This window comes from Halocatena salina, assembly GCF_023115355.1.
In the GTDB taxonomy this organism is placed as follows: Archaea; Halobacteriota; Halobacteria; order Halobacteriales; family Haloarculaceae; genus Halocatena; species Halocatena salina.
On the sequence record NZ_CP096023.1, the window covers coordinates 57,672 to 172,315 of the forward strand.

General features: G+C 53.6%; 94 protein-coding genes, 8 pseudogenes and 4 CRISPR repeat arrays (1 of these 106 only partly in view). Of the genes and pseudogenes, 48 read left to right on the plus strand and 54 right to left on the minus strand.

What is annotated here, in order from left to right; translation table 11 throughout:
- The 5 genes and pseudogenes from MW046_RS18880 to MW046_RS18895 form a co-directional block, all read left to right on the plus strand.
- Positions 1–367: the 3' end of a helicase-related protein gene (locus MW046_RS18880; RefSeq protein WP_247995986.1), read on the plus strand. 2,552 nt of this gene lie to the left of the window's left edge; the window shows 367 of its 2,919 coding nt (coding positions 2,553–2,919); its start codon lies beyond the left edge, outside the window; it ends in the stop codon at positions 365–367.
- A 683-nt stretch (positions 368–1,050) separates the two neighbouring features.
- A pseudogene (locus tag MW046_RS19680) lies at positions 1,051–1,191 on the plus strand (TM2 domain-containing protein); the annotation flags it as partial.
- 30 nt (positions 1,192–1,221) lie between these two features.
- Positions 1,222–3,504, plus strand: coding sequence for a tellurite resistance TerB family protein (locus MW046_RS18885; protein ID WP_247995987.1), 2,283 nt, complete (start codon positions 1,222–1,224; stop codon positions 3,502–3,504).
- Positions 3,504–4,856, plus strand: coding sequence for an ATP-binding protein (locus MW046_RS18890; RefSeq protein WP_247995988.1), 1,353 nt, complete (start codon positions 3,504–3,506; stop codon positions 4,854–4,856). Before MW046_RS18885 ends, MW046_RS18890 begins: the two co-directional genes overlap by 1 nt.
- Positions 4,831–7,083 (plus strand): DEAD/DEAH box helicase, encoded by a 2,253-nt coding sequence (locus tag MW046_RS18895; RefSeq protein WP_247995989.1) that lies wholly within the window; start codon positions 4,831–4,833, stop codon positions 7,081–7,083. Before MW046_RS18890 ends, MW046_RS18895 begins: the two co-directional genes overlap by 26 nt.
- 91 nt (positions 7,084–7,174) lie before the next feature.
- Here MW046_RS18895 and MW046_RS18900 read toward each other — a convergent pair whose 3' ends face one another.
- A complete protein-coding gene (locus MW046_RS18900; protein WP_247995990.1) occupies positions 7,175–7,903 on the minus strand; it encodes an HFX_2341 family transcriptional regulator domain-containing protein in 729 nt (242 codons plus the stop codon).
- Positions 7,904–8,254: 351 nt separating this feature from the next.
- On the opposite strand from MW046_RS18900, the gene MW046_RS18905 reads away from it, so the two are divergent.
- Together MW046_RS18905 and MW046_RS18910 are read left to right on the plus strand one after the other, a co-directional pair.
- Entirely contained in the window at positions 8,255–8,911 is a 657-nt protein-coding gene (locus MW046_RS18905; RefSeq protein WP_247995991.1) for a hypothetical protein, read from the plus strand.
- Positions 8,912–9,398: 487 nt separating this feature from the next.
- Entirely contained in the window at positions 9,399–9,641 is a 243-nt protein-coding gene (locus MW046_RS18910; protein ID WP_247995992.1) for a hypothetical protein, read from the plus strand.
- Positions 9,642–9,894: 253 nt separating this feature from the next.
- Here MW046_RS18910 and MW046_RS18915 read toward each other — a convergent pair whose 3' ends face one another.
- Positions 9,895–10,077 carry a hypothetical protein gene (locus tag MW046_RS18915; RefSeq protein ID WP_247995993.1) on the minus strand — a complete coding sequence of 61 codons (183 nt, stop codon included), beginning with the start codon at positions 10,075–10,077 and terminating at the stop codon, positions 9,895–9,897.
- A gap of 271 nt (positions 10,078–10,348) precedes the next feature.
- Between MW046_RS18915 and MW046_RS18920 the strand changes: the two genes are divergently transcribed.
- The 3 genes from MW046_RS18920 (at position 10,349) to MW046_RS18930 (ending at position 14,573) form a co-directional block, all read left to right on the plus strand.
- Positions 10,349–13,573, plus strand: a complete 3,225-nt coding sequence (locus tag MW046_RS18920) for a tetratricopeptide repeat protein (protein ID WP_247995994.1) — start codon at positions 10,349–10,351, stop codon at positions 13,571–13,573.
- A 182-nt stretch (positions 13,574–13,755) separates the two neighbouring features.
- Positions 13,756–14,151: a VOC family protein gene (locus tag MW046_RS18925; RefSeq protein WP_247995995.1), complete on the plus strand. Its 396-nt coding sequence runs from the start codon at positions 13,756–13,758 to the stop codon at positions 14,149–14,151.
- 224 nt (positions 14,152–14,375) lie between these two features.
- Positions 14,376–14,573, plus strand: a complete 198-nt coding sequence (locus MW046_RS18930) for a hypothetical protein (protein WP_247995996.1) — start codon at positions 14,376–14,378, stop codon at positions 14,571–14,573.
- A gap of 150 nt (positions 14,574–14,723) precedes the next feature.
- Here MW046_RS18930 and MW046_RS18935 read toward each other — a convergent pair whose 3' ends face one another.
- Positions 14,724–15,482, minus strand: a complete 759-nt coding sequence (locus MW046_RS18935) for a DUF8169 family protein (RefSeq protein WP_247995997.1) — start codon at positions 15,480–15,482, stop codon at positions 14,724–14,726.
- Entirely contained in the window at positions 15,475–16,665 is a 1,191-nt protein-coding gene (locus MW046_RS18940; protein WP_247995998.1) for a DUF8098 family protein, read from the minus strand. Before MW046_RS18940 ends, MW046_RS18935 begins: the two co-directional genes overlap by 8 nt.
- Positions 16,666–17,029: 364 nt before the next feature.
- Here MW046_RS18940 and MW046_RS18945 point away from each other — a divergent pair, with 364 nt between their 5' ends.
- Together MW046_RS18945 and MW046_RS18950 are read left to right on the plus strand one after the other, a co-directional pair.
- Positions 17,030–17,692 (plus strand): hypothetical protein, encoded by a 663-nt coding sequence (locus MW046_RS18945; protein WP_247995999.1) that lies wholly within the window; start codon positions 17,030–17,032, stop codon positions 17,690–17,692.
- The gene (locus tag MW046_RS18950) at positions 17,655–18,251 is read left to right on the plus strand and encodes a hypothetical protein (RefSeq protein ID WP_247996000.1); all 597 of its coding nucleotides are present in this window, start codon (positions 17,655–17,657) and stop codon (positions 18,249–18,251) included. Before MW046_RS18945 ends, MW046_RS18950 begins: the two co-directional genes overlap by 38 nt.
- Positions 18,252–18,279: 28 nt before the next feature.
- Here MW046_RS18950 and MW046_RS18955 read toward each other — a convergent pair whose 3' ends face one another.
- On the minus strand, positions 18,280–19,593 hold the full coding sequence (locus tag MW046_RS18955) for an ApeA N-terminal domain 1-containing protein (protein ID WP_247996001.1): 1,314 nt from the start codon (positions 19,591–19,593) through the stop codon (positions 18,280–18,282).
- Positions 19,594–20,589: 996 nt separating this feature from the next.
- Between MW046_RS18955 and MW046_RS18960 the strand changes: the two genes are divergently transcribed.
- Complete coding sequence (locus tag MW046_RS18960; RefSeq protein WP_247996002.1) at positions 20,590–25,071, plus strand: NACHT domain-containing protein; 4,482 nt, start codon at positions 20,590–20,592, stop codon at positions 25,069–25,071.
- A 789-nt stretch (positions 25,072–25,860) separates the two neighbouring features.
- Here MW046_RS18960 and MW046_RS18965 read toward each other — a convergent pair.
- The 4 genes from MW046_RS18965 to MW046_RS18980 form a co-directional block, all read right to left on the minus strand.
- On the minus strand, positions 25,861–26,514 hold the full coding sequence (locus MW046_RS18965) for a transposase (protein WP_247996003.1): 654 nt from the start codon (positions 26,512–26,514) through the stop codon (positions 25,861–25,863).
- Between the two features lie 112 nt (positions 26,515–26,626).
- Positions 26,627–28,249, minus strand: coding sequence for a transposase (locus tag MW046_RS18970; RefSeq protein ID WP_247996004.1), 1,623 nt, complete (start codon positions 28,247–28,249; stop codon positions 26,627–26,629).
- Positions 28,250–28,455: 206 nt separating this feature from the next.
- Positions 28,456–28,836 carry a hypothetical protein gene (locus tag MW046_RS18975; RefSeq protein WP_247996005.1) on the minus strand — a complete coding sequence of 127 codons (381 nt, stop codon included), beginning with the start codon at positions 28,834–28,836 and terminating at the stop codon, positions 28,456–28,458.
- 8 nt (positions 28,837–28,844) lie between these two features.
- Entirely contained in the window at positions 28,845–29,777 is a 933-nt protein-coding gene (locus MW046_RS18980; protein WP_247995891.1) for a DMT family transporter, read from the minus strand.
- A gap of 165 nt (positions 29,778–29,942) precedes the next feature.
- Here MW046_RS18980 and MW046_RS18985 point away from each other — a divergent pair, with 165 nt between their 5' ends.
- Positions 29,943–30,653 (plus strand): helix-turn-helix domain-containing protein, encoded by a 711-nt coding sequence (locus MW046_RS18985; protein ID WP_247995892.1) that lies wholly within the window; start codon positions 29,943–29,945, stop codon positions 30,651–30,653.
- 132 nt (positions 30,654–30,785) lie between these two features.
- Here MW046_RS18985 and MW046_RS18990 read toward each other — a convergent pair whose 3' ends face one another.
- The 3 genes from MW046_RS18990 to MW046_RS19000 form a co-directional block, all read right to left on the minus strand.
- Positions 30,786–32,066, minus strand: a complete 1,281-nt coding sequence (locus tag MW046_RS18990) for a metal-dependent hydrolase family protein (RefSeq protein WP_247995893.1) — start codon at positions 32,064–32,066, stop codon at positions 30,786–30,788.
- A 676-nt stretch (positions 32,067–32,742) separates the two neighbouring features.
- Positions 32,743–33,291, minus strand: coding sequence for a PIN domain-containing protein (locus MW046_RS18995; protein ID WP_247995894.1), 549 nt, complete (start codon positions 33,289–33,291; stop codon positions 32,743–32,745).
- The gene (locus tag MW046_RS19000; protein ID WP_247995895.1) at positions 33,291–33,857 is read right to left on the minus strand and encodes a DUF7437 domain-containing protein; all 567 of its coding nucleotides are present in this window, start codon (positions 33,855–33,857) and stop codon (positions 33,291–33,293) included. The genes MW046_RS18995 and MW046_RS19000 overlap by 1 nt, the downstream gene beginning before the upstream one ends.
- Positions 33,858–34,218: 361 nt before the next feature.
- Here MW046_RS19000 and MW046_RS19005 point away from each other — a divergent pair, with 361 nt between their 5' ends.
- The 4 genes and pseudogenes from MW046_RS19005 (at position 34,219) to MW046_RS19020 (ending at position 38,690) form a co-directional block, all read left to right on the plus strand.
- On the plus strand, positions 34,219–34,653 hold the full coding sequence (locus tag MW046_RS19005; RefSeq protein WP_247995896.1) for a DUF7437 domain-containing protein: 435 nt from the start codon (positions 34,219–34,221) through the stop codon (positions 34,651–34,653).
- Between the two features lie 850 nt (positions 34,654–35,503).
- On the plus strand, positions 35,504–36,793 hold the full coding sequence (locus MW046_RS19010) for an FAD-dependent oxidoreductase (protein ID WP_368411454.1): 1,290 nt from the start codon (positions 35,504–35,506) through the stop codon (positions 36,791–36,793).
- 357 nt (positions 36,794–37,150) lie between these two features.
- Entirely contained in the window at positions 37,151–37,330 is a 180-nt protein-coding gene (locus tag MW046_RS19015) for a hypothetical protein (protein ID WP_247995897.1), read from the plus strand.
- A gap of 362 nt (positions 37,331–37,692) precedes the next feature.
- Positions 37,693–38,690 (plus strand): annotated as a pseudogene (locus MW046_RS19020) (zinc-binding dehydrogenase).
- 263 nt (positions 38,691–38,953) lie between these two features.
- On the opposite strand, the pseudogene pip reads toward MW046_RS19020, so the two are convergent.
- The 3 genes and pseudogenes from pip to MW046_RS19030 all read right to left on the minus strand — a co-directional run bounded on the left by pip (position 38,954) and on the right by MW046_RS19030 (position 40,712).
- Positions 38,954–39,909, minus strand: a pseudogene (gene pip / locus MW046_RS19025) (prolyl aminopeptidase).
- A gap of 247 nt (positions 39,910–40,156) precedes the next feature.
- Positions 40,157–40,333, minus strand: coding sequence for a helix-turn-helix domain-containing protein (locus MW046_RS19685; RefSeq protein WP_368411455.1), 177 nt, complete (start codon positions 40,331–40,333; stop codon positions 40,157–40,159).
- Between the two features lie 94 nt (positions 40,334–40,427).
- On the minus strand, positions 40,428–40,712 hold the full coding sequence (locus MW046_RS19030; RefSeq protein WP_247995898.1) for a hypothetical protein: 285 nt from the start codon (positions 40,710–40,712) through the stop codon (positions 40,428–40,430).
- Between the two features lie 372 nt (positions 40,713–41,084).
- Between MW046_RS19030 and MW046_RS19035 the strand changes: the two are divergent.
- A pseudogene (locus tag MW046_RS19035) lies at positions 41,085–41,543 on the plus strand (recombinase family protein); the annotation flags it as partial.
- Here MW046_RS19035 and MW046_RS19040 read toward each other — a convergent pair.
- Together MW046_RS19040 and MW046_RS19045 are read right to left on the minus strand one after the other, a co-directional pair.
- A complete protein-coding gene (locus MW046_RS19040) occupies positions 41,438–41,893 on the minus strand; it encodes a DUF7539 family protein (protein WP_247995899.1) in 456 nt (151 codons plus the stop codon). The pseudogene MW046_RS19035 and the gene MW046_RS19040 overlap by 106 nt on opposite strands.
- A 181-nt stretch (positions 41,894–42,074) precedes the next feature.
- Positions 42,075–42,221 carry a rubrerythrin-like domain-containing protein gene (locus tag MW046_RS19045; protein WP_247995900.1) on the minus strand — a complete coding sequence of 49 codons (147 nt, stop codon included), beginning with the start codon at positions 42,219–42,221 and terminating at the stop codon, positions 42,075–42,077.
- A gap of 232 nt (positions 42,222–42,453) precedes the next feature.
- On the opposite strand from MW046_RS19045, the gene MW046_RS19050 reads away from it, so the two are divergent.
- Positions 42,454–42,648: a cold-shock protein gene (locus MW046_RS19050; RefSeq protein ID WP_247995901.1), complete on the plus strand. Its 195-nt coding sequence runs from the start codon at positions 42,454–42,456 to the stop codon at positions 42,646–42,648.
- Between the two features lie 111 nt (positions 42,649–42,759).
- Here the strand turns inward: MW046_RS19050 and MW046_RS19055 are convergent, their stop codons facing one another.
- The 4 genes from MW046_RS19055 to MW046_RS19070 form a co-directional block, all read right to left on the minus strand.
- Positions 42,760–44,568 (minus strand): SLC13 family permease, encoded by a 1,809-nt coding sequence (locus MW046_RS19055; RefSeq protein WP_247996010.1) that lies wholly within the window; start codon positions 44,566–44,568, stop codon positions 42,760–42,762.
- Positions 44,569–44,986: 418 nt separating this feature from the next.
- Positions 44,987–45,727 carry a GNAT family N-acetyltransferase gene (locus MW046_RS19060; protein ID WP_247995902.1) on the minus strand — a complete coding sequence of 247 codons (741 nt, stop codon included), beginning with the start codon at positions 45,725–45,727 and terminating at the stop codon, positions 44,987–44,989.
- A 226-nt stretch (positions 45,728–45,953) separates the two neighbouring features.
- Positions 45,954–46,139, minus strand: coding sequence for a hypothetical protein (locus MW046_RS19065; RefSeq protein ID WP_247995903.1), 186 nt, complete (start codon positions 46,137–46,139; stop codon positions 45,954–45,956).
- A 225-nt stretch (positions 46,140–46,364) separates the two neighbouring features.
- Positions 46,365–46,559 (minus strand): cold-shock protein, encoded by a 195-nt coding sequence (locus MW046_RS19070; protein WP_247995904.1) that lies wholly within the window; start codon positions 46,557–46,559, stop codon positions 46,365–46,367.
- A gap of 591 nt (positions 46,560–47,150) precedes the next feature.
- On the opposite strand from MW046_RS19070, the gene MW046_RS19075 reads away from it, so the two are divergent.
- From MW046_RS19075 to MW046_RS19085, 3 genes are all read left to right on the plus strand, one after another.
- Positions 47,151–47,555, plus strand: coding sequence for a CBS domain-containing protein (locus MW046_RS19075; RefSeq protein WP_247996011.1), 405 nt, complete (start codon positions 47,151–47,153; stop codon positions 47,553–47,555).
- A gap of 161 nt (positions 47,556–47,716) precedes the next feature.
- Positions 47,717–47,947, plus strand: coding sequence for a hypothetical protein (locus MW046_RS19080; RefSeq protein WP_247995905.1), 231 nt, complete (start codon positions 47,717–47,719; stop codon positions 47,945–47,947).
- An 812-nt stretch (positions 47,948–48,759) separates the two neighbouring features.
- A complete protein-coding gene (locus tag MW046_RS19085; RefSeq protein WP_247995906.1) occupies positions 48,760–49,491 on the plus strand; it encodes a hypothetical protein in 732 nt (243 codons plus the stop codon).
- A 353-nt stretch (positions 49,492–49,844) separates the two neighbouring features.
- Here MW046_RS19085 and MW046_RS19090 read toward each other — a convergent pair whose 3' ends face one another.
- The 3 genes from MW046_RS19090 to MW046_RS19100 all read right to left on the minus strand — a co-directional run bounded on the left by MW046_RS19090 (position 49,845) and on the right by MW046_RS19100 (position 53,382).
- Positions 49,845–50,333, minus strand: coding sequence for a hypothetical protein (locus MW046_RS19090; protein WP_247995907.1), 489 nt, complete (start codon positions 50,331–50,333; stop codon positions 49,845–49,847).
- A 506-nt stretch (positions 50,334–50,839) separates the two neighbouring features.
- Positions 50,840–52,315 carry a type IV secretory system conjugative DNA transfer family protein gene (locus tag MW046_RS19095; RefSeq protein ID WP_247995908.1) on the minus strand — a complete coding sequence of 492 codons (1,476 nt, stop codon included), beginning with the start codon at positions 52,313–52,315 and terminating at the stop codon, positions 50,840–50,842.
- 482 nt (positions 52,316–52,797) lie between these two features.
- Positions 52,798–53,382, minus strand: a complete 585-nt coding sequence (locus MW046_RS19100; RefSeq protein WP_247995909.1) for a GNAT family N-acetyltransferase — start codon at positions 53,380–53,382, stop codon at positions 52,798–52,800.
- A 635-nt stretch (positions 53,383–54,017) separates the two neighbouring features.
- Between MW046_RS19100 and MW046_RS19105 the strand changes: the two genes are divergently transcribed.
- Entirely contained in the window at positions 54,018–54,407 is a 390-nt protein-coding gene (locus MW046_RS19105) for a hypothetical protein (protein ID WP_247995910.1), read from the plus strand.
- 729 nt (positions 54,408–55,136) lie between these two features.
- Positions 55,137–56,333: direct repeats of the CRISPR family, unit length 37 nt; unit sequence GTTTCAATCCCGTGGTGGGTTTCTAGGGTACTGTGAC.
- 116 nt (positions 56,334–56,449) lie between these two features.
- Here the strand turns inward: MW046_RS19105 and cas2 (MW046_RS19110) are convergent.
- The 8 genes from cas2 (MW046_RS19110) to cas6 (MW046_RS19145) are packed head-to-tail and all read right to left on the minus strand — an operon-like array spanning position 56,450 to position 65,137.
- Positions 56,450–56,722 carry a CRISPR-associated endonuclease Cas2 gene (gene cas2, locus MW046_RS19110; RefSeq protein WP_247995911.1) on the minus strand — a complete coding sequence of 91 codons (273 nt, stop codon included), beginning with the start codon at positions 56,720–56,722 and terminating at the stop codon, positions 56,450–56,452.
- Positions 56,719–57,714 (minus strand): CRISPR-associated endonuclease Cas1, encoded by a 996-nt coding sequence (gene cas1, locus MW046_RS19115; protein ID WP_247995912.1) that lies wholly within the window; start codon positions 57,712–57,714, stop codon positions 56,719–56,721. The genes cas2 (MW046_RS19110) and cas1 overlap by 4 nt, the downstream gene beginning before the upstream one ends.
- On the minus strand, positions 57,711–58,301 hold the full coding sequence (cas4, locus tag MW046_RS19120) for a CRISPR-associated protein Cas4 (protein ID WP_247995913.1): 591 nt from the start codon (positions 58,299–58,301) through the stop codon (positions 57,711–57,713). The genes cas1 and cas4 (MW046_RS19120) overlap by 4 nt, the downstream gene beginning before the upstream one ends.
- Positions 58,298–60,181, minus strand: a complete 1,884-nt coding sequence (gene cas3 / locus MW046_RS19125; RefSeq protein ID WP_247995914.1) for a type I-D CRISPR-associated helicase Cas3' — start codon at positions 60,179–60,181, stop codon at positions 58,298–58,300. The genes cas4 (MW046_RS19120) and cas3 overlap by 4 nt, the downstream gene beginning before the upstream one ends.
- Positions 60,178–60,882, minus strand: a complete 705-nt coding sequence (locus MW046_RS19130) for a hypothetical protein (protein WP_247995915.1) — start codon at positions 60,880–60,882, stop codon at positions 60,178–60,180. Before MW046_RS19130 ends, cas3 begins: the two co-directional genes overlap by 4 nt.
- On the minus strand, positions 60,875–61,822 hold the full coding sequence (gene cas7d, locus MW046_RS19135) for a type I-D CRISPR-associated protein Cas7/Csc2 (protein WP_247995916.1): 948 nt from the start codon (positions 61,820–61,822) through the stop codon (positions 60,875–60,877). The genes MW046_RS19130 and cas7d overlap by 8 nt, the downstream gene beginning before the upstream one ends.
- Before the next feature lie 16 nt (positions 61,823–61,838).
- Entirely contained in the window at positions 61,839–64,292 is a 2,454-nt protein-coding gene (locus MW046_RS19140) for a hypothetical protein (RefSeq protein WP_247995917.1), read from the minus strand.
- Positions 64,289–65,137, minus strand: a complete 849-nt coding sequence (gene cas6, locus MW046_RS19145; RefSeq protein ID WP_247995918.1) for a CRISPR system precrRNA processing endoribonuclease RAMP protein Cas6 — start codon at positions 65,135–65,137, stop codon at positions 64,289–64,291. Before cas6 (MW046_RS19145) ends, MW046_RS19140 begins: the two co-directional genes overlap by 4 nt.
- A 289-nt stretch (positions 65,138–65,426) precedes the next feature.
- Between cas6 (MW046_RS19145) and csa3 the strand changes: the two genes are divergently transcribed.
- A complete protein-coding gene (csa3, locus tag MW046_RS19150) occupies positions 65,427–66,077 on the plus strand; it encodes a CRISPR-associated CARF protein Csa3 (RefSeq protein ID WP_247995919.1) in 651 nt (216 codons plus the stop codon).
- 171 nt (positions 66,078–66,248) lie between these two features.
- Positions 66,249–67,374: a CRISPR direct-repeat array (repeat unit 37 nt; unit sequence GTCACAGTACCCTAGAAACCCAATACGGGATTGAAAC).
- 98 nt (positions 67,375–67,472) lie between these two features.
- Here the strand turns inward: csa3 and MW046_RS19155 are convergent.
- On the minus strand, positions 67,473–67,700 hold the full coding sequence (locus tag MW046_RS19155) for a hypothetical protein (RefSeq protein WP_247995920.1): 228 nt from the start codon (positions 67,698–67,700) through the stop codon (positions 67,473–67,475).
- Positions 67,701–68,021: 321 nt separating this feature from the next.
- Here MW046_RS19155 and MW046_RS19160 point away from each other — a divergent pair, with 321 nt between their 5' ends.
- Entirely contained in the window at positions 68,022–68,363 is a 342-nt protein-coding gene (locus MW046_RS19160; RefSeq protein WP_247995921.1) for a hypothetical protein, read from the plus strand.
- 1,300 nt (positions 68,364–69,663) lie between these two features.
- Here the strand turns inward: MW046_RS19160 and MW046_RS19165 are convergent.
- The 3 genes from MW046_RS19165 to MW046_RS19175 form a co-directional block, all read right to left on the minus strand.
- Positions 69,664–69,909: a hypothetical protein gene (locus tag MW046_RS19165; RefSeq protein ID WP_247995922.1), complete on the minus strand. Its 246-nt coding sequence runs from the start codon at positions 69,907–69,909 to the stop codon at positions 69,664–69,666.
- Between the two features lie 727 nt (positions 69,910–70,636).
- Positions 70,637–71,026: a hypothetical protein gene (locus MW046_RS19170; protein WP_247995923.1), complete on the minus strand. Its 390-nt coding sequence runs from the start codon at positions 71,024–71,026 to the stop codon at positions 70,637–70,639.
- Positions 71,027–72,305: 1,279 nt separating this feature from the next.
- Positions 72,306–72,464 (minus strand): hypothetical protein, encoded by a 159-nt coding sequence (locus tag MW046_RS19175; protein WP_247995924.1) that lies wholly within the window; start codon positions 72,462–72,464, stop codon positions 72,306–72,308.
- A gap of 181 nt (positions 72,465–72,645) precedes the next feature.
- Between MW046_RS19175 and MW046_RS19180 the strand changes: the two genes are divergently transcribed.
- Positions 72,646–72,912 carry a hypothetical protein gene (locus MW046_RS19180; RefSeq protein WP_247995925.1) on the plus strand — a complete coding sequence of 89 codons (267 nt, stop codon included), beginning with the start codon at positions 72,646–72,648 and terminating at the stop codon, positions 72,910–72,912.
- 205 nt (positions 72,913–73,117) lie between these two features.
- Here MW046_RS19180 and MW046_RS19185 read toward each other — a convergent pair whose 3' ends face one another.
- Together MW046_RS19185 and MW046_RS19190 are read right to left on the minus strand one after the other, a co-directional pair.
- Positions 73,118–73,567: a type II toxin-antitoxin system VapC family toxin gene (locus MW046_RS19185; protein WP_247995926.1), complete on the minus strand. Its 450-nt coding sequence runs from the start codon at positions 73,565–73,567 to the stop codon at positions 73,118–73,120.
- On the minus strand, positions 73,568–73,930 hold the full coding sequence (locus tag MW046_RS19190) for a helix-turn-helix domain-containing protein (RefSeq protein WP_124955240.1): 363 nt from the start codon (positions 73,928–73,930) through the stop codon (positions 73,568–73,570).
- Positions 73,931–74,240: 310 nt separating this feature from the next.
- Here MW046_RS19190 and xseA point away from each other — a divergent pair, with 310 nt between their 5' ends.
- Both xseA and xseB read left to right on the plus strand, forming a co-directional pair.
- Positions 74,241–75,725, plus strand: coding sequence for an exodeoxyribonuclease VII large subunit (gene xseA / locus MW046_RS19195; protein ID WP_247995927.1), 1,485 nt, complete (start codon positions 74,241–74,243; stop codon positions 75,723–75,725).
- A gap of 24 nt (positions 75,726–75,749) precedes the next feature.
- On the plus strand, positions 75,750–75,953 hold the full coding sequence (xseB, locus tag MW046_RS19200) for an exodeoxyribonuclease VII small subunit (protein WP_247995928.1): 204 nt from the start codon (positions 75,750–75,752) through the stop codon (positions 75,951–75,953).
- 348 nt (positions 75,954–76,301) lie between these two features.
- On the opposite strand, the gene MW046_RS19205 is transcribed toward xseB, so the two are convergent.
- Positions 76,302–77,567, minus strand: a complete 1,266-nt coding sequence (locus tag MW046_RS19205; protein ID WP_247995929.1) for a Cdc6/Cdc18 family protein — start codon at positions 77,565–77,567, stop codon at positions 76,302–76,304.
- 514 nt (positions 77,568–78,081) lie between these two features.
- Between MW046_RS19205 and MW046_RS19210 the strand changes: the two genes are divergently transcribed.
- Positions 78,082–78,309 (plus strand): hypothetical protein, encoded by a 228-nt coding sequence (locus MW046_RS19210; RefSeq protein WP_247995930.1) that lies wholly within the window; start codon positions 78,082–78,084, stop codon positions 78,307–78,309.
- 416 nt (positions 78,310–78,725) lie between these two features.
- Positions 78,726–80,585: direct repeats of the CRISPR family, unit length 30 nt; unit sequence GCTTCAACCCGTCTAGGGTCCTGCTGTAAC.
- A gap of 105 nt (positions 80,586–80,690) precedes the next feature.
- Here MW046_RS19210 and MW046_RS19215 read toward each other — a convergent pair.
- Genes MW046_RS19215 through cas6 (MW046_RS19235) form a run of 5 tightly spaced genes read right to left on the minus strand, consistent with a single transcriptional unit; the run spans position 80,691 to position 88,535 of the window.
- Positions 80,691–83,573, minus strand: a complete 2,883-nt coding sequence (locus tag MW046_RS19215; protein WP_247995931.1) for a CRISPR-associated endonuclease Cas3'' — start codon at positions 83,571–83,573, stop codon at positions 80,691–80,693.
- On the minus strand, positions 83,570–84,415 hold the full coding sequence (gene cas5b / locus MW046_RS19220; protein ID WP_247995932.1) for a type I-B CRISPR-associated protein Cas5b: 846 nt from the start codon (positions 84,413–84,415) through the stop codon (positions 83,570–83,572). The genes MW046_RS19215 and cas5b overlap by 4 nt, the downstream gene beginning before the upstream one ends.
- A 3-nt stretch (positions 84,416–84,418) precedes the next feature.
- Positions 84,419–85,501: a type I-B CRISPR-associated protein Cas7/Csh2 gene (gene cas7b, locus MW046_RS19225; protein WP_247995933.1), complete on the minus strand. Its 1,083-nt coding sequence runs from the start codon at positions 85,499–85,501 to the stop codon at positions 84,419–84,421.
- 5 nt (positions 85,502–85,506) lie between these two features.
- On the minus strand, positions 85,507–87,714 hold the full coding sequence (locus MW046_RS19230) for a TM1802 family CRISPR-associated protein (protein ID WP_247995934.1): 2,208 nt from the start codon (positions 87,712–87,714) through the stop codon (positions 85,507–85,509).
- Positions 87,711–88,535: a CRISPR-associated endoribonuclease Cas6 gene (cas6, locus tag MW046_RS19235; RefSeq protein ID WP_247995935.1), complete on the minus strand. Its 825-nt coding sequence runs from the start codon at positions 88,533–88,535 to the stop codon at positions 87,711–87,713. Before cas6 (MW046_RS19235) ends, MW046_RS19230 begins: the two co-directional genes overlap by 4 nt.
- 662 nt (positions 88,536–89,197) lie before the next feature.
- On the opposite strand from cas6 (MW046_RS19235), the gene cas4 (MW046_RS19240) reads away from it, so the two are divergent.
- From cas4 (MW046_RS19240) to cas2 (MW046_RS19250), 3 genes are read left to right on the plus strand one after another with little or no spacing between them, the layout of a single operon-like run.
- Entirely contained in the window at positions 89,198–89,755 is a 558-nt protein-coding gene (gene cas4 / locus MW046_RS19240) for a CRISPR-associated protein Cas4 (RefSeq protein ID WP_247995936.1), read from the plus strand.
- 6 nt (positions 89,756–89,761) lie between these two features.
- Complete coding sequence (gene cas1b / locus MW046_RS19245; RefSeq protein ID WP_247995937.1) at positions 89,762–90,754, plus strand: type I-B CRISPR-associated endonuclease Cas1b; 993 nt, start codon at positions 89,762–89,764, stop codon at positions 90,752–90,754.
- Entirely contained in the window at positions 90,754–91,014 is a 261-nt protein-coding gene (gene cas2 / locus MW046_RS19250) for a CRISPR-associated endonuclease Cas2 (protein ID WP_124957101.1), read from the plus strand. Before cas1b ends, cas2 (MW046_RS19250) begins: the two co-directional genes overlap by 1 nt.
- Before the next feature lie 100 nt (positions 91,015–91,114).
- Positions 91,115–93,409: a CRISPR direct-repeat array (repeat unit 29 nt; unit sequence GTTACAGCAGGACCTAGACGGGTTGAAGC).
- Between the two features lie 86 nt (positions 93,410–93,495).
- On the opposite strand, the gene MW046_RS19255 is transcribed toward cas2 (MW046_RS19250), so the two are convergent.
- Together MW046_RS19255 and MW046_RS19260 are read right to left on the minus strand one after the other, a co-directional pair.
- On the minus strand, positions 93,496–93,798 hold the full coding sequence (locus tag MW046_RS19255) for a DUF3006 domain-containing protein (RefSeq protein WP_247995938.1): 303 nt from the start codon (positions 93,796–93,798) through the stop codon (positions 93,496–93,498).
- Positions 93,795–95,174, minus strand: a complete 1,380-nt coding sequence (locus MW046_RS19260; RefSeq protein ID WP_247995939.1) for a lamin tail domain-containing protein — start codon at positions 95,172–95,174, stop codon at positions 93,795–93,797. Before MW046_RS19260 ends, MW046_RS19255 begins: the two co-directional genes overlap by 4 nt.
- 764 nt (positions 95,175–95,938) lie before the next feature.
- Between MW046_RS19260 and MW046_RS19265 the strand changes: the two genes are divergently transcribed.
- Both MW046_RS19265 and MW046_RS19270 read left to right on the plus strand, forming a co-directional pair.
- Complete coding sequence (locus MW046_RS19265) at positions 95,939–96,205, plus strand: hypothetical protein (RefSeq protein ID WP_247995940.1); 267 nt, start codon at positions 95,939–95,941, stop codon at positions 96,203–96,205.
- A 1,055-nt stretch (positions 96,206–97,260) separates the two neighbouring features.
- Positions 97,261–97,590: a hypothetical protein gene (locus MW046_RS19270; RefSeq protein WP_247995941.1), complete on the plus strand. Its 330-nt coding sequence runs from the start codon at positions 97,261–97,263 to the stop codon at positions 97,588–97,590.
- Positions 97,591–97,782: 192 nt separating this feature from the next.
- Here the strand turns inward: MW046_RS19270 and MW046_RS19275 are convergent, their stop codons facing one another.
- The 3 genes from MW046_RS19275 to MW046_RS19285 all read right to left on the minus strand — a co-directional run bounded on the left by MW046_RS19275 (position 97,783) and on the right by MW046_RS19285 (position 101,056).
- Complete coding sequence (locus tag MW046_RS19275) at positions 97,783–99,582, minus strand: MBL fold metallo-hydrolase (protein WP_282190259.1); 1,800 nt, start codon at positions 99,580–99,582, stop codon at positions 97,783–97,785.
- Positions 99,583–99,603: 21 nt separating this feature from the next.
- Entirely contained in the window at positions 99,604–99,951 is a 348-nt protein-coding gene (locus MW046_RS19280) for a hypothetical protein (RefSeq protein WP_247995942.1), read from the minus strand.
- 604 nt (positions 99,952–100,555) lie between these two features.
- Positions 100,556–101,056 (minus strand): hypothetical protein, encoded by a 501-nt coding sequence (locus tag MW046_RS19285; RefSeq protein WP_247995943.1) that lies wholly within the window; start codon positions 101,054–101,056, stop codon positions 100,556–100,558.
- Between the two features lie 123 nt (positions 101,057–101,179).
- Between MW046_RS19285 and MW046_RS19290 the strand changes: the two genes are divergently transcribed.
- The 4 genes from MW046_RS19290 (at position 101,180) to MW046_RS19305 (ending at position 103,035) form a co-directional block, all read left to right on the plus strand.
- Positions 101,180–101,446 carry a bacterio-opsin activator domain-containing protein gene (locus MW046_RS19290; protein ID WP_247995944.1) on the plus strand — a complete coding sequence of 89 codons (267 nt, stop codon included), beginning with the start codon at positions 101,180–101,182 and terminating at the stop codon, positions 101,444–101,446.
- Between the two features lie 197 nt (positions 101,447–101,643).
- Positions 101,644–101,850 (plus strand): helix-turn-helix domain-containing protein, encoded by a 207-nt coding sequence (locus MW046_RS19295; RefSeq protein ID WP_247995945.1) that lies wholly within the window; start codon positions 101,644–101,646, stop codon positions 101,848–101,850.
- Positions 101,851–101,945: 95 nt separating this feature from the next.
- Positions 101,946–102,323, plus strand: a complete 378-nt coding sequence (locus MW046_RS19300) for a DUF7344 domain-containing protein (RefSeq protein WP_247995946.1) — start codon at positions 101,946–101,948, stop codon at positions 102,321–102,323.
- Positions 102,307–103,035: a helix-turn-helix domain-containing protein gene (locus MW046_RS19305; RefSeq protein WP_247995947.1), complete on the plus strand. Its 729-nt coding sequence runs from the start codon at positions 102,307–102,309 to the stop codon at positions 103,033–103,035. The genes MW046_RS19300 and MW046_RS19305 overlap by 17 nt, the downstream gene beginning before the upstream one ends.
- Positions 103,036–103,074: 39 nt before the next feature.
- On the opposite strand, the gene MW046_RS19875 is transcribed toward MW046_RS19305, so the two are convergent.
- Entirely contained in the window at positions 103,075–103,437 is a 363-nt protein-coding gene (locus tag MW046_RS19875; RefSeq protein ID WP_247995948.1) for a tetratricopeptide repeat protein, read from the minus strand.
- A 609-nt stretch (positions 103,438–104,046) separates the two neighbouring features.
- Between MW046_RS19875 and MW046_RS19315 the strand changes: the two genes are divergently transcribed.
- On the plus strand, positions 104,047–105,303 hold the full coding sequence (locus tag MW046_RS19315) for a Cdc6/Cdc18 family protein (RefSeq protein WP_247995949.1): 1,257 nt from the start codon (positions 104,047–104,049) through the stop codon (positions 105,301–105,303).
- A 277-nt stretch (positions 105,304–105,580) separates the two neighbouring features.
- On the opposite strand, the gene MW046_RS19320 is transcribed toward MW046_RS19315, so the two are convergent.
- Entirely contained in the window at positions 105,581–105,904 is a 324-nt protein-coding gene (locus MW046_RS19320) for a DUF6788 family protein (protein ID WP_247995950.1), read from the minus strand.
- A 145-nt stretch (positions 105,905–106,049) separates the two neighbouring features.
- On the opposite strand from MW046_RS19320, the pseudogene MW046_RS19325 reads away from it, so the two are divergent.
- A pseudogene (locus MW046_RS19325) lies at positions 106,050–106,975 on the plus strand (MarR family transcriptional regulator).
- Between the two features lie 44 nt (positions 106,976–107,019).
- A pseudogene (locus MW046_RS19330) lies at positions 107,020–107,332 on the plus strand (hypothetical protein); the annotation flags it as partial.
- A 3-nt stretch (positions 107,333–107,335) separates the two neighbouring features.
- Here MW046_RS19330 and MW046_RS19335 read toward each other — a convergent pair.
- Positions 107,336–108,153 (minus strand): annotated as a pseudogene (locus MW046_RS19335) (hypothetical protein).
- Positions 108,154–108,381: 228 nt separating this feature from the next.
- On the opposite strand from MW046_RS19335, the gene MW046_RS19340 reads away from it, so the two are divergent.
- Both MW046_RS19340 and MW046_RS19345 read left to right on the plus strand, forming a co-directional pair.
- On the plus strand, positions 108,382–109,053 hold the full coding sequence (locus tag MW046_RS19340) for a helix-turn-helix domain-containing protein (protein ID WP_247995952.1): 672 nt from the start codon (positions 108,382–108,384) through the stop codon (positions 109,051–109,053).
- Entirely contained in the window at positions 109,050–109,745 is a 696-nt protein-coding gene (locus tag MW046_RS19345; RefSeq protein ID WP_247995953.1) for a nucleotidyltransferase domain-containing protein, read from the plus strand. Before MW046_RS19340 ends, MW046_RS19345 begins: the two co-directional genes overlap by 4 nt.
- Positions 109,746–109,871: 126 nt before the next feature.
- Here the strand turns inward: MW046_RS19345 and MW046_RS19350 are convergent.
- Positions 109,872–110,795: pseudogene (locus MW046_RS19350) on the minus strand (ArdC-like ssDNA-binding domain-containing protein).
- Positions 110,796–110,924: 129 nt separating this feature from the next.
- Here MW046_RS19350 and MW046_RS19355 point away from each other — a divergent pair.
- The 3 genes from MW046_RS19355 to MW046_RS19360 all read left to right on the plus strand — a co-directional run bounded on the left by MW046_RS19355 (position 110,925) and on the right by MW046_RS19360 (position 112,313).
- Complete coding sequence (locus MW046_RS19355) at positions 110,925–111,413, plus strand: hypothetical protein (protein ID WP_247995954.1); 489 nt, start codon at positions 110,925–110,927, stop codon at positions 111,411–111,413.
- Positions 111,414–111,628: 215 nt separating this feature from the next.
- On the plus strand, positions 111,629–112,063 hold the full coding sequence (locus MW046_RS19695; RefSeq protein WP_368411456.1) for a CRISPR-associated endonuclease Cas1: 435 nt from the start codon (positions 111,629–111,631) through the stop codon (positions 112,061–112,063).
- Entirely contained in the window at positions 112,035–112,313 is a 279-nt protein-coding gene (locus tag MW046_RS19360; protein WP_247995955.1) for a hypothetical protein, read from the plus strand. The genes MW046_RS19695 and MW046_RS19360 overlap by 29 nt, the downstream gene beginning before the upstream one ends.
- Positions 112,314–112,345: 32 nt before the next feature.
- Here MW046_RS19360 and MW046_RS19365 read toward each other — a convergent pair whose 3' ends face one another.
- A complete protein-coding gene (locus MW046_RS19365) occupies positions 112,346–112,531 on the minus strand; it encodes a hypothetical protein (RefSeq protein WP_247995956.1) in 186 nt (61 codons plus the stop codon).
- A gap of 246 nt (positions 112,532–112,777) precedes the next feature.
- Between MW046_RS19365 and MW046_RS19370 the strand changes: the two genes are divergently transcribed.
- Positions 112,778–114,079 carry a ComEC/Rec2 family competence protein gene (locus tag MW046_RS19370; protein ID WP_247995957.1) on the plus strand — a complete coding sequence of 434 codons (1,302 nt, stop codon included), beginning with the start codon at positions 112,778–112,780 and terminating at the stop codon, positions 114,077–114,079.
- Positions 114,080–114,644: the final 565 nt, after the last annotated feature.

A 114,644-nucleotide genomic window follows, 5' to 3' on the forward strand; every position in this document is an offset into this window, starting at 1 on the left:
CCAGCTTCAGACCGTGCTTGATGCCGACGATGACCTGCGAGCAATCGCTGATCGCTACGTGAGCGCCCGGGTGAACGAGATCAAAGCCGATCTTAGTGCCAAACGGTGCAAGGAAACTGCCCACGAACTTGAGAATATCGAGGAGTATGCGCAGGCCGAACGGGAGCGAATCGAGTCGTTCATCGAAGAATATGAGCGCAAGGCCGAGGCAGGCTCGGACATGGACATCGCGATCGAGGGCCAACGTGCTCGTCTCGAACAACTTGAAGAGCGAATCGAAACACGTAGAGACGAACTCAAACGACGCGAACGCGTTATCTCGCTTGCCCCGGAGGTCGAGAACTACTGTCTCAGCCTTCCACTGTAGGGATATCTGATCCATCACGCTCGAAGTAGTCGTTCGTGGTGGTTACGTTGTACCGTCTCTCCTGCCAAGTGGAGATATCTCTTCGTGGTGCCATAGATACCGAAATGACTAGTGCGTCTGCTCTCCACGCTCGGTCGCTGAGACGTGGTAATATTTTGAATGCTTTTCCACGTCGATATACTTGTGACCAGGTCATACGTAGCGATCGATAATCTGTGTGTCCAACCGCTAGTATGCCCTCTGTGCGGATTCTGTACGGACGCATCGTTATTGTGTGCAATAAATGGGCGACTGTTCGTCGTACCGAGGTCGATGAGATCACGCTTTGTGATCAGCTTATTCTTGATGATGTACTCGAGAACCGCATGTGCTGGCGTTCGAGAAGTATGATTGGATACTTCGAGAGCAGATCTACCTGATAACGTCCGCTGTGACTGGTTTGTCTTCGGCCCTGCGATGAATCTGCCTAATGGCAGCTTCCTGGCTGAACTCATACCTCTCTACCTTCATCCCGCTTCCTTGCATGGAAATTATTCTATGACACCCCCTATCTCAAGAGGAAAATTGATACCTATCTTTCTTTGAATAATAACAATGATTATAAGGACGCTGACTGTCAAGGAATACATGATATTAGCATGGTTCTTTGTTCATCAATCAGTTCATTTCGGGGGATCTGAAAGTTGACATCGAAATCGAAAACTGTCGCGGCCCTACTCGCAATTTTCCTGGGATCATTTGGAGCTCACCGCTTCTATCTCCGTTCGTATGGCCTAGGCATCATCTACCTCCTGTTCTGTTGGACATTGATCCCAGGGATTCTTGGTGTCATCGAAGGAATGAGATATCTTCTGATGGACGGGGATGACTTCTTCGAGAAATACACCCAAGAGCCAGTGTCCACTAATGATATCGATGTAAAGGACTCTTCAAGGTCATCAGAACATCAACAAAGAGGTAAAACGAATCAACCAACAATGGAGCTTTCCGTCAGCATCGAGGGGGTTAACGGAGATTCTCAACTCAGCAACGAGGAGCTACACGAACAATCAACGAATGCTTGGGTTCCTCCTGGAAAAGAGGTCACGATTAACGGATACAACATCTCTGATGGGATGATCTATGTCGGAACGGATGTGAGAGCCATTGAAAAATATGATGGGGCTGATGCCTGTTTAATCAACCCATCTCTTAAGATTGATCCTACTCGCTCAGATCCTGATGGTGTCCGGATGTCGTATTGGCCGTCATATTCTGATATTGATTCGGGATGTCGAGCCACGTATCTTGAGTGGCTGGCAAGCGGCCGACGGGATCCCACCATTGATATCGGTTACGTGTTTCTCTTCTTCTATGGTATAGAACGACGGGTGCTCTTTGATGCTCAATATTCGAGTAAGGCTCGTTCCGAAATCCCGCATCTTCTCAATGAAGTTGAAGAACTACTCAAGGTATACGCTGAGGAAAGTTCTTTCCCAGGCTATGCAACTCGGTTTCTAGACGCAGTGCGTGCTCAATATGATCTTGACTCTCTTACATCAACGTCCCAAATAAGCCAACGAGGAGAGATTCCTCTGGGATTACGAGTAAAAATCGGTCGTCAAATAGCTAACAAGAACCTAATTGATTCCGAGTTAGCGTATGAGTGGCTTCGACAAGCTCCAGACACTCACTTTCGGACGCCAGCAAAACGCTGTGAGGACGAGTTTAAGGAGCTCTTTTTGACCCGATATGAAGAACGCTTCGAGGGCGGATTATCTAGGGAATCCAACCAGACCACGCTCACAGTTAGCTATGGACCTGCTAGCCGGTCATTACCCCAACAAGAAGAGATCGAAATCGACGACCTACCAGATATTTCAGCACTCTCAGCCCCTCAACGGAAGCTGCAAGAGTTAGCGACTGAATGTTGTGAAGAGTTAGACTCTTATTCCAGATTTGTTGGGAAATCCCACGATCGGGAGTCACTTGAGGCACTGTCTCTCCTCCCAAAGCCAGTCCTTGAACAACAACAAACCGATCGGTTGACCGAACTTCTCCAGACAGTCCAAAACGAACTAGACACGTCAGATATGGCCAAAACAAAGCTTGATTCCCTTTTTGAGCATTGGTCTATAGAAGCGGGTCAGAAGGTTCGAAAACGTGACCTCCGTCGGCTCGCTAAATTACTTGGAAAGCTTGGATTTGGTATTGAACCCGACGTTCGATTTGGTGCACCTCCACGTGGTTGGGAAGATCCTGCAGTCTTGTATCATCTCTCCTCTAAAGCAAGTGCTGATGACTCTGGTGTTTCTGAGGGTATCAGATTAATCCAAAAACTCGCCGTCAAAATCGTCTTGGCTAACGATGAAGTGGCACCTGAGCAAACTGAGTATCTCGCAGAGAATCTCGGATCTTTTCTTGAACTTAACGAGGCCGGTCAAGCACGACTTGAAGCACACCGTCGATGGCTCCTCCTCGATTCACCCACCCTGCACGGTGTTCGCCAACGGGCTGAAGATCTCCCGGACGATCAAAAACCCCAGATTGCTAACTTTCTAACGGCCTTAGCATGCTCTGACGGGAATATTGATGCGAAGGAAATACAGGAATTATCAAAAATCTATCCAATGCTAGGGTTAGACGAAAACATGGTTCACAAACATCTGCATCAGCTCCAAACAACTTCTGATGATGAACCTGTGACAGTCCGAACATCGGAGCCCTCCACCGACGAATATGAGATTCCGGACCGCAGTACAACAGAGGAAATCCCGGTCTCAGACATAGAATTAGATCAGGAACAGGTGAACAGGACACTTAAGGAGAGTCAAGAGGTCAGTGAATTTCTCGAGGATATCTTCGAAGAGGAAGATGATGAACAACCGAAATCACACGTACCGGACCCGACACCTGGTTCAGATCAAACCAAAACAGAGGGCTTGGATGAAGACCATCGGCAATTTCTCACCGAACTCTCACAGAAGCCTCACTGGGACCGAGAAGACGTTGAAGCATTGGCTCAAGAAAGAGGATTGTTCCCCGATGCCGCAATCGAAGTGATTAACGATTATGCATTCGAACAGGTCGAAACCCCACTCATTGAAGGAACAGATGAAATGATAGTCAATCAAGAAGCATCCAGTAAGATCCTATAATGAGTGAAAACAACAACTCAGCACCCACCATTGAGTCAACAACGATTCGCTCCCGAGACCGTGATCCAATTCTACAATCGCTCCAAGCTGGCCTCGTACCTCGTCGTGGGCTCCAACATATCCAAGTAGGCCGTGCCCACGAGACAAAGGCCATAACAGACGACATAGACCGAATTGCTGATGGGGGATCTGCGGTTCGCTTCATCATCGGAGAATACGGATCCGGCAAAACATTCTTTCTTAACCTTATGCGAACTATTGCTCTAGAAAAGCGACTTGTCACCGCCCACGCGGACCTGACGCCCGATCGTCGACTGCGCTCAACCTCGGGGCATGGTCGTGCCCTCTACCAACAACTGGCCCGGAATCTGTCTACGCGTGCAACGCCCGATGGAGGAGCTCTCCGTAGTATCGTTGAGCGATTCATTGCGGAGGCTAACCGTGAGGCCACCACCCAAGACATCCCCACAGAAGAGATTATCCGAGACCGTCTCCACGAACTATCCGAACTCGTAGCAGGCTATGCGTTCACAGATGTCATCGCACTGTATTGGGACGGGTATCAAAACAACGATGACGAACTTCAACACGCAGCTCTGCGATGGTTACGTGGGGAATACGGCACGAAAACAGAAGCACGAAAGGAACTCGATACACGGGTCCCCATCATTGACGATTCGAACTGGTACGAAATGACGAAACTCATGGCTCGGTTCGTCACCTTGGCGGGCTACGAAGGACTCTTGGTTAATCTCGACGAGATGGTGAATCTCTACAAACTCTCTCATGGCGGTGCCCGCCAAAGCAACTATGAAAAGCTCCTGTCCATCGTGAATGATGGGTTGCAAGGCCAAACAGTCGGTTTGGGGTTTCTCTTTGCAGGAACGCCAAAGTTCCTCACTGATTCAAAACGAGGGCTGTACAGCTACGAAGCGTTGAAGTCCAGACTGTCTGAGAGCACCTTCGCCTCAGATGAACTTGTAGATATGAGTGGTCCAGTTATCCGTCTCTCCAGTCTAACACAGGAGGATATGTTTGTCCTTCTCCAGAAGCTTCGACACGTTCACGCTGGCGGAAACCCTGAGAACTATGTCGTCCCAGACGAAGCACTGGAAGCTTTCATGCGACATTGCAATGAACAGGTAGGTGCCGCGTATTTCCAAACTCCTCGAAACACAATCAAGGAATTCCTCGGTTTCCTTTCCATCCTTGAGCAGAATCCCCGTGTCTCCTGGGAAGAACTGATCGGAGACATCGACATTGCATCAGATGTTGGCCAAACCACCCAAAGCGAAGAAACCGAGTCCACTGGGAGCGATGAGGAGGATGATCTTGCCAACTTCGAACTGTAGCGACGGTGAAGAGGCTGCTTCACGGACGGCATCCTTCGAACTTCTTCACGAGGACATTCAACGATGGGTTTGGAACCAAGAATGGGACACGCTCCGTTCGATTCAAGAGCAAGCTATTCCCACGGTTGTAGAAGGCGATTCGGATGTTATCCTTTCGGCACCCACGGCATCAGGAAAGACTGAGGCCGCCTTTCTTCCTATCCTCTCACGGATTACTGCCCAACGAGAAACATCTCACAGCCCTAGTTCTGGGTTTGACGTGGTGTATGTCTCTCCATTGAAGGCACTCATCAATGACCAATATGAGCGGCTTCAACACCTTTGTGACGCTTGCGATATACCGGTCCATCGACGGCACGGGGATGTTTCCTCAAGTAAGAAACGGAAGGCGCTCGATGATCCAGATGGCCTTCTTCTCATCACGCCCGAGTCTGTTGAGGCCTTGTTACTCCGTCGGCCAGCGATGTTCCATCAAGCCTTACAGAACGTCTCGTATATCGTTGTTGATGAAGTACATTCGTTCATTGGAACGCCTCGAGGCAAACAATTACAATCTCTTCTTCATCGCATGGAAAAGGCGAAAGACGAGCAGATTCCACGCATTGCACTTTCTGCAACGATAGGTGATCCTGATATGACCGCAGAGTTTCTGCGTCCTGGCTCTGGAGGTGAGGTTGAAATCATCGAATCAGACGACTCCCGTCAGGAGCTCAAACTCTTAGTGAAGGGATATGAGAATCGCAACGATAGAGATGAAGATGGAGACAGTGATGACCCATCAGGAACAGTCGTTGATATTGCTGAACATATTTTTACACATCTTCGTGGACAGGACAACCTCGTTTTTGCGAATAGTCGAAGCAACGTTGAGCTCTATACGGATCTGTTGAAGCGACTTTCAGAGGAAAGAGGTGTCCCGAACGAGTTCCATGCTCACCATGGAAGTCTTTCTAAAGAGATTAGAGAGGCCAGCGAACGAACTCTGAAAACAGAAAGCTCACCCGCGACTGTTGTCTGCACGACTACGCTCGAATTAGGTATCGATATCGGCTGGATGGACAGTATTAGTCAAGTTGGCTCCCCACCATCGGTATCCAGTCTACGACAACGACTGGGCCGATCAGGGCGGAATGATGCCCCCGCGATCCTGCGTGTCTATATTCAAGAGCCAGAGATCGGTGAATCAACGTCTCTTCAGGACACGCTACGACCAGAGCTTGTTCAGACAATCGCGATGGTTGACTTATTGCTCGAAAACTGGTATGAGCCACCGAACCTTGATGCGCTTGAACTCTCGACATTGATTCAACAGCTCCTCTCTCTCATCGCTGAGTATGGCGGGATCAAAGCAGACACTGCCTACCACACTCTCTGCAAGAGAGGTCCCTTTGCCAACATTTCAACCACTCAGTTTACGTCTCTTTTGCAGGCACTCGGAAACGAGGAACTCATCAGCCAAGCGGGTGACGGGGATCTTATCATGGGATTAGCTGGAGAGAAGCTCACTCGGCACTATGATTTTTATGCCGCATTTTGGAGCCCGGACGAATATCGGCTTGTTGCTGATGAGAAAACAATTGGGACGCTTCCAGTTACTAGCCCCTTGATGGAAGGCAGGCTTCTCATCTTTGGTGGACAACGCTGGGAAGTGGAGTCAGTTGACGAAGCCAAGCAAATTGTGTTCCTACGACAGGCACCCGGGGGCCAAGTTCCGCTATTTGGAGGAGAAGGTCCCATTCTTCACACTCGCGTCCGAGAGAAAATGTACTCGGTATACACTGAAACGGATATTCCAAGATACTTAGATTCCGAAGGTATAGGCCTGCTTGAAGAGGGTAGAATCCACTTTGACAGGCTCAATTTAGCGGAGCGAACTATCGTTCCACAAGGAAACCACACAGTACTTTTCCTTTGGACAGGAGATCGTATCGTGAATACGATACATGTACTTCTCACACAGATAGGGTTTCAGGTCTCAAAAACCGGCATGACGCTCCAAATCCGGGACTGCCACCCAGAGAAAGTATTCGAAGAACTTCAGCAAATAGCGGTTACAGAGCCGTCTGAGTCTGCCCAGCTAGCAGAATGTGTGGAAAACAAAATCGTCGACAAGCACGATCGCTACCTCACCAACGAACTCCTAAATGCAAATTATGCGTCTAAACTATTGGATGTACCTGGTGCCTTAGATAGAATCAGTTCGATCGTAGAAGAATCACACCTCTAACGAAGATATACCTGCTCATCCCTTGTTCACGTACGAAGATTTTCTGCTAAAGGGCTCGTCCTGAGAGCGTCCCCTTGACTAACAAATAGTTCTATTCGAGGAGGTATTGGAAAATTTTGAGCGTTTTTTCGCCATCTTCTGCAAGCCAGATTCGTTTCTCCTGGCCTCGTCGCTGCTCCTTGATGTAGCCGCGGTCTCGGAGCGGCCGAAGGATCTCTCGATCCACCGGCTTGTACATATTTTTCAGTTCTTGCCGGTCATACTTCGAAAGCAGCGGGAACTCAGCGTCCTGCACGAATTCGACGATGTCCCCCTTCGTGACCTTATCCTCCGCCTGTTGAATGTACTCCATGACCTCAAGGTACTGCTGGTCCGGCAGGCCGATCGGATATGCCGATAGAGTAACCGTATCGTCTACACCCTTGCTAACCGTTTCACCACTGTACTCCTCTGCCTTTACATAGTAGGGTTTCGCTCCCGTCCCCATGCACGCAATCATTCCACTGATAGCAGTGATTTTACTGCCTGTAGATAGATTTACAAAGATCTCATCATCGATATGCTCGTCAACAATCTCTGCAATCGCCCAGAGCGCACCATACATATCAAAAATATCGCATTCTTTATATTCGAAGGGAATTTCTTCCTCAGCGAGTGCTTCTTCCACCCTTGTCTGGCACTCATCTCCGTTTTCAGATTTCTCTTCGTGAAGGAGCAGCACTACTTTGTCAGCGTTGTTCTCGATCGGCGGCTTGTAGATGCGCTCGGTCTCATATCCCTGTGGGGCAACGTGTATTTGCTGTGTCCGATCAAGTCCCATTGATTCTTGGTGAAGAATTGGCAATAGTTAACTATTGCTAACACACCTCGTGCTGGCTAGAAAGGTCAAGATGTGCTATACTGTAGGAGATGGGGTAGAATCTTCGAGTAGTATTTATGCTTTATAACTGCTCTCCGGCTAGTAGTCAGTAAGATGCTGTAACGAACCTAACTACAACTGGCACGCAGACTACAGAATTGCAGACCGCTGCCCGCTGGGACGGGCAGTGGTCGTCCCCCGACAGCCAAGCAATGTGTAATCTTATGGAACGTCACTCAGTTCATCACGGGATATCCACATAATTGCTTCGGTGGAACGGGGCGTACTGCTGAACGCATCAGACACGACTTCATGACCAACACAGACCTCGAACGATACGTCCGCACTGAGAAATCGCGGACGAACAGTATTGACGAACAAGTAACGATCGCCCACGCGCTGTGGAACGCTGGTATCGGACCAAAACACGATGGCGTCAAACGAACAGACCTAGAGGAGGAGCTTGACCTCGACTTAGACTACAACATCGGCACATCTCTCAGCCATCTCAAAGAGATTGACATGATCGAAACCACGACGCCGGCCGGTCCATCTTGGTACGTGATCAGCGAACGCCGAGACACGATCATCAACGGCGAGGTTGACGAAACGGCCGCAACTGACATTGAGCGTCTTATTGCCCACATCCAGGACGATAATCTGGCAGACGAGAGCGACGTTCCGGCTGTTGCAGACGGCGCCGGCGTCACGGTACAAACTGTTGTCGCCGACGAGTTCGACATCACGCCGGAGGCTGTCGAGCAGTTCCTTCGGAAAGGAGATCAGGTTGAGAAACTGAACAAGGCCATCGACGCCATCGACAAGCATAACGATGTGGATGTCCGTGATGACTACGGCAAGATCATTTTCCGAGCTGCTGCGTACCGCTACCGGCTGTCGGCGGAGGCCGTCGCTCTGTACGAGCAGGAAAATGAAGAGGACACGGAGGTAGGCGATGCCGATTCGTAGGACGTTGCGTACGGCCAGCTAAAGCTCATTGGCCGCATCTGGATCGCTGCCGGTATGCACTGTCGACAGCATTCGAGCTGTTCACCAGCTGCGACAGCAGACCACAGATGATCCCTGGTGGGAGAATCGTTCACCGTATCTCGCCAGTCCGACGATCAACGGCCTATGTCGTCACTCGTTCGTCGGGTTGAAACTTCTCGGTCGGTATGTAATTGACTGGATCTTCACGAGGAGACAGATCTGAAGATATACATCATTATCGACTACCAACCCCGATTAATAGGGGCGTCTTCGCGGGGGTACTGATGGATCTTCTTCCGCATGTATGTCGCTCACATACCTCCGGCAACACTAATATCGAACAGTGACATGTGTGGGATATGCAGTGGCTCGTGATTGACAGATATTCACGCTACCAGTGAGTGGTTCGCGCGACCGCCCTCTCTGGCCGTAGCGGGCTGCGATGCTGGTAGCGTGAGAACAGACTATGGATGAGGCTGAACTACTTCAACGAGAACTCCGTGCAGCGCGTGACGAACTGGTCCGCAAACAAGCCCAGCAGAGCGACTGTGAGACTGACTCGGAGAGTCGGCTTCCGCTCATGCCCGACCGCGACGAAGAGTTCCTTCGGCTCGCTCTGATGAGCGTCGACGACCTCGAAACGCACATCGAACGACTCGAACACGATCTCGAGGATTTCGAGCAGGACTGGACCGATCCGGACGAGTAAAGCACTGGCTGTCGCATCTGTTCGTCTCGATTGCCTGTCTAGTCAGAGTAGCGTCGCACCACCGTCGGACGTTGCGATGGTACTGATGGGGGACATTCTCATCCCACGCAGAACTCTCGATCACCGGCCCGACGCCGGGCACGATCGGCATATTCTTGCCAACCAGTGACAGTGTGGCGAACTTGTAGACTCGCTCTTCAGAGTCATCGATGCCACAGACCTCACTAGGAAAATCTGCTTCAGCGTGGTACGGCTAGGTCGTGATGTCGATCACAACGGTGACCGGTGGTTGCAAGATTTGGAGGTGATTCATGTCATCGAGAAGATTTGCGATCGACTGTTTGAGAGGCTGTTCTTGTCCATCAATTCGGTCACTCCGACACTCTGGTATCGTCAGAACCGTCCTCGACAGCGAGAGCGTGGCATACGAGGGCATCTACTATGAGTGCGGACGTTCACGATATGGGTGTCGATCCGAGAGTTCAAAACGGTGTGTGATCGCTTCTGGAGTGCGACGGATGGCCGAGTGACGATCGAATGAGTGAATCCGACAGGATGACATTTTCAAACCCAGAGCTATCGAGAGTTGTTAGTGGCCAGTACAGCACTGACTGTATCAACCACATATATTTTCGTATCAATATAATATAGATAAATAAATTTAATAGTAAAATACTTATTTTCAACACTCAATGATATACCAATAGATGATCGAGTCGATCGGGATAAACCTCGTTGCGACTGGACTCGCATGCGGTGGTGGGATTGGGCTAGATAGGGTCCGAAAAGCCCTTCTAGAGAAAAAATATTCCAATGATGTAAGTGAATTTACAACAATTTTCACCAATGTTTTAAAGAAAAACATCGAAGATTCGTTTGAGGAGGACGCTAGAATTGATCTCGCAACCGACGACATCGACTGGACGGCAATCGCCGAAGCGATGGGTAGTCGAACGGTTAGATTCGAAACCGAAACCGAAGCAATTGTGCGAATATCGACCGGCATCGGTGCAGGACTGCCGGTCGATTACGACTCGAATCCATCCGTGCGGAATGCCGTGGAAACGGCGGTTACGGACGCATTTAGATGTATCATTCGAGAGTTCACTGAGCGAATCGCTGGAACTGAGCTGGCAGAACAATTCACGATGGAGACGGCTATCGACCTATCAACTGCTGCCGAATCAATCATGAATAGACTCAAAGAAATCGAACGAGATCTGCGGCGACACCGAATCACTTCGCTGGGCAATGCCGGATTCGTCCGCCTGGATCAGTTATACTTCGAACGTACCGAGCCGGGAGATCCAGAAAAAGCGTGGCGGACCGGATTCACCCTCGCTGATGTCAGTGCGGGATATGCATTGACCAGAAGACGACCATCGGACACTGACGACGATCGCACGATCGCAGAGGATGTGTACGGTCGCCTGTCGAGTGGTGAACACATCGTCGTGCTTGGTGAGGGAGGAACCGGAAAAAGTACGACGTGTAAACAGGTCGCCTGTCGATGGTACGAAGACGAGGAAACCGGTAGCGTTTACTATCGGAGCAGTACAACGACGACGTCGTTCGAAACACCAGCAACGCTGCTAAAGTCCATTCGATCAGAAACCGAACCCGTACTCGTTGTGGTGGAGGATGCAACGAGTGGAAGTGCGAGTACCATCTTCGAGGTACTGGCCGCAGTTAACGACAGCGACAACGTTACCTTTCTCTTCGATGCTCGATACGGCGAGTGGGAGGCCGCATCGGACATCGGACGACACGCGACCTTTGAACAACATCGACACGAGCTCAGTGTGGTAGAGATACCACCGTTCGATGAACGAGAATGTCAACGAGCGATTGATAAATTCGAATCGTTGACCGAGCGGCCGGTCAACCGAACCCCATCGCAACTCCACACAGAGATTCAGGACGCCGATATCGGTGGGCCCCTCGTCGTCGCCTATCGGCTCACGGGCCCATCGATCGACACCGACCGACCGGTTTCTGCACTCCATTCCGACGTGATCCAGGCATACGAACGGATCAGAGAGTTCGCCGACGGACGTGATCTACCACAGACGGTCGCAGTGATGGTGAACGTTCTAAACGCAGCTGGATTACCTGTCGATTCAGCTCTGGTTCACGCACTGGCACAGGACAGAGATGATCATCGGACCATCGATAATACGCTCTCGTTTCTCGAAGGAATCGCCTTAGAAACAGAGGGGCAGTCGTATCGAACACCCCATCAACTCTGGTCGTCGTTGTATCTCGAACGAACTCTCGAAGAAGCCGGCGAGCGGATCGCGAGTGATCGATTCGAACGGTCGATCGAAGCGCTCTTTCGAGTGATCGATAGCCCCGAGCGTCGCGAGCAGATTCGTCGATGGGAACGCTCCGACTCCGAACTGTTCGAAGGAATCGAATCATCACCAGAGGTGAGTGCAGACCGATATCTCGAACAGATAGCTACGATTGGGCGATCACATCCACCACTTGGAACCCTGTATGGCACGCCGAAAATGTGGCGAGTCACGCTTCCGAAACAATGTTCGGTGCTCGGCTCGGTTCGATGGTATATCAGCCGTGGAAATATCCATCTCGACCGGGGCGCATTCGAAGCCGCACGCGCCGAATTCGACTGTGCAGAAGAGATAATTACCGGAGCGACGGACGAACTCTCGGAAGCAGAACGGAGACGGGCAAGGATATTTGGCAAGCGTGGCGTTGTCGCACAGCTCAAAGGGGATCTAGAAGCAGCCGAAGAGTGGTACGAAAAATCACTCACGATACAGGAAAAGCTCGATATACCGATCGATCGAGCACGGAGCATCACCAATCTTGGCGTTGTTATATATCAACAAGGAGACTTGAGTGCCGCCAAAGAACGGTATGAAGAGGCGCTGTCGGTCCAGCGGTCGATCGACAACAAGCGTGGACAGGCACGGTGTCTCAGTGGACTTGGACTCATCGCTGCAGAAAGGGGATACTTCGATGAAGCAGAAGAGTATCATGAAACGGCATTATCTAAACACAGACAAATAGAGGGGCATCACGACGAAACGAGAACACTGAGCACCCCTCGAATGGTCTCCACAGAGCGAGAGAACTTAGAAAGCACCAAAGTGTTTAACGAAGCGTGGCTCTCGACACAACACGGCTCAAATGAGAATTTCAACAAAGCGGAGAGTCTCAGCAATAGAGGGCTAGTTGCACTACGCCGGGAGAGATACGACGAAGCACGTGAGTATCTCGAACGGGCACTTGCTGTCAGACGCGACAGCGGCGATCGACATGGTGGAGCCAAAACGCTCGGTAATCTCGGTGTCGTTGCCTCAGAACGTGATAATTTATCGGTTGCCGAACAATATCATCGAGAGGCGATCGCTATCAAACGGGAGATCGGTGATCAACCAGGTCGTGCCCGAAGTCTCGGTAATCTCGGTGTTGTCGCGTTCAAACGAGGAGCACTTGATAAAGCCGAAGCCTATCACGAAAGTGCTCTCTCGATACACCAAGAAGTAGATGATGGGTATGGAATTGCCAGGAGTTTCACAAATCTCGGAATAATCGCAGCTGAACGGGACGATCTCTCTACCGCGAAGCGTTATCATGAAATGGCACTTGAAGTCAATGAAGAGAAAGGTCGACGACACAGAAAAGCTCATTCACTATGTGATATCGCTCGCATCGAACGGTCGGAAGGTGATCTCATAACCGCTAGAGAGCGGTTCGAAGCAGCGAGAGAGATATTCAAAGACGACGATCTCGCTCAGTGTGTGTTCATCGGACTTCGCGACCTCGTCGAGATCTGCTGGACCCTCGATGACATCGAATCGGCGAAGGAATGGTGTCGTGAAGGCATCGAACTCTCGACTGGACGTGGGGCTGAGCCCAGAAAAGAGTGGTTTGTTGATCAACGCGAAAAGCTCCAGGAATAATTAGCCGTCCTGATTGGCGACCAGAAACTGACGTACTCAGTTTGATCTGTTACTGTTAATAGATCACCGATCGTTTCTCGGATGGTGGAGAAGCACCACGATACGTACCAAGGCGGCAGCAGCCTGGCTGGACCGTCTGGTCGAGAACGACACTGACACGGAAACCGAGAGGAGTTAACCAAATGGAAATCACTGTAACAAGCGTACCCGTAGACGATCAGCAGAAAGCCATAGAGTTTTACACAAATATCCTTGGCTTCGAGAAGAAGACCGACGAACCAGTAGGCGAGGCGAGCTGGTTGACCGTGGTTGGGCCCAACTCGCTCGACGGCGTCGAGTTGCTCCTAGAACCCACGGAGAACCCAGCAGTGGTCGAGGAACTCGAGGCATACCGCGATGCGCTCGTCACCAACGGCATCCCCTGGACCATGTTCGGATGCGAGGATGTAGAGGCCGAATACGAACGCCTGAGCGAGCAAGGCGTCGAGTTCACTCAGGAGCCGATGACCGTCGGGGGCGCCACGATGGCCGTCTTCGACGACACGTGCGGGAACCTGATCCAGATCGCCCAACAGTGAGATGGACGTGGTGGATCAAGCCAACCACCCGATGCCAACTGCGGCACGGTATCCTTGAGGTTTCAACCAATCTCTTACCAGTGCTCCATCTGGGTGGTATGTACTTGCGCGGGCGCTCCGGAAAGCTGGTTGGACGGTCGTGCTGGATACTACCTAACTGGGGATACTGTGAATCTTGGCCGGTCACGGATGAAAGTGGACGTCCACGAAGCAGACGGTGTCAAATGCACGGCGGGACGCAAGGAGAAGGGAAAGATAATCCGAACTACAAACACGGAGTCTACTTGAGCCACGCCCTGTCGGATCTCTCCGATCACGAGCAAGATGCTCACGATGCGATGACCGAAACGCTCGCTGAGGATGGCCCGAAGAGCAGCGAAGCTCATCGCCGAAGCAACTGCCCAGGACTGGTTGAAGTATAAGTGCTCGAGGGATACGAAACTCCCGAAGGAGTTTCGGATGTTTGCTGAGAAGTTCAATCTCGCACCGAATGAAGAGGAACACTAGCACTGGTCATGGATGACAAGGGACTACTATGCCGATGGTTTATAGCCGCCAACCATCATTGAGAACTAATATTGATCGAGGAAGGAATCTATTGAATGGATATCGAGGTAGCAACATTCATCATATCGACGTTGAATAGCGTCGTTGATCTTTTGAGGGAGTGACCGAGAGTCACCCGAAAGGAAGCTCACGAAACTATCTGGGAGTTCGGAACTCTCCTCTGATTCATTTTCATCCTCGGCAGTATCTGCCAGCATATCACCTGTATCAGAAGTTAGGAAAAGTCCCGAACCGCCGTCTCGTCTCCACTCAACAGCGTCACAAAGAATACGGGCATCAGCATCGTTCTGCACAATTCCAGATAAGTTTCCGAGGAGACTAGCATCACGAGATGGTACCTGTACAAGTATAACGTACGGTGAATCAAATTCAAAGATTTCCCGGTAGCCCTGTTTGAGTTGACGATTTCTTTCTTGTACTCGATGAGCAGCTTCAGCCGGTTTCAACTCACTCAGTGTGTCTCGGAAATCCTGGACGTATCCCCAATCATTCGGGGTAAGTGAATCAGGGTTCTCTGGCTCGAAGTGCTGAACTTCATTTCGTTTGATGTACGGAAGCAATTGCGTGTGAATCCGCTGACGTCGTTCCATCACACCCTCGAACTCCCGTTTTACGGTATCACTCGCAACGACGATACATTCATGGTGCACAAGTAGTTCATCGGCACGATGTTGTTGAACATCAAGAGCAAAGTTAAACAGAACAGATGTATCAGTAAATACCTCTAGTTGGTCATTACTATGGTTATTTTTCCTCTTACTCATCCATTTGATCAACAGTTCTCATCATTCCACTAATAGCCGATGCAACCTCATCATCACGAGAGGGATAATTCCGTACTCTTGGAAGTAGTTCTGCCTCTGCACAGAGACGCCGTTGATTTTTAAGTTTAGAAGTGTATGAATCACGTAGAAATTCCTGTTTCTCCTCCGCTTGGCTGATAACCCAATTAGAGTTCGGGCCTTCAGCTGTCTCTTGCATCATAAGTGCCGCTGGATATACCCATGTCCACGTGTTATAGAACTCTTTGAGTGATTCAATCGTGGCCCTATGGCGAGCCTTCAAATCAGACTGTTCCACCCTAGCGAGTTCCATCAACACGTCTTCTACGAGATCGGTAAATTCTCGGACCGGCTCTAGTGCTTCTTCCAGTTCCGGAAGAGTCGCCAGTTCCATCTGCATACGAGCTGTAGTCCTGCCTGCTCGCTTGTAGTAATCGACCGCTGTACTACTGCCAAAATCACTGAGCGAAGTAGCCGAGCCACTTTGGCTCGCACGTAGACTACTGATTTCATGTATAGTATCTTCGAATATACGCCGTAATTCGATGTTTTGGAGATAAAGTTCCAGATAACTATCAGGAGCGTAGATATTGTAGAATCGTTCTAAGAAGTCTAATGAGGACATGTACCAATACTTTTCATTGAGTGGTGGCTTGTCAGCCTCATAGGTGAAAAAGTGGGCTATATCGTCAGGAGTTACATCAAAAATTTCGCTCTTTCGAATATTTGGACTCTGGAACTGTCCATCACTTAAATTCGCACCAGAAGGAGACGCAGGATATGTTTTACCGAATTTGTACCATGAGGAAGTTAGAACTGGACCATCATCGTTTTGCGTGAAATGGACGACTGCTTGTTCAGTGTATTTTTGACATCGGATGCGAGTTCCTTTCCCGTCATCTGGCCAGTCAAGGTCAGGATCATCCTTAACTGCCCGCTTTAGACCGTTCTCAACCTTCTGGAGAATCGGTCGTTCAGCAGGAGGATGGTCAATGGACATGAGAGTTGAGCGACTAGGACTGGTTGTTCTTGCGATACGCAGGTACATCAATCTTGATACTGCAGCCGCATAAATAATCGGTGTCCTTACTGAAAGTGAAAGAGGGTAGTCATCCAACCGACGTGTCCCGGAGAGATGACGATAGATCACTGTTAGGACGGACACTCCATATCTCCCCTCGAATGGCTTTTGAAATTTATGGCGACTGATAAATCGCACCCCGAAAGTACCATGCACGCCAGTTAACTGGGGGCGAATCCCCCTATCGTTCGATAGAGACAGTAGATCCTACGTCTCTCAGCCAGAGGTACAGGTAATGCGTAGCACGACACCCGATGGCGTTCCTCCGAGCTGCCGTCGCACTACTATAGTCGAGCGACTAGCGGTGACATCATCTGGCTTGAGAATGTGACCAAGGATTATCTCGGCCTGTTCGTCATCCCGGCTTAGCAACGAATCTGTCGGGCCCTCGTTCGAAACGAGAACCCCCTTGATTACGGTCAACAGGCTCGGAAAATCGTACATCTTGGTGGTGATCACGAACATCTGGCTGTGTTGTCTGTATCCGGCGGTCGCGTTTGCGATGAGCGGGACCGAGAAGAAGATGCGTCGGACGTACTGCCGCCCGGTCGAATTCCTCCATGACAACGCTCGGATTCCACTCCCAGGCACCAACAAGAAGCAACCCGATCGGATCGATGTCGACAGTGACCTGGAGCAGTACTTCGAGGCGAGCTCACCGAAGGATGCTGGCGAGCTCGAAGGTGTCCACTCGGCGTATACCTTAGCGATCATCAAGGAGGCCGACAAGGACGACGTCGACCACGACGTGATCGGGGCGATGGAGTCGTTGGTGATTAACGAGCGCGACCGAATTATCGCGATCGCCAATCCCCCAGATAATGAGATCAACGTTGTGTATGACTTGATGTACGACCCGGAGCGGGAGATCGACGGACTCGCCACCCTCCACAAGATCAAAAAAGACTGGCGTCGGTACAACGCGCTCGAGTGGCCGGGTGTCGAGGCTGCACGAAACTCCTACGGACAAGACGGCCTCGACGAGCGCTGGTACAAACGTGGGCTTGGCAAGATCCCACCCGATACCGCGAGCGTTCACCGGCCATTCTCTCCGACTCATGTCGAGGATGCGTTTGACCGGGAACCGATCACCGTCATCACCACCCCCTAAGGTACTAGCACTGGACGTCGCCCGCGATAGTAGTGATTACAATGCGCTGTCTGCACTCTTCGGCGACGACCTCCGGGTACTCGACTACTGGCGGGGAATGGACCACGTCGCCAACGAGGACCACATCCGCGATCTCCTCGGTGACTGGCGATGTCCGTTCGCGATCGACGCGATCGGCGAGGGGTCGGCTCTCGCTGATAACATCAACACCTGGTACCCCAACGTGGTTCGATTCAAATCGGGAGGGCTGCCCTTCGAACCGACCGAATACAAGAACGCGTGGTCAGAGGGTATGGGTTTCCTTGGGAAGCAGCTCAAGGACTCGCTCGCGATCGATTCGACACGACTCCGTGAGGAGCTGTTCGCCGCTGCTCGGTCGGTCACCTTTGACGAAACCTACGTCGGGAAATACGACGCCGAGGTGTTCCGGCTCGACCCGAAAGACGACATCAAAGAGCGCCTCGAACGCTCACCGGACCTCCTCGATTCGGCGTACATGGTCGTCTGGATCGCAACCGGCGCTGAGGAAGGTTGCCGGTCCGTTCCATCCACGTGGTGACGGCGGGATCTATATAATCCGAGATCAGTCACAATTTGTGACGTCGGTTCTTTTTTAGTTTCTTCTTAATATGATCTGGATCAAGTCTTACTACTTTTAAAAGAATTACCTCAACCGCGACCTGAAGTTTTTCGGCCGTATCGCTCAGTTCATTGATGTTGTAGTCATTGTCGAGACCGTGAGCGATAGTGTGCCTGTTATTCTTTGCGTCACGAACCATCTGTTCTATATCGGTGAGATCCCCTAGAATGTCTTCGTATTCGTAGAGAACCATGCTCAATTGGTCGTGTAGCGATCCTTTGTTCCCGATACTCCGAAGCAGATTATTGATACGATCTTTGGCGGCTGCATCGTCAGGCATCGTCTCGCGTATCTGCTTGTGTAGGTCGTCATATTCGTCCTTGTTCATCAACCTGTGATTTGGGAAGAGATAGCTCTGGTAATGTTCGAGAGCGATGACCAATGAGAAAAAGCTATATTCTTGAAACATGTTCTCGTTGTACTGCGTACCGAAGTAGAGGTTGTGGAGCATCTCCGCACCCTCGGCATCCTCAAACCAATTCTGGAGAGCCACCTCAAAGTTGATATCATGTAGATAGAATTGTACCCTGTTAGGATGTTTCTTATCAGGGACTTCAGGTAGATTAGATACTTGATAAACGATATCTGTCGTGTGTGTTTGCCCGTCCTCTTCATAGTATCCGGTGAGGTCCACTGGAGTAACTGGTTCGTCAACTGCTAAGCAAATGAAGTGCTGGAGATGGCGGATATAGTCGTTGAGATAGACATCAAACGAATCTGGCTCGTCTAATTCAATGTAGAAATACGCTTGTTGGGTGAGTTCTATTCCTTTCCACTCTTGTTGTTGGGTTGATTGTGTGATGTTAAGCCGTATTGTTGCATTGTTTAATCTAGCCTCTTTCGTTTCAAATTCCGATATTTCAGCTCCGATTATTTGACCCTCTGGTCTGTGGACAGTGTTCGTCGCAGTCCACATCTCAAGTAGAGGAAATGAAACGCAGACTTTTTCCAATTCAAAATTGTTTTCACTGAATAAGACATTGGTGAAGATCATTCCCACCTTGCACGATTGCGTCTGAAGTGTACTTGATCCCCCGCTGTGATTGATAAAACAATCTTGTAATGTGATAACTTTTCCGTTGGTGATTTCTCCATTAATAACGTCGACTTCTCGAGAGCGGGTGTGTCCGATGTCGTCGAATGCCCCGATGAGTTCCAGTTCGTCTCCATCATTTGGATCGAATTCCAGTATTCCAGCAACCCGTTCTTCCTCTTCGTCCTTGGCAAGCCACCACTCGCCCCGGTACTCGAAACTGTTCATAAGACAATTGTATCATACTATAATCCACTAGGTCAAGTAACATTTGGTCAGTATCGAGCAGCAAACTAGCCTGGAAGTTGAGTACGTTGATCCCAATGCAGGGATTGTGCGACTGACACTGATCCCTCGTGAGGCGAGCAGCCAGCTATCTGTGCGTGTATCCACCCCCAGTCGGTAATGAGTAATAAAGGACCCATTGCTGAATCGCAGCTCTCGTTTCGTCCCCTTTCATTCGTGGATGTCGTGGTGGCAGTGCCTGGAATAACTCTCCAACTCGACATCGAACAATCGAACCAGACAGGGATCCGTTCATTGGTCGAGCCACGGAGAAAAGGAGGAAAGAGGAAAACAATAGAGCGTACGTTTGAGATGGTAATATTTGTGTGGTAGTATATATTACAAAGAAATAAACAAAATAGATGCAGCCTCCTCGTGTCTTGAGGCACAGAGGACTATCGAGCAAGAGACCACAGCTATTCTTGATAGTCTGGTTTGTCACGCCATCTTGTCCAGTTTTCGGCGATCCTGTCAGCAACGGCACGGCCGACGCGATAAGCGTTCTCGAAGGAGGCCCTTTCATCCGCCATTCGTCATCTCCCCCGCTGGTGTCGATCGGTGGCCGGTCGAAGTTCGACGCCGCCCGGATGCTGAGATAGCAGTTGAGCATATCGAAGCAGTCACAGGCGCTACCAAACGATAAACATAATAACCACTATTAATAGCACCGGCAGAATCGAGAGACGCTCTCCGCGTTCGAAGAGCACATCGAAGAAGATGTCTTCAAGGCGGACAACCAGATACGGTAGTTCACATTCATTAAGAATCTCGATGTCAACGAGCAGCAGGCACGACCGCTGTGGAACTACTATTGATACCGTTGGACCATTGGAAAACTGACTCTGGTTGATATATTCGCCATAGCAGAATCAAACATTCCGGCGTAGCTCTTCCCCCGAGGAAAGGGTTATTGAGAGGGAGCTCTATCCACAGAGAAAGATGGTCGTGGAGGCACTCGGCGTTGGTGTTTTCGCAAACCTCGCCTACGACACGCTAAAACGCGGCAAGGCCGAAGTAGACGAGGAGCAATTCCTCCAGAACTCTATTGAGAACGCGATCGAAGATACCGCTAAGCAATATGAAGTGTCACCCGCAGCCTTAGAAGCAATCTTTACTAAGGAACTCGACACGGATACGGTCGAGAACTTCCACCAGCAAGACCGAGAAGACGTGATGGCTGAGCTGGCTGCTGCGCTAGCTGAAGAGGCTGATAAAGACGTTGACGTAGAGGGTGCAGCTCGTGAATTTGTCGAACTATTCCAGCAGAACGTGGCTCGTCGTCCCTCTTCGGGAATCCCTCTTTTAGTTGATTACGTCCAGAAGCTGTCAGATAGACAGGCAGAGTTGTCCGGGTTGCGTGATCTGGTTCACGAGCTGCGGGACGAGCTCAGGGATGACCTTGGAGTACTCGAAAATCATACCAAGCGGGCACTTGAACGAGACGAGTTGTATCCCGGTATTGATTTTCAAATCCACGAGTCACAGGTCAATCGGATCGTTGAGAGACTGCGTGATCGGCGAGCAACGACAGTCGTAGGTCCTGGAGGCGTCGGTAAGTCGACTGTTCTCCGTACCGTTATACGAAATTGGGAACCACCGGAACCTGTCTATTTCATCGATGCGAGAGAACTCGGTCGTGTCACAACCCGAGGTGGGCTGCGGGACGAGTTCGCCCTCCACAATTCCCTACTACATGTCATCAAGCGCATGCGTGATGAATTCGGAGGGTGTCTGATTGCTTTCGACCAACTCGACAGCGTTCGAGGTCGCGGGACCGACCAAGTACTTCGAGACGTGCTGCTCGATTGTGCCGACCTCGAAAACGTAAGCGTCCTTTGTGCGTGCCGGGCTTGGGACTACGAGGAACGCCGAGAGTACAGGCGGCTACGAGAGAGCGAGCGGTTCGCCTCGGTAGAACTCTCGCCGCTTGATGAAGCCAATTCGAGACGTGTGCTGATAGAGATGGGCGTTCCAGAACGTGATATCTCCGAGGAGTTGGTTGACCTCGGTACGAGCCCGCTACACCTCTCGCTCATTGCAAGCATCGGCTCGGATGATTCTGACGCAGAAGTGAATTATTCGACTATCGAGGAAGATGTATCGTTATGGGAACAGTACCGGGAGTCCCTGATCCACCGAAAGTCTGACGTAGCAGATACCAAAAACTGGGACATAGTGCGACGAGCCGCGGAACTCGCCCGCGAATCGCTACGTAGTCGTGATCGGAGGGTTACTATCGAGCGAGGCCGGGACGAGGACGAGCGCTTAGTGAGCAGAGGAGTCCTCGAACACGTTCACGGCCGGCAACATCGGTTTTGGCACGAGCAGTTGGAGGCGTACTTCTACGCACGGGACGCGACTGATCAAGGGTGGTTCGCAGCTCAGGTTGTCAATGATAGGATCGACGAGCGTGTCGCGGCGGACGCTCTCTGTTGGATGGCGAAGATATATCGAACACAGGAACCTGAGCTAGCCGCGCAGTTCGTGCGTCGCGCTTTGAGCGAAACCGCAGGTAAGAAGCGGCATTCGCTCGGCTACTATGCCGGTGTACAACTCGTTGAGGAAATCGGGAGCTGGGATGCAGAAATACTCGATGCATCAATCACCAACTCATTTCTCAATGCGTTAGAAGAGCGTTCGCGATTGGCCACAGCTTTCTACAATGGCCTATACAACCCCCTATGGATCTCACCACTGTTGGAGCAGAACCGACTCATCCAGCCGACGAGGCCGATGGCACAATACCTCGAACGCGTTGCGACCGAGGTGCCAGAAGCGGTTGAACGCGTAGTGCATATCACTGAAAGCGAAGATGAGCTAGTGCTGTGTCGTCTGCTCTCTGCTATCGAACAGTTGCCCGATGAGTTCGCTCGGCGCAACGCCACGGTATTTGCGAGCTGGCTTAGACGCACGGCTAAAGCAAATCACTTCGGCGACAGACTTGTAGAGTTTACTACAACGCTTGTTGATGATGGGAGAGCGGTTGACGCGCTGCCCGTGTTTAAAGCGTTGTTACAGCCGCGGACCTCTTCACCGACCAAAAGTCAGTCTAATGAACCAACATCTGACAGTCTATTCTCCGCCCGCAAGAAGGCGGAACCGGTCGTCGCCATATATCTTGTAGAGGACGTTATTGAACGTACAATGAACGGATTCCTGCATCAAACAGGAACAGGCGTGATTGACGTTCTAACTAGAAATCTACGACTGGCGCTTGATTTTGAAACTGAGGTCAGAGAGATGGCGGTAGAAGACATAACTTGGCCGCGTGAAATAGAGTCTATCACTTCTGTTCGGAACTTAAATTTGAAAGAACACCTTCTTACAACTCTCCGAGATTCACTTCAGCAATGGATCGAAGGGAACCCATCATCAGAGGATCGAGAACGGATCGTCGCATCGTATCTTGGGGGAATTGGCGTTTTCAAACGTCTTGGGCTTTACTTACTTCATGAAAATTTAGAGATATATCCAGGGTTGACGAAGCGGGAGCTGATGATCCGGTCAAACTACTTCGAACCTCGTATTCAATATGAATTTCTGCCGCTGCTCCGCGATGGTTTCAGTATTCTCTCGGACGATGATCAGCATCGGATTCTCGAAATTATCGACGACGGTGCCAACCGAGAGGTACTTCGCAAACGCGCTGAGGAGGCGTTTCCTGAGCGTTCAAATCAAGAGCATGCTCAAAACATCAATGACTCTATCGACCGACAGCGATTGATATTCTGGTGGGTAATTCGGAACGAGCTTCCATCGAAATACACTCAAAAATTGGACGAACTCGTTGACCAATACGGTGAGCCAAATGACCCGACGACTGCCCATATGATCTCAGAAGGTGGAGCAGTTGAAAGGAAAGGACCGGTCGACGAAGAAGAGTTAGCGCAATACACGCCACGAGAAGTTATCGATCTCTGTATCGACTGGGAGCCAGATTCTCACCCTGATGAAGGAGAAGGTGAGGAGTTTCTGATTGAACGAACTCCCCGCGGACTTAGCGAACAAGTCAGCAAGTTAATCAAGGAACAACCTGACGCGTTCGTCAGCGAACTGCCTCGACTCAGCCAAGCGGAAAATCCGCTCTACGTAGCTGCCTGCCTTGGAGCGCTCAGATCCGCCGTTGAAGACGGACGGACATTTGACTGGAATCCCGTACTCAAACTGTGCGAGAGAATTGTCAAAGAAGGTTCGGACGAGTGGAGCGTTGAGGCCCGGATAAGTGTGTGCTGGTTGCTGCTGACGACATCACAGGAGAATCCAGGTATAGTCATCCGGCATGCGAATCGTATAGAATCGATGCTACTCTCCCTTACAGCTGATCCGCACCCCGTTGATGACACTCCTTCTCCGAAAGAGACGAAGCAAAGCCGCGATCATTTTAATGAAACCCACGACGCAGTTCGTCCACTTGCTTTGCTCGGATTAGCATCTTTTTCACTGAGGAAAGCAGACCGGCGAGATTTCGATGGATCTACCGCGGAGAATCGATCAGCCTTGGAACCAGATGTCCGTGAACGGATAGCAACGCTCTTTGAAGACTCAAGTTTGTCGGTACCCGCGGCTATCGGATCATGCTTATGGACACTTTGGCGGCTGGATCCCGCACTTGTCGAATCGAACCTTGATCGGGTCTTTCCGCTAGGCGACAGTCAAGTAGAACGGCAGCGATTTGGAGCTACCTGGAACGGCTACATTGCTCAAAATGGAGTCGTTGAACCAATATTCGAGCTGCTACGAGAGAGGTATTTTCGCGGCGTAGATCTTCTGCTCAAAGAAGAAGTCGACCATACGCCCGGAATGAAGCGGAGACAGGCGGGTCACGTTATGAAAGTGTACGTCAATGAGATCGAAGATCTGAGCGACGATAGCCTCGTCAACCATTTTTATTCTGTCGCCTCTCCCGACGACGCGACTCAAGCAATAACGACACTTCTCAACTGGTCAGGCGAGCAGCCAAGCCCCTCTGAGAGCAGTTACTGGCCCCTTGTAAGGGATTTGTGGCAGTGGCGTCTCCGGACTGTTGCCGACCCGACCGAGTATTCGCGTGAGTTCACGTATTTTATCCAGTATCTCAACAGTATGGAGGAGGAACCTGACTTGTTGAGTGTAGAGCAACTATTAGTGTCGTCAATTCCCGCCGTAGTAACAGAAAGTTCCGGCTGGGATGAACTCGAATCATATCTTCTGACGGAGATCTCAGAGCATACTGGAAAGACAATCAAGGTCTATTCCGAACTCGTGATGCAGGACGATTGGCCGCCACTGCGAGATTTTGATGAGAAGTCGAAGAAGCTTGTTGAGACTGCCTTGCAGAATGAGCAAACACATGACCTCGGTCTTGATATTGCGGAGCGTATCGCTGAGCGTCAAGATCCTACGTTCACAGAATTCATCACAGAGCATATTGACCGGACTTGAAGAAGGCGACTTGTGAAATCGGGGATAGATTTCTAAATTTACTAGCGGAGAAAGTGTCCCCGTCGCGATACTGGCGTGCTGTAGTGTCAACAACTTCGTCTCGGTGCTCTGGTCGCTATATTTCCCACCCTAAGTCAGTCGTCGATCCCGAACCTACTCCTGCTTGAAGAAGTCGCCTCGATGATACTATCTGCTGAGGTCAGCCACTGACGGGTGTCTAAGCGGGGAAACAGCACTCTTCGCCTCGAAAGACTAATATCATAATATCAATAAATAAATAGTCATGAAGATCAATATACCGGACAGCTGGGGGATTCCAAGGGGCAGCGGAAGTTGAGACTACCGCTCTCAATGTATAGCCACTGCTTGGAACTGGTAATCGGCAATTCATCAGCACACAGGTGATTTATAGCTATCCAAACGCCGAACCTCTGGGGCAACAGACTTTCGGAGGATGACTGATTTGATAAACGAATCCAGCGATCGATGACTCGTTTCGCAGATAATGGAACGATTTCGCTGAATGTGACGCACTACTCGATGCGAACTTGATATCTAAACGAGAGTAACTGATAGTAATAAGTGGCGTGACCGGGTACAGCGGCTATCGAGAACGTGGTGAACACGAGAACGAACACAGATCCCGTCAGTCGCCCGGCACGAGGCAGAACGCAAGAATCTCAATGAACTCGCCCGCTGGAATCGGTGGGTGCTCTCCAAGATGCACCTCCACAGTATCCCGGAACAATAGGTTCGTCACCCGTCACACGTTATACATGACGACGCCGATCACGAAATACAGAAACCGCACCGGTAATCCATGGACGCGACCGTCGGCAGAAAGTGTTGCTTGATGGTCTTGTATTCGTTCTCGATTGCCCAGCGATGCGTGTACTGGCCGGTGAATCCCTGTACCTGTTCCAGCGGTACATCACGATTCGTCGTGAACACGGCATGATGTCCGTCGTCCTTCATCGAGGGGACGTACATGATGCTCCCGGTGTGAACCCGATCTTCATATCCGTGAGGTACGTTCCGTACAACGCCCACGTCGGTCACGGACTCCCGTTCTAGCTCCTCGATATCTTCGATCTCGGCTTCGTATGTTCGTTTTGGGATGAGGTAGGTCATATCATGACGGGCGATTGCATCCCGGACGCCGTTCGCATCGAATGCGCGATCACCGAACACCTTGTGGATGTCTACGTGTTGCTCGGCTTGTTTCAGTAACTGTTCGACGATACGTTCCTGTGACGTGTCTCCAGCATCTCCTGACTCCCACGCGGAGTCCCGACGCACCGGTTCAATGCCGAGAACGATTGGTGTGTCCTCTCCAACGATGGGGGGATCAGACTTTCGGAGGATGACTGATTTGACAAACGAATCTAGCGATCGGGGACTCGTCTCGCGGATAATGGAACGATTTCGCTGAATGTGACGCACCACTCGATGCGAACTTGATATCTGAATGAGGATAACTGACAGGAACAAGGAGCGCGACTGGGTACAGCGGCTATCGAGAACGTGGTGAACACGAGAACGAACACAGATCCTGTCAGTCGCCCGGCACGAGGCAGAACGCAAGAAGCTCAATGAACTCGCCCGCTGGAATCGGTGGGTGCTCTCCAAGATGCACCTCCACAGTATCCCGGAACAATAGGTTCGTCACCCGCCACACGTTATACATGACGACGCCGATCACGAAATACAGAAACCGCACCCGGTAATCCATGGACGCGACCGTCGGCAGAAAGTGTTGCTTGATGGTCTTGTATTCGTTCTCGATTGCCCAGCGATGCGTGTACTGGCCGGTGAATCCCTGTACCTGTTCCAGCGGTACATCACGATTCGTCGTGAACACGGCATGATGTCCGTCGTCCTTCGTCGAGGGGACGTACATGATGCTCCCGGTGTGAACCCGATCTTCATATCCGTGAGGTACGTTCCGCACAATGCCTACGCCGGTCACGGACTCCCGTTCTAGCTCCTCGATATCCTCGATCTCGGCTTCGTATGTTCGTTTTGGGATGAGGTAGGTCATATCATGACGATCGATTGCATCCCGGACGCCGTTCGCATCGAATGCGCGGTCACAGAACACCTTGTGGATGTCTACGTGTTGCTCGGCTTGTTTCAGTAACTGTTCGACGATACGTTCCTGTGACGTGTCTCCAGCATCTCCTGACTCCCACGCGGAGTCCCGACGCACCGGTTCAATGCCGAGAACGATTGGTGTGTCCTCTCCAACGATGGTGATCGTCGCCATCGCGTATCCGCGTTCGTGTTTTCCTTTCAGCCCATGTACCATCTCTGGGTAGTCAACTCGCGGGTACCGCTTTTCACCGTTCACGATTACGGACTCGTCGTCCCATGCCACGTTGTCATCGTCTCTGTAGGGAGAAGCGTACACCGGCCACGGCGTGATATCAATGGCGGCAATGGCTGGCTCATGGAGCCCGCCGTTCTCCCTAACCTCGTCGAGGATCGTTTCGACACCTCGGTGAAAGGGAGTGAGTACCTCATCACGGATACGCTGCCAGTCTGTCGGTCGCCGCCCGTTCGCGTACTCGGTGAGCCTGGTCTGTTTCGGTGGGGTCGCGGTCTGTTTCATCGTGCGGAGATGGGTGTCTGGATGGGGCGTTTCCGCTCGGTCGCTGAGTCGTGCAAATCGCTGCGTTGCCCCGACAGATCGTGTCGTCGTTCCTCTGTCCGCCATGTTTAGGTAGGCTTGTCGCTCAAAAAAGACGAGATCCTCGAACGTGACGTTGCTCGCCCGCTTCGTGTCGAACTCGTTCAGCCCATGCTCGCGTGCTGTCTCGACGGCGTCCATAACGTGATCGTCGGTGATCTCGGTGGCGTCCACCGTTTCAGGATCGAGGCGCGGCTCGCCGTCGGCGATGATGTCGTGGTCGCTGGCGACATCTCGAATCGCGTTGGCGGTCGCTTTGATTGTCCGGCGATCAGCGAGTGACAATCTATTGCGCCAGATGTAACTGATGGCTTGCTGGGTGGGTGGTCGGGGTAACTCGAAGCGGAGCCAGACGTACGCAGCCCCCTTCATTCGACGGTACAATTCTGTCTGGGTGACTCCGCGCGCATACTGGTAGAGGAACATCACAACGACCGAGTCGAACTCAAACGTCGCTTTGTTGGAATGAGGATACTGGTCGGAGAACATCTCTCGCGAAATTTCCAATCGAGCGATCACTCGTGTAATGTGATCGTGGAGATCGCACAGATTATCAGCTTGTTCAACGAGAGCATCTACCGCTGTCGTGTGGTTTATTGCCGACATAGTTGAATAATGATATTTTATTAATGGGTTTGGCAATAAGAACTCATATCCAGGGCGCCGATTTCTGTTATCATGTGCGACGTGTGAAGTCAGTCATCTCGTAGTAGTGCGGTCATTTCAGTACCAAGGATGAACGCACCGCCAAGGATGATCAATGCAACAGAGACGCGAAGTCCAGCAGTCGCGATCGCGTAGAGGCCCGGAAACACCAGGAATACGCCGAATGCAATCCGATAGTAAGGATATCTCCACACGGCATTGATCGGCTCGATTATGAGAAGGCCAGTCGCACCGAGCACAACTAGGATCGTCGGAATATGCCGAGGATGACGTATAAGGATAAATGCAATGAGTATTCCAATCCAGAACCCGCTCCAAGCGAGACTGAGGACGCTTATCTCGTATCCGCCGATTGTCTTCACTAGAGACCCGTTCTTAGTGGTTACTTTCGTGTCATTCGTATTATTCATGTATTATTTTAGTCTCCATCGACTGATTTGGGGGCGAATTGCTGTCGGAATTCCTGATGAATCTCCTCTTTTTTGAGGAGTAAGAATCCGCCCACGATCGCCAGATATCCTCCGACGGTAAAGAGACTAATCCGCTCGTCGAGGAGCAACCAGCCGAAAAACGCCCCAAACGCAGCTGATACGTACGTTATGAAGCTCATCTCGAATGCGCCGACTCGGTCGAGAAGATCAAAATAAATGAAATAGGCGACCGCACTCGCCACCACTCCCAAATACCCAATTAGCACGACCGACGAGAGCGTCCACTCGACGGCAATGAAGCTCGTCGGGGACCGAACCATTGCAGTACCATGCAGCAGAATCGCGCCGACGATCATTGCCCACGCTTCCATCGTCTCGACCGGTTGTTCGGCGGTGAATCTCTCCGTGAGGACGCTTCCGAAGGCGAAGCTTGCCGCGGCAACCAGGAGCAGGAACTGCCCGAGAAGGTCGCTGGTAAGGAGGTTCGACGGATCCGGGCGTGAGATGAGCAAAATCCCCGCGAACCCGAGTACAATGCCACCGCTATCGACCAGCGTGATGCGTCCGCTCGGGAGGAGTGTACGTGAGAATACCGCTGTGAGAATTGGCATTGTAGCGACGACGATCCCAGCTATCGCACTTGGAACCGTTGTCTCTCCTATGAATAATAGTGCATTGTAAATAGCGATGATGAAGACCGCTCCGATACCGACAGTAAGCCAGTCAGCACGGGTTCGCGGTCGCCAGTAGTCCTTACGGTGCACCACGTACGCGAGCATGACGAGTGCCCCGATCTCGTACCGAAACGCGGCGAACAGAACCGGTGGCAGTTCATTAAGTCCGATCCTGATAGCTGGATATGTTCCGCCCCAAATAACTCCTAACAAAACGAAGAGAGTCAGGTTTCGGTATCGTACCATACGCTATCGGGGGATCGGGAGGGGGGTAGAAACATGACCTGCTATAGCAGGAATCACCTCCTTCGATGAACATCAATAGGAAGGCACAATGTGAGGGGCCAGCGGAGTCATGCTAAAATATAGCAACGCAGTTCCACTTTTACCTGTTCGCTACTGAGGGAACGTATGGACGCAATCAGTTCGGACGATGCCCTTCGTCTCACGTTCGACGTGTGGCATCCAGGCTGCTGGGTGCTGGAGGTGACCGAACAAATCGATGTCGGATTCCTCGGCTATGGCGTCTACACGCGCGATGATGGCCAGGCGACAACGCACTTTACCACGTATGCTGATACGCAGGCGACGATCGAGGAAGCACTCGATCTGGTTCGAGCACACTCGTCGGTACATTCGGTTTCAGAGATGACGCAACAGTATCGACAGCAAGATTTCCCTGCCCCAGGGAACGCAAGGCGCGAGTTGCTCGTAGAACACGATGGGACGACCCAAATCAGCGAGGCGTTCACCTCTCGAGGATTCGTTTACGCTGAACCCGGCGACATACACGGTGAGAGTGAACGGTGGACGGTGTTCTCAACCGACGATCGATCGATGATTCGAGCACAGCTTGACGACATTCGAGACCAAGAAGGGGCAGAGATAGCTATCCAGTCGATTTCTCGTGCGGACCGGACGGTACCGGGCGATTCTCTCCCGATCGATCAGCTGACCCACCGACAGCGGGAGGTCTTCCAGTTGGCGCGCAAGCGAGGATATTACCGCCAGCCGAAGGAGACATCCGCGGGCGAGCTCGCCACCGAACTGGAAATCACGACCTCGACGTTTCACGAACATTTACACAACGCTGAGGAGAAGCTCCTTGACCTCTCATACTGAAGTCAGGCAGGTTGATCTCTCATACGACTAGTCTCGAAATCTATATCGAGTGTCTAAATTTCGTAGGTGGATATGCATGACGAACCCACCTACCCGACTTCTGTTGATAAGGAAGAGAGGAACCAGATTGTGTTATTGCTCCTCTCGATACGACGGTGCGGATGCCTCCCCTGGGTGTCCCCCCTTGTAGACAGTGTTCGTTTCGCGAAGTGCACTGATGTCCGACAGAGGATCGATGTCGATTGCTACGAAATCAGCGTGATTACCGGGTTTGATCCCCCCTACACGGGCATCAGGAATCGTACGGGCTGCGACGCTTGTTGCGGCCTTGACAACGTCCATTTCGGTCATACCGATTTCCTCAACGAATAATTCAGCCTCAAGCAAATTTTCCTTCCCGTAAGGCGTGAATTCGTTACCGAGGAAGTCCGTCGCAAGGGCGATTGGCACGCCGGCCTCATACGCCGATTGAGTGGACTCAATGTGCGCTTCCCAGGCTTCGCGAGCCTTTCGGAGCCCGTACTCCGGCATGCCATGGTCTGATCCCTCAGTAACAATCTGGTGCATCACCGAGAGTGTCGGCACGAACGTAGCGTCGGTCTCCAACATCATCTCAATTGCCTTGTCATCCAAATAGAACCCGTGTTCGATTGTGTCGACCCCGTTGCGCAGGGCGGATTTAACTCCTTCACTCCCTTGGGCATGGGAGGCGACATCAATACCGACACGATGAGCCTCTTCGGTGATTGCTGCGATCTCATCGTCCGTATACTGCTGTTGTTGAGGATGATCCTTTTCCGATATTACTCCACCGGTCGTCGCGATCTTCAAGAGGTCGACGCCTTCTCTGATGTTTCGACGTGCCGCCTTCCGACATTCGGCGGGACCATCCGCAAGAATTCGATCGCTGAACCAGTTCGAACGGGTATGCGGACTCTGGTCGATATCAAGCCATTCGATAGGAAGGAAATGGGCGTCTATGTGACCACCGGTCTGGTTGATAGGCGGCCCGCTTGAGAAGACGCGTGGACCGGGGATATCACCTGTATTGATTGCTGCTTTGAGTCCAAGAGCCGTTCCACTGCCAACATCACGGACAGTGGTGAAGCCTGCGTCGAGGAGTTTTCGGCAGTCGGCAGTTGCACGAGCAGCGCTTTCAACCCTTCCAGTTGTCAGTGCCTGAAACGGATTCATCGACTGCTTGCCGGTGAGATGCACATGCGCGTCGATCAAGCCGGGGATAACGATTTCATTGGAGTGGTCGATTTGCTCTGCGTTATCCGGTACGGAGACCGACTCTTGAGGGCCAATCTCTTCAATGATTCCGTCCTTGACGAGAACAACTGCGTCTCGTATCGGTTCATTAGCTATCCCATCGATGAGCGTACCGCAGTCGAAAGATTTCATACTCATCCTTACCTTTACTATCGACCACCATGTTAAGTACGCTCATCTACCTGCACCGGATTACTCCGTAGACTCTGAGGGCAGGCAGATGAACTCCTCATGCACGACAAACGATGAAACCAACCATACTGGATTAAATTTCGCAGAGCTCTGAACATGACAAATCAATCCAGCCGACACTAGAATCAGTGAAATGATGGTTTGTAGAAATCCATACTCCGAACCTCTAGTGCTTGCAACTGGCCCTTTCTATACAGTGGTATGCAGTTTATTCCTGTAGAGCATATTCCGACCGATACAGCGGTTTGTTGTGTTGTCGAAGCAGGACAACCGACTATACCAACTCTTAAGTATCTAGACTGTTTTGTGCTACGTACCGAAAATGACCCGCATCTCTGCCATCCCACAGGCAGCGAGCGCCCTTCTTCGACGAGTTCCGAAGACATCTCACCCACTTTCAGTGTTTCTGTAGGCCAATGACATTCCAGTGCATCACGAACGATCTTGAGCAGTTCTATTGGACGGAAATTGCCCCAGCGATGGAGGGCCAATAGCCGCGACCCGAGTTTCAGCAAGCTACCCTGCCGGGATCCGGCTAGAAGGATTCGAGATGCATCACATATGGAGTACCTATTGCGAATGGAAAAAGCAGTACTGGGGCCCCATAGAGATCTGATTGATACTAATTTTTCTCCTCGAATCCACTATTGAGGAGGCCTTCCAGAAATCCTCTCCCTTCGATGACAGCCGTCTCATTCCCAACATCCATCGCACAGAGCACATCGTCGATCGCTTGTTCGGCGATCGTGTCGCTCACTAACACAGTGACGTGGCTCGTCTGCTCGGTCGCGTACTGATAGGCTAAGCCTGTGAGAACGGTGTCTGTTTTCTCGATCTCGTCTTCTGTGACGTCCTCGGCAGAGAGGTTCAGCATTCGCTTTCGCGTTCGATCGATAACCTCCGACACACGTGGATTCGAAAAATCGATGGTAGCCCGTTTGAGCCACCCTGCATCCTGTGCAGCACGGAGCCGATCACGCTGATATGTGTATGTCTCCGGACTCTCGCCGAGCTCTTCAGCCACGTGCGTTGGAATCCGGACGGAAATGTCCCGCTGCGTTACAACCCGCTCGAAGGCCTGGTATTTATCCGTAGACGGACCGCCCATGGCGATGAGCACACTACTATCGAGGATGACGATACTGTCACTCGGCAGCTCCTGTCCTACCATTACTCGTCAAGCTCCAAAATGGGATCGTCTGCCGTGGCTGCCTCAACCACGTCCTGGAGGGCCGTGATCACGGTGATGCCCTCGATCGCGTGGACCCCGAGCTTGTTCGCGGCCGTCCGCTGGGTAAGGTCACCGTCTTTCACCCGACGGGTGTAGTGCAGAGCCGCAGCGAGTTTGGCGATTCCCTGGCGCTCGACGAACACACGGATATCCTCCGTCTCGAGTTGGCGGGCGACGGCGTCGACGAGCGCGGGCGTTACGAGTACCTCACCCTGAGGGGTGTCAAGCGTGAGGTGAATCGAATCAACACCCACTGTTGTGGGTGTTTCCTCCTCGTGACGGGTCAAGATATCCATCTCCTCGAGTTTGCCGACGTATTTGTACGTGGTCGAGTGGGGGAGATCAAGATCCGCTTTGATCGTCTCAATGCCAACCGGTCCGTTTCGGAGAGTGTAGATGTACAGCTGTGCCAGCTTGGGCGTGTTCAGCAGCTCGGCGTAGGTAAGGAGGTCTGCGATTGGTCCTTCGGGATTGGTAGTATTTGGCCGTCGATCGTCAACTGACATCACAATCTATGTTCTATGTATAGCATACTAACTCTTTCGCCAGAAGAAAGATGATTATTTTGTTTAATATATAAATAAACTAATACTAGATAATTGGATTATTTTATACTACGTGCCGGGCATGGATCGCATCAACCATCCCACAGACAGCACACCGCCTTCTATGTCCAGATCCGGCATATTCCACGCTTATATCCAGCATTGGACTTAGTCACCAATAGTAGTTGATCGACCAATCCATCATAACTGCCGAAATGTTTTGGACCATAGTTCGCGTACTATGGACTATGTCTGATGCTCAGACTCCTACCGACCCACCGGATGCAGACACCGCAGCCCCCGGTTCTTTGTCGTCCAGGAATTGCTAGACACGCCAGCGCTGGCACGGATTTATACGGATGTATTAGTCAACTCTCCGACGACGATCACTGCTGTCCGTGACCGCCAAGATATCTCTAAGAGTACCGCCTACAAGTACGCTAACACGCTGGCTGAGCTCGGTGTCACGGAAGAACTCGATGGGCACAAAGACAGGTCATCCCTCTGGCGTGCTGAACCTGTCAGTGGTATCTGGACCGATGAAACCTCCATCAAACTTGGGCCTGTTATCGTCGCTGTCTTTGGTGCGACCAGCGTCGATGATGATCTTGCACTCTTCATGGAGCGCCACGGGAAGGCGGCGCTCGCACCCGCAATCACAGCAATGATCGACTATCTCAACGGGGAGACCACGCGGCGCGGCGTCGCTGCTGCTCTCGGGGTACCTGCCGTGAAGGTATCGCCGTCTCGCAGGTAATCGAGCGGATCATCGGCCTGATCCGAACGCTCAGTGTAGTACTGACCTCGTTGCTCACGATCGTGTCCTCCCGTTCTCTCCCAAAAGAAGCTGCCGTGCTGCGGTTGGGGGTGAATCTGAGTCGGTCATGTTCGCTTGGTAGCGGGATACAGACAGCTTACGTATAGTTATTGTGTGTATACAGACCGTCACAGTCTGTATATCCAACGGTTGATACCAAAAGAATATGCACCCAATGAATAAATTGTATGCCACTATAGCAAATTCCATTCCCGGCCACCCCTACTTCGGAGGATGGATTTCTGTAAATGGATCTCTCACTAGAACTAGCCTGGAATTTGTAGTGTGGTGCCAATAGAGGGTCGCATTCGGCATGCTACTCGATTTTCCACACTCGGTTCACTCCAGAGTACTCGCATAGGCATTGGTACTCCTGCCACGAGGTCAATATCCCGCTTTCGCCCAGGTCGCAGTACCACTCGATCTCGGTGTCCTGTTCGGAGCCTGCGTACGTCTCACGGATCGCACGCATCTATCGGTTTGTGTTTTGGTTACCAGTGTTCCCGAAGCGCCGCATTCGGGGAGGGTGGAGCACTGCTTCGGGTCCGATCTACTAAGAGGATCCAGAGACGATCGTATAGCCGCCCGGTAGACGGCCAGAGGCGTATCGCTCGAGAGCAACGTGAACGATGATCCTGCTAATGAAAGACGATGTTCGGACTGCTCACGAAGCCTCGACACCGACATTGTGCTCGACGAGCACATGATGTGTGGTAGTCACTGTCGATGGCGCTTCACGGGCGTCGTAGAATCGGCAACGAAGTGATACAGCCACCGCCGAAGACCGGTTATGGGACTGGAGACCGACGTACTGGTCATCGGCGGTGGAGCAACCGGGACCGGCGTCGCCCGCGATCTCGCAATGCGCGGACTCGATACGACTCTCGTCGAAGAGGGGGCGCTTTCGAGCGGCCCGTGGTGCCGCTCGCACTGTCTGCTTCACAGCGGGGCGCGCTACGTGCCCGACGATCCCGCTGGTGCCGAGGCGTGTGTCCGGGAGAACCGAATCCTAAAGGAGATAGCCGGAGATTGCGTTGCCGACACCGGTGGATTGTTCGTCCAGCTCGCAGCCGACAGCGGAGCGTACTTCGAGGAGAAAGTCGAAGCGTGCCGCGAACACGGCATCGAGACCGAGGTGCTCTCGAGCGAGACAGTCCGGGAAACGGTCCCGGTACTCGCTCCGGATGCAGAGCGCGCTGTCCGGGTTCCCGACGGTGTGATCTATCCCTCGCGGCTCACGGCGGCTACCGCTGCGAGCGCCCGTGAACACGGTGCGGAAATCGTTACTCGAGCACCCATCACCGATCTCCGCACCACGGATGGCCGAGTCACGGGAGGAATCATCAGCCCCGAAGACGGCAGTACGGAGACGATCGACGCTGCTCACGTCGTCAATGCGACCGGCGCGTGGGCCGGGAAAGTCGCCGGGTTGGCTGGCGTTGACATCGATATGCGCCCAAGCCGGGGTGTGATGGTTGTGGTAGAGTACGATGGACTCGATACGGTGTTGAACCGCTGTCGGCCCCCGGCGGACGGTGACATCATCGTTCCACACGACGAGCGGGTGATCCTCGGCACAACCAGCGAGGGGGTCACCGACCCGGACGACTACCCGAAGGCGGACTGGGAGGTCGATCTCGTGTTCGAAGAGTGCGCAACCATGCTTCCGGATATCGACTCGGTCCAGATACTGCGAACCTACTGGGGTGTCAGACCGCTCTACGGCCCATCGGCAGAAACGGACGACGAGCGCGCCATCTCACGGGGGCTCACGCTGCTCGATCACGCAGAACGAGACGATACTGCCGGGTTCACCAGCATCGTCGGCGGGAAGCTCACGACTCACCGACGGATGGCTGAGATCGTTGCCGATCACGTCTGTGATCGACTCGGCGTCACCACCGATTGTCGCACGGCCACGGAACCCTTGCCCGGGAGCGACGATCCGTCCGTGCTCGACGGGTTCGTCCGGGAGTTTGGGGCCACAGCCCGTCCGATGCGGACGTTATCGACACCTGAACGAACCACACTCACGACGGGGAACCGTGATTCAGGAAGCACTGCACTAGGTCGCTGCTGATGATCCGGACGCCGGCGCGGGACGCTCGGTCTCGCACTCGACCCCGCACCACGCTTGAGACGGCGGTACTGAGCGTGGCGAGGGGACCGACCCGGTAGGCCGGATTCGGACGGTCGGCCGTCGCTGCCCACAGGATCACGTCGGTTACCCGATCCGGGCTATCGATCCCCGGCCTCCCTTCTCGATCGTGTCGACGGTGCCCAGCGCGCGATAGAGATCAGCGTCTGCCCCCATGTGGTCGATGGCGTCGATCCGAAAGCACGCGGTCGTAGAAGTCGGTAGCGACGACGCCGGGCTCGATCACCACCGTGTCGACCCCGAACTGCGAGACCTCCTGGCGGAGCGCGTCGGTCGCCAGTGCAGGGCGGAGGTACCGCTCGTCCAGCTGGCGATGGACCCGCCGAACCGGGAGTCGAAGGCCCAGAGGAGAGGCTGGTGCTCCTCGTAGATGAGTTTCGGCCCCGACGCCTCGCTCTTGTCAGGAACGACCGACAACACGGCGAGCGCTGCCTCGCGGGCATCCCGGTCGGACGCTGAGGGGACGCTATTACAACCGGCAACGACCGATCAAGCGCTCGACGAACGAACTCCTGCGGAGGTCGTATGGACAGTGCCTCGTCACGCATGTCATATTATTTTGATATTAGACATAACATTCGGAGGTCACCGACTACGCCGCATCGCTACCCAACGTTACGTAAACGTTCGGGAGTGGAGTTGCACCGTCATGCGGTTGCGTAATCCCATGTTGGTATCCGCTCCGGCCTACTCGCTCCCGCCGGTCGCTCCGTGCGGCCGGGGGCTCCACCTTGAATCATGCTGGGACCTTCAACACGGGTATTCATCGTTCGCCGACAACGTTGCATATGTCCAGACTGGCGGCCAAACTATGGCCCAGCATGCCGGCAGAAACGACCGCTCACGTGATCGAAGAGTACGGCGATCCGGACGTTTTCACACGAACGACTGTCGAAATACCCGCTCTTGAAGCGAACGAGATCCGTATTAACGTTACTGCCTCCAGTGTAAATCCCGTCGACTACAAGATCCGTCAGGGACGCCTATCCGGCTTTACCCCCGACTTTCCTGCGATCCTTCACTGTGACGTCTCGGGTGTCGTCGACGCCGTCGGGGAGAACGTAGACCAGTTCGATGTAGGCAACGAGGTATATGGGATGCCCGGCGGAGCGGGCCACCAAGGCGCGCTCGCGGACTCCGTGGTCGGCCATGCCGGCACGTTCGCTCATGCCCCGAGTCACTTCCGCTCGAACACGCCGCCGCGCTGCCGGTCGTTGCACTCACAGCATGGGAGATGCTTGCCGACAAGACAACGGTCAACATCGGCGACGGGGTGCTTGTCTACGGAGCGAGCGGTGGCGTGGGCCATATCGGGGTGCAACTTGCGGACTGATTCGGCGCGGACGTGACTGCAACAGCCTCTTCGGAGGAAAAGAGAGAGCTCGCTGCGAGCCTCGGGGCCGACGCCATCGTCGACTACACTACAACGGACGTGGAGACATACGTCGACGAACACGCCAGCGGCGACGGATTCGATGTCGTGTTCGATCCCATCGGCGACGATCACCTTGAAACGGCCTTCGATGCGGTCCGCTCGTACGGTACTGTGGTGACCACTGAGTCAAGCTCGACGCAGGATCTCTCCCCCATGCACGCCAACTCGCTTTCACTTGGGGTCGTGCTCGTCATTCTTCCCGTGCTCCTCGGCGAGCGGCAAGAACGTATCGGCGCGGAACTCGCGGATATCGCTGCACTCGTCGATGATGGAGTCGTCGAACCGCACATCGATGAACGTTTCAGCTTTGAGGAGGTTGCCGACGCACATCGTCTAGCAGAAGACGGGGACTTCCGTGGGAAACTCCTTCTCATAAATGATTGATGGTTAATTGCTCTTTCGAGTCCGCGCTGTGGATGGGGCAGGCTGTCATAGCATCAGTACCGATCCTTGATATATTAAGAATCCCACCTAGTGGCTCCAGACACGTTCTATCCTATTGGGAGCACGACCGTTGCTGTTTTTGAGTCGCTGGGTCGGAAAACGATCTAGGCCTGTATCAGTGGCCATACGAGTAGTGACGGACAGTACAGAACTCGTTAGAAGGACTTACTGTTCAGTTTCAAGCCCGCCGGACCCGCTATCGACTACTGCCGGGCGAATGTATCGAGCGCGCTGCGCTTGCGCTCGGTCATCGTGTCGCTTCCGGTGTGACCCGAGTCATCGATAATGATTAGTTCCGCATCGGGCCAAGCGCGGTCAAGCTCCCACGCAGTATCGAGCGGGGCGGCCAGGTCAAGGCGACCGTGAATGAGAACACCTGGGATACCGGCTAGGCGGTCGGCATTGCGTAGCAGTTCGCCCTCTTCCAGCCATGCACCGTTCGAAAAGTAGTGTGAGGCGATACGAACGAGCGATAGTTTCTCATCCAGTGAACGACCGGTGTAGACGTTCGCCGTCCCGTTCGGCTCCTGAGAGATGATGGTGTCCTCCCATACACACCACTCCTTCGCAGCTCGGGTCCGTACCTCTGGGTCGGGATCGTTCATGAGGCGTACGTAGGCGGCAACGATGTCATCGTTATCCGCATCAGGTACGCCGGATCGAAACCGATCCCACTCTTCTGGGAAGAATCGAGACATGCCCCGGTAGAGCCAGTCAATCTCCGATTGTCGAGTGGTGGTGACACCGAAGATCACGATTTCCGATACCCGGTCTGGGAATCGCTCGGCGTAGGCAAGGAGTAGCGTGGACCCCCACGAAGCGCCGGACAGCAACCAGCGTTCGATGTCGAGGTGCTCGCGTAGCTGTTCCATATCGGCGAGCAGATGGTTCGTGGTGTTACAGTCCATGTACGTGTCGGGATCGCTCGCGGGTGGTGTGCTGCGCCCGCATCCTCGCTGGTCGAAGAGAATTATCTGATATCGGTCTGGATCGAAGTCTTAACGGTGGCGTGGTGTGCATCCCGATCCGGACCACCGTGAACGACGAGGGCAGGCTTGCCGTCCGGATTGCCACAGACCTCCCAATACACACGGTTTCCGTCGCCGACATCGAGCATTCCCTGGTCGTATGGTTCTATCGGTGGGTAGAGTTCAGCCATGTCATAGATTCGTCAAGGTGGCAAGATTAAAACATATCGGTCGTGATGTTGTGACTCTGGTTACGATGGGTGCCGCGAACTCGTCCTGCTGTGTACCGTTCACACCATCAAGCAGGCTTTGATACCGAAATCCGCTTCCCGATGTCGATTCATCGTAACTGGCTGAGTGAAGACGGTATGAACACCTCACCCAAGTCGGAGCCACTGGGCCGATTCACTCTCCTATCTGTTTATGCAGCCGAGTCCTTCATAAACTCCCTGATAATCCGGCCTTCGGCGCGGTGAAGAATCCCGCTCGCAGCAGATTTGTTGACGTCGAACGCTCCTGCAAACTCGGTGAGCGTACAACCGCGGGACTGTCGTAGTAGCCGCGCTCGATTGCTTCGGTGACGAACTGCCGTTGGCGCTCCGTGAGCAGTTCCACCGGATCGGGAGATTGCGTCAGCGACAGGATTTCACACGGAATGTCGGCTGTCGCTAGCTGTCGGTGAACTGTGACAAGCGCTCGTGTGAGGCCGTCAGTTCGGTGTGGAGCCCCCGTCCCGCATGAGCGCGGGAAATCGCGGAAAGTTTCCCGACGCCCGAAGCGCGTCGTACGACTCCGGTTTCGGGATTATGTACTGAATCAACACAGTCTCCTCATCAGTATGTACGGCCTCGGACGAGCGCACCTCCGGAGCGTCGTCGAAGTGACGGACGATGATGGCTGTGTCCGGCGTCTCGATATCTGCGGTCCCGAGCAAACCATCGCCGGTGAGACGACTCGCCAGCAGATGAACTCTGTCGACAGATCGGCCAGCCAATCGTCGCTGGCCGCAGCGTCGAACTTCAGTTGTACGCGAGGTATCTCACGCCATCGTCTCGATAGCTGAAACTAGGTAGGTCAATTCGTCATGTGCGGTCCCCTGTGAAATTTGAGTTGTGGATATATATTCAGCATATGATATGCATGAGAAAACCAGCTGCCTGACTTCAGGTTCTTGCGTCCAAACAAGGCCCACTAGGTCTCACGATGATAGACTGCTGCCCAGAGTGAGATTACGTCACGTCCCTTCTATCATCGGCTATCATGTGCGTTTCTGCCATGGCGAGAATATTGTCGGGTTTCGACAGCCGATCAGGATCTTTCTCGTCAGCGTCAACTCACTAGCGAATACGCCACCGATCGCCTCGGAGTGGAGCCAGCCGAGATCGAGGACGGGGAGATCTCACAGGTGATCGCGTCAGAGGTGTCTCGGATCTCTCGGTCGGTGCGGGATTTCTCTGCGACCGTTGAGCGCATCGTCGACGAGCACAGCGTTGGGCTGCACATCCTCGACATGGGAATTGCACTTGATCCCAATGACTCCGAGCCATACACACGCGCGTTCTTGACGGTTGCAGCGACGTTTACCGAACTGGAAGCGGAGATCAAACGGGAGAACGTACGTGAAGGGATCGCTGCGGCGCAGGAGCAGGGACAATGGCACGGACGGCCTCCGTTTGGGTTCGATGTTGGATCCGAAGGGTATCTCACACCGAACGACGACTACGAGAAGGCTGTTGTCGTGCTCGATGAACTCGATAAAGGCGCGAACAAGCGCGAATTAGCGCGCTCACTCGGTATTTCGCGCTCGACGGTGCGGACGATCGCGGAGAACCGCGAGCGATACACAGCCCAGTGAAGTACCTCGGGGACAAGCCCCAAGGCACCCTCCTTGGTTATCTGCGGATGATACACACAGACGATTCCAACCGAACTGTCCGAACGTGTGGTCCCAGCGGTGTGGATTCCGTACTGATCGGTCCCCCAGACACCGTCGCCGCCCTGTCGCTCCAGTTCGGAGTTGAGCGCATCGAGGAGGTATACCTCTTCAGGGGAGAGAATCGGATCGTTGCCTTCGAACAGTTCAGCGTACGCCTCTATCCGGGCACTTTTCGTCCATTGGTCCAACTGGGAGCGTGCCCGGACGACGAGCTGTCGTTCGTCTGGGAATCCGGCCATGCATCAAAGAGGACGGCTGGGTCAATCAATGAACGTCCGACGCCTACGGGGGTGGGCATGATGGCGGTGGTCCTGAAATGAGTGAGAAAACGTCCGTTCGTATTCGTTATTGTCGATGTCCGTACTGGGGGGTCCGGCAGCATGGACTCTTTCCCAAGAACGTGGTCGTCGACGAATCTTCTTAGTCGTCGTGCGGAACGCTACTATTTACCAACCGGCCCCCACATTGGGGACAGCTGATCGTGTCCTCGGAGTCTTCGATACCGTTCCCACAGTCACGACACACGTATAGCGTTGGCTCGGAAACGGATTTGCTATTGACTGGCATGGAATACCTAGATAGCCCGAGTGGTGATAATACCTGTGACTCGGTTACTCTGTCCCCATGCTGGCGAAAACATACTGTGATATCCAAATGGTCTGGTGTTTAGGAACCAATTCGACGGAACGCACAGTACTCAGCTCCGAACGAGTTCGTCCGTCCCTCATCCGTTTGACATTGTAGGGGTATCGCGATCCTCGGAAGGGCATTCTGTGACTGGGGACTACGTATGTTTGTAATGGCAAAGGATACGGTTGATTTCTTCAAGCACTCTGCCGGCTACGGTTTCATTTCCACCGAGGATGCGGACGCCGAGGTGTTCTTCCACATGGAAGACGTTGGCGGCGCTGACCTCGAAGAGGAACCGGATATCGAGTTCGACATCGAACAAGCCCCGAAGGGCCCGCGCGCAATGAACGTCGTCCACGTCTAAGACACCGACTGTCACCGCGCGGTGACGACCGGTTCAACCCAGTTTTTCGCGGAGCTTTTTCCTGAGCGGTAACAACGTCTCGAAGACAATCTCGTGGCGGGTGGGCTCGAATCACACACGGACGCCCCAGAAGAACGCGATTCCGATGACCGTAACGACCGACAGCAGCAACTGTAACGGCGCGCCGACGCGGAGGAAGTCTGAAAACGTGTATCCACCGGGCCCGTAAACGAAGAGATTCGTCTGGTAGCCCACGGGTGTCATGAAGGCGGTTGAGGCTGCGAATGTCACGGCCAACACGAACGCGAACGCGTTCGCTCCGATTGACTGCGCAGTGCTGGCAGCGACGGGAATCATCAATACGACGCTCGCGTTGTTGCTGATGACGCTCGTCAACAGGCCGGTCGCGAGATAGAACACCCACAGGACGCCGATCGCTGGCAGGAATGTTGCCGTCGAGGCGACGGCGTTCCCGAGAAGCGCAGCAGCTCCCGTCTGCTGCAGGGCAATTCCCAGTGGGATAACACCTGCTAGGAGGAAGATTACGTTCCACTCGACTGACGAATAGAGTTCGGTCGGTTTGAGGACGCCGGTAAAGACCATCGCCACCACCCCCGCTAACGCCGAGACGACGAGCGGAAGGATGTTTAACGCTGGCAGTGAGACGACGCCGGCAATGATACCAACCGCGAACGGGATCTTCTCGGTCCGATAGGTCACCTCGTCGAACTCGTGTGCAACGATGAAGTCCTCGTTCTCGACGAGTCGAGTGAGGCTATCGGGCGGTGCCTGCACGAGGAGTGTGTCACCGACACGAATACGGATGTCTTCGAATCGATCCTGGACTACGTCACCACGGGTTCGAAAGGCGAGGACGTTCGCGTCGTAGCGGTGACGGAACGTCGAACTCGCGAGGGTTTCGCCGACGAGGAATGACCCTGACGGAATGACAACCTCGACGAGGACTGGTTCCTCCTCGTCCGGGTGGAGGCCGTCTTCGGTTCGGGGACCTCCCGCTAGCGTGAGTCCTTCCACATCTATGATGTGTTCGAGCGTCTCTCGGTGCGTTCTGAGTCGGAGCGTGTCATTCTCGCGAATCTCCTTGCGCGCCAGCAGGTTGGAGAAGCGCTCCCCGTCTCGAAGCAGCTGTAACACGTCGATGTCGAGGTCATCATCACCGAACGCTTCCTCGACAGGCTGCCCGATCAACGACGAATTCGCAGGGACGACGACGTCTGCGAGGTACTCCTGGAGGGCATACTCCTCGACGAGGTCCTCGTCGGCTGAAACTCGCTCGGGAAGTAATCGAACGCCGATCGTCATGAGATAGATGGCGCCGACCGCGAAGACAACGACCCCGAGCTTGGTGAACTCGAACATTCCGAATGCGTGCAACCCGAGACCGGGGGACTCTGCACCGAGTTGGGCTGCGATATCGCTCGCGAGAATGTTCGTCGATGTCCCGATGAGCGTCAGCGTTCCTCCAAGCATCGAGGCGAACGACAGCGGGATGAGCAGCTTCGACGGTGAAGTCTTGCCGTTATGTGCGAGATCGTTGATAACTGGGACCAGAATAGCGACGACCGGTGTATTGTTGATGGCCCCTGAGACCGGCCCGGTGATTCCGATCGTCGCGGCAAGTTGCTTGCGCCGGTCGGTACCGGCGAACGCGGCCATCCTCTGGCCGATCAGCTGGACGATGCCGGTTCGGTTGATTCCCGTGCTCAGAATGAGCATGGCCAGCACAGTAATCGTGGCCGGGTTGGCAAATCCCGAGATTCCCTCCTGCGGAGAAATTTGTGTCCATGGCTCGAGAACCATCAACAAAACCATCACCAGGATGGCGGTGACGTCAATCGGGAACCATTCGGTCACAAACAAAACGAGCGTGAGAAGAATGATGGCGAAAACGACGAGCATCCCAATAGTCATTGGAGTCGACGCCAGGCCCTGAACTGCCAGAGATGTTGAAGAGAAGGACATACCGAAAAGAGACGCTAACAAGACAAAAGGACTGGTATCCACACCAACTGATTGACTGAGCGTTACAACCCGTGGAAGGATGGGTGATTAATTATGTAACAATAATAGGAATCAATACCACCCACCAGAGACGTGTTATTGGCCAGGCGACTCGGACAGATTCGGCTCCTCTCGGCTCTTTTTGTTGTCGGCCATCACCAGAGATAGGAGAGCGGCCGGGATAGCACCGGAGGCGTTCGTCGGTCACCTTACCGTGCCTCAGACGGTTATAGCGCATTCATTCGTCTTCGACATGGGAGATGCGACGCCTGACGACGAATCATCACATGACAGCCTGGCTTGTTCTCGTGATAGGTTACAGGTACGCCGCGTCCCAGCGAGTCGCCTTGCGTAGATTTCCACACTGATTGCACTTGATGTGTCCCATCGAATCCATGGCGTTGTCCGTTGTATCACAGTTCGAGCAGTACCAGCCGTAGAGCTGCGTTCGGTCTTGCTCCAGATACGATGGGTGGAACGGCCCGGACGATCCCCGAGAACTCTCCTCGAAGTCAACGTATATCTGCTCACCATCGGTCGCGGTTCGTGGTGCTAATTCGCCGAGTTCAGTTCCTTCCTCACCGTAGACGTTCTCGACGTGGACGTTGCCAGCGATCGTGATCGTCCGGTCGTAGAGTTTCTCGAAGCCGTGAGTCGTATAGAAGTGGTTGCCCTCATCGTTCTCAGCCAGAACCAATCCCGTGATGCGCTCGGTGCCACGCTCTGTGAGCAGTTCTCGTGTCGCATCGAAGAGTTCCGTGGCGATGTGTCGTCCACGGTGCTCGGGAGCGACGTGTAGCCACAGGATCCGTCCTTTGTCGACCGTTTCGACAATGTGGCTCTGAGAAAAGCCGACGACATCGTCCTCGTCGGCCGCGACAAGAAACACCATCTCGTCACTAGCGAGGTATTCGTCGAACGCGTCTGCTGCATACCACTCCTCAATAGCCGTCTCGATTGTCTCATCACCAAGGACACCATACGACGCCGCTAACGACTCGCGAGCTATTCGCCGCACCGAATCGATCTCTGTTGCATCAAGCGGTCGAATCTCCATACACATCTGTGGTCGTGAAACCGCATAAACACCCGCCTTCAGCCAGTGTGAGCTCATTTCGATGTGATCGCGCAATCGGAGCGTCGGGGCACAGTGTTGGTCGCGATGTCGAGTACAGTGCGCAACGCTGCACAATGGGGTGCTCCGGACTCGTTTGTACGGCTCTCTCAGTGGCTGAATCGAATCGTGGCGACCGAGCACTTAGAATGGTATCACGGATGAGGTACTACTCTCTCTCAAATAAGGTGTGTGGATCCGTCATTTTCACTGTGTAGACTCGGTCTCGGGGAAGATAGGTGTACTCATCATCACCGTGATGAATCTGCCAGTGGTCTTCACGATAGTTCAGATCCTCATCATCAACGTCTTCTGAGACAGTGTCATCCGGCCCCTGATAGACAATCGTTGCCATGAAATAGTGTTGGGGAGCCTCGTGCATAACGTATGGGTGAACGCTTCTCGATGGAACACTCACGCCCTCCTGTAGGACAGGGGTGACCGTCAGCAGGCTGCAGTGGGGATTCTAGGCTCCTGTTCCCCAATATGCACATACATCCAGGGCGTGGATGTCGCTCGGGGAAAGCGTATAAGAAAAATGAACTACAACGCTCATCACCGTCCGGTGGCTGTTAGTGTCTCAGGCGCGGACGATGTTCGTCGCGCGGGGGCCCTTGGGGGCCTGTTCGATATCAAATTCGATGTCCGTTCCCTCGACGAGATCCGCGCCGCCAATATCCTCCATGTGAAAGAAGACATCCTCGTCCGCATCCTCAGTGGAAATGAACCCGTAACCGCCAGTATCGTTGAAGAAATCAACTGATCCGTTTGCCATTGCGACTAGAGCCAGTGCCCATAGATGGATAGGCGTTCCGAGAGGACCGATGTCATGGCTCTTCATGTGAGGACGCTGCGCCGTGGGGGTTCCGAGACGTACGACAGCCCACGATCGGCACATCTAATACTGCTTTTCGAGCATCAAAAACGGTCGCCGATCACTCACGTACGATACTTTGCTACATCTCAACCGGGACGCACTGACGTTCGTTGCTCGCCTTCCGCGCCATTACAGAAGAGCGATCTGGACCATCACTCGCGCGTGCTCTTCTGGGTTATCGTCTCTGAGGTACATTCCGGACATTGTTTAGGAGGCTCACTGAAGCGCGCCCCACAGTTGTCGCACTGATAAACTACATGCTCTTCGGCCGCGGTCTTCGCTGTCTTTGTGAATTGTTCGACCTGGCGGCCAAGTTTTCTGAATAGTCCCATTTCTATGTCGAAAAAGTGCGCCAGCGGGATAAGGATTCGGCAGCCTGCTAGCAAGAAATCATACCGATAAGCGTGACGAATTAAAGGAGACGAACCGATGGAGAGAACTGAGACATTCGGTAGCAACTCGTATCTCTGGAGATACATTATCATTTAAATAGACGATGTTTTCATCGGGAATCCCATGTCTTCTCCGATGCACACCGTCGGTGTCGACACATTGCTACGGAACGCTGGGGGACTGATGCTCGAACACGGTATCGGCTCGGTGATCGTCATTGACGACAACAATCGTCTCGAAGGAATCCTCACGGCCACTGATTTCATCCGCGCCGTCGCAGAGGGCGACAGTGACCCGGACACGACTGTTGCCGCATCCATGAGTACGACCATCACGACGACCACTGCGAACGAGTCCATTCGGACCATAGCGGACATGGTGCTTGAGAATAGCTTCCATCATATCCCGGTCGTTGACGAGACTGACGGCGTGATCGGTGTCATCACCACAACTGACCTGACGGCGTATCTCTCGCACAGACAGGACCCGAGCCCGTCCTAGTTAACGAGCGGGCCATCAACATATCCCCCTGCGATTCGCTCGTGACGCCGTCTGTGGGCGTCGGGGGGGTGTGACGTGGCCCGCATACGGGTCAAGAATAGATGCTTCATGGTCGGTCGGTACGGAGACTATCGTTTTTCCCTCACTACCACCTCCTCTCTGTGCCCGCTCTAGCAGGACAGGGTGCGGCCCCGACCGCGGTGACGGCAGATATGTTCGTCCTCTCCCGCATCAATCTCTTCGTGGACAACAGCCCGAATATGCTCCTCTCAGGGTTCGATCGGATCGAGTGCCGTGTCGACCCGCTCATCGTCGGCGTCGGTGTTGTTGTCGCTGTGAGTGTGGCCGTGGGGTTAGTAGTCGTCACCGTTGCCGGTGGAGTGGCCGTCTGAGTCGGACTGGGTGTCGTCGTCTCGGTGTTAGTCGGAGCGACAGCGTCGTCCGATCCTGCACAGCCAGTTAATGGAACAATAATCACAAGCACCACGACCGCGAGCGTCCGTTTCTGAAGCATTGTCTCAGCCCTCAAAACAGCCAATAATAAGCCTTCTGGCAGGTCCCCCCGTACCTATGAGTTACTCAGCATATTTCGCTCTCCTTACCGAACGCCTGATTGGCTTCAGGGACGGTTGGGCTGATGATAATCGATAGCAACTCCAATACGTCCTTAAAAAACTTCAGCGGATAGAGAGCGAGAGGTCGGTTGGCAGTCATCGTGGGGATGGAATTCGGATATAGACGGTGTCCTCCTAACCTCACATCTCTCGTTTTCTGAGTAACTGCATATGGATACTACTATAATAATCGGCAGATATAAAAAAGCAGTATCTTACTCCAGAGTAGAGGCAAAAACGGATGGAACAATTCGAAATTGGCTCAATCAGCTGAATCTTAAGGGATCCTGACTGTTGGCGAAAAGAACATGGGACCGAGAGGAGGGAGTTATTGTGTCTATCAATTTGGATCCACCCTGAACTAATTCAAAACGTACTTGAAAATCACGAACAAGTGAAGATGTAGCAATAAGCTACTAGAGAACGTGGTCGTCTCAATCAAAAGGAACGGAAATCCGTGTTGCCCTAGGTCTCAAAACCGACCAGCGTTTGAACGTTGGTCGGTGCCGTAACCAAGCGGCAGTAAAACAAATACCATCAATAGCAAAAAAAGTACTGGTTTATATAACATATGTTATGTCAGGTGGATAGTGGACGATAACACCCTGTTCGTCCATGGTAAGACCGTTTGCACCATGACGCTTGTCGATAATAGTATGTATCCTGCCACACAATATGGGTGTATGCAAGAGGAGCAGCGACAATTATTTGGGCAGTATATATCCCATCATCAGGAATATGGAGGTGATATCGGAGAACCATTGCAGATGGCCCTTGTCTTGGGCGGTGAGAAGCCAGCGACAATGTTCGATCCGCCCGAAGAGATGTTTTCCCGATATCCCGATCTGAGTCCCTCCAAATTGGTTAAAAAATGGGGACTTTATTATCGTCGATCGTCAATCAATTCCACATTGATGGTTTCGCCGTCATATTTTTGGTTTGATCTACTTCCAGCAGTCGAACTTGGTACCGAGATAGGTGCTCGGTGTCGAGGGCTGTTCTTTGGTTATCCATTTGACGCTATCAACCATTTTCTTCACGCCGAGGGAGCAATTCTACCGGGACGAAAGTACATCGTCCAAGGGGAATTTTCCGCTGAAGAACTCGCGTATAGCGTGTTTACGTTCTATCGTCCAGAAGATTCCAAAACAGGCTATGAACGAGCGATCAATATTGGGAAAAAAAGGTATAATCGCCTTCACGAACTTGCCCATGAATGGGAATTGTCAAATTTAGCTGAGATGACGGATCGCCTCTACAGTGATTTTACCATACGATATTCTGAGGAGAGCGTTCCAGCAAACAACCCCAGTAATGATTGACGTCCTATTTGGTGTTCATTAGCAGAAATATTTATCAATTACACTTCCTAATATTTCATTGACCCCGAGAAGGGAGAAAAATGAGAATCCCTTGATGTTTTCCAACATCGGGTCGCCGTAACCAAGCATGGCAAACGTAGAGCGAGGGGACGAATGTCCCGTAGAAGACTGTAACGGACGAATAATCAAATCAGGTCCCTATCTTGACTGCATCAAGTGCAGCTGGGGAAAAAGACTCTGACGAACACGGATTGAGATGAAGTAGCGGGGATTATCCCCCACGACGACTGGCCTCCGTGGCTGGTATGACGAGATCGAAGGACCGTGAAGAACGAGTCGGCGACGACTCAATTTTACGCAAACGCAAAGCCTGACTGATTAGTGACCGTCTCTTGGAAGAGCTCTTCGGCATACTGTCCTAATCGAGGCATGTTCCACAAATCAGCGTATTCGAGTACCGTTTCGTAGTTCTCTTTGCCGATTTGGATAGCCCGCTTTCGTCCCTCGTCTGTGTCTGCGTGCAGTTGCGGAGCAAATGTAGTATAGGCCGTCTCCCGAGGGGACATGTGATCGTTGCTTTCTTCTTGGACCTCCAGTGGCGCAATATGCTCTCCTTGAACGAACGCCTCGATATCCGGCTGTGGATAGCCGAGGAAGCACCCCAATCGTCGATGGTACCAAGCGGTGTCTTCGCAGGTTGTTGGTAGAAATTCAAGTCGCCACGTAGTACGAGCAACGAAAATCGAGTCGCTATCTGATTCGAGATAGTACAAACCAAATACTTCAGCGATCTCTTCTTTGGTAATCTCGAGCGTTGGACCCCATGATGATTGTAACGTCATCAAAACGATCCCCGGTCGGTTTCTCGCTACGAGGAGCACAAGCCATATCGGATCATAGCGATTGATCTCTGTCGCTTCTTGGTGATCCAGATACTCGTTCAAAATCCTTCGCTGACCCTCGGTTAACCTAGTCGGTGGAAATGATGTGAGTTGACATTCCGACTGTATCTCCGAGGACATACTATCTGATAACTACCCTATCGTATTAAAGCCATGTGCTCGCGACAGGTCATTGAGTCTGGTACGACCGAATTATCTGAGTCCATTTCCTCATTGAGGATGAGATCCATCAACGAGTACTGATAGATTGATCCTCCATGTTTGAGTGCCTCGATTGGTGGCTGATTATCGAGCGCTTGATCTCCTGCAAACACTCCGTTGTCTCTCTATCATTGTATCGATGAGAACGTCGTTGTTTGACCCGGAAGAACGTTATAATGCCGTGGATCCGAGGCTGGACATGATACCATCTATATTATATCTCATATTGAAATCATACGTGAAGTTCACGGTTTGTCGTTGTTCAGCCGCCGCGTAAATCGTTGGAACCGGTCCGTCGCTGATGTCCCTCCCTTTGAGCCAGCTTCAAGTGCAGGCTGGCCTGTCTCCATCGACGTAGAGGTACGCGGTTCTTCGAGCTTCCCGAGCCACCAGCCATCGCGGGATTGGATCAACGCCTCACCAACGGCGAGACTCATCAACTCACCAGTAACCAGTGGCTGTTGGACAGCAATCGTCTTCGAAATTCGCTGATCGGTCGGATCAGATCCTGTTGAGAGCGACTGGCGTTGCATCTCGTGGCGCCCGATCCCCGACAGCACCAGCTCGGCGGTCTCCGTCTCACCGAGCCGGAAGGCAACCCGGTTCGGACAGTTCGTCCACAGCGAGCGCGCCATCTCTCCGTATCGATCTTCGATTTGGTGGACGTCTTGGGCGACGAGCATGCCGACGACGCCCGCCGATCGCCCAGCGCTCGCGAGCCCCGGTAGGTTCTCGATCTGTGGTAGCTTATCAAACTCATCAAGGAGGAACTGTTGACGACCGTCGATGCCGTACGAAAGGTCGATCGCTGACTGGAGGAATAGTCGCCAGAACGGACTCGCATGGCGATCGCGACGGATGTTATCACACACGAGAATCCGCCCCTCCGGTTCTGCGAGGTACTTCCGCAACGAGACACGAGGCAAGTCCTCGTCAACAATATCTGAGAGCAACAGTGGCCGGATCTGATTCAGCATCGTCGAGTGAACAGCCGTACGCTCTTCGTCACCGAGGTCGCGCAACGGTCGGGTGATCGTCTTGGTCCCCGAGATCGAGAGGTCTTCACACGCTTTGACGAGGCGCATCGGACTCCGTGCCGCCACATCAGGGAACGCCGCGAAATCCTTCTCCTCAACTGTCGTCACCGCGAGCGCACACGTACACAGGGATTGGGCAGGATCCGACCAGCCTGTCTCGACGGCGTCACGAGTGTTGAACAGGCCCCGTGAGAGCGTTTCAAGCCCGCGCAGCGACTGGCCATAATCGACTAGTGGATCCCACCGGTGGGTGGACTCCCGTGAAGAGATCTTCACGACTTGCTGGCCGCGGCCCTCGAAAAAGTCCACGAACTCGTTTGTCTCGCTAGCCTCCGAGAGCGCATGCGCGATCACGGCCCCCTCGAAATCCCACTGCTCAAGGCGGGCCTTCACGAACGATGTCTTGCCGTTACCCGTCTGCCCCAGCACCATACACGAGACATCGTCATCAAGCGACGGTGTCACCGGTCCCGCTGGATCGCGTTTGTCGATCCGTTCAACGGGAATATCACTGTCTGTGAGCTGGGAGCGAATCGACTCACTCATCCCTGTCGGTTCATACTGCTCGCGGCCCGACGTTGTCTGTGGCGGCGACCGTGACCGGAACAGCCACCACCCAAGCGCCACACCAAAACATAGTCCCCACATCCACAGCGGGAGGCGATCGAATAACAACAAAACCATTCCTAGTAACTTCTATATGATTACCAGCAAATAGGTATAAATCATGCGCCGAAAAAAGGATGGAGGCGACGCCTTTCGGGGCTCCACTCAAACCACTCCTGGCATGTTTCCGCCCATTCCGCCCTCGTCGACGAGGACGTGGTAATCTTTGCATCCACTGAGTACCTCTCAATATCCAGTCCGTGTGCGTCTCCATGTCTCCCAAAGCACTCATCGTTGTACCTGACTTGTGCCGAAAGAGACGAAGACGAACAGGGGGGAGTGCGGCGTCAGTCAGGCGGTCGAGACCGTCGCACTGCTTCACCACTGTCAGAAACTGGTTTGCGTCCACCAGCGGCTTGTAGATCCTGTGCTCGCTGTCGAGAGCGAGTTCCACCAACGGAGCGGCCAGCCGTCACACAGTGTTGCGACGCTTTTATCACTACCATCGGTCGCGGAAGGCCACTCTATATCAGGCGTCCCCGAACGGTTCACTATAAAGGCTACGTATCGGTCGTTGACTGCTGATACTGGTCGTGCGTGACAGTATAGCGGTGATGGTTAGCGACCTTGTCATCGAGTGGTGTCCAATTCCGCAAGACGCCATCGTATCGCCCACCAACGGAATCGATGAATGTCTCGATCATCCGTTTTGACCGCTCATTCTCATCATCATAACCGATAGCCACTACGTCAAGATCAAGAGAGTCAAACGCGATCTCGGTGAGTGCCGTCGCACACTCACCTGCATACCCTTGCCCCCAATATGGTGTAGCGAGAATGACTCCAAGCATCCCCGTTCGGCGCTCCCACTGTAATGACAACACAGCGTATCCCATCAGCGTCTCATCAGCTGAGTACACTGCATACTGCGCGGCGTCGCCATCATCCCACGCTGTCTCTGCCTTCTCCAGCCGGTCAGCGGCATCCTTTACCGACGTATACGGCTCTTGCGGCACGTATTCGAACACATCTTCCATCCCTTCTTTCTTCTCTGCAAAGAGATCGTATAACTCGAATACATCTACATGTGCCTCGCACAGCTGGTGGAGGCTGAGGGAGTTCGTGTCGATGGTCTCAGGAAACATGAACAACAGTATAAGATGATGTTCAAAATAGTTGGGTGATACCACTATTACGTTCGGTGGAGTTTGTGAAGGGAGTGGGCTTGTGGGCGAGTTCCTATGTCGCTTGAAGAACGTCTCAAGAAGAGCTTAGAACTAGATGTGACTTGACTGGTACGAAACCGAACTGCCAGCAATTGCATCAGAGCGGTCGTCGTTCACCGCTACAGAGGTCGGTTAGATCAATTCGTCATACATGGCTTCCTCCGAAACTGAGGTCGGCTAGGTAGACCACGCATGCATACTGGTATAGAAATCAACACCTGACTCCTAAATTTTAGAGTTGGTATACATGATGAATCCACCTAGCCGACTTCTGGGTTGTAGGTTCCGTCCTGATTCTGTTCTATTTGTATGTTCATGATTCTCTTATGGGTAGCATGCAATATCGATTCATCAGCCGATCGGTTGATGCTGTAAGAGTGTCGAAATCGGGTGTTTCAGAACGGTGGTTGCTCCTGATCAGCACGTCACTAGTACCCCCCGATTATTCTAGAATAGGGTGGAAGCCAGTGACAGCAAGCACAGGAGAGTCAAGGAGGTCAGCGACAAAACACAGGGTGGTAGGATTTTAACTGTTCTACAGTAGTTTTCATTCTATGACCAATCCGATCAAAGAGGAGATCGCTGGGGAACTCCATGCCGTGAGCTTCGGCGAAGCAATCTCGTGTGACTATCATCACCGTCCTAAGGAGATCTCCTTCGATGGCTCAGTGTTGGTTGAGTCGATCAGGCTCATCGATCACCCTCAACTCCAACTCGAAGAGTGGCCCGACAGCTGGCAGCTCAATGCAGTTCGCTGCTCGGATCACTCCATGGAGGAGATCGCGCTGCCGACCAAAGGCTTCGAGGAGACTCTAGTATCGCCTCCAGTCAAGGAGACGAATACCGTCATGAGCGTGGATGCTCCGGAGAACGCTGATGTTCAGGTGCTGCCTACTCACCCGCGACTGAAGGTTCAGTCCCGATGTTGCTCGATCAGCAGCTGATGGATGCAGCCGAGCCCAGAGATATGGGTCTCTCCCGATGGACTCGCGTGCGCGCAATGGTAAAACGGGTAGGCCCGCTGAGACGTTTCGCGAGCACGTCGAGTCTCGGATCGAACGCTCGGCTGCGGTCCGCCACCGTTTGAGTGATTCGAGGGGTGTGGGGTACCGACGTGATTGTGGCGCAGCGCCGGTGATGAACGCGCAATGATCAAATATGATAGTATGGACGGCTCGAATACTTCGTTCGTGGGAGGTGATGATCGCTGCGCTGGCCATCTGATTCATTATGAAAAACTGCGCTGTTGTCCGGTGTGTGCAAGAGAAACCATTCTGTACCTCCAAAGAGCAAGGGACCACCCTGATCACTACGGAGCACGGGTGGGTGAGAGTGATCGAAACCTCGGTCAACAGAACTCTTCGATTGTCTATCGGTCATTGACGAAAGACCTGTTTCTATCACATCAACGGTGAACATCTCACTCAGCGGATTGGTCTGTAGAGTATATAGTGAGATGTAGTATACGTGACGTGGCAGCTCAGTAGCAACCGTTCCCTGACGCACTCGGCGTCAGCTGAAACGCGGGGAGCCATCACAGTGAATATTGTCACCGGTGCTTCAATCCTACGTGGGCCGCTGAAACCACAACACAATGTCAACAGACCAACTCAAGAGCCAGCTTCAATCCGACTAGCGTTCTGCTGTAACGAGGGAGGCACCCTCGACCCCCTGTTTCAATCCCGTGGTGGGTTTCTAGGGTGCTGTGACGCAGTTCTTGCAGTGAACGTCGATGTTCGACAACGGTTTCAATCCCGTGGGGAGTTTCTAGGGTACTGTGACCGAGGCGCATCGCCAACTCACTGGAGATACTATATGTTTCAATCCCGTGGTGGGTTTCTAGGGTACTGTGACCCCCGAACGCTCCACCGTTGGGGTGCTCGACGCGCCGTTTCAATCCCGTGGTGGGTTTCTAGGGTACTGTGACTGGGACATCATCGTCGTACCCGATGGTCGTCCCGACGTTTCAATCCCGTGGTGGGTTTCTAGGGTACTGTGACGGCACGCCGTACCGCCGTAACGCAGGTTGCCGAATCGTTTCAATCCCGTGGTGGGTTTCTAGGGTACTGTGACTCACCGACCTTTTCACGGAAGCAACTGCGGTGATAGTTTCAATCCCGTGGTGGGTTTCTAGGGTACTGTGACATCGCTGGATCACAGAACCCAGCGACGAGATCGACGCGTTTCAATCCCGTGGTGGGTTTCTAGGGTACTGTGACGGTCGATGAGTTGGATGGGAATGTTGTCGCGCGGCGTTTCAATCCCGTGGTGGGTTTCTAGGGTACTGTGACACTCCGGACAGCTCCGGATCACCGTCACCGCCAATGTTTCAATCCCGTGGTGGGTTTCTAGGGTACTGTGACGCTTCCCAGGGCATTGCATCGTCGATACTCGTTCGTTCGTTTCAATCCCGTGGTGGGTTTCTAGGGTACTGTGACCCGCTTGTGCCAGGCTCGGCAGCACGAGCAAGCGCGTTTCAATCCCGTGGTGGGTTTCTAGGGTACTGTGACGGATGAGATTGAGGAGATCGGCGCGGCGTTCAATTTCAATCCCGTGGTGGGTTTCTAGGGTACTGTGACCGACGGCTTCGGAATGCATACAGTCATCGCAACTGAATTTCAATCCCGTGGTGGGTTTCTAGGGTACTGTGACCCGCATCGGTTGCGAGTGGCGAGAGTGTAACCAAATATTTCAATCCCGTGGTGGGTTTCTAGGGTACTGTGACGGTTGCTTCTGGCACTATTCATCACTCTCCTCGTCATATTTCAATCCCGTGGTGGGTTTCTAGGGTACTGTGACTGAGTAACGAGGATATTTGCGGCTCAACGGATACATTTCAATCCCGTGGTGGGTTTCTAGGGTACTGTGACAGGGGGTGAATATGCGTCGATAGAGCCTATAAGCGTTTCTCATTCAGTGAGCAACAGGGGCATCTTCGTGGACCCCCCCTGTACACAGATCTTATAAAGGTCCACGTAGCCTCTCTTCACAAAACGTTCGACTGTTCCTCAGGTGGTGCGACGCCAAGATCAGTCACACTATCGCAGCAGGCCTCACAGAGCCGATAGAGGCGGATTCGATCCCCATCCGTTGGCTCGATCTGTGTGGTGAGTTCATCTTCCAGTTCCACCCGTTCCGTTTTTGAGACGTCCAGTTCGAAGACGCTGTACTGTCGCCATGCTCCGTAGCGCTCTAACGTTCGATACACCTGCCGACGATTCGCATCATCACTCACATCGTAGGTTACAACGAGTCTCATCGACACACCGCCAGCGCGTGATACTCGTCTAACTCTCCTGTAATCGCCTTCCGGAGGAGAATCGCCTGCTGGCGGATCGCCTTTCGACGGCTCACCTGATACTCGAAATAGGGGTGGGTCAGTGTCTCACTCATGTAATCATCGAACTTGTCGAGATACAACTGGAACGCATCGTCGGTGAGATGATTGTTCTCGCGGAACTGATCGTGAGTGATCGTCCGACGGTTGACCAACCGCAGCACGAACGCATCACAGAACAGCGGCCGAAACTCCTCTTGGAGATCCAATGCGAGGGAGGGTCGGCCCTGTCGATCGGCGTGAAGCACGCCGAGAAACGGATCGAGGTTGTAACATCGCAACGCACTCAGCACCTCGTTTTTCATCATCACGTACGTCAACGACAACAGCGAGTTGATGTGATCCTCTGGCGGCCGTTTGCTCCGTGTCTCGAACGTCCAGCCCTCGATGAGCGTCTCATCGAGCCGATTGAAATATTGCTCCGCAGCTCCGCCCTCAACACCACGAAGATCGTCCTTGCTCGTCACCGACTTCGTGCGCTCGCGCAGAGTCGCGAGCTCGGCGGTGCCGTGAATCCCTTTGCGGGCGAGCAGCGTTTGCGCGTTGCGGATCTTCGCACCGATCATCGATGAGGCGATGGCGAGTTCCATCTTGTCCGACAGGGCATACTGTGCTCGACGAACTTCGGCGATCGTGTTCCGTTCGGGGACGAAACTTCCGCGATATTTCCCGGTCTCGGTGAAGTAGTTGAGTACGATACCGTGCTCGTTGGCCCGCGCGACGAACGGTGTCGAGAAGTTCACCCCACCGAAGACGTTGATCGTGTCGACCTTCTCGGTTGGGAATGTGCCCAGCTCGCCTTGATCGCCATCAACGTCGTAAACGACGATCTGCCCGCCGTCGGTCTGGACTTGAGCCCCTTGAGTTGTGACGTAGATAACCGAGTCGGTGAACATGCCGTCGCTCGCTTTCATACGTATTCCTCCCACGCCACGTCTGGCATCCGATCAGGTTCGAGCGTCAGCGTCTCCTGGGGCATACAATAGTCCCGCGTCGAACAGGCATCACACTTACTCGGGTTATCGATGATCGGCGGTACTGTGTCGGCACTCATCGATCGCATCATCTGGATCTGCGCTTCGACAGCATCACGATGGTCGTCAGTGATACGGATGTGCATTCGTTGATCGGTTTCGTACAGATAGATCGCACCCTCCCGAACCGGTTCATCGAGCTGCGCTTCGAGCAAGAGACAATAGCCAGCGAGCTGGAGTTCATCATTCCGATAATACTGGCCGCTCTCAGCGCGCTTTCGCTCGATTGGAATCGGCTTTCCATCGAGTTCAAGCACGTCGATCCGGCCTTTCAAACCGAGCTCTTCGTCCTCAAGGTACATCTCATTAATCCATCCACCCCGGCGTGATTTGGCGTCGTGCATGGCTTTGCCGTCAATCCGCTCATAATTCCGACCTTGCGTATCGAAGAAGTGGAGATACCAGTACCGACGGGGACAGTACCGAAACTGGTTGAGATCGGAGACGTTGATGAGTTCTTCAGTCATATGTTGCGCCGTTCGACGGTCACCGATGGGATTCCGTCTTGTTCGACGTAAGCCACGTATCGGTCGTATCGGACCTCAATCGGGAGAACAGCTTTCGGAAGGGGGAGAACACTAATGAATCGTCGCAACAATCCCTCATCAACCCTGGTTTGTTCGAGATCAGCCATGTCGATCTCCGGATAGAGCCACTTGTTAAATTGGTCTTGCAACGTTGCTCTCGACCCACTGTAATCCTTAGGACGATTCTCGTATCCTGGTACCCGTCCCGTAATCGCTACAGGCTGGTCCGTATCGCGACGGCGAAGCCGTGGGGTGCCGTCGGATGTGATCGATTCAATATCGTAATACCGTAGAGCGGTGAGCAAATCATATGATGTCAATGCCTTTCGATCGCCTCGCGGATATTCGATATCGATAGATAGGGACCGCCCTCGAAGGCCACGGAACGCCCCGAGACAATGGCGAGTGAACGTTAGCATCTTTCGCGTCGGACTGTTTCGCGTAATCGGCGATCCGAATTCCCCTGCCTTTTTCAGTGTTGTATCTAGCGAGCGAATAAAGCCCCTCCAGCGGTCGAATTCGGGAGCCGATTCGAAGTCTGCTCGTAACTCTTCACCCATCCATTCCGGAGCATCCATGCGATCCTGTAACGCGTATGCAGCTCGTAGGCCGATCAGACTCCGGAGTTGGGATATTTCACTGTCGGCAGTGGGACCATCTCCCACTCTGTTGTAGATCGAACTAACGAAGTCCCGATACGCCATAGTCTCTGGCCAGGATATCTCTTTGAGCCCATACACGTGTACTGTCGCTTCGTGTTCTCGCCCTGCTCGTCCGAAGCGCTGGAGAAATGAACTCGGTGATCGTGGCGTTTCCATGAACAGCGTCTGGATATCGTGATCGAGTCCGACCTCGCCCTTACTCGTCGTATTCAGTATGAAATACGACTCCGTTTCGAGGTCGACATCGGGGTCGTTCGTATCGAACCCATTATCTTTAACCGTGTGTTTGAACACTTCTGGCGCCACGTCACTGAGTGTCTGGTGGAAGTCGTTGCTTGCGGCGACGCTGTTGAACACGAGTGCCACCTGTGGTGTTTGCAGGTCGTCCGCGCTAGTGATCAGCTCCCGCAATCGATCGATGACAGCGTCGATCTCCTCATCGATCGTTCGTGTCTCGTGGCGCTTGACGGTGACTGGCTGTCTGAATCGATCGCCAGCGTCGTCGAATACGACATCAATATCTCGTACAGAGTGGGCGAGTTCATCCGTCACGAACGAGACGAACGATTCGTTGGGGGTCGCTGATGCCAGCACGATATCGGCCGTCGGTCGCCGATCTAAGAAAATGTGTATTTGTAGCAACAGCCCACTTGCTGCCAACGGATCATAGAAGTGAAACTCGTCATAGATCACCGCATCAAAGCGGTCGTAGAACTGCATCGCCTTCGTAGTGCCGTGATACGTGTTCTGGATGATCGATTGGAGGATATCGGGGTTCGTGACCACGATATCGTGTCCGGAGTAGCGGTCAGTGAACGAGAGTATCTCCTCGACACGATCATCCCCATGCCCAGAGAGTGTATTCCCGGTCAAAGGCGCGACCGAGACACCGTTCGCTTCGAATCGGGAGATCTGTTGGTTGAGGAGCGCATTTGTCGGATAGACGACGAGCGTGAGGTTGTTCTCCTCGATAATCGAGTGGAATGCAGCCGTTTTTCCGGCTCCAGTGGGGGCGCGAAGGACGGCGACAGGCGCAGCATTATCGGACTGCACCCACTCAGCCGTTCGATTTTGGAACGTTCTGGCGTGCGAAAATCCCAGTCGAGCGTAGACATCGTTGGGCGGTTCGGTCGCCAGTCCAGCGCCGTCGACGATCATCCCAGTACCTCCGGAACGACGTGATCACGGACGAATCCCCGGTCAACATCAACGAAGTGCTGGAGTCGGGGATCGTTTCCGCGACTGAACGACTCACTCCGTTCAAGCGTTTTACTGAGTAGCTTCGATGGGATGTCGTAGGCGTTTTCGAGCAAGAATTTGTTCAGGATGAACTGCTCTGGGTCTGCCTCTTCGGCTCGAAACTCACCGGTTTGGTTGATACCCATCCGAAACGATGGACGGTTGGGAAGCGGATCCTCACTCCAGACGGTAAACTCGAACGTCGATCCCGGAGAAAGACCGAGATAGTTGCGAATGGTTTGCCAGCCCGCACCGGCTGCTTCAAGGATTTCCGGCACGGATTTTTTCCCATTCACACGATCCGCAATCTCTGGATCGTTCGTCGTGAAATGGCGCTCTGACCGGTAATCGCTGCTTCTGAACGTTCGTTCTCTGGCGTCGACGGTGAGGGGGCGCATATCCGTCACGAACACCGGCAGTTCCCGAAGGTGATCGTACGACGGAGACGTGGCCTCCGATCCCAAGAGTGCATACCGTTTTTCGAGACCAAAGTAACGATATCCCAGCGCGTGCATGAGTGCCGTCGCGGAGAGGATTGGTTGCGTTCGGATCGAACGCCCCTCTGCACTTGAGTAGAACAGCGGAGCGTACAATGTAGCTCGATACGTCTGTTCAATCATCGTCGTCGAAGAAGGCTTTTGCAGCCCTTGTGAGCGAATCGAATTCCTCACGGAGTACCTCATCAGCGTCGGCAGCTTCTCGGGATGCAACTTCTTCGAGCCGATCGTACCAGTCGGGGAACGGTTCTGCACCCTCTAAGTCACCGTAGACCTCCCAATCAGAGCGGCGTGCATCGTCGATATACGCATTCAAGCTGGTTTCGATCTGCGTCTCAGTGTCAGCGTCGGTATACTCCATCAGGAGTTCGCCCGTTGACAGTGACGTGTCGTGTTCCCCAAGAATGAGTCCCACAATCGAGTTCCTCACGTTTCGCCCTGTCCGCGTCTCTTTCGCCCCGTACCGACCGGTGTTGAGGAGATTGTGAAGAACGTAGAGCAACATTGGACCAGTCCCCGCTTCGAGCGTGATGAAGTGGACGAGGGAGTTCCCTGGTTGGACTTTGACGAATTCGAACAAGGCTTCCGACTGGTCGTTTTCCTCGTTGCGCATCGTCCCAGACTCATACACTGCATTCCGAGTCTCCTTATTCATCAGATCGTACTCGTCCGTGGTGTAGGTGTATCCCTCGATCACACGGGATTTGATGGCGAAGTCCTGATCACCAGTCCCTGCGAGACCGTACGTGATGGTCCCGACGTTGAGTGACTCGTCAAGTGTCGCTGGCTCGTTGTACGTGTACTCTTCAGCCACGAGATCGTCATCGAGTGACCGCAGGAGATCTAACCCCGTCAGTCGCTCTTTGCTAGTGAACTTCTCGCCGTTGACCTGCGCGTGGAGTTTTCCATCGAATTTTTGCGTCTCCGAACGATTCGTCTTCGAGTTCCGGAACAGGGTTGGTTCGGTAATCTCTCGCTTTACCACCAGCGTAATGGATGGTTTTTCGCAGCGGTAGATGTCGAACGAGTCAACAAGGCCGATGTCTGGGTATGTGAGTGTCATTGGTGTCTGCTTGGTGTTAGTCGTCGGATGCGTCACTGTTAATTTCGGTGAGACACTGTTCGTAGGCGTAGCGATAGGCGTTGACTAGGGCATTCTCCCAGTCAGAGAGCTTTTTCAGCTCGTACAGGTCATTCGCACGGAGATACGACCGGATCGCTTCGACGAACGCTTGGGCTTCGTCGGTGGTTGCATATCCAGCGTAATCCTCTCGATCTGCGGCGTCGTACACCTGTGCTTCAACGTAAGAGAGCGTGGCGTCTTCGTCCAGGCCCTGACTTTTCGCGCTGAGGAACGCCTCGATCGCCTCTCTGAACACCTTCGTCTTCTTGTATTTGCTATCATACTGTACGCCGAATAAGTCGATGCCCCGCTGGGCGACTGTTTTCATATCCATGAATTGTTGAGTGTGGTACGATTCGATGTAGTCCCTGAGCTCGTCTCGCCATATTGCCCGCTCGTCGTTGGAGAGGGCAAAATCAGTCAACTCGTGGAACGTGTCTTGTTCCAGTTGGAGGTACGGATTGTTCATCCCGGCCTGCTGGCCGATAATGCTGATGAGTCGGCATAATTCGAGAGTGCGTTGGAGGTGTGACTCCTCGTAATTCTCCTCACGCTCGATGAACGCCGGCAGCGGCCCAAACCGGTCTGCCTCATCGAGATGCAACAGTTCCTGTTCTCGGATCGGATCTTCATCGAGGAACGCTGCATTCGAGCTCGCAAACCGAGTGAATGGCCGACCCAATACGACCTTCATCCCGGTTGATTGTGCAGCCTCTAACAGTTGGCGGACGACGACCATCCGGTGGTTTTTGTCTGCCATCGACGGATGGCCGCCAAACCGGAAGGGTTGCACGTAGTACTGTGGTCCGACGAGACTAGTTGTTACCTCCGTGTCGCCGAGATCGGGGATCTGGCCCTGTTGGAGGCCAATTCGGTCACTTCGAAGGCGAATATCCCCGACGAAGTCATCGAAGTAATAGTACGCCACGTCGACCTTGGAATTGAGTCCCACCCCGTGGCGATCACACAGATCCGCCAAAAGTGCGTATTCTAAATTACACACTTCACAAATCTGTTTAAATTCACCATGGGGCTCAACTCGCCGAGAGAACTCGTACGACCGGTATACGGTCGAATGGCCCTTCTGGTAGCTGGTATCGGTCTGCCCACCGCACAGGAAACACATCTGCTCTTTTCCTGGAAGCTCAGCCACGGATAGAGGGTCGAAAAACCGATCAACAGCAGTACCGATCGCGTCGTTTTCCGGCTCGAGATCTGCATGGAGTTCGGGGCGAATTGCAGCTGCGAACTCCGCAAGGAACGATCGATGCTCATCGAAATGCCGAATCAGATAGGCGATGAAGTGAATTTTGACCTTCTGTGGCCCCTCTCGCTCACGAATTCTATCGTAGGCCTCTTGGATAGCGTCGTCGTCGAACTCCGATTGGCCGTCGATATAGATCGCCTTCGCAAGGATCGGGAAGTACTCATCAAACGCTTCGGGAATCCATTCGAACCCTTCAACGCCAGCGGTTCCATCGTGGAGGAGTTCACGAAACGTCTGTGCGATAATCTCCTCTTTGAGTGTTGGATCGAGGGCGAACTCAGCTAGAATATCGTAATCGAAGGAGTTCCAGTTCAGTTTACACGAGAACGAATAGCGGTCGCTTTCGATGAGCTGCTCGCTCAATCTCGCGTGTACGTGCTTTTGGATCGTATCCCGATCAATTGACTCGCCCAGATAGAGAATTGTCTCGTCAGTGCTTCCGACGACGACGCCGTATTCGTCTTCGCCAGCTTCACCCGAGATGACTTCCTTGGTGGCACCGAGTAGCTCGTCGTTAAGAATGGGCTGTTCGATCGCGTGACAGTCGAAGCGGTGGACAGTATCCGTGTCAAACTTCTTCTGTAGCGCCGAGTGTCCCGCTTTGACACCATCGCGGAGAATGGCAGACGCGATCTGATCACCTGCACGGCAGTATCGTTCGAGACCAACGAAATCGGTTGGGGTGCCCCGCGTCTCTCGGCTGTCTTCGTTCACCTCGGTATGTTGCACGAGATAGTGGAGATCGTCGCGATAGCCCGAGCCAAGGAAGTCCTCAATGCCGAAATCATCACCATTCGAGAAATAGGCCTCGAACGCTTCACCTGTGTTGCCGTCTGTTTCGACATCGTAGGCTTCACGGACGTATTTGTTGGTATCGTGCAGCGCCAGTGCTGCGGCGAGCACTTTGATATCTTCTTCGAGCGTTTCGATGTCGTGGCCATTACTGACTGCCGTGTACACGAACGTATTCACACCGATCGTGATTGCGTTGATAAGGTGGGCAGCCAATGACGTGGTCTCATCGGGTGCGGTTTTAGCGTCATACGCACCAGCGTGTTCGATGATGTTTTCGATCAGTGGTGATTCTATGATGTAGCGGTGAGCATACCGTGCTGCGCTTGCTGGTGAATCTGCGAAGTTCATTGACCAACCTCCACAGCGACAGCACCACACCCACGCGCGACGAAGCCACCGACGCCCCCGAATTCGCCAAACAGCGCGAGCGCTGTCACCGCCGTCCGAACCGCCTCGCTCGCGCCCTTGAACTTGTAGGTGCACTGCCCGGAGAAGCCCTGACGTTGGATGGGCCGACCGTCTTCGCCACGGTTCACGAGGACGCTGTGGGAGTCGAGCGACCGGAAGTCGGGCTTCTCGATGAGGTTTTCCTCGAAGTCCGCTCGGGTCAGGCCCAGTTCCAGTTCGTCGGCCTGTTCGGTCGGCACCGTCTTGTTCCAGCGACGCAGCAGCGAGCGGAACGTGCTCGCTCGATGAGGGAACATCGTGGTGATCTCAGCCGTTTCCCGAATACACGTCGGCGTCCGGAACGTCAGTTCGAGCTCGACATTCGGCGGAGCCTGCTCAACCAGTTCAGCTGCATCGGCTAGCAGTTCCTCGTGCGTCGCGTTCATGCTCGCGAAGTTCCGCACGTGGAAGCTGCCGCGATCAAGGTCCAACGAGTCACCACTGAACACGAACGCGTCCGCGAGCGCTTCGAACACGTCTTGATCACGCGGATCGGTGACGCCGAGATCAAGCGTGTAGGTCTGGTCCGTGATCGTCCGTTGGTGATGCTTTCGCTCACTGTTCGCGAACGGTCCCACCAACCCACTGTTGTGGAGACTCCCGAGGGGGGCGTCGTGGAGCCGCTCGCTCACTCCCGCGGAAACGTCTCCGAGCGCCGAAAGCAGCGCTCCGTACACCTGATAGCCGTTCCATGTCGGCACAGCGAACGCACCCTCTGGCTCAAGTGTCAATGTAATCTGTCGCATGGTGTCACCTGAAGAGTCGGATTATTTCCGACGGGAATCGATCGACTGATGGCAGGAATTACGGCGCTATCCATTGCTGGAACCCTCCCTGACAGCTCGGGCTGATAATCTCTGCCTGCTAGCCACAACTGTTATCCATCGGTGTTTCAATTTGTATCACACATCTCTGCATGGAGTATCACCCACTAAATCCTTTCGATATTCTGAGACGATCCAATGTATCTGAGATTCACGTCTTTGATCCCATTCTAATAGGACGGTGTTGTTTTATCGCTGCAGTTCGAGGAGCATGACAATGCGAACATATCTTTCTCCGATCGGCTACAATAGCACGAGTGTGACTCGGACGGTGTTGAGTCATGGAGTAGATAGGGATGATCAGATCGTTCTGATTCGGCCGACAGCGGAGACGGATACCAGTCGTGCAGACGAGGCGATCAACGATGTGCAGCGGCTGCTCGGGGAAGTCCAGCCGGAGATTGCGGTGACAACGGAACGGATTCCACACGACGATTTTGAAACGGCTGTGGTCCGGTGTCAGGAGTTACTCCAGGCAGCTGGGGGCGCTGTGACGGTTAATCTGGGGGGTGGGGCGCGTGATATTCTGCTGCCGCTGATGACAGCTGTCCTCACAGAGATCCAGCAGATCGATAGCGTTCTCATTTTCAGCGATGTTGATGGCAAGGTCCGTGAATGGGAGCTGCCGACCCTCAGCACTACCGTGTCCGACACTGTGTATGAGACTCTTACCGCCATCGCCGAGGTCGACGGAGAGATCTCGATACCGCAACTCACGGAGACCACTGGCCGTCCAAAGAGCACGGTGGCCCGGCATGTTGATCTTCTCGAACAGAACGATGCTGTCGCCGGGCGGCGCGAGGGGAAAACGAAGCGTGTGTCACTGACCCTGACAGGGCGACTGGTGGTGAACGGTGAGTGAGGGGGTGAGTTGGGAGACGAACGTCCCGACTCCACTCTCGGAGTCACCCCCGGGAGGAGAAGCTACGTGGACCTTTATAAGGTCTGTGTACAGGGGGGGTCCACGAAGACGGGGCGATTGCTCACGGAATGAGAAACGTTTATACGCTCTATCGACGCATATTCACCCCCTGTCACAGTACCCTAGAAACCCAATACGGGATTGAAACAAGGCTCCAAAGAGGCGACCTCGAAGACTGATTACGTCACAGTACCCTAGAAACCCAATACGGGATTGAAACTCGATTGCTGTCACCTGTCCATCCGCCTCTCGATGAGTCACAGTACCCTAGAAACCCAATACGGGATTGAAACGAATTCAAAGCCACCGACGACGAGCGCCGTGTGGCGATGTCACAGTACCCTAGAAACCCAATACGGGATTGAAACGATGCGTGCCTGGGAGTCCTCACTCGAAGTCATTGGGTCACAGTACCCTAGAAACCCAATACGGGATTGAAACAGCGTTCCGTTCTCGATGAGGTCCCACAACGTTTGTCACAGTACCCTAGAAACCCAATACGGGATTGAAACACCGATTAAGCGGAGGTCCGAGCGCAGGAGGATGTGGTCACAGTACCCTAGAAACCCAATACGGGATTGAAACCGTAGCAGAAGACTTATCCTCCGATAGTCATATCGCAGTCACAGTACCCTAGAAACCCAATACGGGATTGAAACAAAGGTCGGTCGTGACGGCCTATACCCCGGATTTCGTCACAGTACCCTAGAAACCCAATACGGGATTGAAACCTGGCTCGGGACGTAGTTCGGCGGGAAGTTAGCGACAGTCACAGTACCCTAGAAACCCAATACGGGATTGAAACTTTCTTGTCCGTCTCGGTCCATTCGCTACGGTCGTCACAGTACCCTAGAAACCCAATACGGGATTGAAACAACCAGAGATCCTCTTTGAACCCGTCGTCAGCCCGTCACAGTACCCTAGAAACCCAATACGGGATTGAAACGCCAGCGAGTCGAGATCAATGCACTTCCACCGTCCGTCACAGTACCCTAGAAACCCAATACGGGATTGAAACTGAACGAGGTCTTCCATTGATCTGAGAGCCCGTCTCGTCACAGTACCCTAGAAACCCAATACGGGATTGAAACGTCGATCCACCACCATGCCGCGATCGCGCCGGAGAGTCACAGTACCCTAGAAACCCAATACGGGATTGAAACCCTGCTGTACCCGCGGCAACACATGAGGCGTACAAAGGTCACAGCACCCTAGAAACCCACTACGGAATTGAAACGATATCAGTGTCGATGTACACGGGAGTTCCGGCTCGAACTCGGCAGCGTCCATCACAGCACATTACAGACGAATCTTCGCCGGGTTGAAGCACGTTCTTTATGGGCTATCGGTAATATGGAGGTCCCCATCGACGGCATACAGATACCCTTTCGAGAGCAACCGATCGAGGACGCTGTGGGCAACGGACGGCTCACAGTCGAGCTCTGCGAGTGCGGTGACGGCCACCGCTCGTGAAAAGCTGTCTGCAACCGGCTCGTAGTCTTCATACAGTCGCTCAAGCGCGGCTTGTTCGGTGCGGCCAAGCGGCGTCTGCTGGTTCCGCATAGAGACGTAAACGGTCCCAATTACCGAGACTGTTCGGATACACGCCAGTATCGGCGACAACGAGACATCAAGGGGAGTTGCTCCGGGCTGTCGTCCCGTTCGTGGATCGCACGCCTGTTCAGTTCTCGGAGATCATCTCACAGACCACGGAGCATATCGAGGGGCAGAGTCGTGTAGTACCCCATCGCATATCTCATTCAGATCACAGTGATACAACGCTGTTCGAAGAGCATCCTCCAGAGTGAGCGGCCTCGCACAAACAGTCCGATCGTCGTCATATAGGTCGGTGTGTTTTACTTACTAGAGACTGATATTCTAACCATGGATTCGTCCTCCGACAACCGTTCGATTGATGTCTTGTTTCCAGTACTTCCGGTACAAATCGGGATATCTAAAGCCGAACAGGTCTTGTGTCATGACCAGGTGCCGATCGCGCAGCTTATCATGATCGGATTGGGGCTGTTCTCGATGTATCTGATTGTGAAGTTCGTGCTCCGGCTGATGAAGGGGCTCGACAAAGCCGGAAGCATTCACGTCGATCGAGGCTATTTCACCCATCAAGTACAGGATAGCTTCTACTCGCTGGTGGCAGCCTTGCTGCCGGTAGTCGTTCCTGTGTTCCTGAACCTCGTTGGAATCAACGTCGTCGAGTGTTTATTGTGAGCAGCAGATTTCACGCTGAGCCGATCCCTACTCAAGCTTCGCATGGGCCTTCGATACATCAACTATCTGCTATACTTGTACAGTCTGTTTTCTCAGATTAGATCGAAGGATAGGCTTCCGCTATTCGCCGAGTTGCTTCACTGTCCACTCTGATCGGTCTTCCCATTCCTCGATTACCCTTTCTGTCGGGTGTAGCTTTTCGATATCAGAATTACGAAGAAAGCGCTGTTTTGTGTGAATGGTGATTTTCCTTTTCTCTGATATAGAAGGAACTACTGTACAATGCCGGCACGCAGAACGAGACGATTATACACGTTGAATTCTGATCACGAGTACAAGGTCCATCGAATAGCTGGAGTGGCCCATATAGATCTTTATCCGCTCGGGGATACGTCACGTAGTCAGGTTGCTTCGTGGTGAGTACCACGTCACCTACACGCTTATGTTTGCTCCGCGAGGCGATGACGTCGATTATCCATTCCGCGCCGTCCCAGAGCATTTCGTTGACAAGATTGGGAAAGCACTTCTGTACCACGGCGTCCAAATGCGGCATGACGGTCACAAGACTGGGGAAAATCCCGCATACGAAATGACGAAATACGTTAGTGCTGAAGTTTCACCGAAGGAGGTTATCGATAAGGTGGATCAGTGTGTTATGGAGGCTACACAGCTAACTGACTTCACCGATGTTCTCGAGTGACCTGCTTCAGCCTGTCTTTTGCGGAGAGAGCCGTTCAAAGCGCTCAGTATCGTTTGAGACCACTCAGTAGAGCTTCGTCAATTTCAGTTCGGTGTAGTCGATGTGATACAGGACGTCCTCCCTATTGCGACACCGCTGACGGAAGTCATCTCCCGAATCATACCTGTCCAAATGAGTTTTCATAGTGAACTGTATGACCTCTTCATCGGCGTCGAGAAGTCTGCCATAATAGTTGTCCGACGGTTAGTCGCCATACAATTCCGCATACGTCTCGCGGGCTTGTTTGGCATCAGCAGCATCCGTGACGCTCCCGGAGATCCATATATCATCGAGAGAGTGGTAGTTATTGAAGTCCACTTCAACCCACGTCTGCAGTAATCGCTCAGGGACAAGTCTGTCACGCGTTCAGTGATTGGTGATGCACGTGGTGTCCGAGAACCAGGTTCGGGACAGTGACCGACGAGGAGGAGGCTGTGTTCGCCAGTAAGTCCGTCACCTCCCAAGCCGAGGCACTGGCTTCGTTCCTGTGAACGATCGGCAACGATAGACGGAGCGTGCGGAGGACAGTCACGTCGCTCGGCTCAATCGCGACTACCGGCTTCAGCGCGGGTCGCAGACGCCATCGTCACCGCCACCTGAGTCGCGGCGATCGGCTATGCCAGCATCACGGTCGCCGCTCGGGCGCAGTACTGAGCCAACGACACCGTGCTCGGCGAGCGCGGCGTCACCCACCTCGCAGTCGATACCGATCGGTACCCGGCCTAGGTGGCCGACCGTGTCCGTGAGACTGTCGTTGCCGTTCACGACGAGTCGCCGGAACTGGCGTAACGGACGGGGGAGGCCCACCAGAGCTGGCTCCCCTGCAATAGGGCACCCGCTATGCGACCATGGGGACGTTTCATCCAACCAGTGAACAGATTCGTCGGTAGGCCGCTCGGTCCTTAGTCGTGCCCGATAGTGCATCGTGGCACCCGGAGCTGTTGGGAAAAGTGCCGAGAGGGATTCTTTGTCTCATTACGAGAGACGATCTCCCAGTGTCCCCCGTTTCATAAGAGACCAATTAATACCATTATGTAGTAACGATGCGTCCAAAAATCGCCCGACAGCGCAGCCGGTCAGGGATCGTGGTCAGGGATCGGCGAATATCGTAGTTTATTTCTGATGTATAAATCCAAGAAACACCATACAGCGAGGGTGGTCAGGGATCGCCCGAAAGGAGGGCATCTCTGAGAACGCCTGGTCAGGGATTCATCGCCAGACGGGACGGGATCCGGTCAGGGTTCCCCCCCAAAAACCAACTGATATAGAGGGGGGGCAAAGCCGTTGGTTTTCGAATAGGGAAATACTATTCAGTCACAGAAATATGTTTAATATCCGTCCATTGTGTTGAGTGCCCAGAGACACCGTCGACGGTGAGTGAAGTTACACGGCCAGTGGTGGGGTACACCTCTAGAATACCTTGTGATGCCGCTCAGCGGGACGGCAATCAGAGGGCATAGTGGTCTGCACCGCAACCGCTAACTGCGTATGTAGACAGTCCCCATCTCGTTCCGAGGTCGGACTCCTTGCTCTCCTAGGGTCCCATCCTCAGCACACCTTGGCTCTGTCCATACGGAAAGAGAAGCGATACGTAGACGAACCGACCGCAAGGCACGATCGACGAAGAGAACCAAGACGACGACGTTCGAGACACCCATTCGTCGATAGAACAGCGAAGGCACCCGTGCGTTGTATGCTCATAGAGAACCATCCAACCGGCCTCACAATCAGAACTGTCTCGATCGGAGGACTGGTTCGCCCTCGGGCATGAGCGGCGCTCGCGATCTTTACAGATCGTCTCAACGACGCGCTCGGTCTCGAGGAACTCACCGACTCGCTGGCTGCGTTCATCACCCCAGTCGATGAACGTCCAACGCTGGCGCTGTCCTTCGAGTTCGAGCGCCGCACTGACGACGTCACTCACGGGACTGTCGCACTCGTCCGTTTGGACCTTCAACGCTGGCGGGCTGTACGGTCACAGGCGGCGATCTACACAGTAGTAGTACGTCGCTATAAGAACTGACGTGCACCTAGCAGCACACGAACTGCCACGTGCTGGTCACAGGAACGCCGTTCGTCCGGTCCCGGGTCGGCAGTACGGGAGTGACCACCCATATAAAATATATTTGTTATTTCCCACCAATTGAAAGCAGCTATCCAATAATCGCGAGACGGCGCGGTGAGTCAAGGGTCGTGGTCAAGGGTCGAATCGATAGACGGCAGTCGGTTCGTCAAGGTTCCCCCCGAAAAACCAACTGACATAGAGGGGGGCAAAGCCGTTGATTTTCGAGCATAGATATAATATATCGGTACAGGAATATATTAGATACCTGTCTATCGAATCGGTGATTCAGGAGGATCATTGATGGTGAGGTAGAAGGGTCACTGTCATCGTGCGTTATACAGGGGTGGACCCATCAACCAATCTCAATCGTGAGATTGGCTCGATCGTGGAGATGGTTCGAGTACTCGATCGATGGGGGGTAGGAATCACCGCGCGGGTGAGTCCATGTACGCCTATCCTCCCTTAGCGACTGAGACGTTACACGGTGCGAAGAGGGAACGATTCGTCTGTCGGTACAGAGGACTCAATATCGGCCAGCAAACCTCAATCAGACAAGTTCACGTAAATACTTTTATATTGTTATTATTTATTCAACAATAACCATACGGCACGGGTAGTCTAGGGTCTTGGTCTAGGGTCGGCCATATTCTCGTTAAATTTCCTAAATATTTATCAGTGAATCACGGTACGGGACAGTTGGTCTAGGGTCCCCCATGATGTCACGATGAGTAGACGGAGTCGGTCTAGGGTCAATCGACATAGGAAACCGGTTTTGGTCTAGGGTCCCCCGAAAAACCAACTGATATAGAGGGGGGGCAAAGCCGTTGGTTTTCGAGCGTGGATATTTCCCATAGAGTAATTAATACATTAGATATCTGACTATGATCAGCAGGGTGGCTGAGAGACACCCACTAGGGGGTGTGTCAGTATCAGCCGGCCACTGCCAGAGTGGCCGGCCAGCGATCGAGTGATGTGTCACTGGCGCTAGCGCGCCCTACCAGCGAAGCATGCCGCATTCTGGGATGGATCTCCCAGTAGTGGCCAGGACTGAACCGCTAAGAGCATCGGGGGCAATTGACGACGACGGCGGTGCTGGACAGCACTCACTGCTCACAGGACAGCCCCAGTCAGTCGGGCCTCAGGTCCGATCACTTGGCGAGAACACTGGCCCAGCAGCGGATTGCTCTGTGACGACCATCGGTCCCTCTGTCCGATCGATCCCGCGTCCAGTTTGGATCTCGGTGGCAGGCCTCGAGCGCCCGGACAGCCAGCCGGCACCGACGGCGGGATACCTCACCGAGTATCACACCGTGTTTCCGATGAAATCCGCATACCAGCATGGATCCAACACTGCATAGGGGTGTGGGGTAGTGAAACTGGGCACTCCGCTGGGGCCTCGAACACACACCGGTTTGCACGAGAAAAACCGCGAGCCTGCTCGGGGAACTGACCGGCAACGACGAGCTCATGAACCCACGGTGGGCCCCCTGGGTGTCTACGCACCACGACCGGCTGAGGGTGCGACCTTCCATGCACTGGTAAGGGTGCTGGCTGACAACTACGAGGCCGACCGATCGGTGCTCGGGACCGAGACATCACCTGTGACCGACATCTCTGGCTGGCACACGGCAATCAGAGTACCACCGGACTCCAGTCTAGTACTCCGAGTCGCCGCCGAGTGGACATCACTGGTGGCACCGGTAGCTCCTGAGCTACCGGTACCGGCCGCACCGTCGACGAGCTAAAGCACCAGCTACCCAGAGGCCAACCGCCGACTGCCCAAGAGGACACTGGACGTTCTGAGACAGCGACGGCCCCTTACGGCGGTCAACAGCGCCCTCTCAGCCGACTACAGACACGTGGCCGAGCTCGGCGAGCAGCGTGTCCACTGTCCCGATCGATGTGCTCTCAACACGCTTGATCGCTCACCAACCCGTCTCAATACACCACTCACACGTCACCAGTGTCAGCAGGGACGAGCGTCAATCCAAGGGTGCGAAAATCCCCGTCAAACGCGAAAATATGTTCAATGTCCCGATCGATGGCAAGAACACCAGTCATGTGATCGGTGAACGAGATGGCATGATCGTCGTAGCGGGCAAACTGTACACAGGCAGCCTCAAAGTCCGCTTCACTCGGATGGATGAGCGTCAGTGAGTCGGACTGTCGAAGCCGATCTAACGTGGCCGACGCTCGCTCATGGGTGTGTTTGCGCCGAATCAGCGTGGTGAGTTCATCGAGAACATATGTCGAGGTGTAGAGGGGCCGGTACGCGAGCTCGCCCGTTTGAATCGCATCGAACACCGCTCGGGCTCGCTCATGACGGGGGGCGTTATCGACAAACCGCGCGAACAATGCACCCGTGTCGAGAAACAACGCTGTTGCTCCTGCCCGACTCATTTAGCTGTTAACCTCACCGTACAGCACATCATCGATCGCCTCCTCGTCAATCGGCTCTTCAAGAGTGAACGTTGGAGCCGAAAACAGCGGATCATCAGCCGGGATCGCGGTCACTTCGTCCTCTCCGGCGTCGCTCACCCACCAGACGACGGCCCGTCCCCCGACTTTCTTTCGGTCGACAGTCCCCTGCTCTTGGAGCGCGAGCAACCGCTCACGCACCGCACGGCGACCGATTGGCAGTTCCGCCGCGAGTTCGGCAGCCGTTCCGACGTGACCAGGGGCCTGTTCAAGTGCCGTGAGGATTGCCTCATCGGACACCCGAGCCGTATACTTCCCACTGTCGTCGCGATTCGCATCTGACATACACGACGGTAGACACGCTGCTGCCTTAACCATTTCCCACATTGGTAGTGGACTCATTTAACACCATGTAACACATGGGAACAGGAGGGCAGACTGCTCTCGTGACGTGTGTTCACACGGAGTCACGTGTTCACAAACACATGAACACAGTTGTCTCATTGAGGGATGCCCTTGGCGACGTACACGCGAAGCCACCGGCACAATAGCCACCCATCCCTATCTCACAAGGATTCGACAGAGCAACCACCACACTGCTCGCGGGTGACCGGTCCCATAGATTTTTCACACATCGCCGTTACATGTGGAATCAATGGGTGTCGAGTCGCCGACAGAGACGCAGGCCACCGAGGAACTGACATCCTTGCAGGACACACTTGAGAGCGACCAGATCGCGTTCGTCGATACGGTTGCCACCGAGATCGAGACAGTGCTCGAAGCGGCCAGCGAGCTCCACCGCTATGAGTACGTGATCGGGGAGGTTACCAACTACGGCATTTCATCGAACGACCACGTGCACTTCGATCTCGTCCACGAGGGCTGTCAGCTCCACTGTGTGATCCTCCACTTCCGCCGGGAGGACATTCCCACAGAGCTCGAGGACGGAGTGCAAGTTGCTGTCACTGGCGAGCTCTCGTTTTACACCGTCGACAACTACTGTTCGATCATGGTCGAGGACGCCGTCACCGTCGGGGAGGGCACCTACCAACAGACTTACGAGGCCAATAAGCAACTGCTCGCCGACGACGGACTCCTTGAGGACGCCACGAAACAACCCCTGCCAGACTATCCCTCCTGTGTTGGTCTTGTCACCAGTGCAACGAGCGACGCCCGTGACGATGCGGTGACGAGCATCCACCGCCGCCATCCCGGTGTGGCAATCATCGTTCAGGACACGACCGTTCAGGGTGAGAGCGCGGGGCCATCGATGATGCAAGCGATCGGCACCCTCGATACGGACGCGCGGGTCGATGTGATCGTCTTGACACGCGGGGGCGGGTCTGACACCCATCTCCGCGTGTTCAACGATACCGCGCTCTGTCGTGTGGTCCACAATACGCAGACCCCGATCGCTGTCGGCGTGGGCCATGAGGCTGATCGTACGCTTGCTGAGGATGTCGCCGACCAGCGCGTGATGACCCCCACGGAGGTCGGCCAAATCGTACCACGCTATGTGACACTGACTGAGCAACTCACCCAGCAACACGAGCAACTTACGACGGCCTACACCCAGCTAGCGAACGATCGCGTCATCGCCCTGCAACAGCGGCTGACTCAGAGCTATGAGCAGCACGTGATGAGCGAACTCGATGCCCTAACAACCACCCTTACCAACACCTACGAGACACTCGCCTCCCGCAAACGCTACGAACACGAACAACTCGACAGACGACACGACCACCTTGCTACCGCCTACCGACAGGCGGTAACCAATAAGCTCACCGGTCAGCACCAACGGCTTGAGCAGGCCTACGAGCGGCACCTAACACGTGTGCTCACCGATCGGGCAACGACACTGAATCACGCCTATAGCAGCCTCAAACGACAGAGACACCGCGACCGGGAACAGCTCATGCAACAGCACAACCGGCTCGATGTAGCGTACACCCAAACCGTGTCTAACCGGGTGAACAACGCCAGCCAGCGACTTGATCATGCCTATGAGGTTCTTGAACAGCAAAAGCGCCATGAGCGCGAACAGGCCCAAACGACGCACGCTCACGATCGCCAACAGATCGCTCTCGCTGCCTTGCTTCTGCTTGTGATATTACTCGTTGGCTATATCATACTAACGTGAGTACAATCGAGACACCACCAACCAATGACTGACACACCAACTAACGTATCCGCGGACGCATCGATCGCTGAGAAACAACAGCGCCTCGAAACCATCATCGACAAGCTCGAGGATGGCGCAGTCTCACTCAAGCGAGCGAAAGAACTCCACGAGGAAGGCACAGCACTCATCGAGGCGCTTGAAGAGGAGCTAGCCCTCGGGGACGGGGAGGTCATAGAACGGACCTGATCACACGTCAGCTCATTGCCGATGCAGTCGCTTCTTGATTCTTCATCGACTTCTTTCTCGACAACAGTTGAATCCCGACCGTTGGCCACCTCTGCGGCATACAAGTCCACCGACTCAAGCCATTTCAGGGAGTATCTTTTGATGTGCCGATCCATCAGTTATATATGCCAGACTAAACGGATCAATATCACCCCGTACCACTACTTCTAACTATTTAAATGGGTGCCCCCCTTCATTTCCAACAGCTGTCTGACGCGTGTCGGACCTCAGCTTCTACCCCAACCATTTGTTCCAAGTTTTAAGTCAGCATCCCCCCACCACTTCCACCTTATTATTGAAAAAGTCACGTCAACGCACAGTCTCTCTCAGTTTACTTAAATCATCGATTTCGTCATCTTCCTCACTTTCTAACGCATTAATAACGGTTTCAAGTGGTGTATCAAGTTCGTATTTATTTGGTCGACCTCTACCACGCTGATCGGGTGTTACGTTCTTCAGAATGCCATTATCACACATTTCAAGTAGATGTTCGTGAGCACCACGCCGAGTAAGCGGATCTCGACCAAAATCATTTGCTATTGTTTTATAGTATTCATAGATCTCTCTTGTTTGAGCAGGTGTCTTTTTCTGTGCGGCAAGATTTGTGATAGCGAGAAGAACATATTTTCGATGTGTTGGGAGCTTTCGAATTCCTGTTGTCACCTGTTTACGTTCGATCACGTCTTCAGCTGCTCGAACATGTCGTTCTTTAATACACTCAGTCTCGCCCGTCTCGACTGCTTCGTTTTCAGCGAGTTCAGCAGCTTTTCGTAGTAGACGGATAGCCTGACGGGCAGATCCTCGATCGCGTGAGGCGAGTGCCGCACAAAGATCGATGATGCCTGGTTCGGTTACGCCGTCGTAGAATGCTTGATCAGCACGACGAGAGAGTATCGAAACAAGGTCGTTCCGCTCGTATGCTGGAAAGTGAAGCTCGGTTTCACAAAGTGTATCCTTTACCCTGGCAGGAAGTTCATCGCGGAACTGGAAGTCGTTACTGATCCCAATAAGACATAACTCAGCGTCGAGTTTGTGCATTGTCTGCGCTCGAGTGAGTTGGTAGAGCAATTCGGTGTTGTTCCCAAGTGTATTCACCTCATCGAGGATAAGGATAATATTCTCTGCAGCTTCACTCAGATCATCAAATAGTTCATCATAGACTTGTTCAGTAGGATATCCTGTCTTACTCAACTCAGGCTTATTTATAGAAAGGGTTGTCAGTGGATATGTACGGTTTCGCGCCTCATTGATGAGTTCGATTGCCGATTGGTATGATGTGTTTGCAGATGAGCAATTTATTTCAAGAAGATCAACATCAATAGACTGTTTCTCAGCTGTTTCTCGCAAATCGGGAAGTAAAATGCGCGTGGCAACGGTCTTGCCGACGCCCGAATGGCCGTAGAGGAAGATATTATCGAGATCCCAACCTTTCAATAGAGGCCGAAGAAGCTTGACGTAGTCTTCGATTTCATCGTCTCGTTCCTCGAGTTTTTTAGGCTGATGTTCTGGTTTCAGCACGCTCCGGTCCTTTATGATGTATTCATCGAGGAAGCTATCATCGTCGAAATAGCCCATGCTATAACACCACAGGATAAACTCATAAAACCACCGCTTCTAACCCTACCACCCATACCGTTTCTTCCAACTAAGAGTTTCTTTATATACCTCTCCCCCCCCTTCATTTCCAACTCCTCGTTGAAATCTGATGGTGCTCCAGTATAGCCTATGTAGTAGGGAAACACTTAATACATATTGAGTACAACAGCATCCGTACTATATACAGAAGGAAACAAAATGATACATTAATATCATTTTGTTTCCTGAGAACCCTCTCTTACTACGCTAAGTTGGAAATAGTGGGGGGAGTGGGGTATATAAAAGAACGGCCAATTGGAAGTGATGGTCTGGGTCGTTCTGATCGGTCCGATGGATATGTTCCGTAGTCTTCACTTATGAGGAGACCCTAACTGAACGAACGCGCGATGCACGATTAAGACGACAGTTCGGAACAACTTCTCTTGATAGCTCGCTGTTGCCGATACTGGCACGGACCCGAACAGTCTCGGTGATTGGGACCGTTCATGTCTGTATGCGGAACCAGCAGACGCCGCTTGGCCGCACCGAACAAGCCGCGCTTGAGCGACTGTATGACGACTACGAGCCTGTTACAGACAGTTTTTCACGAGCGGTGGCCGTCACCGCACTCGCGGAGCTTGACTTTGAGCCGTCCGTTGCCCACAGCGTCCTTGATCGGTTGCTCTCAAAGGGGTATCTGTATGCCGTCGATGGGGATCTCCACATTACCGATAGCCCATAGCGTTACAGAAGGACCCTAGTAGGGTCGAAGCTGCTTAGCACACGCTCTCTCCAAACAGTTGCTCTGCCGCCGATTTCGGCACTCACTCTGGGTCGACCCAGCGACAGACACGTTGAGTAGTCGGCGATGAACCAGAGATTGCCCCTCAACGTCCGCGTAGCTCAGTGTTGCTCAGGGGGTAGGTGTGCCTCCCGACCGACGACAACTCTGTTGTTTGCCATTCAATCGATTCCGGTGGTTGCGCCAGCTCCGAACTGAATCCGAACATCCCCGGTGACAGTATCCGAGAGGGAACGCACTTTTATTCCGGCAGCTCAGCGGTGACCAGTACCCAGTCGCCCGGCTGCTCAGCTTAGTCTATTGAGCTTCAGCAGTACCGAAGTCGAGCTAAAGCACTGCCAAGATCATCTAAAGGCGCCTCAACCCGTCTAGGGTCCTGCTGTAACAGTTCGCGTTGTGGATCGGCGGGGAATTCTCGGTAGCTTCAACCCGTCTAGGGTCCTGCTGTAACTCCTCGACCGCGATCTCTCCGTCGCCACGCTGCAATATGCTTCAACCCGTCTAGGGTCCTGCTGTAACTCGGAAATTCCGGTTCGGGTTGGTGATCATGACCCAGCTTCAACCCGTCTAGGGTCCTGCTGTAACCCTACTCAACCGCGTTCGGAATGTTGCCTTGAGTGTTGCTTCAACCCGTCTAGGGTCCTGCTGTAACTTATGGGAAATAGTTATCGTAGCCCCTGCCATTCCTGCTTCAACCCGTCTAGGGTCCTGCTGTAACCGACGTGATGGAGTCGTAGAACGTCGTCTCTGGATCGGCTTCAACCCGTCTAGGGTCCTGCTGTAACGGCTGCCATCGTGTCGAAAACGTGGTGCAGCGGGTGCTTCAACCCGTCTAGGGTCCTGCTGTAACTCGGTGCAATATCCCTAACTTCCGAGAAGATCTGCTTCAACCCGTCTAGGGTCCTGCTGTAACGCCAGCTACCGCTCCACGATCAACTTGGGACTCAGGCTTCAACCCGTCTAGGGTCCTGCTGTAACTTGGTAACATGGTGTGGGGGTAATGGACCACATTTGCTTCAACCCGTCTAGGGTCCTGCTGTAACTATTTCCTCATTAAGCAAACGGGCGAAGCGCAGGAGCTTCAACCCGTCTAGGGTCCTGCTGTAACACCCCCGGTTCAAGAGCCTCGGATGGGGTCTCCTCGCTTCAACCCGTCTAGGGTCCTGCTGTAACCGTGTTCGTTGCGTCGACCGTTCTCTCATCAGTCGCTTCAACCCGTCTAGGGTCCTGCTGTAACCTCACATCTGCTGTTAGACCGAAACTGAGCAAGGGGCTTCAACCCGTCTAGGGTCCTGCTGTAACCCATCTCCACCGGTCTCATACCGAGACGAGCCACGCGCTTCAACCCGTCTAGGGTCCTGCTGTAACCACGCTGACGAAGCTTCTCCCCCGGTTTTACGACCCGGGCTTCAACCCGTCTAGGGTCCTGCTGTAACCCTGCTGATCTGGATCAGTGGCGATAAGCCGATAGCGCTTCAACCCGTCTAGGGTCCTGCTGTAACGTCGAAGAGAGCCCGTCTGCGGGATGGCGTGAGGTGCTTCAACCCGTCTAGGGTCCTGCTGTAACACGGACTTGAGCCCGGAACTACCGAGCACCGATCGCTTCAACCCGTCTAGGGTCCTGCTGTAACGGTGTGGATGTCGATGTTGAAGACCTGCAGAACGTGCTTCAACCCGTCTAGGGTCCTGCTGTAACAGAATCGTTACTGTCGGAACTACCGCTTTCTACATCGCTTCAACCCGTCTAGGGTCCTGCTGTAACGCTGGCTCAGGATCGTGCATTAGTTCACCGAGATCACGCTTCAACCCGTCTAGGGTCCTGCTGTAACTCGTCGTTGAACCGCGTGCGGTACGGGAGGCTCAGGCTTCAACCCGTCTAGGGTCCTGCTGTAACGAGTGGTCGGGGTGAGGCGGGAAGAGTGGTTAGGCGCTTCAACCCGTCTAGGGTCCTGCTGTAACCCGGAGACACCAACCAGCATGGTACCTGGAAGCGATGGCTTCAACCCGTCTAGGGTCCTGCTGTAACTCGTTTATCGCGTCTCTACCGCGTTCTGTGAGGACGCTTCAACCCGTCTAGGGTCCTGCTGTAACTCCGAGACTGAAGTTTGTGGGCTGAGTCTGGACCTTCAACCCGTCTAGGGTCCTGCTGTAACCGCGAGGCGGTGGAACTCCACCGCCGGAGCCGACCTTCAACCCGTCTAGGGTCCTGCTGTAACCATGGCCGATATCGCGGCTGTGTAGGCTCTTGTGGGTGATCTCATGCAAGTGTTTCCGTCGACCCTCAATGCTGGGACACCCCCGGGGGGTCGACAGAATGTACCCTAATGGAATGTGAACCGTCCAGCGAGACCGTCGTCGTCGGTAACAATGAAGCCGCCAGCTGCCAAGTCGTAAGGACTTCGCTCACTAACTACGGTACACGCGAGAACGTTTATCCCCTCCGCGTCGAATGATTTTCGATCGATTCGATGCACCTGACTTTGAATGGTTTCGATATCACTGACTGGGACCGACACCCGGAGGTCTGCCATCGCTGTAAGCAGGTCATATCGAGAGTGTTTATCCTTGCTGGCGAAGGAATCGACCATAGTGTTCAGCAGCGCGCGTTCAAATGCGGTTTCAGCAACAATGACATCGTATTTCGCATATTCGTCATCGATAAGACTCGCATATTGAAGCTGTTCGGCATGACACGACTCGATCCGTTCGACCAACGTCCGATCTTCAAGATCTTGACGTTCGATCCAGTCGTAAAACGCAGGAATGGCCCTCCGGGTGAGATCGGATTCGGGAAGCGCAGCCGAATCACGCTTACGACAACGATCTCCCAGAATCGCAGCAACTTTCGACAGGAGCTTCTTTGGCTTGTACACACACGTTGCGGGTGGACGACTCGTTCCTTCAGGCCCAGCAAGCGCCCAGACCGTAACCTGCCCAGCGCTATGGCCCCACTCAAACGACCGATTGCATCGTCCCGCCGCTTGCACAACGCTGTCCAGCGGAGCGAGATCTCGATATACGCGTGCAAAGCTGATATCGACACCAGCCTCGACCGCCTGAGTCGAGACGAAGACGAAAGGAACCCCTGCACGGGCGAGAACGTTGGCAATCGTCACGATTGCGCGCCGATCACGAGACCGAAGCCGTGAGGTGAAGGTCCCGACGTAGAGCGTCGATGGCTCCGTTGTTGCTCGCAACCGCCACTGTTGCTTCGCGAGCGGCACAGAAGCGTCGGTATCAAGCGGACGAAAGCCAAGCTCATAGAGCGTTTGCTCTGCGACAGCGTCGGGATTCGGTCGGGATGAAGGAGACGGATCATTGTCATTGACAGGCGGAGAACATACCTGAAGGGCGTCCTGATACGCTTCGCCGATACGAGCTACCGGTCGCCCAGCAGTTGTAGCACGCTCGTTGACGGCTTCGGTTAGCTCCTGAGTGCTTGCGACAGTGTTACACACGGAGAGAACGGACGACCCATCGTCGTCTTCGGTAACGGAACGGTTCATTGGCGTCGTAGCAGCCCCAAAGAGCCGATCGGCAGCAGCATCAATGCTGAGCAAATCGTCGCTGCCAGCTTCGAAGCTGTGAACGGACTCATCTACATTATACTCGACACGTTCTACTGCCTCGAAGCAGGTGTCCACTAGAGGGGGGGTATCCGAATCAGATCCGCCTAGTAGAGACATCGTTTCAATTTCTGGTGCGTGTGTGAACAGTGACGGTTGTGTTGCCGTCATCGAGATGATGTTCGCGTCGTATCGCTCGACGAGTAGTGTTGTCAGACGGCGAATTGCCTCCCACCACTGTTTCGGTAACGTCTGTGGCTCATCTAAGATGATCACGCTGTTTGTCAGTGATGGGAGTTTCAATCCGTTCGCATTTGTTGGAGCTGTAAGGCTTTCGAAGAGCTGAACGAACGTCGTGAGGGTTGTTCCAGACCGCCAGCTCTCGCCGAGCAGTGCTGGATCGAAGAACCCCTCACTGTTGGCTGTTTGATCGCCATCATATTCCCCCTCTATCTTCGGATATGATACTGTGTCACTGAGATAATGATGAACGGTGAACGCGAGTCCGTACGGATCAGCGTTGAGGATGTCTTCTGATTCGAAGATGTCCCGCGTCTGCTCGATAATCGAGGTATACGGAAGCGCATATACGACCCTTGGTCGCGTCTCAGTAGAGAGTTCAGTATGATCAAGAGCATTCCGAATGGTGTATGCGGCTGTGATTCCGGTGAACGTTTTGCCGAGTCCTGTTGGAAGGGTAAGCGTCGCAACGTTCGCTGAGGAGGACACGAACTGTTCGGCATTGTCTTTGACGAGGCGGCGCACGCCCTCTCGGAGCTGATTCAGGGCCGTTTCGTCGGTCAGATCAAGTGGAAGCGACGAGGTCGTCGTATCCGGTTCGAGGGGCGGTGGATCATCGAGATCTTCACGGAGGGTGTGAATATGCTCTTCAAGATCCGTGAGCTCAAGATGCGACGGCCGAAGATCCCTGTCCTTGATAGCAGCAGCGCTTGTTTTGTCCGCGAGTGTGAGCACACTCCAGTGGTGGAGTACCCGATCATAGAGCTTCGGAGGGAGCTGTTCGGGAGCTGGCTCCTCTGTTCCCTCTCGGTGTCCACTCTCGCTAGCAAGTTCGATGATCGTGGCAAACAGTGTCCCGTCATCGATGGCAGTTTTGAATGACTCCCACGACGCACTCCCGTTCGATCCCTCTCGAAGCAACTCATTAGCTACCGCTCGATTTTGAGCGTTCTCATCGATGTCATCAACCTGCTGAACGACGTAACCATCGTCATTTCGCTCCGCTTTGACGATCTTGGTAAGCCGTTCAGCTGCATCTGGAAGTCGGCCATGATGTTTCAAAACCGCGAGCATCCCGACAAGACAGTCCCTCTCGGAGGCCCCCATCCATTCCAACGCATGGAAGACGGCAAACGCGCCCAGTCGAGCGTGATATGTCAGTTGTTTCTCCTCGACATAGGCGCATCGCACGTAGCGTTGGAAGTGCGGCGTCACTTTTCCGAAGTCGTGAAGATATCCTTCACACCGCAGTATGACAGTGCTATCGAGTGAACCGTCGGACGAATAGCTGCTGAGCACCGGCATTCGGCTGCCAACGTCATCGCTGTGCGTTCGAAGGAGTTCTTCCGTATTGTTATCGTCTAATCGTGAGATGATGTCGTCATACACGTGAATCACCTAAAGACGACCGTCCGGTCGTTGACGTTGACGGGGTGGATTTCGTCGGGTGCTACCTGGAGTGGCGATCCGTCAGGGACGAACGCATAGTTGATGAATCCCGTCGTATGGCGGTCATTCGAACCGACGGTCATGAACCCTGGAACACGTTCAACCGAATATGATGTTCCAGCTGTCGGAACGATTGCATCGACGCCATCAGGGAGTACGGAATCGATTGCTACAGTATCATCGGTCTCAATTGGATCTGGTTCGTGTTCCCCCATCCACTCGACAGAAGCGAGTAGCTCAGAGAGCCCCAACGTCGGTGAATAGTAGGAATGACCGTTTCGTAGCCGGTTCCGCAGCGTGCCGTAGAACGCTGGATTTTCGACGGCCACGTCGATCCGATAGACGGGATTGACGAGGTAATGATATCCGTGAAGCTGCCGGTTGTCGGTGCTGTCCGGGAACCTAACTTTCACTGTTCGTTGTCCAGTTCCCCCGGCATCATCGAACGTTTCGCTCGGGTTCGTTCCGAGACCGAGCGACGGCATTGCGACGGTTCGCAGCTCCGAGCACACTTCAATGGCGATCGCAGACGACTCCTCAGCGAACACGTCGTAGTAGCCATCACGACCGACACCGACGATGCCAGCGAGCAATCCAGCAACGGTCGTTCGTGGCGGGACCCGGTACGTCTGTTTTGTGACCGTCCGATCGATACGTCGAAAGTGTCCCCAGTCACCAGCAACGGTCAGCGAGAGACATTTTGACGGAACACCCTCATCGTTGATTACCGGCGGCTGTGATGCGATGTGGGTTGCTCCCCGAATCGCTACGGATGCATCGGAGTGCGCCATGATTCAGTCGCTCATCGTCGGAAGCGTGTGTTCGAATTCCTCGTACACGTCGACGCGGTGGACTGACAGCCCGTGGTCTTCGAGCAACTGCGGAAGGTCCGCAGCGCTACCCACACGTTCGCCGTTATAACTGATGTCGATATAATCACTTCCAATCACATGTACCACTTCGATTCGATCAGCAGCGGCTGTGAGCCGATCCACACACTCCGTTACGTTGACACAGATATCGGTGACGTTTCGAATGGCGTCGTCACTCAGTGGTCGACTATCATCACCAGCAGCTTCTCGGTCCAGTGAGATGCCGTTCTGGAGATCTCCGATGTGGAAGCCCGACTGATTGTACTCCACACGCACGTACAGGCGAGGTTCTTGACCAACCTTGCTCCGTGAGATCGTCTGGTTTTTGATCGCACGCCAGCAGAGCGTATCGAGCCGCTCGACATCCTCCTGTGTCAGGCCCGTATCTTTAGCACCATGTTCGTTCACGAGGCCGTGGAACGGGAAAATCCCGTATTTGATGCGATGATCATCCAGATCGAAGCCTCCAACGTCTTTCCCTGCCTGAGTTGAAATCACACTCGTGAGGGTGTTTGTCTCCTCGTTCAACTGTACCGAGTTGAGCGAGCGTGCCGGGCTGAATTGGACTGGACCAGTGTAGTTTCCGCTATTGAACTGTTCTTTGATAGCTTTGTGGAGATCATCCTCGGGATCTTTATTGAAACTCAATGTGGCACCAAAATACCGAACATCGGTTGCCTTCGTGAGGAATGCTTCACTGATATCTTCGATCGCTTTGAGATCCTCCACACTAGCAATATCGCCGAGGACATCAAGTGCGAGAGCGGCCCGACTCCCGCTCGTTCCCTCCTCTGTTTTCCGGACGAAGACACCGTGACCGTCATCAATGAGCTGGTCGCGCAGATATCGTTTGAGTCGGACGTCCGTGACGGCTGCCTGACTCGTGACTGGATCGATTCGTGGTCGGTTTTCTCCAAGCGGGTTTCCGTTGGGATTGCAGTCCTGTGCGTCGATCAGAAAGACGATTTCGGAACGGTTCTGAACGGTGTTAGTTGGTGTCGTCATGAGTTTCAATCGTTTTTGCTTTTGTTCGTTTTAAGATCGATTCCTGCATCGGCAGCAACCACTTCTCGAAGATCGAATGCGCGGTTGGTGGCTCGTTTCCCGTAGAGCTGTCCGAGAGCGTAGTGAAATCGAAGATCCTCGGTCGGAAGGGTCCACCCAACTTCAGCAGCATCACTAAGCGCTTCTGGAAGACGATCCTCGAGCTCAGGGAAGAGCGAAGTGCTACGATGTTGATTATCCATCGCATACACGTTGGTCTTATGTATGAGCTCAGGAACGAACCGTTTGATTCGTTTGCCGGTCATCTGCTCAGCGGGGTACTGTGCAAGAACGGTTCGTTCCATGCCTCGCTCAGTATCTTGGTAATATCCAAGCTGTCCGACTAGCACACCGGCGAGAAACGCCGCTCTGCGTTGGGGGCCGCTCAGTGCTGGTCGTTCCGCAAGGAATCGATTAAGGCGGTATTCACGGAACGAATCAACAGGGAGTTTCCCATCGTCAGTGAGGAACTCATCTGCTGGTGGGCATTCGGGACTATCTGTCAGTGTCGAAACGTCGGTTGATTCTCGTGGTTCCATAGGTTCAGCATAATCATCCGGGACGGCGAGGCGTCCCACAGAGGCGAGTGCTCGTAACTGTGTATACTGTGCTTTGAGGTGATTTTCGGACAACCGTGCATCCTCGTCATTGCGACGTTGCTGTGCCAGTCGCTCAACGTACTCACTGAGCAGTCGTCCAATAGGGACGGACTCCCCGGCCAGTAGCGCGAACGTCAACCATTCACTGGTGTCATCAGTCGTCGGATCGTCATCGCTTGTTTGGGACACAGTCCCAGCAGCGTATCGTCCAGTGACAATCGACTTAACGACGTGGCGAGGTTTGGTACCGGGACGTATCGGTGACCAACCGTCTGGTTGCTCAAAGCCAGCGACAGCATCGAACGTGCTTCCGTCGAGAATTCGCTGGTGAGCGTTCGCAAGCCTTCTCGCAGGCTGAATGGTCGCATCGGGAAACTCATGCAAGACGTTGATGTCACCGCTGTCGTTCCGAAGCGAGATGAGATAGAACCGGAGGTCATCGGTTGTAGCGTCACCGTCCTCTTCGAGCAACTTTTGTAAGTGAGCGAGGATTGCTTGTGATTCTGCTGGTGTCTCTCGAATGGCGTATTTGATATCCTTTGCACGGGTCGTATCCATTCGCGTAAAGTACGGGATCGTGTAGACGCTCCGTCCCCGTCGTGTCCGCCGACACTGTTCGATCAGTGCCGCACCCGACTGAATGAGCAACGCTGCATCCGAAGAGACGGGATGAGATCGCCACGCGTGCTTGGATTTCAGCTCAGCGAATTTCTCCGTGTGCTGGACTGTAAAGAGCGCGAGCGGATCTTCTGCCGTCCCGAAGACTTCCTCATCGTCGCCTGTAACGAGACACGTTCCGGTTCCTCGTGAAGGGACATCTGTGTTCTTCTCTGCGAGCTTTTCGTCCTTTCGAGCTGCCATCGCGGCGTTGAACACATCAAGCTGTCCCGGGAAGTAATAGCCATCTTCCGGTTCTCCGGACGGCGGATGAGCCAGTGCATCCAGTTCGAGACGGACAGCGACAGTGGCAACGACACGTGGTTTCTCCTCGCTGTCCATCTGGGGGCTGATCGCATTCTCGATCTCATCTTCGATTGTTTGGCTTGTTCCGAGATCTTGGAGTGCCCTGACAATCCAGCCGTCATCGTGTTCTTCAGCAACCTGACCGACGGCTGGCTCGCGTCCGTCCGCATTCGTCCACCGCTCCAGACAGTCGACGCAGTAGGTTACAGTTGTGCTCCGTGCAGAGCCACCTTTTGCTCCCCTTCGGGTAATACTATGATCGATGCCGCGCCCCCACGGATACCGAGAAAAGCCGAGCTTAGGTACGATTTCTGGACGAAGAGGCCGAATATTTATTCCATCCAGTTTTGGTGTGTCCTCAGTTATGTCAACACACACGGTAACGAGTTTCTTATCGTCATCGCTTGAGGTGGTAAAGCCGTCTAATTCACTCGGTGTGACATAGAGCTGGTACTCATCAGCTACAATCGATTCCTCGGTATCCCTCGTGTTTCCTGTGTTCTCGGTAGTGGCTTCCGCAATCGCCCCATACAGCGCCTGAATGCGTCGGAGTGACGTTACGGAATCGAATGAACAGTGTTGCTTGAACACCGACTCGTCGAACGTACTCATTGGGACTGCCCTCCTGTTTTGTTCGTCACAGATGTTGTGCCCGGTGGCACACGCTCGTCTTCGCGGACATTGACGAACCCGAATCCCAAGCTGTTTCGTTCAGCGAGCCCCGTATCAAGAGCGAGGTTCAGATGGCGGCGATGATCATCGTCGCGGACTGTATACCCGAATCGGAACTTACTGAGGATGTACGTCTCCTCGACGCCGTCGGTGACTGTCACAGGTAGTGAATATGTCTTGATGAGCTCATACTCGTCAAAGAGATCTCCCTCGACATCACTTGGTCCCGGCAAGTGCTCCGGACAGAATAGTCCGTGTTTCCGATCAAGGTTGTTCTCTAACTGTCGCTTTAATGGCCGGAGTGAGTGCTCGGGTTTCCAGAACTCCGGTGTGTCACTGGGTGCATCGATCCCATATTCCTCGAACTGCCACGGGGGAATCCGAACGACAAGTCCGGTTGCACATTCGAGTACGCCCTGTGTCCCCGGCTCGCCAACATCAGTGTGAACGCCGGTGATCTCTTCGACCGTTAGCGGCATCTCTTTGATATTGAACTCCCGATCCTCGATGAGATTCGCACCGATCGAACGAAGGATGTCGTCGTTCGGAGAAGCCACAAGCACGTTTAGCTGGTCTCCCTCTGTGATGGAACCAAAGGGATACGGATTGCTGAATGACAAACCGGATGGCTCCTCTGAATCGTGTAACTCACTAAACTCTGGCTCATCAAGTGCACGCCAGATCCGTCCCGCGAGACCGCGGTGGTAGGCCGTGTTGTAGCGGGCATCCGCGCGGGCGCGAAGGCGAATTAGCAGGCGCACGTTCCATCACTCATAGACACATTATTGGTACTCATATTATAGTTAACATTCATCCATATCTTCCTATGATACGCATGATTTATAAATATCTTATGGCTATTTAGTAACCTGCTGTAACAGAGGTGCTCCATAATCAGCAAGAACCTAACTTCAACATCACTATGATCCTACTGTAATCTTGCTTTAGGAACGTCTCTGTATATGACTCACTACTACCTATGTGTTTTGAATACAGTCATCCAACGTTCGAACGACTCTGTTATTTCATATACTAATGGTTTTTTATTTGAACAAATTAAGTACCCGTTTATCTCAAGTGTTTCTAATGTAGTAAGAGGTGTCGGATCTAACTGATCAACTGCCTCATGATACTCCTTCACTGTGAACCTAGTTACCTCTGGCAGAAACTCATCGGCTAGTTGGAGAGCGACCCTTTCGAGAGTCATCTCACTTTTTGATATTCGTTCCATATCTAAGTAGTAGGTACTTGCATATAAAACTGTAATGTAACTGATCGTGATGATGTACCATTGAAGTAATTTGTAATGAGGGGAATATACAAGGCAATAAACCAGTGGTGGTAGGCAATAATAATTCAGACACTATGCGTGATCATATACTAAAAGTATAGATGTGTATGTGTTGGATTCGATATGCTGGAGATGAACGAGAATAGTAACGATCCACTTGAGGAGTATATCACCGCCGAGCGTGATCCACACGCAGAACCAATACAGCGGATAACTGGTCTCATGGTACAGTATTACGAAGTTTGTAAACGGGAGCTCTGGTTTATGTCCCGAGGTATCGACATCGATCGTGGAGCCGCAAACATTCGTCGCGGGACCCACGTCGATGAGACAAGCTACCGGGATAAACGGCGATCGTTCCAAGTGAATGGACGTATCGCAATCGACGTTCTTGACTCGGGCGATATTATGGAGGTCAAAGTTTCATCAAAACTCGAAGAACCGGCACGACTTCAACTCCTGTATTATCTGTGGTACCTCGATGAAATTCTCGACATCGAACGAGAAGGCGTCCTCGCGTATCCCCGTGAACGAAAACGGGAACGAGTGACGCTCACAGCAGAAAACCGCGAGCGCATTGAATCCGTTCTCCGGGGGGTTATCGGAACCGTTGACCGGGAAACCCCACCTACTCTTGAAAAGAAGCCTGTCTGTGAAGCGTGTCTCTACCAAGATCTCTGCTGGATGTGATCTCACGTGCCCAACAACCACCACATCTTTGCGGATGGAGACCTCCGTCGCAGCGAAGATACGCTCCGTATCGACAGACTTGATGGCGAACCGAAGTATCTGGCTATCGAAAATCTCGATTCGCTCTACCTCCACGGACAGGTAACGTTCAATACGCGGGCCTTAGGACTGCTAAACGAGCATGGTGTTCCAGTCCACATCTTCGGCTGGAACGATTACTACCGCGGCTCGTACTTACCAAAGCGATCACACGTGTCCGGTAACACAGTCGTTGAACAGGTGCGAACGTATGACGACAGAAGCCGACGTCTTGGGATTGCGACGGACATGATCGCAGCAAGCATTCACAATATGCGGGCGAATTTACGGTACTACAACACACGCGGCCACAAGTTTACGGATGTCCTTGATGAGTTGAGTGCTCTCAAAGACCGAGCCCAAACCGAATCGAGTGTTGAGTCACTCCGTGGCGTTGAAGCCCTCGCACGAAAGGCGTATTACGGATGTTTCGATGTGATTCTCCGTGACCCGTTCGAACTCACTCGAAGAGAATACAATCCACCATCGAACGAGGCCAACGCGTTGCTCTCGTTTTTGAATGCGATGACTTACACGACATGTGTCTCTGCGATCCGCAAGACAGCACTCGATCCGACGGTTGGATTCATGCATGAACCCGGAGAGCGACGGTTCACGCTCTCGCTCGATATTGCAGACATCTTCAAACCGATTCTGGCTGATCGTGTGATGTTCCGGTTAGTTAATCGCCAACAGCTCTCGTTCGACGATTTCGAGTCAGAACTTGACGGATGTCTTCTCACAGAAGTGGGTCGAGCGACGGTCCTCGACGAGTATGAACAAACACTCGATGAGACAGTCGAACATCCACGACTCTCTCGACACGTGAGCTATAAAACTCTCGTGCAAACGGATGTATACAGTTTGAAAAAACATGTGTTGACTGGAGAGGACTACCACCCAACGGAGCGCTGGTGGTGATGTTCGTGCTCATCGTGTATGACGTTCCAGCTGACCGAACCAGGATCTATCGAAAACTCCTCCGAACCCGTCTAGAACACATTCAGCAGTCCGTCTTCTATGGTGATGTCACCCCTGGTCAGCTCGTCGATATCAAACACGACATCGAGGCTCAATTGAGAGACGATGATTCGGTGATTGTCTTCGAGGCAGAAACAGCTGGATTCGTTGACTACACCGCATACGGTCCCGGCGACGAGCCAGGCAGCCGCTTCACATAACTTCCATCGACCCCCCGGGGGTGTCCCAGCATTGAGGGTCGACGGAAACATTTGTATGAGATTCCCTACTAGAGCCTACATGGCCGCCATATCGGCCATGGTTACAGCAGGACCTAGACGGGTTGAAGCGCGCTCGGGCGGTTCATCGAGGACTCTTTCGTGTCGTTACAGCAGGACCTAGACGGGTTGAAGCTTGCAGAATCAGACAGTCCTCAAACGCCGCGAGTCGGGTTACAGCAGGACCTAGACGGGTTGAAGCTATAGAAATCGCGTGCGACGACTTTCCGCATGATCAGTTACAGCAGGACCTAGACGGGTTGAAGCAGCCACAGGATATCTCGGGGAGGGGGGACGTTGCTGTGTTACAGCAGGACCTAGACGGGTTGAAGCCCATCGAGGATTCGGCGAGGTCCGAGGCTGTCGAGTTACAGCAGGACCTAGACGGGTTGAAGCTCCATGCCGCCCGATCGGCGTTCTTTGGCGAACGGTTACAGCAGGACCTAGACGGGTTGAAGCAGCATCTTCGACTGCCGTTATCATTGCTCCAAGATGGTTACAGCAGGACCTAGACGGGTTGAAGCGCCCCCTTCTGAGTGTGTGGGGGTATGAACCCCCCAGTTACAGCAGGACCTAGACGGGTTGAAGCGCGTTTCCACTCGGTGCGTGATCTCGCAAATCTCACGGTTACAGCAGGACCTAGACGGGTTGAAGCCAACGGCGGAAGCGCGGCGGCTATCGCTCGTGCGAGTTACAGCAGGACCTAGACGGGTTGAAGCAGCCGATCGTGACCTGATTTCGTCCACCGCTCGTTACAGCAGGACCTAGACGGGTTGAAGCAATCGTTGTGGTATCCGTGTTCCTTGTGATGACATCGTTACAGCAGGACCTAGACGGGTTGAAGCGGTGGTTGAGGAGGGCCTGGTTGAGAAGGGAAAGCAGTTACAGCAGGACCTAGACGGGTTGAAGCCCAGCGTGGCGGTTATTCCACGCAATCTCTATGCCACAGTTACAGCAGGACCTAGACGGGTTGAAGCGGCGAAACGACCGGGAACAGCGCTCGTGTCTGTTGCAGTTACAGCAGGACCTAGACGGGTTGAAGCGATAGAAGGTCGACCGTCTGACCTTCGCCGTCGTCGTTACAGCAGGACCTAGACGGGTTGAAGCGATCCGCTGGTGATGTTGACGGTGCAATCAAGATTGCGTTACAGCAGGACCTAGACGGGTTGAAGCGAACATCGGAGATACGAACACACCAACAGAACGGAGTTACAGCAGGACCTAGACGGGTTGAAGCAAAGATGAATGACGGTGAAAACGACGGGCAACAGGCGTTACAGCAGGACCTAGACGGGTTGAAGCGTTCACGCTGGCACCGATCGGGAGCGGTTGCGAATCGTTACAGCAGGACCTAGACGGGTTGAAGCCTCCGTGCGCTCCGGTTTTTCGACGGCTCCGCGAATCGTTACAGCAGGACCTAGACGGGTTGAAGCGATGCCCCACCTTGGGGAGTTCCGGAGCTATCGTAGTTACAGCAGGACCTAGACGGGTTGAAGCGAGATGAAAAGGAGATCGATGACTTGCATGATCCGCGTTACAGCAGGACCTAGACGGGTTGAAGCAACGATTTTGAGGATGATAAAGTCGAAGAGGCAACGTTACAGCAGGACCTAGACGGGTTGAAGCCCCTAGAACTGATGAACGAATTGCTGAAACCGTTGCGTTACAGCAGGACCTAGACGGGTTGAAGCACAATGCAGGCACGGATTGATCTAGGCATATATAGCGGTTACAGCAGGACCTAGACGGGTTGAAGCGCCCAGTCGACGTGCTCGGCGTCGATCGGATGGTGTTACAGCAGGACCTAGACGGGTTGAAGCTCTCCAAGAGCCGAGAGTGCGAACCCCGGGAGTTCCTCGTTACAGCAGGACCTAGACGGGTTGAAGCAGCGACAGATGAGGATGGAAGCAGAAAACGAGGTCGGTTACAGCAGGACCTAGACGGGTTGAAGCGGCTTCAGATCGTGCTCCGTGAAGATCAGATGGCCGGTTACAGCAGGACCTAGACGGGTTGAAGCCCCATCATCATGGACGAAATAGACGATATCCACACTGTTACAGCAGGACCTAGACGGGTTGAAGCGCCATTTCATCCAACGTCAAGTAGCGGACAGCACGCGTTACAGCAGGACCTAGACGGGTTGAAGCGTCGTTGCGCCTCGGATCAAGAACGACTGATTTCGGTTACAGCAGGACCTAGACGGGTTGAAGCTTAACTAGTTCCTCGCAACCCCCCCGCCAACAGCGTTACAGCAGGACCTAGACGGGTTGAAGCCCTCTCATCGTCTTTATATCGAACTTTCGATTCCGGTTACAGCAGGACCTAGACAGGTTGAAGCGCTCATCAGGTACTCCTCTTCTCGGCCGAGTTGTATTACGGAGGAACCCTAGTTGGGTCGAAGCTTGGCGAACGGCATCAGGACTGTCACTCAGATGTGTCGCTCTCGTCAGCAGACGAGAGCCGCTGGGACAACCGATCAAAGCGATCGCGGACCTGATGAGTGCGCCGCTCGGTCTCTGTCTTCTCATACGACGCGTTACGCAGTTCACCGGCTTCGAGCTCGATCAGGAGCACGGCATCGACGTGCTGGCCCGCCTCCGGCAGCACAGCCCGATCAACGACGACCTCGCCACAGGGGGCGCCGTCCTCGTCCTCGACGAGCAGAACGGCCTGGTTGGCTTCGAAGCGATCTATCACTGCTGTGTACGTGCCATCGTCGAATGTCATGAGTAGTCCTCCTCCAGAACCGTGGTCCCAGTTGTATCCCGTACGATCACGGTATCACCGGCGTTGTTCCACACCGGCTGGGTCGACCCCCAGTACAGGTCGGTTGCCGAATCCGACCCCCTCCCCGTGTGGAGTGTAAGTTCATCGCCGGGATCAAGCATGGTGCCGTCTGGGAACGTGTATGTCGCTCCTGCGTCATCAGCGACCGTCCAGCCGGAGAGATCGAGGGGTTGGTCACCCATATGCTCGAAGGTAACGTACTCGTCGTTCAAATTCTCCCGGTCGTCTCCCGCTGCATCAGCGTTGATCTCTGTGATCGAGAGCGTTTCATGACCAGTGTCGGTCTCGGGTCCGCTATCGGGTCCAGCAGGGGAGTTCGCCTTGCCTGTCGAGAGCGCAATGACTGTACGGGGTTTCACGGGCTCGTTCGCCTCTGGTTCGATCGGCTCGCCCTTTCGGAGCCGAGCTGACTCCGTCGGTGCCTCCCGTTGGGTGGCGATTGTGAGCGCGGATCCGTTGCTGTGCATCACAATATCCCCGTGCGTTCCGGTCCAATATGTCGGGATGGCACGGGCAGCGAGCCGGGCTAATACTTCCTCGTGTGGATGACCGTATTGGGAATCATACGGACTAGAGATGACCGTGACGGCCGGGGTTGTCGCATCGAGCAGTGCGGCACTCGAACTGGAGTTGCTTCCGTGATGGCCCGCTAACAGGGCCGAGACGTTCATCGAGTTCCCATACTCGTTGACGAGATATTCCTCGCCAGCCTCGGCCGCATCACCTGGGAAGAGAAAGCCAGCCTGACCGTGTTCGACCTGCAAGACGATGCTGTTCTCATTCGGCTCCTCGTTGGCCAGATACGGCTCGGGCGGACTGAGAACGCGGACGTCGGCCCCAGCGAACGGAAGTTCATCGCCAGCTCGGGTCTGGTACAGTTGGACATCGTATGTCTCGATCGCATCAAGGTAGCGGTCGTAGGTCCGGGTGGTAGCCGGTACCCCAGGATCGTACACCGCACCGATGCCGTCGGCTTCTTCTTCGAAGTACTCGATGACAGCTGCCTGCCCACCGATGTGATCCGAATCAGGGTGGGTTGACACCAGATGATCGATTCGGGCGATGCCGTTCGCTCGGAGATAGTCGAGGACGTGGTCCCCATCGTCCTGCCAATCGCCCGAATCGATCAGGATTGTCTCGTTGGCTTCCTTAATGAGTGTGCTGGTCCCAAGCCCCGTGTTGATGTAGTGAATCGAAAGCCCGTCGGGAATAGATGGCTGCTCTGGGGTCGGTGTGCCATCCACTGGGCCGTTCGTACACCCTGCGAGGACGAGAATGAATACGAGCGTGAGCGCGAGAAGCGTTTTTCTCTGCATACTATTCATTTCATCCTATGCAGTAAGTATAATGACATCGATGGAGAACCCACGGCCAACGCATCGAAGATTTCGAGAAAAGGCCACACAGGAGTCCTCCTCGTCTTCGTGCATAACAATTGATAGCACGATAAGAGCCTTGATTAACTACGCATTCGAACATTGCTATCCGTCGTCGTGAGGGGGAATCTGCCTTCAATAGTCATACACCTGCGCCCACCGGACCGCACAAGCATCCACCAGCTGCCTCCCGGTACTGCTGATCGGTACTCACTCCGTGTTGGAGATGACCACGTAATCATCGACCGGCAGCGCAGCGAGATGCCCGAGGTACTATTTGTTCGGCAAGTGGAACATCAGCGAAATGTCTACGAATAACGGGGCCTCTATCAACAGGAATGGATTCCCGTCAGTACCGATGAAGCGACCAAGAGAACGGAGGTCCCACGGGGCCAGAGCCCGCGATTGTGGTTTGACATCGAAAATTTATATATCATGCTACTATGTGCTTTGTAGACTGGTCTGTTCGATAGGTATTTCGCCGTCAATGGAACGAAAGCAGGGCTTTGTCCTTAGTCAACAATCGGTGGATTGACTCTCCCGGTTCTAGTGAAACATCTATACGAATAGTGAGTGCCGGACCCACAGGTGAGGGTGCACAAATGACTTCATAGGTGCCTGTGACAAACGACGTAATGACATTACGAGCGGTTCTGTTCGACCTTGATCCAACTCTCTGTGTCCCTCGTCGTTCACCCGATGCCATGGTTGCAGAAGCATTTGATCGAGCGAACGTCGAACCGTACTGCACTGCTGCCGACCTCGGTGCAGTTGAGAGTGAGGGTCTTGCAGCGGCCGCCAGCAATGAACTCGACTACTATACGCTCTCTTTCGAAGCCGCTGCCGTCCTTGAAAATCTCCTCTCCGGTCTCTTTGTCGTGGATCTAGCAGATACGAGACTGACAAGCCAGACAAAACAGACGAACCGTCCAAACCATCCAAATCGAAAGGCAGCGATAAGAAATGTATGAAAGCTGAACAGGTCGAGACCTACATGTGCCTTCCTGACTCGTTCATCAACCCTCGCGTATCAATTCAAGATCCCGCGCGTCTCGACGAGGACGATCACCTGATTATCGACACCGAGAGCACACGGATGATCATTGATCCTGAGTTCGAAAAATCCGGAGGTGATCGTCACTCAGAGGTCGCTTGTTCCCAGACCCACCGTGTATGGCACGCTCACAAACACTTGTACTCTTAGGCTGTGAAAATTGAAACTGCTATATATTTCATTTCCAGATAATAATTCAGCTAGCCCCAGGAAGTTGTAAAGTCAATGATCTATGTATTATATAGATACCAAATATCATTATTACCATCCAGATTATAATTTGGGTGGCTGTTCTTGTTGTTAGTTGTTCCTCATTCCTGTTTCCCACTATTTGGACAACATTAGAATGATATATTATGAAACTACCAAGTAATGTAATTATTAGTCCAATCCCACCCATGCGTTCTATAAAATTCAGATAGAGGCCTAAAGCGGTGAGATCACCTGTTAGTTCAATCATGTAGTTGATATTTAATATCTGTTATTACATATACCTTCTGGTATAGATGTCAAAAAAGATTCTTTATGTCACATCACCTAATAATAGATATAAGATATATTTTATTATAATTTATAAAACAACTTAGAAGATATAATATTTATCTATATCTTTTTCTAATCTAGTTTTATATAGTTTCTACTAACATTTTTCAAATATATTCCTAAATATTGAACTTTTGGTAGCTCATTACAATATCGTGGAAACGACGAACTATCTGAACTGGATTTCCAAAACTTAGTTGGACGCGTTGGGCGGGTAGATTCGAGATTATATGGAGCGATTTACTGTGTTGAGGCAGAAGATGAGGAGTGGGTCGATGAGAAACTGGAGGGTAATACAGAGGAAACTGTCGAACCAGCGACTAGCAAGGCCACAGATTGTCCGGATGAGCTCTTAGAATCTCTTCGGAGTGATGATCTTCGGCAGCTAGAGGATAATTCTCTCCGGTACACCTCTTCGAAACCAAACTGATGCTCACCGTCGTTGAGTTCTACGAGTGTTACTACACCTGGCGTATCCTTGCCGAGAACCACATCGGAATTACACTCGATGAGTTACTAAACATCTCCCAACCTGAAGAACAGCCATCAGAGATCTTCACAGGGATGCTCTCGCTGGATAGTGAACGATGCGAAACCATGCTGTCGATAATGGAACTCTACATCGACGCCTATGAGGATGTCCTGACGTCCCTGGCAGAACACCTCGGAGAGAAGTTGCCAGAAGGAGTGACAAACATCGATACCCGCGCTGAGAAGAACGCCGAGCAACTGGCGACTGAAATTTCCTGTCCGCTCTAGACCAGAGAACAGTCTTTCCTGTGGCTGATTTCAATATACAGTTTCCTACGAGTGCCTGAAGCTCAGTCGAGCGGCGAACGTCCCCAGTATCGGTCATAGAGCGTTGTGAACGTGTGCGTGGGGGAACACCTCGGGAGAGCGTTCCGCTGCCAACGGAGTGAGCAATTCGTGTCGACTGCCGTCGCACGGCTGTTAGAGCGAGAATCCTCTGTCATCGGAGGGATCCGTACTGGGATCTTGGTCCCGGTGTGTCGAGTCGGAACGCGTCTGGTCGGACGTGTGGTCTGTCTGTTGGGCCTGGGTCAGTGTATCCCAGGTGGATTCAGCGTGCTCTTGTTCCGTCGCTGCAGTGTCCTCCGCCGCCTCTGTGTCTGTGATTTCGGGCGATGAGACCGTATCGGACAACCGTTCCCGCCGGATCTCGGTCTGCTGGCTGTCGCCAGCCTCGGAGCCGATGGCCGCGGTGACGCGGTCGAGCAGCCCTGGGAAATCGAGCTCCTGTTCGAGTGTGTCGATCTCGGCGGTCAGACCCTCAACCTGCTCCGTGAGCTCGGTGACGTCCGCTCTCAGTTCGGCGTTTCGCCGTTCGTAGGCGGCGATCGTGGCGTCTATATTTTCCTCCTGATCAGCGTTGTCGCCATCCTCTGAGTCGCCATCGGTCTCACTGGTTGGTGTGTCTGGGTCTGTGGATGGACGATCGTGGCCCTCTTGCTCGGTGGATGCTGATTCGGCCGATCGGTGGTCAGATGTCGTGTCCTCCTGGGTCGTCCCATCGCCATCGGTTTCAGCGCCCCAGAGTGAGCCGACAGCCGCGGTGAGCCGGTCCGTCAATCCCTGGCTGTTCTCGGATTTTTGTTCGAGGGCGGCTTTCCGTTCGAGGCGTTGCTCGCGGTCTCCTTCAAGTCGGTATTTTTCCTGTTTGAGATCGCTTCGCTCAGCTTCCAGCTCTGCGAGTTCCTCGAGTTTCTCCGGATCGATCGCGGGTTGTTTCGTGGCGAGCGAGACCTCATCCACCCAGTTGGGCGTCTCTTCGGGCAGGTCCTCGGAGGTGATCTCCTCGATCTCGGCGAGGCCTTCCTGGTCGAGATCGTTGTCTCGACCGTAGTATTTCAGGGCGGCCACGTCGACTTCTGAAAGCGCTTGTTGGCTACGAGAAGGTTCGATCTGCAGCTCACCGTCTTCGATGATGAGGCTCGTCGTTCCGTGGTACGGGGTCCAGTAGGTATTGATGTCGCCTTCGTGGTCGTGGACGCGCTTGAGCGTCTCGTCGTGGGGGTGGGCATTGTATTCGTTCTCACGGCGGTATCCGTTGGTTAAACTACTGGATAGAACGATACTGGTCGGATTGGTTCCGTCAAGAGTGGTCGCTTTTGTTCCATTATATGCACCATGATGAGCAGCTTTGACCGCAGTAACTGTACCGAGTTGGTCAGAATACTGCTCGAACAGTTGTGTTTCAGCCTCTCCTTCAATATCGCCTGTAAGCAAGATACTTTGGTCCTCGTAAGTTGCTTGTAAGACGACACTATTCTCATTGCGATCCGTATTTTCGATGCTCCGAGAGGGATTAAGAACGTTGATACTAGAATCTCCAATATTGAATTCATCTCCTTCTCCAATTTTAGTTGATTTAATATTACGTTCCATTAGAGAATCCCGAAACCGACCCATTGTCTTCGTGTCCGGAGGAGTGCCTCCTACTGGGGGAGGTCCATGAACCATGTCGATCCCGTCTGAACCCAACTCGTTGATAATATCGGCGTGACCACCGATATGATCTGCGTCATAGTGAGTCGCAACGAAATGATCAAGGTGATCAATACCACGTTCATCAAGATGCTCAAGGACAGTTTCACCATGATCTTGCCGAGGGCCTGAATCAATGAGCATCGTGGTTCCGTCTGGACCTTCGATCAGGATACTGTCTCCCTGTCCGACATCAATCACATCCACACGAAATTGGCCATCATAGCTGGTATCTTGATCTGTCATTGCTCTCGCTCACTCATCACATTAGCTGTCCGTCTCGTCGTCAGTGTCACTGAAAAGTTGGTCAAATTCCTCTTGAGCTTGTTTATGTCTTTTCTTCGAAAGTTCTTGGTCGTGTTTCATATCAACAACTTCACCATCTTCGACTCTTCCGTGATAGATCATCGTCGTAGCCTGATCATTAGAGTCAAGATCAGGTACATCAGTGGTTGGGAGCATGATATCTCCAATATCCTCATCAGTCTCTGTATCAACAATGATAAAGATAGCATGATCGTGATAGTCATCAGTGGACTCAAAGCGATCGAATTGGAGTTCGTATTCCCCATCCGCAGGGTCTCGGTCCCAACGATAGAAGCCGTCGTCAAACATTATATGCATGCTACAAAAGCCACTCATATATTTCTTATTACTATCAGTACGACAGTATTCAGACACGGATGAAGTATGAGGCAGTTCAGAACCTCTGTCTCGTTGGGAGTAGTAACCGTCGTTCTCTCTCTGACTTGTATCAGATTCATTATGTCTACTCTGTCGGTAATAATATTATCTCACTTTATAAAACGAGAAGATTTGTACAAAGTACTTATTTGATTCTATCTTGCCCGTGAATACACATGCAGGAAAGCATACCAGACGTCGTCAGCACCGTTGAGAAGCGGCACAATAGTGATTACCTGGATGACCTCGACACCGAGGTCGTCCTTGATACACACTCGACGTGCCTTTCGACCGAGATCAGTTGCGACTAGCACTGTGACTCAGGCAGGAACAACACCTGACCAACCATGGTTTTTCAAACAGAAACACAGCAGCGGATAGCCACGACTGCGGAATTGTTTCGAGAGCGAGTCCGACGGGGGCATACCCCTCTTCTGGAGCGTTTGTAACGATAACTAAGTCTTTCGAGAAGATGGCCAATCGATTTGTTCGCCAGATCGCTAGTATCGGGAGAGTCCGGTCGACGCTCGGCCGATTATATAGCACACCTGAGACATGGCGTGTTAGTCTCCCAGCTCCATGCACGATAACCACACGCCTCCTGTGGTTCATTACACGAGGACAAACCCACATCGATCGGGGACCCCTCGATGCGGCCAAGCAGAGTTCGAGAAGCGGATCGGTTGAGTGATAAAGGGGAAAACGACGGTGCCCTGCCCATTCTACAGGTACGTATGCGTGATAGTCTAGGAGTCGTCGCTCTTGCCCGGGAAGAATTGGAGTTCGTTTTGGGTTTGTGGATTGCTCTGTTTCGGTGCTTCACGGCGTTGTAGACGTCGTGAAACATGGTGTAGAACTCGCCGACGAATCTGAGTTCTCTATCGAGGACTGCCGTTGACTCATCGATTTTACGCTGAAGTTCTTCGTGGATGAGTTCTCCTTCTTCGGGGTGTTCGACGGTGTCGAAATACACGTACCCGAAAATGGTTTCGAGAACGGTCTGGTAGTCGTCTTCGATTTCGTTCTCGGTCAGCACTTGTCAATCTCGTCGTTCTGAAGGTGTTCGAAGAAGGTCTCAACTTCGCTCGGGAATTGGTACCGCGGGTGCCGTAACGACGGCCAGCACGGGGCTTATTGGCGTGGCCATCGATGCAGTAGCATGAGTGTCGTTGCAGATTTCACCGTCCCAGCCCAATCCTTCGCCCTGGCTCAGGCACTGACGGCCGAACCAGATATGACCGTCGAGGCCGAACGGCAGGCGACTCACAGTAGCGAGTGGGTCCTCCCGTTTCTCTGGGCCTCCGGTGGTGAGTTCGAGACCTTCCACGACGCGATGCGGGACGACCCAACGGTTGCAACGCAACTGTTATCGAGGAAGCCGGTGAGAGCATCTTGTATCAGATCGAATGGGATAAAGAGATTGTAAATCTAATTAATGAAATTATAGACCAACATGCGAATATTTTACAAGCGAAGGCGCAAGGTGAAACATGGCGGCTCCACCTCCGCTTTGCCGAGGACACCCAGGTCTCATCGTTCCAAGCGCACTTCGATAAACAAGGCCGTACATTCACGGTCAATAAACTCTCTACCCCGACCGCCCCACGACAGCGTGAGTATGGATTGACCGCGATACAGCGCGACACGTTAGCGACAGCCCTCCGCGAGGGCTATTTCAACGTTCCACGCGCTCTCACGATAGAAGAACTGTCGGATGTCCTCGGCATCTCCTCAAACGCCGCGTCCCAGCGGATACGGCGTGCCTCTGACTCTCTCATTCAAGCCACGATAGTGATTGACGCTGGCGAGAGTAACGACGACGACGAATAGCCCACCCGAATATGACGCGATGGCGATGGGGAATATATAAAGACTGTTATTTTCGCGGCCCTAGGCTATTGCTAAAGCCTACGTAATATATCCCTGTGCAACATCCCACAAGCCGTTTCACTGATGACGCCCACGCAAACGTCACTGACGGAGAGGTGTTGTTAGATGACGTCTTGGATATCCTTGCTAGCCAGCGTCGTCGGTACATCCTCCACTGCCTACAAACGCACGATCTCCCGCTAGCATTAGCTGATGTGGCAGATGAAGTCGCGGTCTACGAGCACGACACCGATATTACGGACATTTCAGCAGAGGAAGTCGAGCGTGTCTACCTATCGCTCTACCACACGCACATTCCGAAACTAGCGGAAAGGGGGCTTGTCACCTATAGCCAAGACCGGGATCTGGTGACGCTGTCGGACAACGGCGAGCAATTGAGAGCCCAGGAGATCACTAATGACAACAATTTGTAAACTAACCATGCCCGCCGAGGAGTTCGGGCTCGCCGAGACGTTCCAGACAGCCCCCGACGCGCAGATCGCCTGTGAGCCCGTCGCTGCCAGCAGTTCCACTGAGAGCATGCCGCTCATCCGCGCTCGCGCCCCTGACCGCCAGGCGTTGGAGACCGCGTTCACGAGCGATGCGACCGTCGCCGAGTGGACGCGGCTGACTGGCGGGGAGCCCGGCTGGCTCTATCGGATTGAATGGGCGGCGAGGACGTCGCTGGTCCGCCGGATGCTGACCGGCGAGGGGGCAACGATACTCTCGGCGGCCGGGAGTGGCAATGAGTGGGCGCTGCGGCTGCTCTATCCCAGCCGGGCGGCCTGCTCGGAGATCCACACGATCTGTCAGACCCACAACCTCGGTCTCAGCGTCGACTCGATTCGGACCGTTGACAGTGAGCAATCTACATATCACGGCCTGACCGACGCCCAACACACAGCCCTGACCCAAGCTCACAGCATGGGATACTTCAAGGTGCCCCGCGATGCTGGCCTTGATACAGTGGCTGAGACCTTGGACATCTCCCACCAAGCGCTCTCAGAACGCCTCCGGCGGGCCCACCAGACGCTGATTGGGATCACGATCGGACAGCAGGGAGTGGCACAGACCACAGCCACAGCTGAGACAGTCCCTACTGACGGCTCCGCGATGAGTGACAGCCTGCGGCTCCCCACAGACTGATCGGTAGCCAGCCGGTCGCTGGGCACTGTGTGAGCGGATTCAAAAGCGCTCGCACTCCTCTGCAAGCAGCCGTCGCAACTCCAACCGTTGCTCCTGAAATTCCTGCTGTTTAGTCACGTGGCCAATCTGCTCAGCGAAGTCAATCGCCTCCTCACACCACTCGATTGCCTTAGACTCAGAACCACGCTGCCCACAGATATCGTTAAGTGCCCTGAACGCATTTACAATAATCGTGTTTTTGCATAAGATGGTAACCGATTCTTCAACGTACTCTATAGCTATATCCAATTTGCCATGCTTTTCAGCAACAAGTCCGAGGTTGTGGAGACTATTTGCTTCCCCATGCCGGTCGCCGACATCCCGACAGAGCGTTAGTGCCTCATCATGATGCTCCGTGACCACATCTAATTCCCCACGCTTTCCGGCAATGATTCCTATATTATTGATACTCTTCGCTTCCTCATGACGGTCACCGATCTCTTGGGAAAGTGCCAGTGCCTCTTCGTGGTACTCCGTGGCCGTATCCAGTTTTCTACGCTGTCTAGCGACGACTCCCAGAATCTTCGATTGATCGCTGTCGAAGATGGTGGATTTCGACTGGAATATCGGAGAGGTAACGATGGTAGCAGGGAGAAGGCAACCGGTGTTGCCAGTATTGCCAATAATACCATCATTTAAGTACCTCCCTCACTCCACTATTGCCAGTAATGAGGAGAGAATGGACGGGAAGGCAGAAGCTGTCACGTCTCTAGTCTAGTTACTGTTATCCAAACTTACTACAGCTAGTTGCGTTTTCGCTAGTGCGGGTATAGTTTTACGTACATTGTATTAAGAGTATCGGTAACTAGAGGGGGTCAACGACCCCCTCCAGTTGTTGCGAAGGTTTACTGGCAATAGTGGTGTGTGTGTTTTATAAGTGAATGCGATACTGGCATAACTGGTTCAAGTGGTGGATTAGTGGCGATACTGGAACCCATGGTTTTATGATGGCTCTTCGTCTTGAGTCCGCCTATGGGCCGATTCAACCGAGAATCGTTCATCATCCAGGACAAAGACGTCCTTCGGGATGATTACCAGCCAGAGACACTCGAGGAGCGGGACGAGGAACTCGACGAATATGCGGCCGCTCTCCGTCCCGTCATTCAGGGATGGCAACCGAACAACGTCTTTCTCTATGGCGTTACCGGCGTCGGGAAGACAGCTGCTACGCACGGTCTTCTCGAGGAGTTGCAGGAATCCGCCGAAGAGTACGACGATGTCGATCTCAACGTTATTGAACTCAACTGTACTGGCTGCACCACGTCCTATCAGGTAGCGGTCAATCTCGTGAACGAGATTCGCTCTCCTTCTCACCCTCTTACCACAGTCTCGTCATCGCATGAACCTATGAGCGAAACCGGGTATCAACAAAAACGCATCTTCAACGAACTCTACAACGACCTTGAGTCGATCGGTGGGACTATTCTCGTGATTCTGGACGAGATCGATAACATCGGCTCGGATGACGATATTCTGTACGAGCTTCCACGAGCACGCTCGCAACTGGATCTCGATGTGAAAATCGGTGTAGTCGGCATCTCGAACGACTTCAAGTTCCGAGAAAACCTCTCTCCGAAAGTCAAGGATACTCTCTGCGAAGAGGAGATCTTGTTCCCTCCGTACAACGCGACTGAATTGCAGAATATTCTCAAGCAACGAGCCGATATCGCGCTCTATGACGATGTCCTCGAGCCGGATGTAATTCCGTTGTGCGCAGCGTTCTCTGCACAGGACTCGGGATCTGCCCGGCAGGCGTTACGATTACTCCGTAAAGCAGCTGATATCGCCGAGAACGATGCGATGGCCGGTGGAGAGGCGAAAATCACCGAGGAGCACGTTCGGGAGGCCAAACATCAGATCCAGCGACAACAGGTCGTCGAAGGGATGCATTCGTTGACCCGGCAGGGACAGTATGTGTTGCTGACTGTCTGTCAGCTAGCGGCAGCGGGAGAAACACCTGAACGAACGAAACTGATCTATGAGCGGTATCAAGAGGTTCTACATAATCACGGCAGTAAACCACTGAAACGCAGACGGGTACACGACCACCTGTCTAATTTGAGCCTCCACGGGATCTTACGGCTGGTCGATTCGTCGAGTGGACGCGGAAATTACAACGAATACGAGCTTGATGTCTCTCTGTCGTCGGCCCTCGATGCTCTCGAGAACGAACTCGGAGCCCTCGACGATATTCGTGAAACTGCCAAGCGGCATCGGGTTTTGGAGTGACTTCGGAACCGCCAACACCAGTACTGCCAATACCCTCTCCACTTTTGCCAGTAACCCCCAACCGACAGTGCCAGTTTCACCAGTACCCCCTCCGGTGTTGCCAGTATTCTCTAAATGGCTGATATATGATTGGATTCTCAAATACCACTGTTGCCAGTAACATATTACGGACCACTGTATACCGTTTTTACTGGCAATAGTGGAGTGTCTGACGAAACATTAGAAGGTTGAGTAAAATCGGCCCATCATCGATAATTCGCGACCGATGTGAACGATCTCACTCGTCGGGATTGACCGGGTCCTTGTATTTTGACTTAATGCGATCTCCCTCACGCCACTGCCAGTAGTAGTACCGATTGTCGTTGATCTCCTTGATCGTGATCGTCGCTTTCGAGGGGACACCATCCGGGAGATCCTTTGACCGCTCTTCGACCTTATCTTCCTCTTCCCCCTCGGTAAGACGAGCGGCACGCTCACGGTATTCAGCGAGGTCTTCGGTGTAGCTGGCGACGTGACGCAGGCGTTCAGGCGAGTAGTCGTCGAGCGTGTCGACGACGTCGGTGGGGAGTTCAGCTGGGGGCGTCGGTGGCTCGTAAGACATACTGACTCAACCCGTATTAACCAACACAGAACGCCAAGAGCATAGTTTCGTTGGTTAAGATGGTACCGAGCGCTCCGGCAGCTCCCCACTGGCTGTAACATTTCTCGAAACTTCTTCATATACAGGTTTCCTACTGTGTTACAGTGTGCTGCGAGGCATCGAACTGGAGGTCCTCGCCGCTGTCGAACGCGGCGACACGATCTCCGAACTCGCGATGAAGCTTGACCACAGCGAGAGTTATCTCTCACGTGCCGTCGCTGAGCTGACCGAGAAAGGCTTGGTCTACACGCAACGTGACGGCCGTCGAAAACGGGTTATCCCCTCAGATGCTCAGGCGGTCGAACTTTATCAGGATCTCGTCCGCCAGCACTCCCACATCGAGTTTCCGAACTGTTGACGGGTAAGGCGATCGAGGTCCTCTATTACCTCGACCAACCACGAACTGTCGCCGAGATCGCCGAGCAGAGCGATAACTACTGCAACAGCGTCAACAGGGTTTTCAAACGATTGCGAGACCGTGGTCTCGTCGGTACAGACGACGGTCGCTACCACTTCAACGGGGACTTCAAGCGGTTGCACGAATTCTCCCGTGAACTCGCCTACCATCTCCACCGGCAGTGTCTCGAATCAGTCGCGTCGAATGGAACGATTCTCTGGGACGACTACGACGAGTTTCTCGCGCAAACGGAAACGGGGATAGACGCCGAGCACTTCTACGAGACAGGGCTTGCGCGGTTCGCGGTCCTCGATCTCCAATTCTTGTTGACCCGCCACCGCTACTACCGCTACTCCGAGGACCTGGAGGCAGTCTTGCCAGCGGAACTCTGCTGTCACACGCTGTTGATCGACGACGACACACGTCACCGCTCCTACTGTCTCTTACTGCTCAGCCACGTTGACGTCGACGAGGGTGAACTCCGAGACCAAGCGGCGAAATACGGACTGGGAGACGTAATCGATGCCTTGCTTCGATACCTCGAGACGTATGGCGATGTCGAGGACGATCGTTTCCCCGAGTGGGACGAATTCCAGGAGCTGGCGGCTGACTACGAGGTGCCACCCACTCCATGAGACCAACATTCGGACGCGAATACATCGAGAACGAATTCTAGCAGATCGTGGACAGGCTAACTGACCCGCTCACCGTCTACCTGATCGGTGGCGGCGCGATGTCGCCAGAAGCCGGAGGCTTCTGGCTGCTAACCGAGCTTCGCTCGGTGATGTCGTCGGACTGCGTCCGGCTGCTTGAGGGACCCGTGTCCCTCTCTGTCGTTGCGCGATCTCAAGGGCGCGACGAAGGATATCGACCTCGTCGTCTCTGATGGTGACGCGTACGGCCAGCTCTGGGCTGTCCTGATAGACTTCGGGTATTCGGAGGTGAAGTCGCTGGATTCCGACTACCGGACGCTGGGCGCGACGAGTTGCGTCGCGTTACGGCTTCGAAGGAAGTTGACCATCAGGTCGTGGGACATGTCCTATTTGATCTCGTAATCTACCCGACGGAGATGTTTACACCCACCTTCAGGCGTGTGTTTTCGCCAGTCTGGACAGGTACATGACTCGCTGATCACGTCGACTTCATACCAGTTCCCGGACCCCGATCGGACCTCGTAGCGGCCACCCTTTTCGAGCAACGAGATCGCCATCGCTTCGTCGACGGCACGTCTGGTTCGTGGCTCGAGGCCGTCACGCTGGGCCGAGTGCTCCGTGACAACCATCCGGTCGCGCACGTCGCCGGTTCGACCACCGTCTGGGGCAACCGCGGCTGTAGGATTCTGGAGCCGATTCTCAAGCAGGGCTTCGACCGGATGCCCCTCCGGCCACAGATAGTGGACTTCCCGACGCTCGCGATGGTCGTATGAGCCACAGGAGGCAGCGTTCCCAGTCCAGACGCGCCATGCCCCGAGTGCAGCCATCACGTCGGCACTGACCTGAGGAACGATCTCGTACTTGTCGGGATAGAACACTCGGAAGCGTGTACACTCCTCCTGCGGCAGAACAGTCTCCCACCACTCGACGTCGTCGCCCCAGCTTTCGCACATCGCCTCGTCCTCCCCATATCCGACAGTCACGCCATCGATCTGCGGCACGTCCATAGATATTTCGTCAGCCTCGCCTTCGAGCAGGCGGAGGACGGCGTACCGGAGGTACTCGTGGTACGGGTTCTTTGATGAGCGGGCGACCTGGTCGTGGTATTCACCGACTCGCTCTGCCTCTTCGAGAACGGTCGTGAGATATTGGTCGGTCATGGGTCGGTGGAGACGAGAGTGCGCCTCCGCCCCTCAGCAGGCGCAGATAAACGTACCCAACGAATGGCGGTCAGTCGTATTCTCTGTTGGTTGCTCCATCTCTGCTCGGATGCTGAGCCGGATCGGATTGCCGGATCCAAGGGGAGTCTATCTGTATAGAGATAACTCTGTAGGGAATACGAGGCATAAGACTAATACAGTTAGCTGCGATACCGATAACTAATGATGATGGAGTACGTCGACGAGACCGCGGCGAAGATCATGGTCGCGGTCCGGCCGGGCGACTCGATCCGGCGGATCGCCCAGAAGATCGACGGCTCCTACTCATGGGTGTACGACTGGATCGAGCGGTTGGAGGACGCAGGCTTTATCCGCCGCGATGACGGCGTCTACATCGAGAATTACGCTGTCAGGGATCGCTACTACGATCTCGTCGCTGCCATTTCCCGCTCTATCCCACCCTTGATCGACGACGGCTACGTAATTCCCCACTTCTCCGGGATGCCGTTCGCGTACACGAAAATCGACGGCAGCTACGTCTGGACCCACGGCGGCTATCAGATCGCCCGCGGCCACGACGACTATCCGATCTTCATCCAGGTCGCCGACCAGGACGTCGAACAATGGACAGCGTTCTTTGATGAGTTCGGGATTCCGAGCCGGATCGAAGAGCGGCCGGATGCGACTGACTACGACGCGACCGTCTCGTACGTGTTGTTCCCAACGAGTGGGGGCATCACTCGCGAGTGGGTCGACGGCAATCCCGTCATTCCGTTGGACGAAGCAATCGAGCACATGTTGGAGTACCGGGTGAACTACGAGCCAGCGTTGGAGATGATTGCCGACGAGTACGATCGCGATATCGACGCGTCCCACGAGGATCCGCGTCTCAATGCATGAGTCTCGGTGAACGCGAAAACGAATTGCTGGACACCCTGGAGGCAGTCATTGACGCTGACCTGCCCTACGTGCTCGTCGGTGGGTGGGCGATCGCGGCGTTCAATCAGCGCTTCACTACGGACGTCGACGTCGTCATTCCGGCGCAGTCGGTCGACGACTACACTGACCTTCTCACCGACCGCGGCTACGAGAAAACGGCCGATGTCGAGCGAAACGAGCTCTACGAGGGCCGTACTATCCGGTATGACAAGGACATCGGGAATCCGGTTCGGTTCGACGCGATGGTCGACGCGCTTGGTTGCCGCCAGACGGCGGCTGAGTGGTCGTATCGCTATCTGGCCCAGCACTCCGTCACGGAAGAACTGCGAACCGGTCGACCGATAACATCCAGGATTCCGGAACGGGAACTGCTGTTTGCGGTGAAACTCCATAGTGGCCGCAAGGCAGACTCCCGGGATCTGGTGGTGCTTGCTGCTGGCGCGGATTTCGACCGGATCGCGACCCATCTGCATCGCGGGGAGTCCAAGAAGCTCGCTGGTCGCATCGGGACTGTCCTCGACCAACTCACGTCGGAGGGTTTCGCGGATGCGTTCAAAGGAGTCTTCGAACAGCAAACGGTTCCCGACCAGGATATCGAAGCTGTCGTCGAATTCCTTCGTGACCAGCAGCGCCGAATCGGTTCTGAATCCTAATATCGACTATCGGTGTGGGCTAAGTCTCGGGACCGATCGAAACACACGGGGTCGAACGCTGAACGAATTAACCAACAGAGTGGCATAGTACCCCAGACGTTGGTTAACAGCCTGGGGAAGGGGTGTTCAGCCCTCGGCGACCGTCCCGATTATCTCCTGAGCGGTCGAACTGATCTGTCCGAGTCGATTTTGGATCACCTCGTGTTCATCGTCTTGCCACGCTGCAAGATAGAACGCCGACCCGCTCGTATCCAACTCGAAATACCGACCGACGATGTACGCGACGGCCTCTGCTTCGACCTCGTGTTTCGACCGTTCAGTCTCGTCATCGACGTCGAAATGGAGTAGCGCGTGGGCATACTCGTGGAGCAGCGTGACCGCGAGATCGGCCTGGTTCGGGCGGGCTTTCGCATCGACGACTGGCGTGAGATCGTGAAGGCTCCGCTGTTTGCAGACGCCTTTCGTGTCGCCATGCTCCCAGTCGGCAGCGTCGACGATGCGCACCGTTACGCCGAGCGCATCCGCTACGTCTGTGAGTGCGGGTACGAGGTCCTCAGCGTCGCCGGTCGCCTCCGTCTCTAACTCGGGAAGCGGTTCGCCCTCGGTCTGGGAGATGTCGAAGACAACGGTCGGTTTGAATCCGACGAGTCCTTTCGACCACTCCTCAGGTGGTGTCTCATCATACTCACACTCACTATCCTTGTGGTAGCTGGGCGAATTTTCGCATTCCGGGCACTGCTTCGTGATGATCGGGGCCCAGATCGCCTGCTCTCCCTCCTGGACGTGCCGGTCGAATTCATTTCGCCAGGTGTTGTAGCCCGCGACCTTCGTCGCCTCGGGACGCTGGAGTTTGATCAGGAGCGTGTTACGATGGGAGTAGTCCTGGAAGCGACTCTGGACATCGAGTCACTTCTGGAACTCGTCGCTGGCCTGGGCGTCGTTGACGTCTGCGACGAACTCGTCGATCCACTGTTCAATCGTACTGTGAATCTCGTCGTGTCGAGTGTCGGTTTCATCGAACGAAGCCGACGGGGTGCTGGTCGTAGCCATTGTGTTCACCGCGAGTACGTCAGTTTAGGACGCACCGCATCCCTCGGGGCGCAAAAACAACTCTCGTCGGCGGTCACCGGAGAGCTGCTTTTTCGTCCGCGAACCCCACTGCGACGAGGTATTCGAGGAATGCGTCGAACTGGTCGACATCGCTGGGCGTGTCGCTTGCGAGGTGGCGCGCCCATTCGATTGCCCACTGGAACGCGGGATCGTCGCCCCCTTCCTATCCTGGCGCGCCAGAACGCGCTGTTGGGGATCGATCCCGAGGTCGGCAATGCCACCAATGGCTGGAAGGTCCTCGAATACCTCCGCGAAGAAGCGATCGCCCTTGACCGGGTGATCCTGTTCACGGACATGCAGCTCTGGGACGCGACGGGCGGACTCGTCAGCGATGATCGGACGGTACGAGAGGAGTTCGAAGCCTACCGCGAGGCGATTGCACCTGAGGTGTCACTATACGTGATCGATCTGGCGGCCTACGGTGGCTTCGTGACACCGGAGGGCTACGAGAACGTCTACAATATCTCGGGCTGGACGGAGACCGTCCTCAAGTTCATCGGGAACGCCGAAGCACCACGGCAGGTCATCGAGACGATCGAAGCCACCGTGCCCATGTAGCGTGCTAATGGCTTTCATTATACGCGCGCATGAGTGATTGAATCTCTTTCTTAAAGGAGTTGATGTCGGGTTTCCGCCTGCTATAATTGCTGTTTCATCGACGGACGAGATTGTGTCTGTGAAGACCTGCACCGGCTGTCGGATACGATGGCTTGCATACTCACGATACTCCTTAGTGATGCTCCAAAGACGCAGTCAGTTCATTAGCAAGAGTGGTGCGCTCGGGGGTTTCAAGGCCGAGGCCGAAGAGCACCATCTCGGCACAGTTCGTCGTAGGCAAGATCCTGAATGCCATTGAGTACTTACGCCGAAAGCAGATACGTAGTGTAGTTGGAAAGGATCTGTTAGACACTCCGGGCAGAATACAGACGTGCGAAACAATGGATGAACTCCGTGGAATCGAAGGGGCTGCTGTCCGTGAATACTTTGACCACTTTGAGGATACGCTCCGAGATGGATGGAAGATGGACCGCCGAACGATCCGTCCGCCAGAGGATCACACCAATAATGCGGTATTGAAAGCCAGCACAGCAAGCTTACGAACCGTGCCCAGAATATGGGTCGTCCTTGGTCACTGTTCCCCGGTACGATTAAGTTCGATGCTGATATTGGTCACAGATAATGACAGAACGTCATGTGTCATTTCGTGAAATTGAGGATGGGGTAGCGACATTTGTCTTGTACAAAGAAGAAGGGCCTTCGGAATTATTCCGCTATCCACTTGATGATCTACCAGAGGGAGTGGATCGAGATCAGTATGGCTGTGAATTTAGACCAGAATTAGATGACGACGGCAAGATTGTCGCGTTACACTACGACAAAGAACTTACTCAACGAGAACATGAGAAGGCTCAATCTGCGATTGAAGAATTAAAAGGGATGACAGATGAAAGCGAATGAGCGCCAGTGGTGAGGGGTTAGATAATGGGGAATTAGAGCTGTATAACCTCGATGTGGGTCAAGCCGATGCAACTGTCATAATCACAGAGGAGGGCCAGATCGTCCTCAATGATGCTGATGAAGAAGAAGTCGTAGACGAACTCGAAACAGTGCTTGCCGATCGAACTGTTGAGCGGACAGATAATGGTAATATCCCACTTGTATTCGCTGCCACTCATTTCCATCAAGATCATATTAAAGGGCTTGAAAACTTGAGTTTCCATGATTATGAAGTATCACACGCTATCTACCCTGATCTTAATCGGGTTGAAATCTTGGACGATGGGGCTGATGAATCGGATAACGGAGTTAATGAAGGTAATATAAAGGACTTCAAAAATCATTTGGATCGCCTTGGTGTTGAGAAATATACAGAAGTCTCCCGTGGCGATATAGTTCCCATCAACTCGACCGCAGATCTCACTGTGTTAGCCCCTCCGGACGCTGATGGGTCCGTTGACGTAACCCGTCCTGAAACGGGAGCTAATGTCAATTTCAGGGCAAAACAACCGAACGAGAACGGCGCTGTCTACAAACTTGAAAGCGAACGGTCGGCACTGTTTATGGGTGATATCCAAGATGACTCCCACCATCACGCTGAAAGTTGGCTGATGCAACAACACGACAATCCAGAGAACGATGTGACCCTCCATACGGATATACTATTGGCTGGTCATCACGGGTCAACCCATGCGACCAGCGAGGAATTCCTCGATCGAGTCGATCCAGAGGCAGCAATCATTTCGAGCGGGCTGGATAATACGTACACGAGCGAGAACCAGCACGACGCCCATCCCCACGATGCGACACTCAAGCGCCTTCACGAGCGGGATGTCGATGTCTACTGGACTGCAGGCCACGGCACGACACGCACCGACCTGGATTCGGACGGTGCCCGTCCAGAACCAACGACTGATCTCGAGACGACCGACGCGGCAGATCTAGCCGCCCTGAAGTACTACTGCCGGGAGCATGAGATCGATCCGAAAACAGTGGGGGTACTTCCTCCGGACAACTTTCCCGAAGAAACGCCCGCGTGGGCGATTGACGCCGCGCCGATGATCGCAGACACCCAAGAGCAGTTCATCGACGAGGGGATTGAGAACGCTGCATCTGTCGAAGACCTCCGACAAACGCTCGACCCAACGCCCGATGCTCACGACCAGCTCCGCGAGGCGGTGCAGGCCGACCGCGAGGCCTACGTCACCACCAAGGCGGACGTGACACGGAACAAGGAAGCATACTTCGAGGCCGTCGAACGAGAACAGGCTTATGAACGACTCCCGCTGCATACGCGGCTACGGGCAAACCTCCCCACTCGATTCGGTGGAATCGAGCACCCATTGACCGACGGACCCTCGTCGGACGAGATGGATGCTCTCCCCCGAAACATCGAGGACGTGCCGAAAGCGGTCAGAAACGACCCCGCCGCCAAACTCCGCGCCGAGGGCGACTTCGTTGACAACTGGTCGCGCTCGCTTCTGAGAGCCGAAACCGCCGCCGACACCGCCGTCGATGACGCTCACACGCCCCAAGAGCTGTGTCGACACCTTCGTGACACCTCTGGCGCACACCAAGACTTTCTCTATGCGATCGACACCCCTGACGCTCACGAGCAGAACAAGTCCGAAAAAGGCATCGACGACTTGCTGGAACGAACTAACCAGCGCGAACGAACAGAAGAACAGACCCACACACACGATCAGGACGCTTCACTGGGACTGTGAGACCCTGATTGTCGAGCGATCGTGGGCAGTGTACCCTGACGACTGACGCCGATCGGTTGTACCTCCGATACACAGGACGGCTGCCGATGGGCAAGAGTTCATCCGTGCAGAGGATATCTTCGTGGTCGCTGATACGGACAAGTGGGACGATACGAACTCGCCATCCAGAGAGCTTTGGCAGTACCTTTAGTCTCGAAGCCGATTGATGTCCCTGACGTTCAGGAGATGTATTTCGCCCTTGACTCTGAATATTGTCAGTACGGTGACTTCACAGCGCAGGTGCTGGGCTCCTTCGACGGTGGATAAGGTCATATAGGTTATAGACTATAGCTCAAGGGTATAGCTGCTGGCTATAGCTATATGCTATAACGGTGATCGGGTTTTATCTGTTCAAACCACCCTGATGAGATAGGAGTGAGCATCGCTACGGTGGTTTCGCGAATATATTTAAACAAGCTCTTAACCACCGAGGCATAGCGAACGGCCCTGGTATCCCGGATTCGAGAACTCTGGACCTTGATACTTAATGGAACGAAGATTCACGAGTCTACAAGATCTCTGCGAG

What these genes read in the sequence shown, in the direction of transcription:
- MW046_RS19060 (WP_247995902.1), bottom strand. Translation starts at nt 45,727, where the DNA reads ATGGAGATTCGACCGCTTGATGCAACAGAGATCGATTCGGTGCGGCGA.
- MW046_RS19345 (WP_247995953.1), top strand. Translation starts at nt 109,050, where the DNA reads ATGAGTCTCGGTGAACGCGAAAACGAATTGCTGGACACCCTGGAGGCA.
- MW046_RS19255 (WP_247995938.1), bottom strand. Translation starts at nt 93,798, where the DNA reads ATGACATTCGACGATGGCACGTACACAGCAGTGATAGATCGCTTCGAA.
- csa3 (WP_247995919.1), top strand. Translation starts at nt 65,427, where the DNA reads ATGACAATGCGAACATATCTTTCTCCGATCGGCTACAATAGCACGAGT.
- MW046_RS19365 (WP_247995956.1), bottom strand. Translation starts at nt 112,531, where the DNA reads ATGAGTGGCAGCGAATACAAGTGGGATATTACCATTATCTGTCCGCTC.
- MW046_RS19190 (WP_124955240.1), bottom strand. Translation starts at nt 73,930, where the DNA reads ATGTCAGATGCGAATCGCGACGACAGTGGGAAGTATACGGCTCGGGTG.
- xseB (WP_247995928.1), top strand. Translation starts at nt 75,750, where the DNA reads ATGACTGACACACCAACTAACGTATCCGCGGACGCATCGATCGCTGAG.
- MW046_RS18910 (WP_247995992.1), top strand. Translation starts at nt 9,399, where the DNA reads ATGGATGAGGCTGAACTACTTCAACGAGAACTCCGTGCAGCGCGTGAC.
- MW046_RS19155 (WP_247995920.1), bottom strand. Translation starts at nt 67,700, where the DNA reads ATGCGGAACCAGCAGACGCCGCTTGGCCGCACCGAACAAGCCGCGCTT.
- cas6 (WP_247995918.1), bottom strand. Translation starts at nt 65,137, where the DNA reads ATGCGACAGATTACATTGACACTTGAGCCAGAGGGTGCGTTCGCTGTG.
- MW046_RS19140 (WP_247995917.1), bottom strand. Translation starts at nt 64,292, where the DNA reads ATGAACTTCGCAGATTCACCAGCAAGCGCAGCACGGTATGCTCACCGC.
- MW046_RS18975 (WP_247996005.1), bottom strand. Translation starts at nt 28,836, where the DNA reads ATGAATAATACGAATGACACGAAAGTAACCACTAAGAACGGGTCTCTA.
- cas2 (WP_124957101.1), top strand. Translation starts at nt 90,754, where the DNA reads ATGTTCGTGCTCATCGTGTATGACGTTCCAGCTGACCGAACCAGGATC.
- MW046_RS19205 (WP_247995929.1), bottom strand. Translation starts at nt 77,567, where the DNA reads ATGGGCTATTTCGACGATGATAGCTTCCTCGATGAATACATCATAAAG.
- cas2 (WP_247995911.1), bottom strand. Translation starts at nt 56,722, where the DNA reads ATGAGACTCGTTGTAACCTACGATGTGAGTGATGATGCGAATCGTCGG.
- MW046_RS18905 (WP_247995991.1), top strand. Translation starts at nt 8,255, where the DNA reads ATGACCAACACAGACCTCGAACGATACGTCCGCACTGAGAAATCGCGG.
- MW046_RS19305 (WP_247995947.1), top strand. Translation starts at nt 102,307, where the DNA reads ATGACAACAATTTGTAAACTAACCATGCCCGCCGAGGAGTTCGGGCTC.
- MW046_RS19320 (WP_247995950.1), bottom strand. Translation starts at nt 105,904, where the DNA reads ATGTCTTACGAGCCACCGACGCCCCCAGCTGAACTCCCCACCGACGTC.
- cas4 (WP_247995913.1), bottom strand. Translation starts at nt 58,301, where the DNA reads ATGACTGAAGAACTCATCAACGTCTCCGATCTCAACCAGTTTCGGTAC.
- cas1 (WP_247995912.1), bottom strand. Translation starts at nt 57,714, where the DNA reads ATGAAAGCGAGCGACGGCATGTTCACCGACTCGGTTATCTACGTCACA.
- MW046_RS19265 (WP_247995940.1), top strand. Translation starts at nt 95,939, where the DNA reads ATGGTTGCAGAAGCATTTGATCGAGCGAACGTCGAACCGTACTGCACT.
- MW046_RS19280 (WP_247995942.1), bottom strand. Translation starts at nt 99,951, where the DNA reads ATGTTTGACGACGGCTTCTATCGTTGGGACCGAGACCCTGCGGATGGG.
- cas7b (WP_247995933.1), bottom strand. Translation starts at nt 85,501, where the DNA reads ATGACGACACCAACTAACACCGTTCAGAACCGTTCCGAAATCGTCTTT.
- MW046_RS18930 (WP_247995996.1), top strand. Translation starts at nt 14,376, where the DNA reads ATGCACGGCGGGACGCAAGGAGAAGGGAAAGATAATCCGAACTACAAA.
- cas4 (WP_247995936.1), top strand. Translation starts at nt 89,198, where the DNA reads ATGAACGAGAATAGTAACGATCCACTTGAGGAGTATATCACCGCCGAG.
- MW046_RS18935 (WP_247995997.1), bottom strand. Translation starts at nt 15,482, where the DNA reads ATGAGTAAGAGGAAAAATAACCATAGTAATGACCAACTAGAGGTATTT.
- MW046_RS19260 (WP_247995939.1), bottom strand. Translation starts at nt 95,174, where the DNA reads ATGCAGAGAAAAACGCTTCTCGCGCTCACGCTCGTATTCATTCTCGTC.
- MW046_RS19000 (WP_247995895.1), bottom strand. Translation starts at nt 33,857, where the DNA reads ATGTCAGTTGACGATCGACGGCCAAATACTACCAATCCCGAAGGACCA.
- xseA (WP_247995927.1), top strand. Translation starts at nt 74,241, where the DNA reads ATGGGTGTCGAGTCGCCGACAGAGACGCAGGCCACCGAGGAACTGACA.
- MW046_RS19185 (WP_247995926.1), bottom strand. Translation starts at nt 73,567, where the DNA reads ATGAGTCGGGCAGGAGCAACAGCGTTGTTTCTCGACACGGGTGCATTG.
- MW046_RS18915 (WP_247995993.1), bottom strand. Translation starts at nt 10,077, where the DNA reads ATGCCCTCGTATGCCACGCTCTCGCTGTCGAGGACGGTTCTGACGATA.
- MW046_RS18985 (WP_247995892.1), top strand. Translation starts at nt 29,943, where the DNA reads ATGGACGCAATCAGTTCGGACGATGCCCTTCGTCTCACGTTCGACGTG.
- MW046_RS19270 (WP_247995941.1), top strand. Translation starts at nt 97,261, where the DNA reads ATGCTCACCGTCGTTGAGTTCTACGAGTGTTACTACACCTGGCGTATC.
- MW046_RS19130 (WP_247995915.1), bottom strand. Translation starts at nt 60,882, where the DNA reads ATGATTGAACAGACGTATCGAGCTACATTGTACGCTCCGCTGTTCTAC.
- MW046_RS19360 (WP_247995955.1), top strand. Translation starts at nt 112,035, where the DNA reads ATGACAGAACGTCATGTGTCATTTCGTGAAATTGAGGATGGGGTAGCG.
- cas3 (WP_247995914.1), bottom strand. Translation starts at nt 60,181, where the DNA reads ATGATCGTCGACGGCGCTGGACTGGCGACCGAACCGCCCAACGATGTC.
- MW046_RS19070 (WP_247995904.1), bottom strand. Translation starts at nt 46,559, where the DNA reads ATGGCAAACGGATCAGTTGATTTCTTCAACGATACTGGCGGTTACGGG.
- MW046_RS18920 (WP_247995994.1), top strand. Translation starts at nt 10,349, where the DNA reads ATGATCGAGTCGATCGGGATAAACCTCGTTGCGACTGGACTCGCATGC.
- MW046_RS18900 (WP_247995990.1), bottom strand. Translation starts at nt 7,903, where the DNA reads ATGGGACTTGATCGGACACAGCAAATACACGTTGCCCCACAGGGATAT.
- MW046_RS19010 (WP_368411454.1), top strand. Translation starts at nt 35,504, where the DNA reads ATGGGACTGGAGACCGACGTACTGGTCATCGGCGGTGGAGCAACCGGG.
- MW046_RS19340 (WP_247995952.1), top strand. Translation starts at nt 108,382, where the DNA reads ATGGAGTACGTCGACGAGACCGCGGCGAAGATCATGGTCGCGGTCCGG.
- MW046_RS19275 (WP_282190259.1), bottom strand. Translation starts at nt 99,582, where the DNA reads ATGACAGATCAAGATACCAGCTATGATGGCCAATTTCGTGTGGATGTG.
- MW046_RS19095 (WP_247995908.1), bottom strand. Translation starts at nt 52,315, where the DNA reads ATGGTTTTGTTGTTATTCGATCGCCTCCCGCTGTGGATGTGGGGACTA.
- MW046_RS19065 (WP_247995903.1), bottom strand. Translation starts at nt 46,139, where the DNA reads ATGGCAACGATTGTCTATCAGGGGCCGGATGACACTGTCTCAGAAGAC.
- MW046_RS19055 (WP_247996010.1), bottom strand. Translation starts at nt 44,568, where the DNA reads ATGCTCGTCGTTTTCGCCATCATTCTTCTCACGCTCGTTTTGTTTGTG.
- MW046_RS18925 (WP_247995995.1), top strand. Translation starts at nt 13,756, where the DNA reads ATGGAAATCACTGTAACAAGCGTACCCGTAGACGATCAGCAGAAAGCC.
- MW046_RS18890 (WP_247995988.1), top strand. Translation starts at nt 3,504, where the DNA reads ATGAGTGAAAACAACAACTCAGCACCCACCATTGAGTCAACAACGATT.
- MW046_RS18885 (WP_247995987.1), top strand. Translation starts at nt 1,222, where the DNA reads ATGGACGGGGATGACTTCTTCGAGAAATACACCCAAGAGCCAGTGTCC.
- MW046_RS19040 (WP_247995899.1), bottom strand. Translation starts at nt 41,893, where the DNA reads ATGGCCGGATTCCCAGACGAACGACAGCTCGTCGTCCGGGCACGCTCC.
- cas7d (WP_247995916.1), bottom strand. Translation starts at nt 61,822, where the DNA reads ATGACACTCACATACCCAGACATCGGCCTTGTTGACTCGTTCGACATC.
- MW046_RS19100 (WP_247995909.1), bottom strand. Translation starts at nt 53,382, where the DNA reads ATGTTTCCTGAGACCATCGACACGAACTCCCTCAGCCTCCACCAGCTG.
- MW046_RS19045 (WP_247995900.1), bottom strand. Translation starts at nt 42,221, where the DNA reads ATGCCAGTCAATAGCAAATCCGTTTCCGAGCCAACGCTATACGTGTGT.
- MW046_RS19355 (WP_247995954.1), top strand. Translation starts at nt 110,925, where the DNA reads ATGCGTCGAACTGGTCGACATCGCTGGGCGTGTCGCTTGCGAGGTGGC.
- MW046_RS19050 (WP_247995901.1), top strand. Translation starts at nt 42,454, where the DNA reads ATGGCAAAGGATACGGTTGATTTCTTCAAGCACTCTGCCGGCTACGGT.
- MW046_RS18970 (WP_247996004.1), bottom strand. Translation starts at nt 28,249, where the DNA reads ATGTTCTCCGACCAGTATCCTCATTCCAACAAAGCGACGTTTGAGTTC.
- MW046_RS19290 (WP_247995944.1), top strand. Translation starts at nt 101,180, where the DNA reads ATGAGTGTCGTTGCAGATTTCACCGTCCCAGCCCAATCCTTCGCCCTG.
- MW046_RS18895 (WP_247995989.1), top strand. Translation starts at nt 4,831, where the DNA reads ATGATCTTGCCAACTTCGAACTGTAGCGACGGTGAAGAGGCTGCTTCA.
- MW046_RS19090 (WP_247995907.1), bottom strand. Translation starts at nt 50,333, where the DNA reads ATGACGTTACAATCATCATGGGGTCCAACGCTCGAGATTACCAAAGAA.
- MW046_RS19105 (WP_247995910.1), top strand. Translation starts at nt 54,018, where the DNA reads ATGACCAATCCGATCAAAGAGGAGATCGCTGGGGAACTCCATGCCGTG.
- MW046_RS18955 (WP_247996001.1), bottom strand. Translation starts at nt 19,593, where the DNA reads ATGAACAGTTTCGAGTACCGGGGCGAGTGGTGGCTTGCCAAGGACGAA.
- MW046_RS18960 (WP_247996002.1), top strand. Translation starts at nt 20,590, where the DNA reads ATGGTCGTGGAGGCACTCGGCGTTGGTGTTTTCGCAAACCTCGCCTAC.
- MW046_RS19315 (WP_247995949.1), top strand. Translation starts at nt 104,047, where the DNA reads ATGGGCCGATTCAACCGAGAATCGTTCATCATCCAGGACAAAGACGTC.
- MW046_RS18990 (WP_247995893.1), bottom strand. Translation starts at nt 32,066, where the DNA reads ATGAGTATGAAATCTTTCGACTGCGGTACGCTCATCGATGGGATAGCT.
- MW046_RS19230 (WP_247995934.1), bottom strand. Translation starts at nt 87,714, where the DNA reads ATGAGTACGTTCGACGAGTCGGTGTTCAAGCAACACTGTTCATTCGAT.
- MW046_RS18980 (WP_247995891.1), bottom strand. Translation starts at nt 29,777, where the DNA reads ATGGTACGATACCGAAACCTGACTCTCTTCGTTTTGTTAGGAGTTATT.
- cas5b (WP_247995932.1), bottom strand. Translation starts at nt 84,415, where the DNA reads ATGGCGCACTCCGATGCATCCGTAGCGATTCGGGGAGCAACCCACATC.
- MW046_RS19210 (WP_247995930.1), top strand. Translation starts at nt 78,082, where the DNA reads ATGCGGAACCAGCAGACGCCGCTTGGCCGCACCGAACAAGCCGCGCTT.
- MW046_RS19160 (WP_247995921.1), top strand. Translation starts at nt 68,022, where the DNA reads ATGGATTCGTCCTCCGACAACCGTTCGATTGATGTCTTGTTTCCAGTA.
- MW046_RS18995 (WP_247995894.1), bottom strand. Translation starts at nt 33,291, where the DNA reads ATGGTAGGACAGGAGCTGCCGAGTGACAGTATCGTCATCCTCGATAGT.